Below are 93,953 nucleotides of genomic sequence, written 5' to 3'. Positions count from 1 at the left end.
GTGACCGCGAGCGGGCCGCCGACCGCAGCCACCGTAACGCGGGGTCTCCGGGGGCTCGGCCCCCGGAGCAGACAAACCGAAACGGCCCCCGGTTCGCGCTTTCCGCGAACAGGGGGCCGTCATGCCGTGGAGGTGCCGGGAATCGAACCCGGGTCCTTCGTTGCTTTGTCAGGGCTTCTCCGAGCGCAGCTCACTATGCCTCTACTCGGCCCTCCGACTCACGTGAGCAAGTTCGGATGACGGGCCCAGTCACTGATTGATCTCGCCGCAAGGTCCCCGTGACCGGGACCCATTGGCCAGCCTCCTAGCTGATGCCGGCAGCTGGGACGGAGGCGCTCCCAGACCGACAGACCACGCTACTTGCCTCAGGCGGCGAGAGCGTACTGGTCAGCGTCAAACTTATCGTTGGCGCTTATAAGTTTCCGACGACCGATTCTCGAGACGACGTCGGCTTCCTCGGCTCGCTTCCCCTGTCTCCACGTACGAAGTCGAAACCAGTCACCCCCATGTCTGTTTCACAGCGTCGCAATCTTAGCTCATCCGGCAGGCTCCGCCACCAAGGGCGCAGGAGATCGGCTTCACCAGGCCGTCGGTGTCCTTGGCGGCCTGGAAGCCGGCGGTGACCGATGCTCCGGCGGCGAGCGACTTACCGCGCAGGGTGACGGTGTCGCCGCTGCGGCTGACCGCGGCGTTCCAGGTGCCGCGCACGTCGATGTCGGCGCTCCCCGGGTAGGTCACGGTGACCGTCCAATCCCGGGCGGACGTGCCGTTGTTGACGACCCTGACCGCGGCGATGAAGCCGTCCCGCCAGGAGGCGCTCGTCGAGTAGGTCACGGCCAGGGGCTCCGCGACCGGCGACGGGCTGGTGCGCGACGGCGACGACGACACGCTGAGGCTGGGCTTGCCGGTGCTCTGCGACGGCGTGGGCGACGACTTCGAGGGCGACGGTGAGGGCGACGACTTCGACGGCGACGGGGTCGGCGACGACGAGGCGGACGGCGTGACCCGGAACGACTCGACGGGCGGCGCGGCGACGGCGGGCAGGACGCCCTCGGCCGCCTGGAGGGTGGTGGTCGGCTGGACCAGCAACGGCTGGCCGCTGCCGTCCTCCGGCCCCCCGCCGGATCGGATCGCCACCCAGCCGACGAGACCGAGCAGAAGCGCGGCGGCCGAACCGAAGACGGTCCGGGCGATGATGAATTGACGTTCGGCATGCTTCGCCAACGGGTGGGCTCCCTAGTGGCAGCAGAGGATGGAGGGGTCCGGCGGGCGAGAATACCCGTCAGTCCATGCCTTTGGCACGCCGCCCCATGGCTCGGTTGATCTCTTTCTGGGCGTCCCGGCTCGCCATGTCCTGCCGCTTGTCGTAACTCTTCTTGCCCTTCGCGACGCCGATCTCGACCTTCGCGTACCCGTTGTGGAAGAAGACCGAGAGCGGCACCAGGGTGACGCCGTCGTCGCGCAGCTTGCCGAGCATCTTGTGGATCTCTTCGCGGTGCAGCAGCAGCTTGCGCACGCGGCGCGGCTCGTGGTTGGTCCAGGTGCCCTGCGTGTACTCCGGGATGTGCATCCCGTGCAGGTAGATCTCGCCGTCGTTCTCGTGGCCGAACGCGTCGACCAGCGACGAACGGCCGGCGCGCAGCGACTTCACCTCGGTGCCGGTGAGGACCATGCCGGCCTCGTAGGTGTCCAGGATGGTGTAGTCGTGGTACGCCTTGCGGTTGGAGGCGACGACCTTGCGGCCCTGTTCCCGTGGCATGAGCAAAAAGACTACCCGTGGTTCAGCAGAGGCAGCCGGGCAGGTAAACGAGGGGGTTTCGGGGTACGCCGCCGAAGCGCGTCTCGAAGTGCAGGTGTGCCCCGGTGGAGGCGCCGGTGCTGCCGACACGGCCGATCATCTCGCCGCGTCGGACGTACTGCCCCACCCGGACGTACATCCGGGACTGGTGGGCGTAGCAGGTGCTGAAGGTGCTCCCGGCCAGCCGTCCGTGCGAGATGCAGGTGTACCGGCCGTAACCGCCGTTCCAGCCGGCCTGGATCACCCGGCCGGAGGTGGCGGCCCGGATCGGGCTGCCGGAGGAGGCGGCGATGTCGGTGCCGGCGTGCAGCTGCCACACCCGGTAATAGGGGTCGTACCGATTGCCGAAGTCGCTGGACTTCCATCCGTTGACCGGCATCAGCAGCCGGCCCCCGGAGTAGGCGGCGCCGACGCCGGACCGGCTCTCCCAGCCGCGCATGGCCGTCCGCACCCGGCTCTCGGCCCGCAGGGCCGCCCGGTACTGCGCGAGGACGGTGGCGCGCTGCGACTCCGCGGCCCGCAGCGCGGTCTGCCGGGCCACCACGAGGTGGTCGAGGGCCTGCCGGGCCTGGATCGCGGCGGTCTGCGCCGCCTGCGCGGCACGGAGCTTGCCGGCGGCGGCGTGTTCGGCGGTCTCGGCGGCGTACTTGGCCGCGGCGGCCCGGTCCTGCTCGATGCGGGCGGCGCGCCGGGCTGCCACGAGGGCACGGACCTCGTCCTGCTCCCGATCCATCAGATGTTCCACGAAGCCGAGGCGGTCCATCATGTCCTGCGGCCCGGCCGCCCCCACGAGCATGTTGAGCCGGTTGAAGCTGTTGCCCATGTAACTGGAGGAGGCGATCTCGTCGACTCGTTTCCGGGCGGCCTCGACCTGCCCGGCCGCGACGGCGAAATCGGCGGCGACCCGTTCGTGCTCGAGCCGGGCGGCGTCGGCGGCCCGGCGGGCGGTGTTCGCCTCGACCTGGGTGGCGACGACGATGCCGCGGGTGGTGGCGACCCGGTTCTGGGCGGCCGGCAGGGCGGCGGTGGCCCGGGCCAGGTTGCTCGCGGCGGTCCGGGCGGTGACGCTCACGCTCTCCAGCAGGGCTTCGGCACGGCGCACGGCCTTGGCGGCGTCGTCTCCCGGGTCCGCGACGGCGGGCCGGGGCACGACCAGGACGAGTGCCGCGATACCGAGGAGACTGAGGCAGGCGGCGATCAGACGGCGATACCTCACGGAGATCACGCTACCGCGACTAATCGCCTGCAATGCCCCAAAACGCCCGATGGCCGCAACCAAGCGGTTGCGGCCATCGCGGAAGTCCGGCGCGTCAGACCTTCAGGTAGAAACGCAGCGTGACCCAGGCGGTGATCGCGCTGACCAGCGAACCGATGCCGGCAAGCAGTGGCAGCATGAGCCAGAGGTTGCCGGTCGGCACCGGGGTGATGATCGTGGTCAGGGCCTGGAGCTTGTTGTCCAGCAGGATGACCTTGCTGAGGAACAGCAGACCGAAGCCGAGCAGCGCGCCGACGATGCCGGCGACCATCGCCTCCAGGACGAACGGCGCCTGGATGAACCAGTTCGAGGCGCCGACCAGTTTCATGACCGCGACCTCACGCCGCTTGCTGTACGCCGCCACCTGGATGGTGTTACCCACCAGCAGCAGGGCCGCGAGCGCCATGAAGGAGGCCACGAACAGCGCGCCCACCTGGATCGCGTTGAAGATCTCGAAGACCTTCTCCAGGGTCTGGCGCTGGTCGATGATCTGCCGGATCCCGGGCAGGCCCTCGACCGTCTTGGCGAACTCCTCGTACTTCTCCGGGTCGTTGAGCTTCACCCGGTACGACTCCGGCAGGCTGTTCGCGTTGATCGCGTTCACGAAGTCCGGCGAGTCCGCCCAGAGCTTCTTGAACCGCTCGAGCGCCTGCTCCTTGGTCTCGTAGGTCTTCTCGGCGAGCAGCGGGCTGTTGTCGATCGCCGCCGCGATGGCCTGACGCTGACCGTCGTTGACGTCGTCGGCCAGGAAGATGGAGACCTGGATGTTGCCGTAGTAGTAGTCCTTCATCTGGTCGACCTGCATGTACATGAGCACACTGGCGCCCAGCATGAACAACGAGACCGACATGGTGATGATCATGGCGACCGTCATCGTGACGTTTCGCCACAGGCCCACCAGGACCTCGTTGAGTACGTACTTCACGCGCATCGGGGGGATCCTTCCGGGACTCCGCGTGTCGGTGCTGCAGCCTGCGTTACAAGGGCGGAGCCGGGCTTATCCGTAGACACCGCGCGCCTGGTCCCGGACGATTCGTCCGCTCTCGATCTCGATGACCCGGCGGCGCATCTGGTTGACGATGTTGGAGTCGTGCGTGACCATCACGACCGTCGTGCCGGTCCGGTTGATCCGGTCCAGCAGACGCATGATCTCGATCGAGGTGTCCGGGTCGAGGTTACCGGTGGGCTCGTCGGCCAGCAGGATCAGCGGCCGGTTCACGAAGGCCCGGGCCACCGCGACACGCTGCTGCTCACCACCGGAGAGCTCGTGCGGGTACCGGTGTTCCTTACCGCCCAGGCCGACCAGCTCGAGGACCTCGGGCACCACCCGGCGGGCGACGGCCTTGGTCTTGCCGATCACCTCGAGGGCGAAGGCGACGTTCTCGTACGCCGTGCGGTTGGGCAGCAGGCGGAAGTCCTGGAAGACACAGCCGATCGAGCGGCGGAAGTGCGGGACCTTCCAGGAGCGCAGGGAAGTGACGTCCTTGGCGTTCACCACCACCTTGCCGCGGGTCGCCTGCACCTCTCTGAGCAGCAGCTTGACGATCGTCGACTTACCGGAACCGGAGGGACCGATGAAGAAGACGAACTCACCCTTCTCGATCCCGACGCTGACATTGTCCAACGACGGCCGAGACGCCTTCGGATACGTCTTCGTCACGTTCTCGAGCTGAATCACGGGACTGGAGTCTACGCGGTGTAACGAAATCGCCAACCCCGCCGGGGTCGGGAATATTCACGAGCTGCGGTAACGGCGTATTCGCGCACAACCTCGCCTGACTTTCCGCTCAGGCGAGGTTGCGCTCGGTCACTGGCGCGTCAGCCGGCGAGCTGGTTCTGCTTCCGCCACTTGATGCCGGCCTCGATGAAGCCGTCCACATCGCCGTCGAAGACCGACGAAGGGTTGCCGACCTCGTACTCGGTGCGCAGATCCTTCACCATCTGGTAGGGGTGCAGGACGTACGAACGCATCTGGTCGCCCCACGATCCGGTGGTGTCCTGCTTCAGATCGGCCATCTTCGCCGCCTCCTCCTGGCGCTTGCGCTCCAGAAGGCGGGCCTGGAGCACCCGCAGGGCCGCCGCTTTGTTCTGCAGCTGCGACTTCTCGTTCTGACAGGAGGCGACGATGCCGGTCGGGATGTGGGTCAGCCGGACCGCCGAGTCGGTGGTGTTGACGCTCTGCCCACCGGGGCCGGAGGAGCGGTAGACGTCGGTGCGGATCTCGTTCTCCGGGATGTCGATCGAGTCCGTCTGCTCGACCACCGGCATCACCTCGACGCTGGCGAAGCTGGTCTGCCGACGGCCCTGGTTGTCGAACGGGCTGATCCGGACCAGGCGGTGGGTGCCGGACTCGACGCCGAGGGTGCCGTACGCGTACGGCACCTTGACCGTGAAGGTGACGGACTTGAGGCCCGCCTCCTCGGCATAGGAGGTGTCGTAGACCTCGGTCGGGTAGCCGTGCCGCTCGGCCCAGCGCAGGTACATCCGCATCAGCATCTCGGCGAAGTCGGCGGCGTCCACGCCACCGGCGCCGGCCCGGATCGCCACCAGGGCCTCACGGGAGTCGTACTCCCCGGAGAGGAGGGTGCGAACCTCCATCTCGTCGATCGCCTTGGTCAGCGTGACGAGTTCCTCGCCCACCTCGGCGACCGAGTCGGCGTCACCCTCGGCCTCGGCCATCTCCAAGAGGATGCCGGCGTCGTCGAGACGGGAGCGCAGGCGCTCCAGCTTGGAGATCTCACCGGAGATGTACGCCAGACGGCTGTTGACCTCCTGCGCACGGGCCTGGTCGTCCCAGAGGTCCGGCGCGGAGGCCTGCTCCTCGAGGTCCGCCTTGTCCCGGCGCAGCTTCTCGACGTCCAGGACGTTCTCGATGTTGCGCAGGGTCGCGTCGAGGGACTTCAGTTGCTCGGGAAAGTCGGCAGCGGTCACGACACTCAAGACTACGCCGCCCGGCCAGAAAGCTGGCCGGGGCGGTCGATGTTCAGCCCGTCGGTACGGCCTTGAGCCAGGTGAGAGCGGCCTTGTGATAGGCGACCGCGAACTCCAGCGCCGCGGCGCCGAACGGGTCCCCGTTCTTCTTGGCCTCCTTGGCCTGCTCCTTCGCCATCGCCATGGCCTCCGCGTGGTACTGGTTGGCGTGACTGTAGAGCTCCTGCAACTGGTCGCCGGAGTGTTGCGAGCCGAAGGCGACCCGGAGCGCGACCGGGTTGCGCAGCGCGTCCCGGCCGGGCGCCTCGGTGAGCCACCGGCTGAAGGCACGCTTGCCGGAGGCGGTGATGGCGTAGGGCTGACTGGATCGGGGGCCCGGCTTTCCGAGGCGGACGTACCCCATTTCGGCCAGTACGGGCAGTTCGCGGTAGACCTGGCTCCGCGTCATAGACCAGTAGGGCCCGAGGCGGCGTTCGGCAGCCGCCATCAGCTGACCACCGGTCATCGACCCCTCGTGGAGGAGGCCGAGGAGGGCAGCCGCCGTCGGATTGATCTGGAAGTCGGGCATGCCTTCTAAGCTGCCACTTTGTCGCGCCGCCGTCCAGGATTTAGCCCGATCCGTCCAGTTTGCGCCTCCACAAACGACTGTCCCGCACAGACAGTCCGACAACGAGCGTGCGGTTCTGGCGTTTCGGCGCCGAAACGGCCATTGACCAGGTAATATGGCGCAGGCAAACGGTCAGACGAACCGTTGCGGGCAGGATTCCGGCCAAAGCGGCGATTGCGACACGCGAAACCAGACATTCCACCCATGTGCAAATAGCGCCAAGTGACCGGCCGGTCGACGGTCTCCTTCAGAGCCCCAGTCCCCCGCGCCCCGCGCCCTCCCTCCATCAGGGGCGGCCCTTTCCACACCCCCGGCGACGAGACCACCGAGCGGGCCTGCGCAGGTTCGCCGGTTACCCTGACCCCCATGACAGACCGCCAGACCGCCCCGGAGACCGTCGAGGAGTCCCCGCTCACCGTGGCGCTGCTCGCGCTGGCCGCGCTCGGCTGGACCGGCGCGATGCTCTGGTCGGCGCGGGCCACCATCACCGGGCGGGACGACGCGGCGATGGAGGTGACCTCGACGGCGTACGCGTTGCCCGGCGCCGTCTCGGCCGACCTGGTGGCCGGCGCGGCCGTGGCCCTGCTGGCGCTCACCCTGCTCAGCGCCCGCCGGCCGCTCGGCGCCAGCGCCCGGTTCGCGGTCGCCACCGGGGCCGGGCTGCTCACCGGTCTGGTCAGCGCACTGCCGATCATCACGATCAACACCGCCGGGACGATGTACGCGATCGTCGGCGGCACCGTCGCCGCGGCTGCCACCATCGGCGGCGCGCTGGCCGGGCTCCGGATCCCACCGGTGATCGCCGCGGCCGCCGCCGGCGCCGTCGGTGTCTTCCTGGTCGGCTTCCTGCTCAACCTCTTCCAGGACCCGGTGCTCGAGGCCTACGGCGCGGGCGACACCGCGTCCTCGGCCGACGCGGCACAGTGGTTCTCCTACAGCCAGGCGGCACTCAGCGGCCTGGCGGCCGGGCTCATCCCGTTCGCGCTGCTGCGCCGGGCCCGCCGCCGCACCGGCGCCGACCTGCGCTGGCCGCTGTACGCGCTGGCCGGCGCCGGAGCCGGCCTGATCATCGTGATCGCGGAGCTGCTGGCCCGCACCGCCGGCGCCCAGGTGCTCGAACTGGCCGGCAAAGTCAGCGAACTGGAACTGGTGGTCCAGGAGATGCTCAGCTCAGCCCGCCTCAACAACGGGCTGATCGTGCTCTTCGTCGGCGCTTTCACCGCGCTCGTCGCGGTCGGCCGCACCATCTCCCCGGCGGACTCCGACCCCGCCTCCCCGGCGGCCCCCCGCTCCACCACTCCGGAGGACTCCGGCACCACCACTCCGGCGGACTCCGATTCCGCCTCCCCCGCCGACACCCGCTCCACCTCCCGGGCCGAACCCGGCGCCACCGCCCGGGCAGAACCCGGCGCCACCTCCCCGGCAGAACCCGGCGCCGCCACTCCGGCGGGCCCCGGCTCCACGGACGACTCAGCATCGCCCGACGGCTCCGGATCCCCGGCCCGGTCCGCCTCCCCCGACGACTCGGGCTCACCGGCCGCAGCCGGCTCCCACTCCTCCGCGCCGGCCTCGGCCGGCAGGAAAGAGGACTGAGAGCGGGACGCGCCGACGGTTCAGAGCAGTTCGTCGAGCTCGGACACCGCGTACCACTCGAGCTCGTGATCCTCGGCGCCGTCGACGGTGAACTGGGCGTCCGGGTCGCCGGCCAGAGCCTCCTCGACCACGTCGGCGGCCGCCGCGACCGCCTCCACCGCATCCGCGCCGTCGACGTGAATGCTGGCGAGCTCCTTGAGAGTCACCGGCTGCGGTAGCCGGACGGTGCTCGACCCGAGCTCGGTGTCCTCCCGGATCAGGCCGGCGGCCGGCACGTCAGCCGAGAGCACGACCCGGCGGCGCGGCGCGGACGGATCGTGCCGCAGCAGTTGCAGGGCACCCTGGGCAGCGCGGGTGAAGGCGACGTACTCCAGCTCCTCCTCGTCACCCTCCGCGTACCACTCCCGCAGCGCGGGCGTCACCGCGTGCGCGACCGTGGTCTGCTCGCCGAGCCGGCCGTCGGCCCGCAGGGCCGCCAACATCGGCAGAGTCGCCGGGACATAGACCCGGACCAGGTCGGTGATCGGCACGTGAATCCTCCTGCACTCGGCGCTCGGGCGAGCACAGTACACCGTCATCTCGGCCCGCGAACGCACCATTCCATCAGGAGTCTCCGGATCGTGGCAGCGCACCCCCGGCCCACCGAAGGGCCTGGCAGCACACCCGCCCGCACCGTGGGACCTAGACAGCCCACCACTCCCGGCCCGCCGTGGGACCTAGACAGCCCACCACTCCCGGGCCGCCGTGGGATCTGGCAGCACACCCGCTCCGCCGCCAGCGTTGGACCTGGCAGCTCCCGCCGGGTACTGCCCATGATCCCGACGCCGGGGCCGGCAGCGGCGGGGATCGGGACAGGGCCTGGTCCGGCGGACGCTGGTGAGGGCAAACGATGGCAAACTGAGGCTGTCGATAGGAGGGACCATGCCGGAGCCCCGCTTCCTGCTGCTGTCCGACGTGGCCGCCGAGCTGAACGTCTCGGACTCGCAGGTCTACCACATGGTGCGCAGCGGCGAGCTGCCCGCGATCAAGGTCGGCGGGCGCGGTCAGTGGCGCGTCGAGCGGGCCATGCTGGAGAGATATATCGAGGAGAAGTACGCCGAGACGGCCGCCTGGGTCCGTGACAACCCGCTGGCCGAACGCGAGGCGGATTGACCCTCTGGCGGCTTTTGCGCCTCTTCCCGAATCGATGACCCGCAGTTGCCGGGACGTAGCCGAACCGGCCAGAATCGAGGCTATCGAAAGCAAACGGAGGCAAACACAAGAATTGGCGGTGGCGATGCGATCGGCGATCGAGATTGCACCCACCGGGTCCCGGCCGGCGATCCGCCTGCGCCCGGTTCCCCGGTATGAACCCCCGTTCGACGACGAGTCCGCACCGCTGGAGTGGCCGGCCTCCCCACGATCAGCCCTGGAGTGGCCTCCGGCCGCGGGTCTGACAGGGGAATGGCGAGAAGCAGAAAGGGACCGGTCGCCAGCCTCGAGAGCAGGCGAGGACGCCCGAACGACCGGAGAGTGGCCGCCAGCCGCTGGAACGACCGGAGAGTGGCCGCCAACCACTGGGGCCGCCGGGGAGTGGCCGTCCACCACGCAAACAGCCGAGGAGTGGCCACCGGCCACGCAAACAGCCGGGGAGTGGCCGTCCACCACGCACACAGCTGGAGCGTGCCCGCCCACCAGCCAGACAGCGGGAGAGTGGCCGCCGAACACCCGGGCAGATGGCGAACGGCAGGGAAACACGCGGACGGCTGCGGAGTGGCCGCCGAAGACCCGAACAGCCGGGGAACGGCCGGCGGGGCCACGGTCAGCCGCGAGCCCCGGGCCGGGTGGACCACCGCCCTCCCTGCTGCCGCGGCCGGCGCTGCCGGTGGTCAGCGGTGTGTCCGGTGACGCGAGGCTCGCCGCCCGCCGATTCGTACGGCTCTGCCTCGAGGTGCTCAACGGGTTCCGCCCCGCCGCCCACCTGCGCCGGGTGTCGCTTCCCACCGAGGCGGCCCATGTGGTGGCGCAGGGCTTGGCCGGTGCCCGCCGGGTCGCCGAGCTGCGCAAGTCGAACCGGCCGGGGTCCCGGCCGCCGCAGCGCCCCGCCCCGGTCGCCGTGATCAAGGTGATGCTGTGCGAGCCACGGGCGGGCGCTGTCGAGGCCGCCGTCACGCTGGTGACCGGTGACCGCGCGTGGGCCATGGCCTTCCGCCTGGAGATGCACCGGCAGGCCTGGTCCGCCACCACCCTGCTGATCATCTGACCGCAGAACTCCCGGGGCGTCCGGCAGCACACACGGCGGCGGCCGTCCCGGGCCACCACGCCGGCCCGGCATGCGGACGGCCCGGCATGCGGACGGCCCGGCATACGAACGGCCCGGCATGCGAACGGCCCGGCATGCGAACGGCCCGGCATGCGGACGGCCCGGCATGCGGACGGCCCGCGGGGCCAGCGTGAGCCGGGCCACCGCGGGCCGTCAGTAGAGCTGGCGGGCGCTCAGAAGATCAGGCCGCGCCCGGGGCTCCGTGGCAACGCTTGTACTTCTTGCCCGAGCCGCAGTAGCAGGGCGCGTTGCGGGACGGCCCGTTCGACTCGGACTGGGAGGCGGCGTGCCGCCCGCTCCGGGTCCCGGCGCTGGTGTGCGCGGGGCTGGCCGGGACCGGCGAGCCGCCCGGGCCGATCACCGTGGGGTTGGGCTCGGCCTTCGGCGCCTGCTGGATGGACGGGCTGCCGGCGCCCGCTTCACCGTCGATGGTCGGCGCGGTGTACTGCAGGTTCTGCGGGCGGCCGGAACCGCCGAGACCCTTGGCGCGCACCTCGACGTGCTCGGGCTCCAGGTCGTCGTCGGGGACCTCCCCGCCGTCGACCTTGGGCAGCTCGAAGGCCTGGCTCGGGTCGAGCGTGACGGTGGGCGCCTCCTCGACCTGGACCTCCAGGTTGAAGACGAAGCCGACCGCCTCCTCCTTGATGCCCTCCATCATCTGGTTGAACATGTCGAAGCCCTCGCGCTGGTACTCGACCACCGGGTCGCGCTGCGCGTAGGCCCGCAGGCTGATGCCCTCCTGCAGGTAGTCCATCTCGTAGAGGTGCTCACGCCACTTCCGGTCGATGACCGCGAGGAGCACCTGACGCTCCAGCTCTCGGACCGCCTCCGAGCCGAGTTCCTCTTCACGGGCCTGGTACGCGGCCTGCGCGTCCTGCTTGAGCTGCTCGATCAGGAACTCCTGGTCGATGGTGTTCCGCTCGCCGCCGGACTCCTCGACGATGTCCTCGATGGTCAGGCTGACCGGGTAGAGCCGCTTGAGGTTGGTCCACAACTGGTCCAGGTCCCAGTCCTCGGCGAAGCCCTCGGAGGTGGCCGCCGTGACGACGTCGGTGATGACGTCGTCGATCATGTGGGTGACCTGCTCGTGCATGTCCTCGCCGTCGAGCACGCGCTTGCGCTCGGCGTAGACGACCTGCCGCTGCTTGTTCATCACCTCGTCGTACTTGAGGACGTTCTTGCGGATCTCCGCGTTCTGCGCCTCGATCTGCGTCTGCGCGCTGCGGATCTGCTTGCTCACCATCTTCGACTCGATGGGAACGTCCTCGGGGATGTTGAACCGCTCCATGACCGCCTCGACGGCGCCGGCCCGGAACCGCTTCATCAGGTCGTCCTGCAGCGACAGGTAGAACCGGGACTCGCCCGGGTCGCCCTGCCGGCCGGACCGGCCGCGGAGCTGGTTGTCGATGCGGCGGGAGTCGTGACGCTCGGTGCCGAGCACGTAGAGACCGCCGGCGGCCTGCACCTCGGCGGCTTCCCGCTCGGTGGCCTCCTTGACGATCGGGAGGATCTCCTCGAGGGCCTTCGCGTACTCCTCCGGGCTCTCCACCGGGTCGAGGCCGCGCTGGTGCAGCTCGGCCGCGGCGGTGAAGTCCGGGTTGCCGCCGAGCAGGATGTCGGTGCCACGACCGGCCATGTTGGTGGCCACGGTGACCGCGCCCTTCCGGCCGGCCTGGGCGATGATCGTCGCCTCCTGGGCGTGGAACTTCGCGTTCAGCACGCTGTGCGGGATGCCGCGGCGGCGCAACAACTGGGAGAGGATCTCCGAGTTCTCCACCGAGACCGTGCCGACCAGGACCGGCTGGCCGGTCGCGTGCCGTTCGGCGATGTCCTCGATGACGGCGTTGAACTTGGCCCGCTCGGTCTTGTAGATGACGTCCGGGTGGTCGACCCGGATCATCGGGCGGTGCGTCGGGATGCTCACGACCCCGACCTTGTAGACGCTGTTGAACTCGCCGGCCTCGGTCTGCGCGGTACCGGTCATGCCGCCGAGCTTGTCGTACAGGCGGAAGTAGTTCTGCAGGGTGACGGTCGCGAGGGTCTGGTTCTCCTGCTTGATCTCCACCCCCTCTTTCGCCTCGATGGCCTGGTGCATGCCCTCGTTGTAGCGGCGGCCGTGCAGGATGCGGCCGGTGAACTCGTCGACGATCAGGACCTCGCCCTCGGGGCTGACGATGTAGTCCTTGTCGCGCTTGTAGAGCTCCTTGGCCTTGATCGCGTTGTTCAGGTAACCGACGAGCGGGGTGTTGACCGACTCGTACAGGTTGTCGATGCCGATCCGGTCCTCGACCTTGGCGACGCCGCGCTCGGTGATCGCGATGGTCCGCTTGGCGACGTCGACCTCGTAGTCGCCCTCACCGTCCTTACCGGGCTGGAGCCGGGCGACGATCTGCGCGAACTCGCCGTACCACCGGGCGGAGTGCTCGGCCGGGCCGGAGATGATCAGCGGGGTCCGCGCCTCGTCGATGAGGATCGAGTCGACCTCGTCGACGATCGCGAAGTGGTGCCCCCGCTGCACGAGCTCGCTCTTCGACCACGCCATGTTGTCGCGCAGGTAGTCGAAGCCGAACTCGTTGTTGGTGCCGTACGTGATGTCGCACTCGTAGGCGGCACGGTGCTCGGCGGCCGGACGGTTCGGCAGGATGACGCCGACGGACAGGCCGAGGAACTGGTGCACCCGGCCCACCCACTCGGCGTCACGCTGAGCGAGGTAGTCGTTGACCGTGATGATGTGCACGCCCTTGCCGCTCAACGCGTTGAGGTAGGCCGGGAACACGCCGGTCAGGGTCTTGCCCTCACCGGTCTTCATCTCCGGGATGTTGCCGAAGTGCAGGGCGGCCCCACCCATCAGCTGGACGTCGTACGCCCGCTGGCCGAGAACGCGCTTGGCACCCTCGCGGGCCACCGCGAAGGCCTCCGGCAGCAGGTCGTCGAGCGACTCGCCGTCCTGATAGCGCTCCTTGAACTGCTGGGTGCACTCGCGCAGCTCGTCATCGGTCAGGTCGACGTAGTCGTCCTCGATCGAATTGACCGCGTCCGCGATCGCCTTGAGCCGTCGCACCATGCGGCCTTCGCCGGCGCGGAGGATCTTTTCCAATATCGACACGGGTCAACGCTCCCCTAGACAGTCTGCCGAACCATCGTAGGCACCTTCACCGAAGACCTGTGACCCTGGCCTCCGCTGAAAGATGCAAAGGGGGCGAAAGGCACCGTGAAGTTCGCTGACAGCGCAGCCTCCGACTCGTTCTGAACGTGTTTGGCGGCCGGGCGCGTCCCGGGAAGGATGGGCCATGTGGATCAGAACAGTGGGAAGCGGGTCGAGGACGCGGGTTCCGGCCGTGGAGTCCGGCTCCGGGAGGTCGCCCCCGGGTCGTGGGCGGTCGTCGACGAGGAGACCGGCACGGCCGTGGGCGGGCAGGCCGGCCGCCTGGAGCTGCTGACCCGCTGGGAGGACGTGGCGGCGCAGCGGGCCGCCATCGCCGCCGGTTACACCCGGGAGGGCGTCCGGCGTGGCGACCCGGAGCTGCTGGTCTGGTCGCGGCTGCCCGGCGACCCGGAGGGCCCGACTCCGCGCCTGCTCCCCGACCTGCCGGAGGGCGTGCTCACCGACGGCGTGGTCACCCTGCGGCCGCTCGGGGCGAGTGACATCGACTTCTACACCGAGTTGCACGGCATCCCGGACGTGGTGGCCACCAGCGTCCCGGCCGAGGTGAAATCGGCCGGGGAGATCCACCGGCGCTGCACCCGGTCGGCGGCGCACTGGCTGGCCGGGCAGCGGGCCGACATGGTGATCCTGGACGCGGCGACCGGCGAGCGGGCGGGCCAGATCGACCTGTACTACCAGGAGCCGCCGACCGGTCAGGCGATGATCGGGTACAGCATGCTCCCGTCGTACCGCAGAAGGGGTTTCACCAGCCGGGCAGCACAGCTGGTCGCGCTGTGGGCCTTCGCTGAGACGGGCATCGCGCGACTGATCGCCGGCACCCTGCCGACGAACGTCGGGTCGCAGCGGGTGCTGGAGAAGGCCGGTTTCACGCGGGAGGCGTACCTGCGCTCGCGGCTGCCGGGCCCGGGCGGGACCCGCACCGACGACCTGCAGTACGTGCTGCTCGCCGAAGACCTGCTCGCACAGGTCTCCGGCGAGAACGGAACGTCACATGCCTAGGCTGAGAATGCCGTAGTCGTAGCCACGGCGGCGGTAGACGACACTGGGCCGGCCGCTCTCCTTGTCATGGAACAGGTAGAAGTCGTGGCCGACGAGCTCCATCTGGAAGAGGGCGTCGTCGACGGTCATCGGCTCGGCCGGGTGCTCTTTCTCCCGCACGATGCGCCACGGCTGGTTCTCGTCGTGCTCGGTCGGCTCGGTGTCGAGCGCCGGCTCGGTCAGCGTGGCGGTCCGGCCGGTGGTCAGGTCGGTGGGGAGGTTCGCGGTGGCGGCGGCGACGGAGATCGGCGCGTGCCGCCCGCGGTGCACCCGGCGCCGGTCGGCGGAGCGTCGCAGCCGGGCGTCCAGTTTGTTGATGGCGCAGTCCAGAGCTGCGTAGAAATCCTGTGCCTGGGCCTCGGCGCGTACCACCGGTCCCTTGGTCATGACCGTGATCTCGACACGCTGGCAGATGTCGGCCTGTCGCGGGTTGCGTTCGTGGAACAACTCCACGTCCGCCCTCATCAGCTTCTGGTCGTAACGCTCGACCTTGCTCAGCTTGTCGGCGACATGCTCTCGATAGTGGTCGGGAACCTCTACGTTGCGGCCCTTGACGACAATGTCCACTCGTGACCTCCCCCAACGTTGTGCTTGCGGGCGCCGATTCACGGCGCAGCCGGCTACTGGGTGAAAACGCCGTGTCGGGATCGACCACCTGACACGGCCTATGAGAGTGAGACGACTCCTTTCCGGTGCGGCGGAAGCGCTCCCGGTGGCGGACGGGTATGTCACTCGTCCTCGTCACCTAGACGCTAACCTGCCTATGCCCGCCCGTCACCCCTCGTTCGGGATACCGGAAGGCTGACCTTCGCCTCTATCGGCACCCGAAGGTCAGGTCAGAGGCCAATGCCGGGACGGGTTCCGCGCAATTGCGTCGCTGCGAGCACTGCGGCACCTGTGACCTGCATGTCCGCCTCCTCAAGCCGGCGTGCCACCGCCGCCAGAGTGGCCCCGGTGGTGACGATGTCATCCGCCACCACAAGCGTGCCTCGGGATCTCCCGTCGCGCCGCAGAACGCTGATTCGGGGTGTCATTCGCAGGGAATTGACAGCTACGGTCGCCCGTTCGGATGCATCCAATGACGTTGAGTCAGGACGCGGCAGTGCACGCAGCGGCTGCACGACGTCGACCCGGTAACCGGCCGTCCGCAACCGGCGGGCCGCGTGGCCGGCGAGCCGGGCCATGTGGTCGCCGTACCGCTCCCGGCGCGCCGCCGACGTGGACGGCACCGGGATCAGGGTCACCGGCCGGTCCCGGGGCGCGAGCGCCGCGACGGCGCCGGCCAGCAGCGCGCCGAGCGGCCGGGCGAGCCGGTGCCGGCCCTTCTCCTTGTACGCCAGGAGCGCGCCCCGCAGCGCCCCGCCGTACGCCCCGACCGCCACGCAGGACGGAAACCCGGCCGGCGGTGGGGTCGGCACGGCAACCCGGGGCCGCAGCCTCTCCAGCTCCGCCACACAGCCCGCACAGGTCCCGTAGGTGAGCCGCACCCGCTCCGCCCCGCACCCCGCGCACACGCCGGGCAGCACCAGATCGGCCAGCTCCCCCAGAACCATGTCAGTTCAGGAACAGCGGCGCGCCGGGCACCACGCCGTCGCGTTTCTGCTCGGGCGGTCCGGCCAGGTGCTCGGCGGTGATCTGCAGGGAGGTGGTGAACGCCTCCCACGCGTCGCTGCCGGTCGAGTAGAGCACCGAAGTGCCGAACGCGCTGAGCGCCGGGTTCGCCGGGCAGGCCGTCAGGTAGGTCACCGAGACCTTGCCCATGTCCCGCACCACGTCCGACTGCAGCGCCCCGTCGATCGACACGTTCAGCATGGCGGTCCGGTCGCCGTTGCCCACGCCGCTCACGGTGAGCCAGGATTCGCCGCTGAAGTCCACCGCTGTCACGGTCCGCAACGGCGGTTCCAGCTCCTCCAGCCCGGACAGCGCCAGCGCCAGCCGGTCTCCACTGACGGTGAGGACCGCCCGGTAGAGCCGGCCGCCGGCGACGAGGGCCACCCGGTGCCCGTCCGGCGCGACGGTTATCGCGCTGATCGGCCCGTCCACGCCCTGCCACTGGACCAGTTGCGCCGGGCCGCCCTGCGCCTGGAAGCGCCAGAGCCTGCCGTCCGCTATCACCAGCCCGACCCCGCCCTCGGTCCCCGCGACCGGGGTGATCGCCCACACCGGGTAGCCGATACCGGGCGGCAGGCCGGAGACGTCCTTCAGCGCGGCCGTCGTGCCGAGCGGGGCGGTGCCCACCCGGAGCTGCTCGCCCTTGCCGGAGCCGGTCACCACGGCGGTGAAGATGTCCGTGCCGGAGGTGCTCAGGGCGGCGCGGGAGATGTCCTTGTTGGCTTCCGCGGCGATGCCCGGGACCGAGTCGGCGTTCGGCCGCTCGATGTCCTCCAGCCGCCGGATGGCGCGGTTGTAGACCACGTACCGCTCCGGGGAGACCGAGCCCGAGCGGTAGGCCAGGTTGCTGGTCAGGAAGTCGGTGCCGGAGTAGCTGCGGGTCTCCTGGTGGCCGACCCGCAGATCCAGGAACTCCGGGAGCAGCCGGCGCAGCGACCACTGCACCTGCCGGCGCAACCGGTCCAGCGCCTGCTCGGTGCCCTCGGTCGGCAGGGCCTGCGCGCTCAGCGTGATCACCAAGCGGTCCTGATCGATCTCGGGGACCTTGCCCTCCAGCTTGGTGCCGTCCGGCAGGACCTCGACCGCGTCCCGCAGCCACGGTGCCGGGCCGGCGATCAGCCAGTTCAGGATGACCGTCGGTTCCTGCTCGATCGGCACGTCGTTCAGCAGGTACCGCACGTCCGGAACCAGGCCGGTGCGCTCGGTGTTCCAGAAGTAGATCGTCCGCTCGTCGTAGAAGTCGGCCAGCGCGGTGTCACTGAGCAGCAGGAACGGCGGCGCGTTCGTGACGTAGAGGCCGTCGCCGGTGACCTCCTCCAAGCCGAACTCATATCGGCTGACCGTGTTGGAGCGCTCGGCGGCCGGCTCCAGCAGGCCGTTCTTGCCGAGCGTGCCGACCAGTTCGTAGTCGATGCTGACCCGCTCCTGTCCGGCGTCCAGCAGCGGTGAGCTGGTGAGCCGGATCACCCGCAGAGTGGCGGCCGGGCTGAATCTAGCCCGCGCGGCAGGCGACATGAACTGCTTGACCCGCTCCAGGGCGCCGTCGTAGTCGCCGGCGGCGGCCCGCAGATAGTTGTTGACGAACTGCACCCGGTCGCTCGTCGAATCCCGGGTGACCTGGTTGCGTGAACTCCCGTTGCCCGTCGAGGTGCCGCCGGACGGGCCGGGGCCGAGGTCCGTCACCCCGGACTCGTCGGCGATCCCGCAGCCGCCCAGCAACAGCACGACGACTGCCGCACCGGCGATCACACGGCGCACCATCAGCTCACCTCCGCGGTCCGGTCCCGGGGGATCAACGGCAACGGCGCGGCGACCAGCCGGTCACCGGCCCGCACCGGCAGGGTCAGACGGAACTGGGCGCCCTCGCCGGGCGCACCCCACGCCTCCAGCCACCCGCCGTGCAGCCGGGCGTCCTCGACGCTGATGGACAGGCCGAGTCCGGTGCCGCCGGTCTGCCGGGCCCGGGACGGATCGGCCCGCCAGAACCGGTTGAACACCAGGCGCTCCTCGCCGGGTTTCAAGCCGATGCCGTGGTCGCGGACGGTGATCGCCACCGCCGCGTCGTCGGTCGCCATGGTGATCTGCACCGGTTTCGCCTCGCCGTGCTCGATCGCGTTGCCCACCAGGTTGCGCAGCACCCGCTCGACCCGCCGGGGGTCGACCTCGGCGATCACCGGGGTGTCCGGCAGGCGCAGGTCCAGCTCGACACCGACCCGCTCGGCCAGGCCGGACAGCCGCTCGGCCACCCGCTCGGCGATCGGGACCAGGTCGGTGTGCTCGGCGTCCAGCGCGGCGAACCCGGCGTCGAACCGGCTGATCTCCAGCAGGTCGGTGAGCAGCTCCTCGAAGCGGTCCAGCTCGGCCTGCAGCAGCTCGGCGCTGCGCGCGACGGCCGGATCGAAATCCTCCCGCTCGGAGAAGATCAGATCGGCGGCCATCCGTACGGTCGTCAACGGCGTCCGCAGCTCGTGCGACACGTCCGAGGTGAACCGCCGCTGCAGCCGGGACATCTCCTCCAGCCGCACGATCTGCCGCTGCAGGTTGGCCGCCATCTGGTTGAACGCCGCCGCCAGCAGCGCCAGGTCGTCCTCGCCGTTGACCTTCATCCGCTGGTCGAGCAGGCCCGCGGAGAGCCGCTGGGCGGTCCGTGCGGCGACCCGGACCGGGGTCACCACCAGCCGGGTGACCAGGCCCGCCACCACACCCAGCAGGATCACCAGGGCCAGACCGGTGGCCAGCACCGTGGTGCGGATCAGGTTGGCGTCCTGGTCCTCGCTGGTCAGCGGGACCATGTAGTAGAGCTCGACATGGCCGAACTTGGTCGGCACGGGTGACCCGTACACCAGGTATTTGATCGTCTCGCCGTTGATCTCGGCGGTCCGGATCTGGCTCGCCTTGCGCCCCGAGCCGGACGACACCCTGCTGATCATCTCGGCGGTGAGCAGGGCCCGGGTATCCACGTCGCTGGGCACGGCGACGGCCTGGAGCTGGTCGGTGTGCCGCTCCGCCCGGATCGAGATGATCGTCTTGCCGCGGGCCGCCGGATCGCCGTCGGCCAGCTCGTTGACCAGGTCGTTGATCGCGCTGGGCAGCTCCGGGTCACGGGCCTGCGGGTAGAGGGTGAGCTGGCGGAACGCGTACTCCACCTTGCTGCTCATCACCGTGTCGGCCTCACGCTCGGCACGGCTCAGCAGGATCTCGGCGCTGCGATTGGCGATGTACGCCCCGAAGGTGCCGACCAGCAGGCTGGACGCGACCAGGGTGAGCGCCACCACTCGCAGCTGCAGCGAACGGCGCCAGGCCCGGCGGGCCGGCGCCGTGAAACGCTGCAGGTGGTGGGCGACCACGCGCCACCAGCGCCGCACCACTCGCAGGGCACGGCGCACGGGCATCGGGAGCCAGGTCGGAGCACGCATCTCGCGGCAAGGTTAGCCGCTGGAAGCGGTCACCCGGTGCCCGCCTTGTAGCCGACACCACGGACCGTCAGGATGATCTCCGGCCGCTCCGGATCCGGCTCTATCTTGGCGCGCAGCCGCTGGACGTGCACGTTGACCAGCCGGGTGTCGGCGGCATGCCGGTAACCCCAGACCTGCTCCAGCAGCACCTCGCGGGTGAAGACCTGGCGCGGCTTGCGGGCCAGCGCCACCAGCAGGTCGAACTCCAGCGGGGTGAGCTTCACCTCCTCGCCGTCGCGGGCCACGGTGTGCGCCGGGACGTCGATGGTGATCTGGTTGCCGGGCGGGCCGATGGTCAGCATCTCCGGCGCGGCGTCCTCACCGCGGCGCAGCCGGGCCCGCATCCGGGCGACCAGTTCCTTGGGCTTGAACGGCTTCACCACGTAGTCGTCGGCGCCGGACTCCAGGCCCAGCACCACGTCCACGGTGTCGCTCTTGGCGGTCAGCATCACGATCGGGACACCCGACTCGGCGCGGATCGCCCGTGCGACGTCGATGCCGCTCATGCCCGGCAGCATCAGGTCGAGCAGGACGATGTCCGGGCGGTTCTCCCGGAAGGCGGCCAGGGCACGCTCACCGTCCGCGACGAAGGAGGGAAGGAATCCCTCGCTGCGCAGGACGATGCCGAGCATCTCGGCCAACGCGGGATCGTCATCGACGACCAGTACCCGGGCTCTCATGCGGTCCAATATTGCACTGTCCTCCCGGTCCTCGCGCTACCTGGGGGGCGATCTTGCCCGGGAGCCTACTCGCAGACATAGAAAAACGGGCGGCCCCGGACCGGGACCGCCCGTGGCGCGCACCGGTCACACGCCGGGCCGGTCGAACTCCCCTGCACGAACTCCGGCGATGAAGCCGGTCCAGTCACCGGTGCCGAAGGAGAGCACCGGGCCGGTGACGTCCTTCGAGTCGCGAACCTTCACCGCGGCCGGGGCCTCGGCGACTTCGACGCAGTGTCCGGCAGCGCCACTGCGGCTGCTCTTGCGCCAGGTCAGCGTGGTGTCGTTCATGGTCATCTCCTTACCGTGGAATGCAACTCCATTGGACCCCACGGACGAAGATCACCGAGCCAATTGATCCCTCGTCTCAGCGATGGCCGTTCGGCTCTGTTCTGGCGACGAAGCGCGTTCGTGCAGGTCATCGAAGGCGTTCTGATAGACGTCGATCTCCTCGGGCTTCACCCTGAAGAGGCCGCCGGTCAGCCCTTCGATGTGCACCACCGGGTTACGGGTGCCAGGCGGAAACTCCATGATCATGAACGACTCGGTCAGCCCGGCGTGCGCCCCCGCCCCGAACGGCAGGATCAGCAACTCCACCCCCGGACTCCCACTGGCCTCATAAAGCCGGTCGAGCTGACGGCGCTGCACCTCCGGCCCGCCGATCTGCCGGTGCAGGACCGCCTCGTCCAGGACGATCCGCAGGTGCGGCGGCAACGGCCGGATCGGCGACTTCTGCCGGGCCATCCGCAACGCCAGCCGGCGCCGCAGAATCTCCGAGTCGTCGACGTCCGCGCCGGCCTCGATCACCGCACGCGCGTACTCGTCGGTCTGCAGCAGGCCCGGAACCACCTGCGCCTCCCACTCGGCGATCCGCATCGCCTCGCCCTCCAGGGCCAGGTACTCGTCGTAGGGATCGGGCACCGACGACCGGTACTCCGTCCACCACGCCCGCGTCCGGCCCCGACGAGCCAGGTCACGCAGCCGCCCACGGTCCTCGATCGCGACGCCGTACAACGTGAGCAGCCGGTCCAGGTCCGGCTCACTGATCCCGGTGTGCGCAGTCTCGATCCGGCTGAGTTTCGACTCCGACCATCCGAGCGCCGTAGCGACGTCGACCGCGCGGCGCTCACCGCGAAGCCGGCGCAGTTCACCGCCGAGCTCCCGGCGTGCTGTCGATGTCGGCCTCGCCACGCCGCCCACCATATCGACGCATCGGCCCCTCGGTGCAACTTGCACACACTCTTCGGTACCGGCGCCGCACCCGATCGACCGTCACGCAGCGACATGCGGCCTGCTCGCCGGGCCTCGGCCGAGGCGCGGGCCGCCCAGCACATACACCCCGACGGGGTACTCCGCGACGGCTCTCCGCGGGCCGATCAAACCCTTCCAACCCAGGTTGTACGACCTGAATCGCCCCGAAAACCTCAACCCGTCCCGTGCCGGTCCCCCGCGACGACCACGCGTCACTCACCCCGACTGCCGCGCCTCCGCTCACCCCCAGCCGCCACCTGGCCCCATCCCGACCGCCGCGCCTCCGGTCCCCCCGTCGCCACTTGACCTCACCCCGACTGCCGCACGCCCGCTCACCTCGAGCCGCTCGAACCCCATCCCGGCTGCCGGGTCTGCGTTCCTACAATCCGGACCCCCGGCTCATGATCCGAAGCTCATCCCCGGGCCGTCATCCGAGTCGGAAATAGCGAACGGGGCGACAGGCCTAAGCCCGCCGCCCCGTTCATCCCCCCGGTTTGGTACCGCGCGCGTCCGTGGGACCCCCCGATCACCAATGACGCTGCGTGCTCTTAGATTCACACTCCGCAACCGTCATGTCAAGTTATTTGCAGAAATTTCGGTCGTGGCTCGCTTACGGGGAGCCACCGCCCCAGTGCCTACCGACCCGGGACGACGAGGAGAGATCGGCGCTGGACCGTCCGTGCCGCGGCGGCTCTTGCCCGGCTGGCTCTCACTGCCGCCTCCCGCCGCTCGAGACAGCCCTGAGAGCCAGCCGACGTTCCCGGCTGGCCGCCACAGCTGACTCGAAATCGGGCATCACCGCAGCTCATGCCTTGATCGAAAGCGTTATGCCAACCGCCGGCCGGGACGATGGCGGCGCAGAGGCGGGCGGTCGGCCCGGGACGGCCGCAGCGAAAAGGGCGGCCGGCCCGGGACGGCGGCGGCGAGCTGGTGGGCGTCGGATGATGGGCAGGTGGGCGTCAGGTGGGGACGGCGGCGACGAAGAGACGGCCGGTTCCAGCGACCTTGATGGCGCCGGCGGCGGCGGGGATGTAGGCGGCGGTTCCGGCGGTGAGTTCGACCGGGGTGCCGTCCTCGCTCTGGCCGGTGAAGACGGTTCCTTCGACGCACAGGACGATGCGGGGGCCGTGGGCCGGGACCTCGATGGGCGGGCGGGTGCCGTTCAGGTCGATCCGGTAGAGGACGAAGTCGGGCACCGGGACGGTCCAGGTGTCGACGCCGGGCTCGATCGGGGTGGCGGGCAGCAGCGGGTCATCGAGGACCTCGAAGCGCAGCACCCGCATCAGCTCGTCCACGTCGACGCGTTTCGGGGTGAGGCCGCCGCGCAGCACGTTGTCGCTGGCCGCCATCAGTTCGACGCCGAGGCCGCTGAGGTAGGCGTGCAGGTTGCCGGCCGGCATCCAGATCGCCTCGCCGGGGGCCAGGCGCACTCGGTTGAGCAGCAGCGCGACGAGCACCCCCGGATCGCCCGGGTAGTGGCGGGCCAGGTCGAGGACCAGCGTGGCCGAGTCGGCATGCTCGTGGTCGCCGGGCACGGCGCGGGCCGCGGCCACCACCTCGTCGATCAGCGGGCCCCGGTCGCCGGCCGGCCAGGTGAGCAGCAGCCGGACCGCTTCGGCGAGGTCACCGCCGGTCAGGGCGGTCACCACCGGCTCCAGCCGGGGCACCTGGAACCCGGCGATGGCCGCGGCGGCGATCGCCGGGTTGCGGAAGCCGCACAGCGCCTCGAACGGCGTGAGCGCCACCAGCATCTCGGGCTTGTGGTTGGCGTCGGTGTAGTTCTTCGGGGCGGCCGGATCGGCCTCCTGCCGGGCGTACGCGGCTTTCGCGTACGCCGCGTCCGGATGGGCCTGCAACGACAGCGGGGCGGCGGCCGCCAGGACCTTCATCAGGTACGGCAGGCGCGCGCCGAACGTCGCCACGACGTCGTCGCCGAGTTGCCCGGCCGGGTCGCCGCCGATCAATGCGATCAGGTCGACCGGCCCGTCCGTGCCCGGAACGGTGGAGGGATCGCCGGGATGCGCGCCGAGCCACAGCTCCGCCTCGGGGTCCTCGGTGGGGGCGGGACGGCCCTGCAGCTCGGCGATCGCGGTCCGGGATCCCCAGGCATACGGCCGGATGGCTCCGGTCAACGGATACACGGTCATACCCGGCAAATTAGCAGTCTGCCGCACACTTTTGCGGGTCACGGCGGTTAACGCTCCGCGGCGTGACCTGCACTTACCGCTTTCCGCCGAGGTCCGAAGGGCAGGCCGCCGACCAACGGGATGGACAGCCCTTCGGACCCGGACGGCGAGCACTCACCGCAGGCCGCCACCTAACCGGTTGGACAGCCCTTCAGACCCGGACGGCGAGCACTCACCGCAGGTCGTCGGCGATCGGGTTGGACAGTTCCTTCATCTCGCTGATGGCGGGCACCGCCATCGGGTCGAGGCCGTGGGCCAGCGCCAGGTACAGCGAGGCGTAGTCGGGCACCGCGACCAGGGAGGCGAGCCGTTCCAGCGTGGAGCCGCCCTCGGCGGTGAGCACGTCGCAGCGGACACCGCGGCGGTCGGCGATGGTCTGGATGGCGTCGGCGCGCCGCTCCTCGACGGCGACCGGCTCGTCGGCGTCGTCCTCCGGGTTCAGGCCGCCGTCGCGGAAGACCACCAGGCGCAGCCGGGTCACGCTCTCGTCGGTGTCCTCGTCCGGGTCGGCGAAGATGTCCCGGGACCCCTCGGCCAGGCCGCCGAAGACGCCGTCGAGCAGGCCCACCCGGCCCCGGCCGGCCTCGCCGAGCGCACCGGCCATCACCGGGTAACGGGCGTTGGCGGCCAGGGTGTCGGCGAACCGCCGGGCCGCGACCGTGGCCAGCGGCGAGGAACCCCAGACGATCGGCACCGAGCCGGCCAGTCCGAGAGCGAGCTCCTTGGCCGGGTTGACGAACGAGTCGGCGCCGGGACGGCAGCGCTCGGCGTCGGCGTCCAGCCGGGTCGCGGTCTCGGCGATGTCCGCCTCGGCCAGCTTGGCGATGCCCAGCGCACGGCCGGCGAACAGCACCGGGATGGTCAGGCCCCACAGGGTGGCGCGGGCCGGGGCCCGGCGCGGCACGCCGATGAACGGGGCGCGGGCCCGTTCGGCGAGGGCCTCCAGGTCGGAGCCGGGATTGCCGATGGCGACCAGGCGGGCGCCGCGGCGGGCGGCGGCCTCGGCGGCGGCCAGCGCCTCGGGGCTGCGGCCGGAGGCGGAGACCGCGATCACCACGTCGGCCGCGCCGACCCAGCCGGGCACGCCGGCGCTGCGGTGGCCGATGATCGGCACCGGGCAGCGCGGGCCGGCGACGGTGGCCAGGATGCTGCCGGTGAGACCGGCCGTGCCGATGCCGGCGACCACGACGGCGCGCGGGCGGCCCTCGTCGGCGAGCATGCTCAGGTCGACCTCGGAGGCCAGGGCCGCGGCCTCGCGCACCTGCGCACCGGCCGAGGCGGTGGCGCGCAGCATGCCGCCGGGGTCGTTGCCGAGCATCGACTTCTCGTCGTTGAGCAGCGACTCGTCGGCGACGCGATGACCGTTGACCCCGGAGGATCCGCTCAGTGGGCTGACCATCAGTTCTTCCCCTCCTCAGCGGCGTCGTCATCCCCGGCGCCGGAGGCGGCGGCGGGAACCGCGGCAGGCGCTTCCCCCGCACCGGAAGCAGCGGCAGCGGCAGCGGCCGGAACCGTGGCAGCAGCATCCCCGGCACCGGAAGCAGCGGCAGCGGCGGGAACCGTGGCGGGAGCGTCCCCGGCGCCGGAAGCGGCAGGAGCAGAAGCACCCGCGGTGCCGGAAGCGGCGGTGGAAGCAGCACCGGAAGCAGCGGTGGAAGCGGCTTCACCCGGCGCCGCGGACGAGGCGCCGGGTGAGCGGGCCTCGTCCAGCAGCAGGATCGGGATGTCGTCCCGGATCTCGAAGATCCGGCCGCACTCGGTGCACGTCAGCGTCTGAGCGCCGGCATCGTGCTCGAGGGGCGCGTGATGGGTGTCCGGGCAGGCCAGAATCTCCAGCAACTGCTGATCGAGCGCCACCGAGTTACTCCTCATCGCCACGTGAAACTCCGGTCGTGGCGATCCTATCCACGAACGATGGCGAGGACCTCGTCACGTAGCTTTGCCATCCGATCCGCGTCGGGCGCTTCCACGTTGAGACGCAGGAGCGGCTCCGTGTTGGACGCCCGCAGGTTGAACCAGGAACCGTCTCCGACCTGCACGGTCATACCGTCCAGCTGGTCCACGGCGGCGTCCGGGAAGGCCGCCCGCACCTCGGCGATCTTGGCGGCGGAGTCGGCCACCGTGGAGTTGATCTCACCGGAGGCGGCGTACCGCTCGTATTCGGCGGCGTACTCCGACAGCGGCTGCGGCTGGCCGCCGAGCGCGGCGAGCACGTGCATGGCCGCGAGCATGCCGGTGTCGGCGAACCAGAAGTCGCGGAAGTAGTAGTGCGCCGAGTGCTCGCCGCCGAAGACCGCGTTGGTCGCCGCCATCTCCGCCTTGATGAAGGAGTGGCCGACCCGGCTGCGCACCGGCTTCCCACCGTTCTCCGCGATGATCTCGGGGACCGCGGCCGAGGTGATCAGGTTGTGGATGATCGTGCTGCCCGGGAACTTGGCCAGCTCACGGGCGGCGACCAGCGCGGTGATCGCGGACGGCGAGACGGGGTCGCCGTTCTCGTCGATGACGAAGCAGCGGTCGGCGTCGCCGTCGAAGGCGAGGCCGATGTCGGCGCCCTGCTCGCGGACCGCCTTCTGCAGGTCGACGAGGTTGCGCGGGTCCAGCGGGTTGGCCTCGTGGTTGGGGAACGAGCCGTCCAGTTCGAAGAAGAGCGGCACGATGGACAGCGGCAGGGCCGGGAGCACCTGGTCGCCGAGGACCGCGGGGACGGTGTAACCGCCCATGCCGTTGCCGGCGTCGACGATGACCTTGAGCGGCCGGATGCCGGAGAGGTCGACGAGCGAGCGCAGGTGGGCGGCGTAATCGGCGAGCAGGTCCCGCTGCTCCACCCGGGACACGCCGTCGGCCTCCGCGTTCAGGTCGGCGAGCAGCTGCTGGGCGCGCTGGCGGACGATGACGAGGCCGCTGTCCTGACCGACCGGGCGGGCGCCGGCCCGGCACAGTTTGATCCCGTTGTACTCCGCGGGGTTGTGGCTGGCGGTGAACATCGCGCCGGGCAGGCTGAGCGCGCCGGAGGCGTAGTAGAGCTGGTCGGTCGAGGCCAGCCCGATGTTGATCACGGCGGCGCCGGCCGCGTTGACGCCGCGGGCGAAGGCGGCGGCCAGACCGGGACCGGACTCGCGCATGTCGTGCCCGATCACGATCTGATCCGGCTCGTCACCGGACTCGCGCAACATCTCGACGAACGCCGTGCCGATCGCCCGGGCCACGGTCTCGTTGAACTGGTCCGGGACGATCCCCCGCACGTCGTACGCCTTGATGATCTGCGACAGATCAGACACTGCTCACCCCTTGCGCAAAAGTCCCCTTTGAGCCTGAGGGTATCGGAGCGTCCTGTCTCCCCAGGTTTCAACCGCGCGGCCGGAGGGTCAACTCAGAAGATCCCTGCAGGCACGGTCAGCGGCCCTCGTGGTCTCCGGCAGGCGATATCGCGGGGTCAGGTCCAATGTCAGCGCACAGGCCCGGTCCAGGCTGATCCGGTGTCCGACGGAGACGAAGACCGGTTTCACCCCGGTCCGGGTCCGCAGCACGGCGCCGACCGTCTCGCCCGCGTCGACCAGCGGCGACCGGGCGCCCCGCGGCTCGCCCACCGGCTCCCAGTCTCCCACCAGGCGGGTCTTCCCGACGCCGAACGCCGGAAGGCCGGTGAGCACGCCCAGGTGCGCGGCGAGACCGAACCGGCGCGGGTGGGCCAGCCCGTGCCCGTCGCAGATCAGCACGTCCGGCCGCACGCTCAGGCTGCCGAGCGCCTCCATCAGGGCGGGGATCTCACGGAAGGCGAAGAGCCCGGGGACGTACGGGAAGGCCGGGCGGCCTCGTACCACCGCGGTGTCCACGACCGAGAGGTCCGCGGTCCGCAGCACCACGACCGCGGCGGCGAGCCGCTGATCATCGAGGGAGTAGGCGACGTCGAGTCCGGCCACCGTCTCCGGAGCCGCCGGGGAATCGTCGTCGAGGACCAGGCGGGCACGCAGGGTGTCCTGCACGGCGAGGGCTTCTTCTTCGGTACGGGGCCAGGGCTGCACGGCCCGCAGCCTAGTTACTGTTGTCTCTTGACGTGACGGCGGTCACGATGGGGCAGGAGGTGCCGCCCGTGAACCCGTGGCTTGCCCTGACCCCCGGAGACGATCCCGCTGAGCGGATCCGCCAGATCGGCCGCGCCCATGAACGGTTCCTGGCCGGTGACCGGCAGCGAGGCCGGATGCGTGCCGTGGTCGCCGACTCCTGGGCGCGGTCGGCGGCGTTCGTGCGGGCCGACAGCACCGCCCCGATCGACCTGGCCGACGACGACCTGGAGGCGTACCGGTCGGCGCACCCGCTGGCCCGGGTCATGCCGATCCTCCGGGACCTGCTCGGCGGCCTGGCCGAGGACGGCGAGCACATCCTGGCCGTCTGCGACGCGCACGGCCGCCTGCTGTGGGTGGAGGGCCATCCGGCCACCCTGCGCGGCGCCGCGTCGATGAATTTCGTGCCGGGCGCCCGCTGGGACGAGGCTCACGCCGGAACGAACGCGCCCGGCACCGCCCTGGCCGTCGATCACGCGTTGCAGATCTTCGCGACCGAGCATTTCAGCCATCCGGTGCAGCGGTGGACGTGCGCGGCGGCGCCGGTGCACGATCCGGGCACCGGCCGGCTGCTGGGGGCGATCGACGTGACCGGTGGGGACCATCTGGCCAATCCGCACAGTCTGGCCCTGGTCCGGGCCACGGCGCTGGCCGCTGAGGCGTACCTCCGCGGAAGTGAGCCGGTGCGGCAGCAACCGCGAGTCGCGGCACTCGGCCGGGACGAGGCGGTGCTGGCGCTGGGAAGCCGGCGGATCCGCGTCAAACGGCGGCATTCCGAGCTGCTGGTGCTGCTCACCGTGCATCCGGAGGGCCGGACCGGGGATCAGCTCGGCATCGATCTGTACGGCGACGACATCAACCCGGTCACGATCCGGGCCGAGCTGTCCCGCCTGCGGCGCATCCTCGGCGCGGAGCTGCTCGACTCGCGGCCCTACCGGCTGCGCGCCGGCGTCGAGACCGACTTCGGCGCGGTGACCCGGCTGCTGGAGGCGGGCCGGACCGCCGACGCGCTGGCCGCCTATCCCGGGCCGCTGCTGCCCGCCTCGGACGCGCCGGGCATCGTCCGGCTGCGGCGGCTGCTGGACGACCGGCTGCGGGCGGCGCTGCTGGAGAGCGGCGACCGGCGGCTGCTGCGGACCTGGCTGAACAGCTCGTGGGGAAGCGACGATCTGGACCTCTGGGAGGCGTACGCCGCCCTGACGCCCGCCGATCCGCTGGCCGCCCGCCGGGTCGCCGCGCTGACCCGGGAATACGCGTGCAACGTCCGTGCAACGTGGCCGTGACTAGGGTCCGCCCCGAATGAGGAGGCGAGACCGTGACCGTCTATTCCCCGCCCGGTTCCGATGGCTCCATCGTCAGCTACCAGTCCCGCTACGACCACTACATCGGCGGTGAGTACGTCCCGCCGGCCAAGGGTCGGTATTTCGAGAACCCCTCCCCCGTGACGGGCCAGGTCTTCACCGAGGTCGCCCGCGGCACCGCCGACGACGTGGAACGGGCGCTGGACGCCGCGCACGCCGCCGCGCCCGCCTGGGGCCGCACCTCGCCCACCGAGCGCGCGAACGTCCTCAACCGGATCGCCGACCGGATGGAGCAGAACCTGGAGAAGCTGGCCGTCGCCGAGGCCTGGGAGAACGGCAAGCCGGTTCGGGAGACGCTGGCCGCCGACCTGCCGCTGGCGATCGACCACTTCCGTTACTTCGCCGGGGCGATCCGCGCTCAGGAGGGCACCGCGGGCGAGCTCGACGAGGACACCGTCGCCTACCACTTCCACGAGCCGCTCGGTGTGGTCGCCCAGATCATCCCGTGGAACTTCCCGATCCTGATGGCGGTCTGGAAGCTGGCCCCGGCCCTGGCCGCCGGCAACGCGGTGGTGCTGAAGCCGGCCGAGCAGACCCCGGCCTCGATCCACTACCTGTTCTCGCTGATCGGCGACCTGATCCCGGCCGGCGTGGTGAACATCGTCAACGGCTTCGGCGTCGAGGTGGGCAAGCCCCTGGCCAGTTCGAGCCGGGTGGCCAAGGTGGCGTTCACCGGCGAGACCACCACCGGCCGCCTGATCATGCAGTACGCCTCGGAGAACCTGATCCCGGTCACCCTGGAGCTGGGCGGCAAGAGCCCGAACATCTTCTTCGACGACGTCAGCCGGGCCGACGACGAGTTCTACGACAAGGCCCTGGAAGGCTTCGCGATGTTCGCCCTCAACCAGGGCGAGGTGTGCACCTGCCCGTCCCGGGCGCTGATCCAGCAGAGCCACTACTCCGACTTCCTGGCGGCCGGGGTGAAGCGGGTGGAGAACCTCAAGCAGGGCAATCCCCTCGACACCGACACGCAGGTCGGCGCGCAGGCGTCCAACGACCAGCTGGAGAAGATCCTGTCGTACCTCGACATCGGCCGGCAGGAGGGCGCCCGCGCCCTGGTCGGCGGCGCGAAGGCGGAGATGCCCGGCGACCTGGCCGGCGGGTACTACATCCAGCCGACGATCTTCGAGGGCCGCAACACCATGCGGATCTTCCAGGAGGAGATCTTCGGGCCGGTGGTGTCGGTCACGCCGTTCAGCGACTTCGACGACGCCATCAGGATCGCCAACGACACGCTGTACGGCCTCGGCGCCGGCGTGTGGACGCGGGACGGCAACCAGGCGTACCGGGCCGGGCGGGCGATCAAGGCGGGCCGGGTGTGGACCAACTGCTACCACCTGTACCCGGCGCACGCGGCGTTCGGCGGTTACAAGCAGTCCGGCATCGGCCGGGAGAACCACCGGATGATGCTCGACCACTACCAGCAGACGAAGAACCTGCTGGTCAGTTACTCCCCCAAAGCCCTCGGCTTCTTCTAGAGATGGCCACTGTGCCGACCTTCGCCATGTCCTCCCGGCCCTTGCTTCGCTGCGGTGCAGTCGGCCATGGCTAGCCGCGTAGACGTGACTCCCGCGGCCGCCGATCTGATGCGGCGGCTGCGGGAGGCGCACGGCCCGCTGATGTTCCACCAGTCCGGCGGCTGCTGCGACGGCAGCGCGCCGATGTGCTACCTGGAAGGCGAGTTCCGTACCGGCGGATCCGACGTCCTGCTGGAGTCTCTGGCGATCGAGGGGGTGCCGGAGCCGATCAGGTTCTGGATGTCGGCCGCGCAGTTCGCACTCTGGAAGCACACGCACCTGACGGTGGACGTGGTCCCCGGCCGCGGTTCCGGTTTCTCGCTGGAAGCGCCGGAGGGCGTACGTTTTCTGATCCGCTCCCGTCTGCTGACCGAGCGGGAGCTGGCTGAGCTGGGATGACCCGGCATCGATCAGGGGGCGGGGCCGCGTCGGTCCGCCCCCTGCCCGGTTAGACCTTTCGGACATTTAACATCTTGACCGCACCCCATCGGTGACTCGCGATCCGGCTTCGACGAAACTTGAGAGAGTTACCGGATTCGCGCCAAACGAAACATGCGGGCTGGCGGCCGGCGCGATCGCGAGGCATCGTCGGCAGTCTCGCGAACCGACCTGGGGAGGTCTCTTGATACGGCTGTCGCACACCCGGAAGGCTCTGGCGATCAGCGTCGCGCTGATCCTGACGGGCCTGGTCGGTCAAGCGACCGCGGCGACCACCACCGCCGCGCGGGACAGCGCGGCGCCCGTCACCTCGGCGAGCCCCGGGCCCAGCACTCCGGCGCCGGGGAGACCCGTCGCCACGAAGCCCGCGCCGAAGCCGACCAAGACCAAGCCGCGCACCGAGAGCGCCCCGATCAGCGCGGTCACGATCACCAAGCCCAAGGGCAAGGGCAAGACCGGGCCGGCCGGGAGCCTGCTGGTCACCGGCACCAAGGGGGTCGCGCTGACCTTCGACGACGGACCCGACCCGCAGTACACACCCGCTCTCCTCAAGTTACTCGCCAAGGAGAAGGTGAAGGCCACTTTCTGCCTGGTCGGCACGCAGGCCCGGCGGCATCCGGATCTGGTCAAGGCGATCGCCGCGGGCGGGCACAGCTTCTGCAACCACTCCTGGAACCACGACCTCAAGCTGGGCAAGCGCCAGCCGAAGGCGATCCGCGCCGACTTCGAGCGCGCCAACGCCGCGATCCGCGCCGCCGTCCCGAACGCGAAGATCCGCTACATGCGGGCGCCCGGCGGCAACTTCACCCCGCCGATGGTCAAGGTCGCCGCCGAGATGGGCATGCACTCGATCTACTGGAAGGTCGACCCCCGGGACTGGGAGCACCTGCCCGGCCAGTCCGGCGCCCAGCACCGCAACAAGATCATTCGCATCGTCAAGGGCCAGACCCGGCCCGGCGCGATCGTGCTCGCCCACGACTACGCGCAGCCGGAGACCATCGCCGCCTTCCGCACCCTGCTGCCGTACCTGCGCAAGCGCTTCCAGCTCGTCGCTCTCACCTGAGCCCACGCGACGTCCACGCCGGGTCACGACGCGGCGTGGGCGTCCTCCACGCCGTCAGTGCGACGGTGGGATGACGCGCAGATGCCCGCGGCGGCCGGTCTGGTGACCCGGAGTGTGGTCGGAGTCGTCGGGACGCGGCGGGACGGGACGGGCGGCTTCGCGGACGGCCTCGGCCAGGGCGACCAGGTCGTCGGTGGTGGGGGGTGGGGGCGCGAAGTCGCCGTCGTGGCGGACCAGCTCCCAGCCTCGCGGGGCGGTGAGGCTGCGGGCGTGCGTCTCGCACAGGTCATACGTATGGGGTTCGGCGAAGGCCGCGAGGGGGCCCACGACGGCCGTCGAGTCGCCGTAGACGTAGGTCAGGGTGGCGACCGCCTGTCGGGGACAGCCGTTCCGGGAGCAGCGCCGTGGTGACCTCACGGCGGCAACTTATCTCCCCGTTCGCGATTCTGGGTCGTGTTGCCCCGCGACACGCCGGACGGAGCGCATCACGAATTCGGCGACGGTCGTTAGACACGCCGCCCCGTGCGGGCGAATCAACGGCGCGGACACACGGGGACAACGGGCTGACCACGTACATCGGCCGGGTGGGGATACGCTGGCCGCGTGACCACCAGCCCCGAACGCCGCCGGACGGACGGTAAGACGACGCGTAAGCCCGGACCGGGCCATCCCGCACGACGGGATCGGCACGGGCGTGGCCTGCGCGGCCGCCTGGTGCCCGCGACCGTGCCGCTGGCGCGTACCAAAGCGGAGATCTTCGACGACCTGGTGCTGGACACCGTCGAGAGCCTGGAGCGGCGCTATGCCAAAGAGTTGGCCGGCGTGGAGTTCGCGGTCGAGGACGTGCCACCGGAGCTGAACGTCTACGACTCCGACGTGCTCGAGGACGGCGAGGTGCCCCTGGCCCGGCTGCTGCCGGGTCGTCCGGGGCGGCATGAGCTGCCACCGCGGATCGTGTTGTACCGGCGCCCGCTGGAGTTCCGGGCGATGGATCGGGAGGACCTCGCCGACCTCGTCCACGACGTGATCATCGAGCAGGTTGCCAACCTGCTCGGGGTGGATCCCGACGAGCTGGCCTAGGGTTTGCTCAGGCCACTCGCCGCTTCAGCTTGCGACGTTCACGTTCGGACAGTCCACCCCAGATCCCGAAACGTTCGTCGTGGCCGAGTGCGTACTCCAGACACTCGGTCTTCACATCACAGCGGCCGCAGATGCGCTTCGCCTCGCGCGTCGAGCCGCCCTTCTCAGGGAAGAAAGCCTCGGGATCGGTCTGTGAACACAGTGCCCGTTCCTGCCACTCGGGCGCGTCCCCGAGCAGGTCTACCCCTTCAACCTGCGCTTCCATCGGCGTGCCTCCAAATTTCCGCGCCAGCATGAAGCCGGCGCTGACCCCCCACGCACGCAGCGTGTTTATGCGGGTTCGACGCCTTTATGCCGCATCGTCCCCGCAACCCCACCAAAATTACACGCGTGTAAGACGTGCGCCGTCAACCCGAACCTGGTAATTGAGCCCGCTTCACCGACGCTTGCGGACGGATCGCGGACCCGTTGTTGCCATATCTGTCCAGGCCGCCGGAAGGTAACGCGAATCAGAACCTACGCGTCCAATTTAACCCGTTTTGTGACCTAGGGGCAGGGGGTCCCCCAACCCGGGTCAACCGAATGGATCATGCGAACCCCCGTGCCGACCTCGGGCAGGCATGACACCCGAACCCCGCACACCGCACCGCGACCAGCCCAGTGTGTCGAATGCGGGCGTCGAGGACGGCCGAATTCCACACACGGGACTGCGAGCGGTGCGGCGTGCGAGGTTCGGGCACGCGTCACGGCCGAACTCCACACACTGGATCTTGCCCAGTCAGCGGCGTCCGTACACCGTGGTGCGTTCCACAGCGGGACGGCCCGCCGAAGCGGCCAGTTCCTTCAACTCCGCGACGGTCCGTGCGGATCCGTGCTCGGAGCCGGCCATCCGGGAGATCGTCTCCTCCATCAGGGTTCCGCCGAGGTCGTTGCATCCACTGTTGAGCATCACCCGGGTGCCCTCGTCGCCGAGTTTCACCCACGAGCACTGGATGTTGTCGATCCGGCCGTGCAGCAGGACGCGGGCCATCGCGTGCACGGCGCGGTTCTCCCGCCAGGTGGGGCCGGGGCGGGCGATGCCGGCCAGATAGATCGGGGCGTTGGTGTGGATGAACGGCAGCGCCACGAACTCGGTGAAGCCGCCCGTCACGTCCTGGATGCCGGCCAGCACCCGGAAGTGGCCGAGCCACTGCCGGGGGTGGTCGACGTGGCCGTACATCATCGTCGAGCTGGACCGGATGCCCACCTGATGGGCGGTGGTGACCACCTCGATCCAGGTGGAGGCGGGCAGCTTGCCCTTGGTCAGCACCCAGCGCACGTCGTCGTCGAGGATCTCGGCGGCGGTGCCGGGGATGGTGCCGAGACCGGCCTCCTTCAGCTCGGTCAGCCACTCCCGCAGCGAGACGCCCGCCTTCGCGGCGGCGGTGACGATCTCCATCGGGGAGTACGCGTGGACATGCATCCCGGGCACCCGCTGCTTCACGGCACGGACCAGGTCGGCGTACGCCGTGACGGGCATCTTGGGGTCGATGCCGCCCTGCATGCACACCTCGGACGCGCCGTCCCGCCACGCCTCCTCCGCCCGGTCGGCGACCTGCTCGACCGACAGCCGGTACGCGTCGGCGTCCTTCTCCCGCTGGGCGAACGCGCAGAACCGGCAGCCGACGTAACAGACGTTCGAGAAGTTGATGTTGCGGTTCACCACGTACGTGATGTCGTCGCCGTTGACCTCGCGCCGCAGCCCGTCGGCGATCCGGGCGAGCTCGTCCAGAGCCGCTCCGTCGGCGTTGAACAACGCCATCGCCTTGTCCTCGTTCTTCTCCAGGAGGAGGGCGCCCGGGTCGTCAGAAGCCAGCTTGAGCGCGGCCAGCACGTCGGTCGGCATCCGCTCGGGAGCACTCTTGACGTGCGCGGCCACCTCGTCCCAGTCGCCGTAGACGGCGTCGAAGTCGGAACGCCGGTCGCCGGTCCGGCCGTCGGTGTCGATGCTCTGGAAGAGGTCGGTGCGACCGCTGCCGAACGACTCGTCGGGCTCCTGCCACGGGAGGCCCGCCGGTTTCACGTCGGCGCCCAGGCCGTCCGCGGTGGCCAGCGCGGCGACGTGGGCTTTCAGCCGCGGGTCCAGCCAGCCCTCGTCGCCCCGGCGCACGTACTCCGGGTAGATCGTGAGCCGCTCCTTCAAGGTGAATCCGGACTTCTCGGACATTTCGGCGAGAATGTCGATCTGCGGCCAGGGGCGCTCCGGGTTCACGTGGTCCGGAGTCACCGGCGACACGCCACCCCAGTCGTCGATCCCGGCGCGCAGCAGCAGCGAGAACTCGTCGTCGATCAGGTTCGGCGGGGCCTGGATCCGGGCCCGCGGACCCATGATGATCCGCGCCACGGCCACCGTCGCCGCCAGCTCCCGCAGCTCCGCGTCCGGCATCCCACGCATCGCGGTGTCCGGCTTGGCCCGGAAGTTCTGAACGATGACCTCTTGGATGTGCCCGTACTCCCGGGCGGCGCGGCGGATCGCGAACAGCGAGTCGACCCGCTCGGCGACCGTCTCACCGATGCCGATCAGGATGCCGGTGGTGAACGGCACACCGACCCGGCCGGCGTCGTCGAGCACCCGCAGCCGGACCGCCGGCTCCTTGTCGGGGGAGCCGAAGTGCGGCCCGCCCTTCTCCGACCAGAGCCGGGTGGCGGTGGTCTCCAGCATCATGCCCATGCTCGGCGCCACCGGCTTGAGCCGCTGCAACTCGGCCCAGCTCATCACGCCCGGGTTGAGGTGCGGCAGCAGGCCGGTCTCCTCGAGCACGGCGATCGCGCAGGCCCGCACGTAGTCGAGCGTCGAGTCGTAACCGCGCTCGTCGAGCCACTGCCGGGCGGCCGGCCAGCGCTCCTCCGGCCGGTCGCCGAGGGTGAACAGCGCCTCCTTGCAGCCCTGCGCCGCGCCCTGCCGGGCGATCTCCAGGACCTCGTCGCGCTCCAGGAACGGCGCGGGCAGCTTGTGCGGCACGGTGGCGAACGTGCAGTAGTGACACCGGTCCCGGCAGAGCCGGGTCAGCGGGATGAAGACCTTGCGCGAGTACGTCACGACGCCTGGCCGCCCCGCCTCACGCAGGCCCGCGTCCCGGATGCCACCGGCGATGGCCAGGAGTTCGTCGAATCTGTCTCCGGTGGCCGCGAGCAGCGCGGTCGCCTCGTCGGCGTCGATCGCTTTACCGTCGGCGGCGCGGCGCAGTGCGCGACGGATGCTCGCCTCGGTCGGTACGGTTTCCACGTTGACCTCTACCACACCAGGCAGCCTAGGCCGGATTCGTTTCGCCTGTCGCCCGTGGTCACCGGCCCCGGGCCGTGTCCTGAAACACCCTCGGACCCGGAACAAAAGCCGAGCGCGCGGTTTCCCGCGCGCTCGGCGTCACCTGTCACTGCCGGGGCGGATCCTGATCGGCGGGTCCGAAGCCGGGCCGATCCTGCGGCAGAACCTCGGTTCGATCCGTCGGAGGCGTCCCCGCGGGCTGCGCCGGCGGAGCGGAGGCCGGCGGCGCCGAGGCCGGCAGAACGGAAGCGGGCGGCGCGGAGGCCGGCGGCGCGGAGGTCGACGGCGTGTAGGCCGGCGGCGCGGAGGTCGACGGCGTGTAGGCCGGCGGCGCGGAGACGGACGGCGCGGAGAACGGCGGGGCGGACGTGGGCGGCACCGCCTGGGTCGGCTCCGCGAACGGCGCACCCGGGACCCCCGGAGCGCCGGACACCGGCGGCTGCCCCCAGCCGGGCGGCGGAGGCGCCGGCACGGCCGGGTACTGCCCGTAGGGCGAGGCCTGCGGGTTGAACGGCTGGGTCGCCACCGGCTGCCCGTAGGTCTGCGCGGCGGGCGGCGGAACGGCCCCCGGCTGGTACGGCGCGGCGGGCGGCGGGGTCTGGCCGTACTGCGGGGCGCCGTACTGCGGCTGACCGAACGGCGGCTGGCCGTAGGGCTGCCCGTAGACACCGGGGGCCGGCTTCGGCTTCGGCACGTTGAACAGACCGAGCCAGATCTGGACCACCGCGTACGCCGGGACGGCCAGCAGCGCCAGCCAGGCGGCCCGGGCCAGCAGGGCGGTGAACGCCACCCCCGCGTCCATCGCGGCGATCTTGCTCACCCCGAAGAAGACGTCGAAGATCACTCCGAAGAGGGCGGCGACCCCGTACTCGACGAGCGCGATCAGGGTGATCAGCTTGGCCTTCGAGTGGACCGGCTGGACGCCGAGCGCGAGCAGCACGGCCGCGATCGGGAAGAGGATCGTCTCCAGGCCGACGATGCCGCCGGAACTCCACGGCAGCCCGCCGATGAAGTCGCTGCGGAACCCGTTGATGATGTCCACCAGTAGGAAGACGGCCACAGCGCCGACGAGGGCGTAGGTGGCCAGGTCGCGCAGAGGGCGCAGGAACTGCCCGACAGGCTTCTCGGCGGCCGGATCCGGCTGCGGTGGTGTGGTCACGTCTACTCCCGGTGCGGTGATCGAGGTCGGCCCAGAGTAAACCGAGACCCGGCAACCCGTGGGACGACGCCGGTGCGCGAGGATGAGGGAATGCGGATCGTGGTCCTGACCGGGGGCATCGGCGGTGCCCGTTTCCTCCTCGGTGTGCGCGCACATGCCCGTGACATCGGCGCCGATGTCACGGCGATCGTCAATGTCGGAGACGACGTGCGGATGCACGGCCTCCAGATCTGTCCCGACCTGGACAGCGTCATGTACACACTGGGCGGCGCCGCCGACCCGGAACGTGGCTGGGGCCGGGTCGGGGAGAGCTGGGTGGTCAAGGAGGAGCTGGCGAAGTACGGCGTGGAACCGTCCTGGTTCGGCCTGGGCGACAAGGACACCGCCACCCATCTGGTACGCACCACGATGCTGAACGCCGGCTACCCGCTCTCCGCGGTCACCGCGGCCCTCTGCGAGCGCTGGCAGCCCGGCATCGAGATGATCCCGGCCTCCGACGACCGCCTGGAGACGCACGTCGTCGTGGACGTCGACGGCGAGCGCAAGGCGATCCACTTCCAGGAGTGGTGGGTGCGTCACCGCGGCGAGGTACCCACGCACCGTTTCGTCTTCCGCGGCGCCGAGTCGGCGAAACCGGCCGCCGGGGTCCTGGAGGCGATCGCCGGCGCCGACGTCGTCCTGGTCGCCCCGAGCAACCCGGTGGTCAGCATCGCGCCGATCCTGGCCGTGCCCGCCCTGAAGGACGCCGTGTCGAACGGCCCGGCCCCGGTCGTCGGCATCTCCCCGATCATCGGCGGCGCCCCGGTCCGCGGCATGGCCGACAAGTGCCTGGCCACTCTCGACGTCGAGGTGAGCGCGGCCGGCGTCGGCCGGATGTACGGCCCCCGCGCCGAGGGCGGTCTGCTCGACGGCTGGCTCGTCGACACCTCCGACGCGGCGGCCCAGGTCCCCGGCGTGCGGACCCGCGCCGTCCCGCTGTGGATGAAGGACGAGACGCTCACCGCCCGGATGGTCGCCGACGCCCTGGAGCTGGCCCGATGACCGACCGGCTGGAGGTCCTCCCGATCCACGGGATCGGCGAGGTCACGGCCGGCGACGATCTGGCCGAGATGATCACATCGGCCGCGCCCTGGCTCGCCGACGGCGACATCCTCGTGGTGACCAGCAAGATCGTGTCGAAGGCGGAGGGCCGCCTGGTCGAGGTGCCGGCCGACGGCCCGGAACGCGAGGAGGCCCGGCAGCACGCGCTGGCCGGCGAGACCGCCCGGGTGGTGGCCCGCCGCGGCCCCACCACGATCGTGCAGACCCACCACGGTTTCGTGATGGCCGCCGCCGGCATCGACGCCTCCAACGTCGACAAGACTCACCTGGTCCTGCTGCCCGAGGACCCCGACGCCTCGGCCCGCGAGCTGCGCGCCGGTCTGCGCGACCGCGGCCTGGACGTCGCGGTGATCATCTCCGACACGATGGGCCGGGCCTGGCGCAACGGCCTGACCGACGTGGCCCTCGGCGCCGCCGGCATCGAAGCCCTGCTCGACCACCGCGGCAAGCTGGACCCGTACGGCAACGAGCTGAGCCTGACGCAGATGGCCGTGGTCGACGAGCTGGCCGCCGCCGCCGAACTGGTCAAGGGCAAGACCGGCCGGGTCCCGGTCGCGGTGGTCCGCGGCTATCCCGCCCTGATCACCGGCGACGGCCCCGGCGTGTCGGTCCTGATCCGCGACGCCGCCAGCGACATGTTCGGCCTGGGCACGGCCGAGGCCCGCGCCGAGGGCCTGCGTGCCGCCGCCACTCTCCCCGAACCTCCCCACACCGGCGGCCGCTCCCGGGGGGAGACGCCCCTGGACGGCGCTCCGCCTGCCGGTCCCCTCGCGGTCGATCCGGCCGCTGCGGCTCGCGCGCTCCGCACGCTCGGCGATCTGCTCACGTCGAGCGTCCTCCTGGCCGACGGGATCCGTCTGACTCCCACCGGTGACGGCCCCGCCGCCCTGATCCGCACCGGCGCCGAAGCCCACCGGCTGCGCGCCGCCCTCGCCGCCGAGGGTGTCCGCACCGAAGCCGTGATCGACGACGAGGGCGTCACCCTGATCTACATCGATGGAGCCCCGGAATGACCGCCCTCTACGAGAACACCGTCGACGTCCTCTCCACCTGGACCGCCACGTCCGACGACGCCGAACTCGCCCGCAAACGCACCCTGGACCTGCTCGCCGACGGCCCCGCCGCGATGACGCGCGCCCACCGTATCGGCCACGTCACCGCCAGCGCCCTGATCGTCGACGACACCGAGCGGATCCTGCTCTGCCTGCACGGCCGCCTCAACCTGTGGATGCAGCTCGGCGGCCACTGCGAGCCCGGCGACGAGACCCTGGCCGCCGCCGCCCTCCGCGAGGCCACCGAGGAGTCCGGCATCCCGGGCCTGATCCTCGACCCCACCCCGATCGACATCGACATCCACGACGTCCGGTGCGGCGCACACGACGGCGCGCCCGCCGAACCCTCGACCCACTACGACGTCCGTTTCATGCTGCGCGCGCCGAAGGGCAGCGTCGAGCAGATCAGCGACGAGTCCTCCGCCCTGGCCTGGTTCCACCCCGGCGATCTGCCGACGCCGCTGGCCTCCGGCACCGTCCAGCAGATCGCACCGGCCCTGTCCCGCCTGCCGTAACCCGCCCCACGAACCGCGACCGGGCCCTCGCGGAGGACCCCGGCCAGGTGTGTGGTTCGGCCGCCATGTGCAGCCGGACCACACACGCGGCCGGGAAACGCCTAGATGTAGCCGTGCTGCCCGAGCTCCTTGAGATGGTCGACGAGCTGCTTGACCTCCTGCGCCCGCTCCCGGGGGCAGACGAGCACGGCGTCCGGCGTGTCGACGATGACCAGGTCCCGGACCCCCATCGCGGCCACCAGACGCCCGGACGAGGGCACCACGACCAGCGACTCCGTGTCCCGCAGCAGAACGGTGTGCTTCTCCGACGACCCCTGGTGCCCGACCACCACGTTCCCCGCCTGGTCGGCGGTGAGAACCTCACCGAGCGTGTGGAAGTCACCGACGTCGTTCCAGCCGAAGTCGCCGGGAACCGTCCCGACCCGGCCGACCGCCGCCGCCCCCTCCATGACCGCGTAGTCCACCGAGATCTTCGGCAGCGTCGGCCACACGTCGCCCATGACCTCTTCCTGCTCGGCGGTGCCCCAGACCGCCGCGATCCGGCTGATCCCCGCCGCCAGCTGCGGCTGCTGCCGGTGCAGCTCGGCCAGGAAGGCGTCGACCCGCCAGACGAACATGCCCGCGTTCCACAGGTAGCCACCGGACTTCACGTAGCCCTCGGCCACCTCGTACGTCGGCTTCTCCTTGAACTCCTCGACGGTCAGCTGCGGCCCGTCCCCGATCGCGCCACCGCACTGCAGGTAGCCGTACCCCGTCTCGGGCCTGGTCGGGGTGATGCCGAGAGTCATCAGCAGACCCTGCCGCGCGCCCTCCATCGCCTGGCGGATGACGCCGGTGAACGCCTCCTTGTCGGCGATCAGGTGATCGGAGGCGAACGAGCCCATGATCGCCTCCGGGTCGCGGCGGGCGATGACGGCGGCCGCCAGGGCGATGGCCGCGCACGAGTCCCGCGGCGACGGCTCGACCAGAACGTTCTCGTCGGGCACTGCGGAGAGTTGCCGCGAGACGGCCGCGGCGTGCGCCACTCCGGTCACCACGAACACCCGGTCGGGTGACGTCAGAGTGTCCAACCGGTCGACCGTGGCCTGCAACAGCGACGCCTCGGTACCGGTCAGAGGGTGCAGGAACTTGGGATGACCGGCGCGTGACAGGGGCCAGAGACGGGTTCCGGTGCCGCCGGCCAGAACCACTCCGTACAACACAGCCTGTTCGTCGCTCATGCGCGGAGAGTTTAGTTGATGATCAAGCAGCAACCCGATTCCACGTGGTTACATGTACCTCCGCACTGGACTCCCAGGTGAACTCTTTCGCCCGGTCGAAGCCCGCCTTGGCGAGGGTCCGGCGGCGGTCCTCGGCGTGCAGCAGGTCGGCGAGATCGACGGCGATCCGGTCCGGCGCCTCGGTCGTGTAGGCGACCGCGTCCCCGCCGACCTCGGGCAGCGACAGCCGGGGCGTGGTGAGCACCGGCGTGCCGCAGGCCATCGCCTCCAGGATCGGCAGGCCGAAACCCTCGCCGAACGACGGGTAGCAGGCGACCAGGGCGCCGCCGAGGAAGCCGGGGAGATCCGCGTACCGCAGATAGCCGGGGCGCAGCAGCCGCAGGTGGGCCGGGACCTCGGCCACCGCACGGTCGATGTCGTCGTCGTGCCCCTGACCACCGGCGATCACCAGAGCCGGCGGGTGCGGCCAGTCGGCCACCGCGCGGGCCCAGCCGCGGATCAGGTTCGGCACGTTCTTACGGGGCTCCTTGGCGCCGAGGAACGCGACGTAGCCGGAGTCGCCCAGACCGAGCCGGGCCCGGACCCGGGCCTTCTCCTCCTCGGTGGGCGCGTGGAACGCCACCTGGTCGACACCGTGGTAGGCCACGTCGATCCGGGTCGGATCGGCGTCCAGCAGGCGGATCAACTCGTCCCGGGTGGCCTTGCTGGGCACGATCACCCGGGCGGCGCGCCGCAGCGACGTCTTGATCGCGCTGCGGAAGAAGGTGCGCTTGGTGTTCTCGTAATGCTCCGGCTCGGTGAAGAAGGTGGCATCGTGCACCGTGACGGTGACCGAACAGCCGGCCCGCAACGGGCATGTGTAGAACGGCGAGTGCAGCACGTCCGCGCCGACCTGCTGGGCGAGCAGCGGCAGGCCGGTCTGCTCCCAGGCGAGGCGGGCCGGCCGGTGCACGATCGCCGCCGGGCCGGGGATCACCTCGGCGCTGGGCAGGATGCGGCGGTAACGCTCCGCATCCGCGCGCTGGGACACGACAGCGAGATCGACACGCTCGGGGCTCATTTGCCCCAGCGCGCCGAGAAGCCCGTCGACATATCTGCCGACCCCGCCACGGTCGGCGGGGACACTGGTTGCGTCGACGAGCACTCGCGGGGGGCGACCGGGGGTCACGAGGCATCTCCTTGGCGTCTCTGACGTACCGATGCGGCAATGGGACTACCGACGATTCGAGGGTACGCCCGGAAGGCTTCAGACAGGTGTCCACGACACTGCCGATCGTCGCGGCCCTTACGCGCCAACTACTGTGCGTGATGCGCCTACGCTGGGGAGCGATGAAGACGACGATTCCCCAGGTTTTCGCCGAGGCGGTCCGCCGCGACCCGGCCGCACCCCTGTTGACCTGGTATGACGACGCCACCGGCGACCGCACCGAGCTGTCCGGGATCACCCTGGACAACTGGGTGTCGAAGACCGCGAACCTGCTTGTCGACGGCGTCGGCCTGGGCCACGGCGACACGGTTGCGCTGCTGCTGCCGCCGCACTGGCAGACCGCTGCGCTGCTGCTCGGCGTGTCGGCCGCCGGCCTGGCCGCCGACCTGGGCGGTGACCCGCAGCCGGTGGAGGCGCTCTTCACCAGCCTGGACCGGCTCACGTCCGCGGCCGGCTGGTCCACCCTCGACCGGTACGCGACCGGCCTGCTCCCGCTGGCCATGCCGCTGCGCACCCCGCCGGAGGGCTACATCGACTATGTCCTCGAGGTCCGCAACCACGGCGACCACTTCCGGGGCGCGCCGGTCGACCCGGCCGACCGCGCCCTGGCCGGCCCGATCGAGCTGAGCCACCAGGACGCCGTCGCCGAGGCCGCCGACCGTGCCGCTCAGCTGGGCATCACCGCCGGCGCCCGGGTGCTGATCGACACCGCCGGTTACCCGGACGCCACCGACTGGCTGCTGGCGCCGCTCGTCGCCGGGGCCAGCATCGTCCTCTGCGCCAACCTGGACCCGTCGAAGACCGAGGCCCGCGCCGCCACCGAGAAGGTCACGCTGACGCTGGTCTGACCCGCTGCTGCCGGAGCTCGGCGAAGGCGGTCAGGGATTCGGGGTTGGCGAGGGCTCCCTCGGCGGCGGCCGACTCGACCGGGGTGCCGGTGAGGATACGTTTCACGGGCACCTCCAGTTTCTTGCCGGAGAGGGTGCGCGGGATGGCCCGTACCTGATGGGCGGCATCGGGCACGTGCCGGGGCGAGAGGGAGGCGCGCAACTCCCGGGCGAGGCGGGCGCGGAGCGCGTCGTCGAGTTCCACCCCGTCGGCCAGGACGAGGAAGAGCAGCAGCTCGCCGTTCGGGTCGCCGGGGGTGTCCAGGTGCACGACCAGGGAGTCGGCGACCTCGGGCAGGCTCTCGACCACCGAGTAGAACTCGGCGGTGCCGAGCCGGACGCCGCCCCGGTTGAGGGTGGCGTCCGAGCGGCCGGTGATGACGCAGCCGCCGTCCGGCTCGATGGTGATCCAGTCGCCGTGCCGCCAGACGCCCGGGAAGACGTCGAAGTACGCCTCCCGGAACCGGCTGCCGTCGGGGTCGTTCCAGAACCCGACCGGCATGCTCGGCATCGGGGCGGTGATGACCAGCTCGCCGAGTTCCCCGGTGACCGGTTTGCCGGCGCCGTCGTACGCCTCGACCCGCGCGCCGAGGATCCGGCTGGTGATGATCCCGGCCCGGACCGGCAACAGCGGCACACCGCCGACGAAACCGGTGCAGACGTCGGTGCCGCCGGACAGCGACACCAGCCGGACATCGGCGCCGACCGCCTGATAGACCCAGGCCCAGCCCTCCGGCGGCAGTGGCGCGCCGGTCGAGCCGACGCCCTTCAGTCCCGCGCACCGGGAGAGCGGGGTCAGCCCGGCTTTGCGGCAGGCCAGCAGGAACGGCGCGGACGTGCCGAAATAGGTGATCCCGGCGGTGTCGACCAGGTCCCACAGCGCGTCCAGCGACGGCCAGCCGGGATTGCCGTCGAAGAGCACGATCGCCGCGCCGACGGCCGGCCCGCTGGCCAGGTAGTTCCACATCATCCAGCCGGTGGTGGTGAACCAGAGGAACCGGTCGCCGGTACCGAGATCGTGGTGCAGCGCCAGGATCTTGAGGTGTTCCAGCAGGATGCCGCCGTGCCCGTGAACGATCGGCTTGGGCAGGCCGGTGGTGCCGGAGCTGTAGAGGACGTAGAGCGGATGGTCGAACGGCACCGCCGCGAACTCCATCGGCTCGTCCGAGGAGCCGGCGAGGGTGTCCCAGTCACCACCGCCGTGCAGGTAACCGATGGTGATCACGTGCTCGATCGACGGGATGGCCGCCCGAATCGCGGCGATCTCGGCACGCCTGTCGACGTCCTTGTCGCCGTACCGGTAACCGTCGGTGGCGACCAGCACCTTCGGCTCGATCTGGCTCCAGCGGTCGATGACGCTGCGGGCGCCGAACTCCGGCGCACACGACGAGAAGACCGCGCCGAGGCTGGCGGTGGCCAACATCAGCACGTAGGTCTCCGGGATGTTCGGCGCGTAGGCGGCCACCCGGTCACCGGCGGTCACCCCGCGGGCTTTCAGCCCGGCACGGACCCGGCGGACGTCGTCACGCAGCTGACGGGCGGTCAGGGTGACAGGCTCACGCGTCTGCGAGTACGCCAGAACGACCGGATCCTCGTCGGCGAAGCCGGGCAGGCGCAGCACGTTCTCGGCGTAGTTGAGCGTGGCTCCGGGGAACCAGCGCGCCCCCGGCATCTCGGCGCCGTCCAGCACGGCGGTGGCCGGCTCGTGCCCGATCACCTGGAAGTAGTCCCAGATCGACTGCCAGAAGGCGGACAGGTCGGTGACGGACCACTCCCACAGCGACGCGTAGTCGGCGAACGGGAGCCCGCGCTCGGACTCCAGCCACGCCAGATAGTGCCCGATCCGGGAGGTGTCCCGGATGTCCACCGGCGGCTCCCACAGCACTGTGCCGGCCGTCACCACTCCTGTCGTCATCCCCACACCTTAACGCTCGATCAGCCGACTGATCGGTGCTCCGCGCGGGCCTTCTGGATGGCCGCGCGACGGGCCAGGCGGTGGTCCCGGCGGATCATCGCCTCGGTGAAACGGCGCTTGTCCTCGTCGTTCTCGGGCAGCACCGGCGGCACCCGCCGCGGGTTGCCGGCCACGTCCACCGCCACGAACACCAGATAGGCGGTGGCCACCGGGGTCGGCGCCGGCCCGACCGTGTCCCAGCGCTCGGCGGCCAGCCGCACCCCGATCTCCATCGAGCTGGCGCCGGTCCAGTTGACCTGCGCGTACGCGTGCACGAGGTCGCCCACCCGGACCGGTTCGAGGAAGACGATCTCGTCGATCGCCGCGGTCACGGCGGTACCGCCGCTGTGCCGGGCCGCGGCCGCGCCGGCCACGTCATCGACGAACTTCATCAGTACGCCGCCGTGCACGGTCCCGTACAGGTTCACGTCGACCGCCGTCATGATGCGGCTCAAGGTGACCCGGGACAGCGCGGTCGGCCGGCCGGGGTGCTGTTCTTCCATGCCCGGTACGGTAGTTCTTGCTCGTGGCCGGTACCGTGCCGGATCATGCGCCACCTCAGGTCGATCTTCTACGCACTTGTGCTCGGCCCCTCCATCTGGGTGCTCGCCGGGGTCGGTTTCACCAACGACCTGAGCAGCCGTGGCCGGGAGTTCTTCTCCGCCGAGTCGATCAGCGGACTGCTGCTCCTGATCTTCGCGGGCATCCTCTACGCGATCCTCACCTTCGCCCCGGTCTCACCGGCCGGCCCGGTCCTGACCGGCGCCGCGTTCCTCGGCGTGACGATCTGGGCCTTCAACTCCCCGGAGGCGTACGCGTCGCTGTGGGCGCCGGAGGTCGCCAAGGACGGCTTCGACCTGAGCCGCCCCGGGTACGGTCTGGCCGGTCTGCTGGCGATCCCGCTGCTCGGCACGGCGCTGAGCGCCCGCCGCTGGGCCCGCTACGAGCCGCCGGTGCTGCCGATCATCGGTGAGATCGGCCGGTTCCGCGGCGCGGCGAAGGTGGCCGGCACCCCGGTCGCCGCCGAGCAGACCACGGTGATCCGCCCGGCGACCACACCCCCGGCCGTCGTCCCGCCGTCCGCCGATCCCACCGTCGCCCTGCCGAGCATCAACCGCCCGGCCACGGTGACCCCGCCGCCCGCGAAACCCGCGACCGCTCCCCCGGCCCAGCCGACCGCGCCCGCCCCGGCGGAACCCACGGTCGCGCTCGACATGGGCGCTGCGAAACCGCCCTCTGACGAGCCCGTCACGAGGCCGGTGGAGCAGGTGGAACGGGACGCGGAGACCGTTCAGCTGGATCGGCCGACGGACGACCGTACCCCGGCGAGGGCGCCCGACCCCGACGCGACCGCTCTGATCCCGGCCCAGCGCCAGCCACCGGCCATCGAATCCTGAGAACGACGGAAGACCGGGCGGCCGCCCGGTCTTCCGTCGGTGAAGTGCCCACTCAGACCGCTTCCGCCCGGCGGGCGACGAGGGCGGCCAGCGCCGCGCCGGCGCACAGCACGCCGCACATCAGCCAGACCGCGACGTACGCGCCCTCGGTCGGGGTGTCCCCGCCGGCCTGCACCAGCGCCGCGAGGATCGCCGCGACCACCGCTCCGGCGACCGCGCCGCCGAGCGTCTTGACGTTGTTGTAGAGCGCGGTGGTGATGCCGGTCCGGGACGGTTCGGCGGTCTCCGCGATCACCGTCGGCATGGCGCCGAGCGCGACACCGGCGGCCAGCCCGACCGGCACCTTGAACAGCAGCAGCTGCCACAGCTGGTCGTGGAACAGCGCCATCGCCACGAACGTCACGCCGATCACCGCGAACGCCGTGACCAGGGTCGGCCGGTACCCGAACCGACTCGCGATCACCGCGGTCAGGCTCGACCCGATCACCGCCCCGACCGCCGCCGGGAGGGCGACCAGGGAAATCTGCAGGGCGGTGAAGCCGAAGCCGTACCCGGTGGCGGCACGGTCGGCGGCCAGGAACGTCGAGTCCGGCGCCTGGCTGCCGAAGTAGACGATGCCGAAGACGAACGAGCAGAAGAAGAACGGCGCGACCTCACGGCCGGTCAGCGCCCGCAGGTCGACGAGCGGCTCGGCGGTGCGCAGTTCCAGCAGCACCCACCCGGCCAGCCCGAGGGCGCCGGCGGCGAGCAGCCCGGCACCGAGCGCCGTCGACGTGCTGATCAGCGAGATCCCGGCGAGCAGGGCGACCATCGATACGCTGAGCACCAGGACGCCTGGCACGTCCAGCTTTCCGGTGGCGAGGTTCTCGCTCTCGGGTACGGCCACGAACGACACCGGCACGCAGAGCACCGCGAGCACCGCCGGGATCAGCAGGGTGAGCCGGGCGTCGCCGATCATCGAGTGCAGGCCCGCCGTGATCACCGCGCCGAGCAGGGTGCCGAGGGCGAGCGCGCCGACCAGCCGGGCGATCGCGCGCCGGGCCAGTTCGGCCGGGAGCCGGTCCCGGACCAGGGCGATCTCCAGCGGCAGCAGCGCGGCGAGCGGGCCGAGCAGGGCCCGGCCGAGCAGCAGCACCATCAGGTTCGGCGCGAGCGCCACGAGCAGGCCGCCGATCGCGACGCAGATCAGGGCGACCCGCAGCATCCGGCGGTGCCCGTAGAGATCGCCGAGCCGGCCGAACGCGGGCACGGACACCGCGGCGGCGAGCAACTGCACCGAGATGACCCAGTTCAGGTCGGCGTCCGAGATGTTCATCTCGGCGCCCAGGTCGGGCAGCAGCGGAGCCACCCCGCCCTGGATGAACCCGCTGGTGACCTCGAAGAGCACGAGCAGGCCGACGACCGCCGACACCCTGCTCCGGTCCAGGACGGCGGTCATGCGCCGGCCTCCTTCTTCAGGCGGTTCGCGGCCAGCTCCAGACGGTTCGCGGCCAGCGACGCGAGAAGGACGGCCGCCTCGGGGACGGCCCGGTCGTCGAAGACAGCCTGCGGCGCGTGGTTCATCGGGGCGGTCGACGGGTCGGTGCCGGGCGGCACGGCGCCGAGCATCAGGTACGCGCCGGGCACCTCGTCGAGCACGAAGGAGAAGTCCTCCGAACCGGCCATCGGGCGCGGCGCGACGAACACCCGCTGCTCGCCGAACGACTCCCGCGCGGTCCGCAACGCGAAGTCGGCCTCGGTCGCGTCGTTCGTGGTGACCGGATAGTTCTCCTGGTAGTCGATCTCGACCCGGACCCCGTGCGCGTCCGCGATCCCGCGCAGCGCCCGCTCGATGCCGCCCCGGATCGCCCGGTGCGTCGCGGCCGAGAAGCTGCGGACGGTGATCTGCAGGGTGCCGCTCTCCGGGATGACGTTCGCGGCGGACCCGGCGTGGATCGAGCCGACCGTGACGACGGCCGGGTCGAAGGCGTCGATGGTGCGGGTGACCACGCTCTGCAACGCGGTGACCATCTCGCAGAGCGCCGGAACCGGGTCGACGGCCAGGTGCGGCGAGGAGCCGTGACCGCCGTGGCCGGTGACGGTCACGGTGACCGTGTCGGAGGCGGCGAGCACGGTGCCGGCCCTGGTGGCGGTCAGGCCGAGCGGCAGGGTGGTGGCGGCGACGTGGACGGCGTACGCGGCGACCACCCGGGGCCCGGCCGCGTCCAGCACGCCCTCGTCGATCATCAGCTTGGCGCCGCCCTGGCCCTCCTCACCGGGCTGGAACATGAACACCACATCCCCGGCCAGCTCCTCGCGCCGACCGGCCAGCAGGTGCGCCGCGCCGACCAGGCCGGCCGTGTGGATGTCGTGGCCGCAGGCGTGCATCCGGCCGGGCAGCTCGGAGGCGTACGGAATCCCGCTCTCCTCCTGCACCGGCAGCGCGTCCATGTCCCCGCGCAGCAACACCGCCGGGCCGGGCCGCCCACCCCGCAGAACCGCGGTCACCGAGGTCAGCGCCGTGCCCGTGGTGATCTCCAGCGGCAGCCCGGCGAGCGCGGCGAGGACCTTGGCCTGGGTGTTCGGCAGGTCCAGGCCGAGCTCGGGTGCGCGGTGCAGCGCGTGGCGCAGGCTGATCAGTCGGTCCGCCAGGGGAAGGGCGTCAAGCGAGGAGAACATGGCGGTATGGTCGGCAGAATGATCGCTGTCGGCGCTGGATTGCAGAGATCCGCCGATGACGGCCGCTGACACGCCGGAAACGCTCACCCTGGATGAGCTCGACTATCAGTTGATCACCGCGCTTCAGCTGGCGCCGCGCGCCGACTGGCAGCGGATCGGAGCGGCCCTCGGAGTGGACGGGTCGACAGCCGCCCGCCGATGGAACCGGCTCTACCGGTCCGGGCACGCCTGGATCAGCTGCCTGCCCGCCCAGATGGCGATCGCCACGGTGGTCTTCGCGATCATCGAGGTGGACTGTGTCGCCGGGCGGCTGCCCGAGGTCGCCGCCACCCTCGCCGACGATGTGCACGTGGTGACCCTGGAACACGTCACCGGCGCCCGTGATCTGCTGGTCCAGGCCGCCTTCGCCGACCACGTGCAGCTCGGCCGTTACCTCAGTCTGCGGCTCGGCATGCTGCCGGGCGTCGCCGCGTCGCGCACCCAGATCGCGGTCACCGTGCACACCGAGGGCAGCCGGTGGCGGCTGGACCGGCTCAGCGAACCGGCCCGGCGGCTGCTCGCCGGGCGGCCGCAGCAGCCGTGGTCCGGCCGCGCGTTCACCGCCGAGGACCTGGCGCTCTATCAGGCGCTCAGTCCCGACCCCCGGCAGAGCGCCGTCCGGATCGGGCAGCGGACCGGGCTCAGCCCGACGACGGTCCGGCGGCGGCTGGACCGAATGGACGCGGAACGGTCGATCGTCTACCGCTGCGAGGTGGCGCGGTACGTCTCCGGCTATCCGATCTCGGTGTCACTGTGGTGCACACTGCCGCCCGCGGAGACCGGGCGGACGGTCAGCAAGCTGAACGGGATGCGCGAGACCCGGTTCTGCGCCACCCTGTCCGGCACGGCGAACCTGCTGGTCATCGTCTGGCTGCGGTCGGTGCACGAGCTCGCGGCGTTCGAGGCCCGGCTCGGCGTGCAGGCGCCGGAGCTGACCATCATCGACCGGGCGGTGGCGCTGTGGGTGCTGAAACTGGGCGGCCATCTGCTGGATCCGCTCGGGCGGAACCTGCGGGCCGTACCCCTGGGCTTCTGGTCCGACCCGGTGTCGGACGCCGCCGAGGGCGAACTGCTGGCCCGGCTCAGACGGGCTGAGTGATCTGCTTCCGCTCGGTCCGCTCGCGGCGCCATCGCACCACCAGCCCGTAGAGGAACATCGCCGCGAGCACCCCGGGACCGCAGTGCACGGCCAGCACCCCGAGCAGGCTCGGACCGCCCCAGTCGCCCGCGTAGGTGGACGAATCGGTCACGTCGATGAGGAACGGCTCGGCGACCGCCCGCACGATGAAATACCCCGCGACGATCACGCTGAGGACTCTGAACAGCAGTTTCATACTTTCGACGGTAGGGAGGCCCGGCCGGAGTCGCATCGGGAGGAACCCCGAGACGGCCCCCGGCTTTAGGATCGCGGCATGTCGGTCAGCAATCCGCGATTTCGGCTGGCCATGGCCGGGGCCGGGCTGGGCTTCGTGGCCGTCGCCCTGGCGATCCGCGCGGTGGCCCCGATCGGCGGCCGGCTGGAGCAGTCCTCGGCGACCGCCCTCTACGCCTCGATGATCTGGGCGGGGGTTCTGGTCCTGTGGCCGCGGCTCTCCCCGGTCGCCGCCGGAGCGGCGGCTCTGGCCTGGTGCTGGGGCGCCGAACTGTTCCAGCTGACCGGCGTGCCGGCGGCGTTGTCCGAGCACAGCGCGCTGGTCCGGCTGGCGCTCGGCACGAGTTTCGACCCGGTCGATCTGCTCTGGTATCCGGCCGGTGTCGTCCCCCTGGTTGCCGTCCATCTACTGCTGCGGAAGCGGCTGGTTAAATCGAAGATCAGCTATTGACCTGATCAATCCGGCGGCGCGAGGCTGAGCGCGGTTGTCACCGCTAGGCAAGGAGCCCGCGCATGGCCCGCAGAACCCGCCGCACCGCCGTCGTCGCCGGAGCCGCCCTCGCCATGGTCGTCGCCGCCGCGACCCCGGCACTGGCCGCACCACCCACCGAACTACCCGGCAACGCCGAGGCGATCGAGACGAAATGGCAGCCGGCGTACGACTACGACACCGACGGCTGCTATCCCACCCCGGCCATCGGGCCGACCGGCGTCGTCAACGGCGGCCTCAACCCGACCGGAGCACTCAACGGCAACTGCCGCGACAACTCCGATCTGGACAACACCAACGGGTACGCCCGGTACAAGTGCAACAACGGGTGGTGCGCCATCGCGTACGGCCTCTACTTCGAGAAGGACCAGGCACTCCCCGGCACCCCCATCGGCGGCCACCGCCACGACTGGGAACACGTCGTCGTCTGGGTGCAGAACGACGTCGCCAAGTACGTCGCCACCTCGGCGCACGGCGACTTCGACATCCACCCCGCGAGCAGCGTCCGGTGGACCGGCACCCACCCGAAGATCGTCTACCACAAGGACGGCGCCGGCACCCACGCGTTCCGGCTCGCCGGCACCGGGGACGAGCCGCCGGAGAACGGGCACGGCACCTGGCAGTACCCGTCCCTGGTCGGCTGGAACGGCTTCCCGTCCACCGCCATCCGCAACACGCTGAGCGGCTACAACTTCGGCAGCGCGAACTTCGGCCTGAAGGACGGGAGCTTCACCGGCCTGCTCACCGAGGCGAAACCGGCCGGCATCACCTTCACCCCCTGACGACCCTTCCCGGGTGGGGACTCCGGCCGCGTACGGCGCCCGGGGTCCCCGCACTCGAATGACGGATGCGGGCCGCCGACGGCCATCGGGGCAGAAAGGGTGCCCGGACGGGCCGGAAGGGCGCGGACGGCGGCACGACGGCGACCGAACCGGTTAGCGTCGGACCGACTGACGACGCCGCGTGAGGAAGAGGCGCAGATGGGCAGCCAGCGGTCGGCCGACAGGTCCGCGGAGACCGGGCGGACGGTTACACCCGCCGCGCCGGCACCGCGGACGGCTTCGGGCGGACGCGGCCTCCCGGCGCTGCAGCGACTGGCCGGCAACCGGGCCGTCGGCGAAATGCTCGCGGCCCGCAGCCACGACACCGGATGCGGCGACGGCTGCGGGCACGGCGGTGCTACGGAGAACGCGACGAACCTGGTGGACACGGCGCTGCGGGGTACCGGACGGCCGCTGGACACGCCGTTCCAGCGGGAGATGGAGTCGGCGTTCCAGTCCGATCTGTCCGGTGTCCGGGAGTTCCGCGGGGCAGCCGCCGAGCGGGCCGCCGCGGCGGTCGACGCCAAGGCCTTCACCATCGGCGACTCCATCGTGTACGGAGCCGGCGGGCAGAGCCGGGAGACACGGATCCACGAGCTCACCCACGTGGTGAAGCCGATCACCACGGTGGGTTCGGCGATCGGCGGGGTGGACGTGACCGATCCGGACGGCAGCGGCGAGCGGGAAGCCGAGGCGAACGCCCGGCGCATCGCCGCGGGCGGGTCCAGCATGGTCACCGGCGGCGAGAAATAGGATCTGCGCCACAACGCGACGCTGTGAACTAGGCGACAATGGGACCGCTCCCAAAGCCCCTGTGGATCACCCGGACGATCATCCATCGGCCCTGCTGAGGGCCCGGAAAGACCAGATCCGGGCGACTTTCCCAAGATCATGCGTAATAGAAAGTTTCCCATACGAGATCTCCCGTTCTCGCCCGGTAGTCGTTGATACTCGTCCGGGTCGGCCACGATGACCGTCCACGAAGGCCCCCACTCCTTGCCCGGACGGCCGACCACGACCCGATGCCCACGGGAGAGATCATGACGCTGCACTGGTACTGCTTCGGCGGTTTCCGGATCGAGGAGGACGACGGACGGGGCCGGGATCTCGGCGCCATCCGCCCACGCAGCCGCACCCTCCTGCGTTACCTGGCCGCCGCCGCGGGTCGCCCGGTGCACCGCGAACAGATCATCGACGCGCTCTGGCCGGAGATGACCGGCCCCGCGGCGCTCAACAACTTCCAGGTGGCGGTCTCCACCCTGCGCACCTTCCTGGAGCCCGGCGTGGCCCGCGGGGCGTCCCGGCACATCGTCCGGGACGGGGCGACCTACCGGCTGGAGACCGAGACGGCCGACCTGGACGTGGCGGCGTTCGCCGCGGCGTACCGGGCCGGCCGGCAGGCCGCCACGACCGACCCGGCCGAAGCGATCCGGCAGTTCCGGGCCGCGCTGCAACTGCACGCCGACGACCTGCTCCCCGAGGACGGGCCCGCCGACTGGGCCGTCGCCGCCCGCGAACGGTACCGGGCACAGGCCGCCGAAGCCGCCGGCATGCTCGCCGACCTCGAACTCGGCGCCGGCCGGCCGGTCGCCGCGGCCCGGGCGGCCCGGCGCGCCCTCGACCTCGACCAGCACCACGACGCCGGCTGGCGACTGCTCATCGCGGCCCAGGTGCGGGCCGGCGACCAGGCCGCGGCAGCCCGGACCCGCCGCCAGTACGAGAGTGTCCTGCACACCCTCGGCGTCTCACCGGACGGCGCGCTCAGGGTCGCCTGAACACCTCGATCTCACCGATCGCCGGAACCCTGCCGCCGCCCAGGCCGTAACCCGACTCGATCGTCAGGCGCATCCTCGCCACGTCACCGACCGCCGTCTCGAAAGTCTGCGGGCCGGCCCGGTCGACCAGGTGAAACCGCTGATCGGTACGCGAACCGTCCCGTGACCACAGCGACAACAGCACATCAGCCGGCCGGCCGTCAGCGGCGTACTTCTGCTGCTGCGGCGACACACCACCGTGGACGATCACGCTGAGCACCCGGATCGGCTTGTCGAAGGCCAGTTCCACCCAGGCGCCGCCGCCCTTCCCGGCCGCCGGCGCCCAGTACCGGTTGCTCAGCCCGTCGCTGACCAGTTGGGCGTCGTGCCCGCGGGCGGCGCTGGAGGCGGTCACCGCCGAGGGGGTGATCAGCTTGGGGGTGGCCGTCCGGTCCCGGATGGTTTCGAGCAGGCCCGGGCCGTACCGCAGACCCGCCCAGGCCAGCAATGCCACCAGGACCAGCACCAGCAGGATCGCCAGCAGGCGGCGCAGCCGACCACGGCCCTTGGGCCAGCGCAGACGGAACCGGCGGCGGGCACGGGTGGCCGGCGGAGCGGCCCGCAGCGACTGACCGCAGCGGCGGCAGAAGGACCGGTCGGCGGGATTGGGGGCCGCACAGTTCGGGCAGGTCACCTCGCCGGAAGTGTCCGGGACGTCGGTGAACTCGCGCAGAACCGGGCGCGGGGCGACCGGACGGCCCGGCTGGACCGCGCCGGGCTGCTCGCCGGAACTCTCCTTCGGCACGACGATGGGTTCAGCGATCGGCCGGAGGGTGGCCTCGGCGACCGGGATGACGAGAGCGGCGGCCCGGCTACGAGCGGACGGCGGCGCCTCCGCAGCCTTCCCGGCCTCTTTCACCGTCTCCGCCACCGCCTCCTTCAGAACCTCCCGCACCGCGTCCTTCGCGACCTCCCGCACCGCATCCTTGGCGGCCGCTTCCCTGACGGTCTCCGCCACCGCCTCCTTCGCAGCTTCCCTCGCCGCACCCTTCGCAGCCGCCTTCACCGCCGCTTCGGTGGCCGCCTCCTTCACGGCCTCCCTCGCCGCCGCTTCGGTGGCCACGTCTTTCACGGCTGCCTTCGCTGCTTCCCTCACCGCCTTCTTGTCGACCGAGATACCCCTTTCGTCCTTCATTGCCGACGCCGCAGCTGGAACCGAAGGAGTGGGAGCGGGCAAGGGTTTGGGAGCAGGCGCAGATGCGGAAGCGGGCGCGGGTGTGGGAGCAGACCCGGGTGCGGGTGCGGGCGTGGACGCCGACGTGGAGGTAGGGGCGGAAGAGGGCGCGGAGGTACGGGCAGGAACTGAGCCGCCGGGCGCAGGCGCAGAAAGCGGAGGCGCGGATGCGGGGGCGGAACCCGAGGGCTCGCGCGCCGAGACCGGAGGCGCGGGCTCGGGGGCGGAAGGTGGAGACGCGGGCGCCGAAGGCGCGGATGTGCGAGCACGAATCGAGGACGCGGGCTCCGGGGCAGGGACCGGAGGTGCGGAGGCGGGGGCTGAAACCGGGGGCGCCGGCGGTGCGGGGGCAGGGGCGGCGACCGGGGGCGGGGGTGCCGGAGTGGGGTCCGGCCAGTCCAGGAAGGCGCCACAGACGCCGCAGAAGGCGTCGCCCCGGGTGACCGGGGATCCACAGTTGTCGCACAGGGTCATGCCGGCACCACCTCGACCCGGCACGGCACGTGGGCCGGCCGGTTTGCCTCGACGAATTCACGGAGTCGTTCGGTGAACGCGGTGGACGGGCCGGTGGCCCGTACCCGTACCAGAAGATCGGGTCGGGGGCTTCCCGGCAGCCGCGAACCCGGTGTCGCGGACCAGGCCGTGCCACCGCTCTCGATGATCTCCGCCTCGACCCCGAACACATCCCGGATCTCCGCCGCCAGACCGGCCGCGGTGCCGCGGACCCGATGGGTGGCGACCGCCGTGCGGACCGCGTTCCGGCGCTGCGCGGCGGGCCGGTCCGGCCCGGCCGTGGCGCCGACCCATCCGCCCAGCCAGTCGACGAAGTCCTCGGGTGCGAGATCCGGTGACAGGTACGCCCACAGACTGTCCAGAGTGGCCTGGACCGGCGCGATCACCTGGTCGAACCCGTCGGTCATCCGTTGCGCCAGATCGTCGGCCGCGTACACCGCGGGCAGTCGCCGCCCCAGCGGATCCGGCGACCGCAGCTCCGGCACCGCGGCTCGCTCGCTCATCGTTCCTCCACCCGGACCTGGTGCTGGTGTGAGAAGACCAGCGCGTGCCGGTCCAGTTCGAGGCGGGTGACCTCGTCGCCGCGCCGGCCGGTGAGCGGGTCGGCCGGGAACATCCGGACCTCCTCCACGACCTCGACGCCGGGCAGCCGTTGCAGCACCCCGAACACCTCGCCGGAGTGCACCGGCCGCCCGAACGGCCAGCCGTGGCCGTCCGGCCCGCCCTGGAGCGGGTCGAGATACCGGTACAGCGCGCCCTCCGCCTGGACCCGCAGCCGTACCGCGGAGACGTCGGGGCGGGGCCGCAACCGGGCGACCACGGTGACGCCCTGGTAGTAGGGCGGTTCGACGACGAGGCGGGCGCCGATCGGGCGGCGGCGGTCGAGGTCGGCGGCGATGGCGGCGAGCATGTCGTCGCCGGGCACCAAATCCTCGAACGGCAGCCGCCCGGCCTCGTCCGGCACGGCGGCCGGGACGACGAGCAGCCGTACCCCGCCGGCGTCGCTGCCGTCCCCGGCGGGCAGGCACCGGACCCGGGCCGCGGCCGGCGCGGCCTGCCGGGCGAGCAGTTCGTAGTCGGCGGCGGTGACCGCCCGGTCCTGGGCCCGCAGTTGCAGCGGGCCGCGGGTGCGGGCCTCGGTCACCGTCTCGCCGTCGACGCCGCCGAGGGCGGGGCCGCGGTTCTCCACCACGCTGATGTACGGGATGGTGCTGCGCAGCACCGACAGCGCCCGCCGGGCCACGTTCCCGTGCCGCCCGCCGCCGGTCCGGTATCGCTGGATGCGTACCCGGGCGCCGACCGTCGGCACCGCCCCGTACTGCCGCAGGGTGCCGTCGGCCTGCCGCACCGCCGGCCCGAAGCCGACCTCGCCGGTGGTCCGGTTCACGGTGACGTGCCTGTCGAACGGCCCGGAGGCGGCGAAGTCGTCCACCTCGGTCCACCGGGTCCAGGTCTCCCCGTCGGAGGTCTCGACCACCAGTGGCTCCCCGTCGGCGACGATCGGCGGGCGGGAAACCACGAAATTCTGTCCCGGTACGCCTTCGGCGTCGCCGAGCGTCTCCTCGGTGACCGTCTCGGCGTGCATGGCCGGCGCCGTCCCGCCGATGGTGGCCGCGACGACCGCCCGCACGGTCGGCGACTGGGTGTAGAACGGCTGTCCCGGCCCGGGTTCGACGAGCCGGCAGCGCAGCCATCCGGCCGCCTGCCCGCCCTGCGCCGAGGTGACGTGCCCGGCCGGCACGTGCAGGATCACGTCGCCGGGCCGGTTGAGGCCGCCGGTGTCGTCGCGGTCGATGTCGCAGGCGGTCCAGCCCTCGCCGGTCCACGCCTCCCAGACCAGCGGCGGCTGCCGCGGGTCGACGCCGACGCCTTCGACCCGGCTGTCGAGTTCGAGCAGCACCGCGCAGGACGGCACCGGCGCGGACAATCCGATCAGCAGGCTGTCGCCGGCCGTCGGCGTCTCCTGGAAGACCGGCACGTCCCGGCCGTCGGTGACCGCGTCGAGCAGGTCGGCGGGCGGGCCGGCGGCGGGGTGGCGGCGGAGCCGGGTGAGCCGGCACGGCACGATCGCCAGGTCGGCCGAGGTGGTGAAGACGACGGCGTCCTCGGTGGCGGTGCGTTCGGTGGCGACCTCGGCACCGGCCGGCACCAGCACGGGCTGTTCCTGCGGGCCGGAGAGCCAGAACGTGACGCCGCCCCGGGCCGCGGCCGGCGGGAAGAGCCGGATCCCGATCAGGTCGAGGAAGGACAGGTAGTTCTTCTCGGGCACCCGGTTCAGCCGGTAGATCAGCTGGTCGACCATGTGCGCGAACGCCTCGATCAGCGTCACGCCGGGGTCGGAGACGTTGTGGTCGCTCCATTCCGGGGCGCGCTGCTGGACGAATCGCTTGGCCTCGTCGACGAGTTGCTGGAAACGGCGGTCGTCGAGGTTCGGGGTGGGCAACGGCATCAGGCGGCGCTCTCTGCGGGGCCGTCGTCGTGCGACGGGATGACGTAGAACGGGAAGACCAGGTTGCGCGGATCGTTGGTGCCGCGGATGGCGTACCGCACATCGATGTAGAGGACTCCGGCGTCCTCGTCGTCGAAACCGACCACGACGTCGGTGACGTCGATCCGCGGTTCCCAGCGGTCCAGCGCCCGGCGCACCTCGAAGGCGATCCGCCCGGCGGTGTTCTCGTCGGCGGGCGCGAAGACGTACTCGTGCACGCCGCAGCCGAACTCCGGGCGCATCGGCCGTTCGCCTGGCGCGGTCGCCAGGATCAGCCGGATCGCCTCGGCGATCTCCCGTTCCCGGCTGACCAGCGCGATACCGCCTGTGGCGTCGACCCGCAGCGGGAACGCCCAGCCGTTGCCGATGAACTGTTCGGCCACCTCAGCCTCCGATCAGGACGGTCGGCGCGCCGGCGACGATCCGGGCGTTGCACACCACCTGGTCGAACTGGCGGGCCGCGGGGAATCCGCCGATCATCACCTGCCCGCCGATCCGGGGCGGCGTGGGCGGCCGGACCACGTTGGTGGCCAGGAGCGCGTGGTGCGGCGTGCAGACGGCGGCGGTGCCGACCACCGCGGCCGGCTTGCCGGCGATGAGCACGGACGCCACGCCCATCACCGGGGGCAGGCCGGCTCCCGGCATGCCGAGCACGCCGGTGGGCGGCCCGGGCACCATCGGGGCGGCCAGGTCGCTGATCGGATCGCCGATGCGGGCGGCGGGCAGGTGCGGCATGGGAGTCCCCCGTCAGTTCAGCTTCACGATGGGCGCGTGGATGTTCGCCTCGAGCGCGCCGGCGACCTCGACCCGCCGGCCCTTGAGAGTCAGGTCACCGCGCCCGGCGTCCAGGGTGATGCCGGTGCCACGGACCTCGATCGAGCCGGTCGCGTCGATCTCGATCTTGCCGTCGGCGTGCACCACGATCTTCTTGTTGCCGCGGTCCAGGAAGACGACGAGCTTGTCCTTGGCGGTGGCCAGCCGGATGCCCTTCGGGTTGAGCCGGGCGTCGAGCAGCTCGACCCGGTCGCCGGCGCGGGAGGCGAACGAGCGCCGGTTCACCTTGCCGGTGGTCCGGTCGATCAGGTCGGGCTGGTGCGGCGACGGGTCGTCCTTGCCGTTGTAGAGGCCGCCGATGACGTACGGCCGGTCCAGCAGACCCTGCTCGAAGCCGACCAGCACCTCGTCGTTGATCTCCGGGCAGAAGACGCCGCCTCCGCCGACACCGCCCAGCTGGACGGTCCGTACCCAATCGGTCTGGTATTCGGCGTCGTCGGTCAGCCACGGGAACCGTAGCCGTACCCAGCCCTGGTTCTTCCGCCTGGACGCCCGCCCGGCCTGCCGCGGATCGGCGTCCACCTTGGTGTCGGTGACGATGCCGATCGCCATGCCGGGCACCCGGACCGGCCTGGCCGGCGCCGCCGAACCACCGGCCAGGCCGTAGACCGACCGGTCCTGGCGGCCGCTGACCGTCACCCAGGTCTCGTAGACCGCGCCCGGCGCGAAGACGTGCCGGCTCGACGTGATCGTGTATCTGCCGTCGAACTCCGGGCCGACCTTCTGCAACGACATCGGCACCCCGGCCCGCAGCTCGGGACGGCCGCGCACGCCGACCTCCAGCTCGGCCAGCGCCGCCGTCACGTCGGCCGCGACGGCCTGCGCCACCACCCGGGTCTCGGCCTCGGTCTCGTACGGCACATCGGAGACGTTCAGGCCCGCCCCGCCCTTGGCGAACGCCTGGATCGCCTTCTGCGGCGTGGTCCTGATGTCCAGTTCGGTGCTGCCGGTGACCGGCAGCCGTGTCTTGATCGATTTCTTCCGGACCGGGTCCCATCCCCGTACGGTCACCGCCGGCACCTGCCCGACCGAGGTCACCGTGGAGCGGACCGACAGCACGTTGTTGCCCGCCTCGACCACTTTCGGGCTCTGCTCGGCGGTCAGCCCGGCGCCCGGCGCGGTGGCGGCCCGTTCACTGGCCCGGAAACAGAACTTCCCGTCGACCATCAGCACTTCGGCCTCGTTGTCGACGGCGAGCATCTTGAGGAAGTCCCAGTCGCTGACGTTCGGCTGGGTGACCATGTCGTACGACCTGGTGAACGAGTCGATCCGCCCGATCGGCAGGCCCGCGGCGCCGGCCAGCTTCCGGGCGATCATCGTCGGCGTCTGCTTGACGAAGCCGCGGACCCGCTGCCCGCGCATCAGCCGGTGGGACAGGTCGAGCGCGCGGACCACCGAGAACGTGCCGTGCCCGTCGTGCTGCGACTCCAGGGTGACGATCTCGCCCTGGAAGAGCAGGATCGGGGCGGTACGCCCACGGCGTACGCGGATCGTCACCTTCGTCCCGATCTTCACGGTGTTCTCGCCGTAGAAGACCCCGTGCTCGTCCCGGAACCGCAGCTCAGCCACCGCCGCCAGGTTGCTGCTGTCCTCCACGGTGGCCGAGACCAGCCGCCGCTCCCACTTCCTCGGCAACTGCCCCGGCAGACCGACCTGCAGGTTGTTGACGTGATCGGTGCCGGCTCCCGCCACGCCTCATCCCTCCACGGCGGGCAGCAGCAACTGCCGGCCGGGTCGCAGCCGCACGGGATCGTCGATGTCGTTGGCCTCCGCGATCACACGCCAGGCGGTCGGATCGCCGTACTCCCGGTACGCGAGCATCTCCAGGGTGTCGCCGGCGACCAGCCGGTGCACCCGCTGCGCGGTGAGCGCGCCGGAGGTCGGGTTCTGGCCCGGCGTCGACCCGCTGATCTCGGTGAGAGTCAGGGAGCAGGTCGCCCGCAGCGGCGTACCGTCCGGGTCGAACAGCTTGTACGTCGCGTCGATCTGACTGACGTACGAGTAGAAGGACACCGTCTGGAACTGCCCCCAGCTGAACTTCACCCACGGCGGCGACGGCGCCTTCGCCGCGATGCTGGCCTTCGTCGGCACACAGCAGGTCAGCAGCTTCTCCACCCGCTCCTGCACGGACCGGTCGTGGGTGTCGGTGGCGTCCAGGAAGACGGTGAGGCTCAGGGTGCGCGGCCCGGAACCGCTGAACTCGGCCACCCCGACGTCCTCCGCCGCCCGCACCACGTGCGGAATCCAGTTCGCCGACTTGCTGAGCGACAGCTCGTTGGGGTTGAACATGAACCGGATCGGCCCGCCGACCGGCCCACCCGGCTGATCCCCACCGGCCGGTGGCGGTTGATAGAGCTGCAGGCCCGCGGTCACCTTCCCGGTACGGGCCATCAGTCGCTCACCTCGGTGAACCCGTGATAGGCGAGCTCGATGCTCTCCGTGGCCACCTCGGACCGGCTCGGGTCGAAACTCGGCCCGGACCAGCGCACCAGCACGACATCGGCCAGCCCCCACTGCACCAGCAGCGACCGGTCCGGTTTGAGCGCGGCGATCTCGGCGGTGCCGCGGCGCACCCGCTGCGGCAGCTTCGACAGGTACTTGAACACCTTCGCCGTGTCGTCGGTCAACGGCCTGGTCAGGGTCACATTGGTGTAGATCAGGCGAGACGGCAGCTGCCAGACGAAGTCGTTGTTGCCGCCCTCCTGGTGCTCCTCCAGCTCCACCTGGATGCCCAGCCCCTCACAGGAGTTCCACTCGCCCAGATCGATGCTGTCGATCCGCAACCGGAAGTGGACGCTGGTCCCCGGATCACTCATTGCCACTCCTCCGAACCCTGCTGGTCGTCAGTGCTGTCTCCACGGGCGTGAGACAGCGCTGACGACCAGCCGGGGTCTTCCCGCCGGGACCTCTGACACATTCACGGCTACCGGTCATCGCCAGCCGTCCCGCAGCCGACCGGACCGTTCCCGGCTGGTGCGCATCTCGGCCCGCAGCAGACGCTGAACCGGATCGGTCAGCCGGTGCGCGAGCGCATCGAGATGCTCCCGCCGGAACAGCTTGATCAACTTGTGCAGCTGGCGGTCGTCGAGTCGCTTCAGCAGCGCGTCGACGTGCCGCGGCTCCAGCCGGTTGAACAGCGTGTCCAGATCCGGCGGCGCCGCAGCCGCCTCCCGGGCCGTGGACGGCGCCCCGGAACCGCGGGCCCCCGTCGACGACGCGCCACCACGGGCCGCGGGCCGTGACCCACCCGCCCGCTGCGCCGGCGCCGGGGAACCACTCCCCGCCGGCGGCTCCGGCGCACGCCGCACGACCGGCGGCTGCCCGGCGGCAGGTCGGTCCGGCTTCCGAAAACCCTGCTGTGGTACGGAATCCGCACGCCGGCCCGCACTCCCCGCACCGGCGGACGAGCCGTCGGCCGGAACAGCCCGCTGAATCAGGTCGGCACGCGGGCGCACCGGATCCGCGCCGCCCCCTGCCGGTCCGGCCGTACCGGAACGCGGCGGCGCCGGCCGTACCGGAGCCGGCCGCCGAGCAACCGCATCCCCGGTCCCTTCACCACCCGCCGCCCGCGGTCCCGCTCCGGTACGCGCCGGCACCGCCCGGACCACCGGCCGCGCCACCTCCGCGGCGCCCCGTCCCGAACCCGCCGTCACACCACCGCCCGCCGCGGCCGATCCATCACCGTGCCCCGAACCCGGCGCAGCACCACCGCCCACGGCCGGCCCATCGTCGTGCCGCGAACCCGGCGCAGTACCACCGGCCGCGGAAGCAGGCGTACCGCCCAGCGCCGGGCCACCGTCCGAACCACCGCGGCCCGCACCCGCCCTCGCAACGACCAGCCCACCTGTCCCCGCACCGGAACCACCGCCCCGGCCCGCACCCGTCAGCGCAGCACCGGAACCACCGCTCCTGCCGGCACCTGGCCGCGCAGCGCCGGAGCCACCGTCCCGGCCCTCGCCCATCAGCGCAGCACCGGAACCACCGCCCCGGTCCGCAGCACCACGCCCACCGCTCCGCACCGGAGCACCGGGGGATTCGCTCTGATCTGCATCGGTCACCGCCGAACCGGAGGAACTGCTCAGGCCCGGCCCGGTCACCAGGAGGCCAGATGCGGATATATCGCCTCGCCCGGCAGCACCGCGGCCCGTGCCGGACTCAGACGTGGCATGTGCCGGATCGGCCACGGACCGCTGTACCGGCGGCACCCCGCCGGATCCGGCCGAGCTCGGCAGACCCGCCCGCCGAACGAGCGGCACAGGCGTGACCACACGACGGGACTGCTCGCTCGGCGAGGCCGCATCACCCGCCGGCCGCATCCCCGGTTCGGGAGTCGCGGAGTCCCGCACGAACGGAGCCGAACGCGGCGTCACCACGCCCTGCGGCGAAGCCGCCTCGAGGGCCGGCGAGACAGACGCCGGGGCCTGCGCCGGCGCGGTGGCACGCTGGACAGATTCGCCGGCACGCTGCACCGGTGCGTTGGCACGCTGCACGGGCGTCGTGCCCGGTCGCACCCCTTCAGCGGCTCCGGCTGCCCGGCCTACCGGCGGCGAATCCGACATCGACGACGGCGTCCCGGCGAGCGGGGCCCCGAGCCCGGCACGGCGCGGCGTGCCGGCGTCCGGCGAGACCCGCGGGCGTACGCCAGGCATCCGCCCACCGTCACCCGGCTCCTGCCGGCCCGCGGACGCTCCCGGACCAACGGCACTGTCACCCCCGGACGCCCCGCCCGGCCCGGAGCCGGCAGTTCCGGCCACTGCGGACGGTGATTCCGCCGGGCCCGCCATCGGGCTGCGCTGAACCGGCCGCGCGGCGACCACCGGCGGAATGGGCAGCGACGCGCCTGGGTCCGTCGCCGACGGCGGTTCGATCTGCCCGGACGCCTCGGGTCCAACACGGCCGCCGGACGAGGACGAGCCCGCCCGGCCGCCCGCAAGCCCGGCCGCGCCCGAACTGGACGAGGACGACGGCGAAACGGGACCGGATCCGCCGGACCGGCTTCGCTCGGCCGATGAGGACCACGCGACAACCTGGCCAGGGCCGCCGGTCTCTCCCTGACCGGCAGGGGAAAGCGTTGGCATGACAGGGCCGGGCCCGCGCGCGTCATCCCGCCCGGCGGCGGAAGGCGGCACCGGATCCGACCCACGGCCGGCGCCCCGATCGGCGGACGACGGCTGCGGCACCGGGCCACGAGTTTCCTCCCCGCCGGCCGGGGCCTTGTCACCGGGAGTCGCCGGGGATCCGGGCGCGCCCGGCCGGGCGGTCCGCGCCGCGGGCGGCTTCGGGCCGCCGGTCGGGGGAGACGTCGGGTTCGGTGTTCCGGGCCGCACCGGTTCCCGCGATCCGGAACCCGTCGAGTTGGTGGGTGGTGAGCCGGCCCTCGAGGGAGGCCCGGCTGTCGCCCCGGGGACGGCACCCGGTGTGTTCCGGGCCGGCGGATTCACCGGTCCGCTGGATCGCCGCGTCTCCGGCCCGGCAGGACGGAACGTTCCACCGTCCGGTGCGGCCGAACCGAACCGCGCGGTCGGCGGCGCTCCCTCGAGCGGCTCGCCGAGGCCCACGGGACGTGCCCGCCGCGCCGGAGCCCTGCCGCTGTCCACAGACGACGGATCCACCGGCCGCGACATCGACATGTCGGCCGCCCGCTGCACGAGCGGTTCGACCCGACGTTGCGGCATGTCGACCGCGCTCTGCGCGAGCGGATGCGCCTGACGTTCCGGCGTGTCGACCGCACGCTGCACGAGCGGTTCGACCTGACGTTCCGGCATGTCGACCGCGCGCTGCACGACCGGTTCCGCCCGACGCTCAGGCCGTGCCGTGGTCGGCGACTCGGCCCCGGCCGGTTGCCCGGCGTTCTGGCGCTGTGCCGGACGGTTCAGCCGCGCGGCCTGCCGTCCCGTTTCTCCGGCGCCCGTAGCGGAGGCATGACCCGTACCGGAGGCCTGGCCCGTACCGGAGGCGAGGCCCGTACCGGAGGCCAGGCCCGCACCGGAAGCCGGGCCGCCTCGATCGGCCCCGCCGGATCCGCCGTCCTCGGAACCGGCAGCCCTCGCGACCGGCAGCCTCGGCACGGAAGGGCGGGGCGCCGCCGACCTGGGCCGCGCGGGCAGCCGCCGAACCGGTTCGGGCGGTCGCGCGGACACCAGCGACCGGTTCCGCGCCGTGGCCTGTACCGGCACGGCGGCCCGTGCGGAACGGGATCCTGCCACTGTCGCCGGATCCGGCGAGCCGGACCGGGACTCCCCCGGTTCCGCGCCGGCGGCGGCGTGCAGCCGGGCGCCCTCGGCCGGGGCACGCTGCACGAGCGAGGCGTCGGCCGGGGCTCGTCGCGGGGCCGGAGCATCCCCCGGGGCGCTCTGTGGATGCCGTGCGGCTGTCGAGGCCGGGGCGGGGGCGGCCGACGACGGCGGCCGGGTTGCGGGTGCGGGACGGAGCAGGTCGCCGATGACACCGGCCGGTGCCGCGGGGTCACGGCGCGGTTCGTACGGCGTACGGAAGGAAGGGTCTCGTCTTGTGCTGAGACCCGCGCTGAACCGGTCGCCGTCGCTGAGCAGGCCGACCTGCCGGGCCGCCAGGACGGGCCGGATCGGGGGCAGGGACGCCCAGCCGGGATCGCGGGCGGCGCGGGCTGACCGTCCGGGATCGGCGTCCGCCGGACCGGTGGCCGCGGGTGCCGGCCCGGGTTCGGCGGGCTCGGTCCGCGGCCCGCGGCGCCGCAGCCTGTCCCATACCGCCATGGTGCTATCGAACCTCGTTCATCCTGGTGTTGATCCGTGCGATCTCGTCGACCCAGCGGACCCGTTCGGCGTGCGGGAGGTCGAGGATCTCGGGGCGGGGCCAGTGGAAGTGGTAGGCGACGTACGCGACCTCCTCGTGGAGCCGGTCGGCCCCGTACGTCACGATTCCCCCAGGCGGCTGCCGGCCAGGTCGACGTCGAAGGAGTTGTCGCAGTGCGGGCAGGTCACCTCGGCGAGGGTGTGCCCCTCCGCGTTGATCCGCCGGTACAGGTCCTGCAGGAAGGCCAGGTCGGAGGCGAACAGCCGCTCGATCGTCTCGGCCCGGATCGTGGTGATCGTGCCGATCCGGGTGACGACCAGGCTGAGCAGGACCACCGACAGGTACGCGGGGTTCTGTTTGACCCGCAAGTCGATCAGCGGCGCGAGCTCGTCGCGAGCGGTGGCCAGCCGCATGGTGCCGTCCCGGTGCACGCCGCCGTCCTCGTCGACGTACCCGCGCGGGAGCTGGAAGGTGAACTCGGTCTGCAGCCGCGGCGGCGCCGGAACGTCCGGCGCCACCGCGTGCTCCGCCGTGAGCGTGTCGAGATCTCCGCCGGAGACACTGCGCCGTCTCATGACGTGCTGATGTCCTCGTAGACCACGGTGACCTTCTCGGTGGCGGCGGTGGCGTCGCCGGCCTTGAGGCTCGGGCCCTCCCACTTGTTGACCCAGGCGTTGGTCAGCTCGAAGCGCCGACCCTCCTGGCGCTGCGAGTCGTTGATGATGATGCTGATGTGCCGCCGGGCGTCGTCGACGGCGCCGTCCAGGAACGTCTTCTTGATCCAGTCGGTGAAGGCGCTGCTCTTGTCGAGGCCGCGGGTGATGGTGCACTCGCCGCCCTTGCGGGCGCCCGGGATCTTGCGGATGACCAGCTCGCCGGTCGGGGTGACCTGCTGGACCTCGATGGCGTCGAGTTCGAAGGTCAGCCCGCTGACCTCCTGCACGTACTCGACCTGGATGCCACCCAGCTCGATGGAGAAACTGTGGACGATGAGGGTGTCGCCACCGGCCATGGTCGCCGCCTTTCCTGACTACTCGTACTACTCGTTGACGAGACTGGTGCTGTCGGAGAACTGCGAAAGCCGGAAGACCACGAACTCGGCCGGCTTGACCGGGCAGATGCCGATCTCGCACACGACCTGCCCGCGGTCGATGACCTCGGGCGGGTTCGTCTCGCTGTCGCACTTGACGTAGAAGGCGTCGGCGGCGGTGGCCCCGAACAGGGCGCCGCGACGCCACTCCTCGGTCAGGAACGCGCCGATGTTGCGCCGGATGGTGCCCCAGAGCCGCTGGTCGTTGGGCTCGAAGACGATCCACTGGGTGCCGAGGAGGATCGACTCCTCGATGTAGTTGAAGAGGCGGCGCACGTTGACGTACCGCCAGGCCGGGTCGGAGGAGAGGGTGCGCGCGCCCCACACCCGGACGCCGCGGCCGGGGAACGCCCGGATGCAGTTGACCCCGATCGGGTTGAGCAGGTCCTGCTCGCCCTTGGTGACGTTGTTCTGCACCTCGACGACGCCGCGCAGCACCTCGTTGGCCGGGGCCTTGTGCACGCCGCGCTCGTTGTCGGAACGCGACCAGAGCCCGGCGACCAGTCCGCTCGGCGGGATGAGCGCGTTGCGGCCGCCGGCCGGGTCGAAGACCTTGACCCAGGGGTAGTAGAGGGCGGCGTACTTGGAGTCGTAACCGGCCGTCTCCTGCCGCCAGACGCGCACCTGCTGGGCGGTCAGGTCCGGCGGAGTGTCCAGGATGGCCAGCCGGTCGCCCATCTGCTCGCAGTGCGAGATGAGCGCGAGCTGCGCGGCCTTGACGTCCTCCAGGGCGAGCGCGCCCTGCTGGTACGCCGCCATCAGGTCGGGCGCCACCACCATGGTGATCTCGTCGATCGCTTCCAGGCCGCCGAGGCCGGAGCGGCTGTCGACGTCACCGGCGAACTCGTCGACGGAGAGGCCGGCCGGGACGACGTCGGTGCCGGGTGCGGGGGCGGGCAGGGTGATCGTCTGGTTGGCGGGCCGGGCCAGCGCGTTGGCGGCGGCGGCCTCCTCCAGCACGATCAGCTTGGAGTGCTCACGGACCTGGTTGACCACGTTGTTGTCGGAGCGGCGGCGGAACGAGCCCTGGAAGGTCTCGGCCTGCTGGCCGCCCTGGTGCACGATCAGCCGGAACTGGTCGTCGCCGGCGCCTTCGCCCTCCGGGTCGGCGATCTCGACGGTGACCTCGGCGCCGGAGCCGGGGAGGGCCGCGGCCCGGAACGTACCGATCTTGGCGGGTGTGCCGTTGGGCAGGCTCTTCTGACCGTTGCTGCTCGCGGCGCCGGCGGCCGGTGTGCCACCGACGCGGACGACGTACGCGACACCGCCGCCGTTGGCGAAGTAGCCGTAGACCGAGTTGGCCAGGTAGGTGCCCTCGACCATGCCACCGAACACCTGGACGTACTGGCTCCAGTTGGTGACCAGCGTCGGCGTGTGGAAGGGACCCTTCTCCGCGAACCCCACGAACGCCGCCACAGCGGTGCCGACGCCCTCGATGGGACGCGAACCGCTCGGCGCCTCCTCCACGTAGACGCCGGGAGACAGGTACGTCGGCATGCGGAACCCCTTCAGACCCGTAATGGTGGACGCTGCCAGCCTCGCCGGGACGGTCCTGCCCCGCCAAGGTCCGTCGGGGCGTCGGCGGGGGCAGAAACGTTGCCCGCACGGATGCCGGGCGCCGGGGCGTGCGGGGTGTTGACTGGCGGGATGTTCCACGGACGAGACGCCACCAGGCAGGAACCCCGGCAGAACACGGCGGCGGCGGTCCGCGCCGACCGGAGTCCCGATCGTTCCCCGGCCGTGGCCCGTTTGCACCTGCTGCAGCGCACCGCGGGCAACGCCGCGGTCGGGCAGGTGCTCCAGCGTGTCCCGCTCACCCCGCAGGAGGAGCAGCGCCGGGAAGGGCTGATGAGCCAGGTCATCAAGGTCACCCCGGCCGGTTACGCCGCGGCGCACGGCGTGGCGGACGTGACCGCCCTCAACCGGTCGCAGATGGCCGACTACCTCCAGGTGGCCGTCCACGACGATCTGGAGATGGCGCAAGGACTGGCCCCGGCGGAGCACGAGGCCCGGATGGCTCAGATCAAGAAGGACATCAAGAGCCTGAGGAGGGCTCTGGTCAGGCTGCCGGAGGGTGAGCAGATCGGGGAGCCGGCCCGGTTCCTCAACGAGGCGGTCCCGTTCCTCAACGAGATTCTGAGCAGCACGCGCAACCGGGACAACCGCTACAACGTCGCCCCGAAGGACGGGCACCAGCACAACACCCTCAATCCGGACGCCATGACGACGACCTGGGCGGACGATCGGGAGATGTGGGCCAAGACCGGGTCGGCACTGGGCAATCCGAAGTTCAAAGAGCGCAGCGTCCCCGCGCAGTCCTCCCGTCAGCTGGCGGTGCGGCAACTGCCGTGGGGGCAGGCCAGGAAGATGCTGCCCCGGCCGATGCTGAACCTGCTCTTCGACGTGCGGTACCAGCTCGAGAGCGGTGGTCTGGTGGACGAGCGCACCCCCGACGAACGGCAGCGGAGGGTGAAGAGCCCGACCGCACCGGGCACCCTGCGCAGCTGGCATCAGGACGACGCGGGGAAGCTGCCGGATCGCGCCGCGGACGTCCCGGCGGAGAGCGCGCTGTTGCACGACCACTACGACCGCAGCTCACAGAGTGGAGCCGGATCGTCGATCCAGACCGCCGCGCAGGGTCCTCGCGGCCTGGCCGAGTACACCGGGACCGGCTCGAACAGCGAACACAACACCAAGATCGTCCTCGACTACAAGAGCAAGAAGGTCTATCTGACCCTCACCCACTACCAGTTCTGGGCGCTGGCCCAGGTCAACGGGACGACCGAGTTCTGGCCGCTGGAGACCCAGGACATGGCGGACGCCGAGGGCCGGATGAACCGGACGGCCACGGAGAAGGGCGTCGCCCGCGACAGCGCCACGCTGATGAGCCCCTGGGTGGAGATCCAGATGCTCGACCTGGCGGCGTGGCCGGCCCGCTGACGGCGGTCAGCCGATCGGGAGCAGCCGGCCCAGCTTGCGGTACTCCCGCTCGGCGGCGGCGATCAGCTGCGCCATGGTGACCGGCCCACCGGCCGCCGCGGCCAGATAGCCGGCGCTCACCGCGCACGCCCGGATCGCCCCGCCCGACAGCTCGTAGACACGCGCGCAGCGATCCAGATCGACGTCGGCGGCCCGGGGCAGCTCCACGCCGAGGCAGTGGTCCCACAGGGCACGCCGCTGCGCCTGGTCGGGCACCGGGAAGTCGACGATGACGTCGAGCCGGCGGATGAACGCCTCGTCCAGGTTGGCCCGCAGGTTCGTGGTGAGGATGGCGACGCCGTCGAACGACTCCATGCGTTGCAGCAGGTAGGCGCTCTCCATGTTGGCGTACCTGTCGTGGGCGTCGCTGACCTCGGACCGTTTGCCGAAGATGGCGTCCGCCTCGTCGAAGAGCAGCACCCCGTTGACCCCGGCCGCCTCGGTGAAGATGCGTTCCAGGTTCTTCTCGGTCTGCCCGACGTACTTGTCGACGACGGTGGAGAGGTCGACCACGTACAGGTCGAGGCCCAGGTCCGCGGCGATCACCTCGGCGGACATGGTCTTGCCGGTGCCCGAGTCGCCGGCGAACAGCCCGGTCACGCCCCGCCCGCGGCCGCCGCCGGGCCGCAGCCGCCAGCCGCCCAGCACCTGTTCCCGGTGCCGGACCCGGCCGGCCAGGTCGTGCAGCTGCCGCCCGACGTCCTCCGGCACCACCAGGTCGTCCCAGGTGACGCCGGGCTCCACCCGGCGGGCGAGCTGTTCCAGGCCGGCGGCGTTCTGGCTGCGCACACCGGTGCGGATGTGCCCGGCCTCGATCCGGTCCACCCCGTCGAGCAGGGCCTGCTGTACGGCCACGGCAGCGGCCCGCCTCGCCTGCGGAGCGGTCAGGGTGTACGGCGACAGCTCCCGTGCCACGTCCACCCCGTCGGCGGCCCGCGCACCGGTCCGCGCCAGCGAACCCTGCCACAGCGCCACCCGCCGCGCCGTGCCGACCGGCGGCGCGGTCAGCAGCACCGGGGACTGTTCGGCCCAGAGCGGATCCCACCGGGACCGGCCGGTCAGCACCACCGGCGCCGCCGCGTCGAGCAGGCCGTCCAGGACGGTGAGGCGGGCCGGGTCGACCGGTCCGGCGATCAGTCCCGCTCCGGCCAGCCGGGCTTCGAGAACCGCCGCCGCCACCGTGTCGGCGGCCGCGGTGTCCAGGTCGAGGCGGAGCGCGAGGTGACCCGCGGTGGTCAGCGCGGCCGCCGCCAGATCCTCGGCCGCGCCGCCGGCCGGGTCGTGCACGTAGCTCAGCCGGTGCCCGGCCCGGATCGCGGCGGCCAGTCCGGCGGCACCGGCCGGTTCCCAGCCGGGGTCCGGTACCGGTCGCAGCGGGCGGGCCAGGCGCGGATCGGGCCGGTCGTCGCCGAGCAGGTGTGCCGCCACCCGGTCCGGAACCCGCAGGGTACGGGTGAGGAACGGCCGATCGGCGTCCTCGACCAGCAACAGGCCACCGTCGACGAGGGGGCATCCGGCGGTCAGCCGGGCCCGGGCCGCGCCGAGGTACGGCGGGACCCCGCACAGCTCGATGGCGAGTCCGGCGGTGGCCCGGGGCCGGGTGACGTCGTCGTTGAGGTAGCCGTACAGCTTCTCGTAGCGGCGGTCGAGGTCCGGCAGCAACGCGGTCAGCAGCAGCTCGACGTCCAGCACCAACAGGCCGAACTCGGCCGCGAGCCGGCGCAGCGGCACCGGCTCGCCGTCCTTCTCGGCCCGGTCGGCGACCTCTTCGGCGGCGTCCCGCGCCTCCCGGTCGACCAGGTCGGGCAGCGGGCCGGTGTCCGGGTCCTCGGCCAGCCGCCGGGCCGCGGCGTCGGAGATGTGCAGGCCGCGCAGCGGATCGCCGGGGTCCGGGTCGGTGCTCTGCCGTAGCGTCACCGCTTTCCGAACCCGGTGTTCCACGAGCGACAGCCGCAGACCGAAGTATTCGACGGCGGCGGTCACGGCCGGGAGCCGATCGGGCGGCTGCCGCCTCCCCGCCGGCGGCGTTCGGCCGGGAGCTCCCGTTCCCGGGGCACCCCGATCGCGGCCGCCGGATCCTCCGCCGGCACGTCCGGCAACCGCAGCCGCCGGGATTCGCCGCCGCCGGTGTGCGCGTCGGACGTGTGCAGCCGCAGCCCGTCGGTGACGGCCGCGGCGGCCCGCACCCGGCCGCTCGCCAGCGGGGCGACCACGACCAAGTCGAGCGACGGTTTGAGGTTGCCGCCGACGGCCGTCCAGATGTCCGCGAGGCCACGGTCACGGGCCGGTGGCACGGCGATCGACATGGCGACCGGCAGGCCGAGGCCGGCCAGGGTCCCGGTCAGCCGCGCGGGCGGCAGGACGTCGTGCCGGACCAGCCCGGCGAGCAGGACGGACAGGATCCGGTGCTCGTCCTGCGGCCGGTTGGTCCAGGCCGTGACCAGATAGGACAGCGAGAACCAGCGGGGTGCGGCGTGTTCGGCCACCACCGCGCCGTCGTCGTCGTACTCGGCCGCCGACCCCTCCTGCCGCAGCGACACGTCCTCCTGGATGTCGTAGAGGAACAGGTTCACCGTCGGGGCGGTACGCCGGGCCGTCCATTCCTTGGTCGGCGCGTCGAACGCCACCTGGACGTCGGTGCCCGGCAGGGTCTCCTCGCTCAGCAGCGCCATCAGCGCCGCGTCCACCTCGTCGATCATTTCCGCAGCACCAGGCCCGGTGGTTGCTGGGCCGGCGCGACGACCCGGAAGTCGGCGGTCACCGGGGTGAAGCCGCCGCCGGTCGCGACCGCCTTGCGCGGGCCGAGGGCGTCGCGCCAGAGCACCAGCAGTTGCGCGTCGAAGCCGCCCCGGGCGTCCGGGACCGCCGGATTCGCTGCCACGGTGACCCCGGTGTCCCAGGCGAGCCGGACCGGTTCGCCGGGCGGGAAGTCGAAACCGCGGATGATCGTGACGAAGCCGGGCGGGCCGATCTCCGGGGTGGCCTCGATCCGCGGCTGAAGGACCCGCAGCGGCGTGCTCACCTCCTGGACGACGAGCGTGTCCCCGGTGATCGTGCCGGTCACGGTGGTGGTGATCGCCCGCTGGGGAACCAGCACGAAGGTGAGCTCGGCGGCCGTGCCGGGCGTCAGGACGCCGATCCGGCAGAGGGCCGGGTCGCAGTTCACCGGGCGGGTGACGACCGGGATGCCGGCCGGCAGCCGGGGCTGGACGGTGACGCCGGTGGCGGTGCCGTTCCCGATGTTGCGGACGGTGTACCGCACCGTGGTCCGGTGGCCGACCCAGGTCGGCGTCGGCGTGATCACCACACTGACCTGCAGCAACGGTGCCGCGGGCGGGGCCGGGGGCGCGAACGGCGGGGTCGGCACGCTGGGTGACGGGGCGGGGAGCGCCTCGGCCTCCAGGTCGACCTCGGCGGTGTTGTCGAGCGGGGCGGCGTCGGCGAGCCAGCCGCCGGCCGTCCAGCGCAGGGCCCCGGTGGCCGCTGCCGGGGCGGTCACGGTGACCCGTACCGCGGTCGTGCCGCCGATGCCGGGCGACCCCAGGTCACAGGTGAGGGTGGGCAGGTCGCACGCGCCGGTGCCGGCCTCCAGCGCGGTGACCCGGAAACCCTCCGGAACGTCCAGGACGACGCGTACGCCGTGCGCCCGCACCGGCCCGTTGTCGGTGACGGACAGGGTCACGGTGGTGCTCTCCCCGGCCGTGAAGGTTTCCGGCTCCCCCACCACGGCGGTCGTCAGGTCGCTGGCGCGCTGCCAGTCCGGCCACCGGTGCCGGCCGGGGATCTCCCAGGTCAGGCCGTCGCGGACGCCGTCGGTCAGGTGGTACGTCTTGATGTAGTCGGGCTGGACGGCCGGGGCATAGCGCCGGGCGGCATGCGCCAGCTGGGTGCCGTCCGGTGACCAGTCGACGTCGCGCGGGTGGTGCGGCCCGGTCTCCGGCGCGGTCAGCGGGCCGCCGCAGCCGTTGCCCGCCGGGACCAGCACCCGGCAGGTGCCGCCGGACAGGTCGGTGGTGAGCAGGCCGTCCGGGGCCCGGCCGAAGGCGAGGCGGCTGCCGTCCGGGGAGAAGCCCACGCCGGAGTCGGCGCGCCCGGCGCCGGACGCGACAGCGGTGATGTCGCGCTGGGTGCCGGTGCCGTCGGCGGCGGCGAGCCAGATGTGGCTGTTCGCGGCCGCGCCGTCGGTGCGCCCGCGGGCGAACGCCAGCGTGCGGCTGTCCGGCGACCAGGCCGGCTGGGTGTCGCCGACCGGGTCGCCGTTGGTGGCGAGGGTGACCTCGAGCGCGCCGGTCGCCGCGTCCACGACCACGATGCGGGCGGGCGCCCCGGGGGTACGCAGCGCGTACGCGATCCGGGTGCCGTCCGGCGACCAGACCGCCTCGGTCTCCGAGCCGGTGGCGGTACGTCCCGGCAGTGGCAGGCGCCGCGCTCCGGCGCCGTCCGCCCCGACCGTCCAGAGCCGCGCGACCCGGTTGGCGCCCTCGGTCTCGAACCGGCTGACCAGGATGGTCCGCCCGTCCGGGGAGTAGGAGGGCCGGGAGGTCCACGGATCACCGTCGACGGGGTTCCACAGCCGGTCCGGGTCGGTGGCCGCGCCCGGATCCTCCCGGAGCACGGTCACCCCGAGGTCGCGCGGGTCGACGCCGTCCGGCCGCACGTCGGCGAGGTGGGCGGTGTACCGGTCGGCGGCCGTGGTCCGGGTGATCAGCAGCCGCTCGCCGGCCGAGTCGGGGTTGTACCAGCCGGGCGTGCCGATCGAGCGGTCGTCGTCGTACTGCAGCTGGGCGACGCAGGCGCACCCGTCGTCGCGGGGCTGGCCACTGTAGAGCAGGTCGACGGCGCCGAGCGTGCCGTTCGGCTGGGTGCTGCGGCTGACGAACGCGACCGTGACGCCGTCCGGGGACCACGCCGGCTGGTGACTCTCCCAGTCCGCGTCGAGCATCAGCCGGTCGTTGCTGCCGTCCCGGCTCGCGATGTGCACCTTGCGGTCGTTCGCGCTGCCCGGCGCGGCGGTGTAGGCGATCAGGTTGCGGCTCGCCACCGGGTTCCAGGACGGCTGGCCGGCGCCACCGGCGACATCGGTCATGTACCGGATCGGCCCGCCGGCAGACGGCACGCACCACACCTGTGGAACGGCCGAGCCGCGCTCGCCCTCGAAGGCGATCTCGGTACCGTCCGGTGACCAGGAGGGCCAGTGGTTGTCCCCGGTGCCGTCGGTGACCCGGCGGGATTCGCCGCCCGCGACCGGGACCACGTAGACGTCCCGGTCGCTGCCCGGGCCCTCGCGGGTCATCGCGTACGCGATCTCGTCGCCGTCCGGTGAGACCACCGGGTGGCTCGCCACCTGCCCGGCCTCCGCGGTCAGCTGGACCGGGTCGCGGTCGCCCACCCGCACCCACACCTGCGCCAGCCGGGAGGTGCGGCGGCTCACCCAGGTCACGGTGGCGCCGCGGGCCGAGGCCTCGTCGTCGAAGTGCTGCACGTCCGCGTCGAACAGCGGCTCCGCGACGGCGGTGGCGCCGCTGCCGGCGACCACCCCGATGGAGCGATGTGCGGTGCCCACATAGGCGACCCGGAGTTCGGCGGCGGTGAGCGGTGGATCGCCGGGGGCGGCGCCGGCCTCACCGGCGGCGATCGCCCACACGCCCGGCACCGCGACGAGCGCGGCCAGGGCGAGGGCCGTCAGGGCCCGAGACTTACGCACGTATGGTCCCTCAGGAAGACAGGCGGGAACTTCATCCTCGGTACGGCGTACCCGCGCCCACACCGGGCGCGAGGGCAGGACCGAGGGCAGGGCGGGTGCCCCTCAGATCAGGTCGTGGCGGAGCGCGTACGCCACCGCGTGCGCGCGATTGCGCAGCTGCAACCGGGTGGTCACCTCGTGCAGCACGTTCTTCACCGTGCGCTCCGAGTACGACAGCTTGGAGGCGATCTCCCGGGTCTCCAGGCCCTCCGCGACGAGGCGGAGCACGTCGACCTCGCGGGCGGTCAGGCCGCGCAGGGTCAGGCCGCGCGGGTGCAGCACCTCTCGCTGCAACCGGCCCATCTGCTCGAGCAGCCGGCCCAGCAGGTCGCCGGGCACGCTGCCTTCGCCACGGGCCGCGCCGAGCAGCACCTGCACGAGTTTCGTGCTGGACACCTCGGAGCGGCGGACCACGCCGACGACACCGCACTCGACCGCCCGGGTGAGCTGCGCGTCATCCAATGTGGACGGTACCAGCACGAGGCGGCTCGACCCGCGCCGCAGCTCACTCAACGTGACGAAAGTCTCCTCGGTCATCGCGTCCGGCACCACCACGGTGACCGCCGCCGCATGCCGCTCCTGCTCGGCCACGACGAGGATCTCCGGACGCCCGGCGAGATGGCTTTTCATGCCGAGCAACGTGATCGGGTCCGTGGCCTGGACATAGACCGGCAGCCGCTGCATGATCGATTCCCCCTTCACCGTGGTATCGACATAGTGGCCTGCTCCGCTTAGCAAGTACTTAACGGACAGTGAAGTCGGACCGGAGCCGACCGGACGGGCAGCGGCTCTGCCCGCGCCGGTTCCCGGACGGACCTACCACCCCACCGGCCGATCTTTACGCTCAGTCACATGCGTGCTTCGGCGAATCTGGGGAGTGACCACGTCACCGTGACCCCCGGTTCCACAGTGTCCGTTCCGGTGACCGTACGTAACTCGGGCGACACGGTGGAGGCGTACCGGATCGAGGTCCTCGGCGAGACCGCGGACTGGGCCCTCGTCGAGCCGGCGGAGATCAACCTCTACCCGGCCGGCAGCGAGACCGTGACCGTCACCTTCGCGCCACCACGCTCGCCCCGGATCGCCGCCGGCGAGCGGCCGTTCGGCGTACGGATCGTGCCGTCGGAGCATCCGGACGCCACGGTGGTCCAGGAGGGCGTGCTCGCCGTCGAGCCGTTCCAGGAGATCACCGCCCAGCTCCAGCCGCCGTCGCGGTCCGGCCTGCGACAGGGCCGGTTCCGCATCGACACCGACAACCACGGCAACGTCGCGGAGGACCTGACCTTCACCGCCGCCGACGGGACCGACCAGGTGACCTTCGCGCTCCAGCCGGCGACCCTCCGGGCCGGCAACGGCACGAGAGCGGAGACCCGCCTGACGGTACGGGCACGCACCTGGCTCTGGTGGGGCCCGCCGAGGGAGTTCCCGTTCACCGCGGAGGTACGCCCGGAGCACGGCCGGGTGGTGGCGATGGAGGGCTCCTTCGTCCAGAACCCGATCATCTCCCCCTGGCTGCTGAAACTGCTCGCCGCCCTGCTCGCGCTGCTGCTGGCGCTGCTCGCCCTCTGGTTCGGCCTGGTCCGGCCGGCGGTGCAGTCGGCGGCGAAGGAAGCCGTCGACCAGAGCACCGCGCAGAAGGCCGCCGAGGAGACCGAACTCGCCACCACCCCGCCCGATCCCACGCCGACCCCGGCCGCCACCCCGGCGGCTCCCGGAGCCGGGAACGGCGGTCAGCCGCCCGGTGGTGGTGGCGCGCCGGGCGGCGGCGGCAACGGCGCCGCGGGCGTTGGACAGGGCCAGCAGTTCTCCGCCGCGATCACGTTCCGGACGAACCGGGCCGGGTCCGCCGAACGCAGTTACACCGTGCCGGCCGGCAAGACGTTCCTGCTGACCGACTTCCTGGTGGACAACGTCCAGGGCGACGAGGGCACGCTGCGGGTGACCGCCAACGGCGTCCCCGTGGTGACGTACGCGCTGGAGAACTTCCGCAACCAGGACTACCACTCGGTCACCCCGATCCGGGTTCCGGCCGGGGCGAAGGTGACCATGCTGGTGGCCTGCCGGACGCCGGGCACTCCGGCCAACGCCAGGCCGGCCACCCAGTGCCGCGAGTCGCTGTACCTCAACGGCCTGATGACCACCAACCCGACCAGCGCGCCGGCCGGCTGAGACGGAACGCGGGCCTCAGACGGCGTGCTCGCCGGCGGGGGCCGGCTTCCGGCGCGACGGCCAGGCGTTGAGCGCGGTCTCCTCCATCTTGATCCCCTCACCGGCGCTCTTCGCCGCCAGACCGAAAGCCTGAAGATAGAGGCCGCCGGTACGGGCCCGCACGTTCTGCAGGACGGCGCCGTTCGCGAACGTGAACGCGCCGGACGCATGGAGCAGACCACCGATGGCCTTGCCCGGGTTGACCCTGCCCTCCTTGACGCCCTTGACGATCTCGCTGGCGAAGTCGCCCGCCCCACTGCCGACGGTGAAGTAGAGAGCCGCCTTCAGCAGGCTGGATCCGACCGTGCCCGCGGCGAGGGCATCCGAGGTCAGCATCGTGGCGAGCGCGGGCTCCTTGAAGTAGGCGGCGCTCTGCAGGATCGGCGCCACCGCCGCGACGAAGTTGCCGGCGGCCTTGGCGATGTCGCCGTCCGGCAGCGTGGAGAAGGCGGTCGAGCCCTTCTCCAGCCGGTAGCCCTCGCCGTAACTCTTGATCAGCAGGCCGGCGCCCTGCGCGGCCATGCCTGCCGCCCGGCCGCCCGGCACGTGCGCGGCGATGCTCGGCGCGGCGACGACCAGACCGCCGAAGGCGAGCACGCCGCCGACGAGCTTGCCCCAGTTCATCACCCGGTAGCCGTCGGGTGACCGCACCGCCTTGACCACCTCGCTCATGGCGTCGCCGAAAGCGGTGAGGCTGGCGCCGCCGGTCGCGCCCGCCATCAGGCCGAAGGAGGGATTGGCGTTGTTCGCCAGACCCGCGCCCGGCCCGGCGATCGCCGCCGCCGCGCCCGCCATCTTCGCCTTGTCCCCGTCGAAGACCTGCCGCAACCGTCCACGCCGTTCCGGCTCCGCGACAGTGGCCGGCTCCGGCGTGGTGGCCCGGGAGTCCGGCAGCGCAACGGTCGCCGGATCGACAGCCGTCTCGATCGATGCGGGCAGCACACCTACCGGCGATCCGGGCGGCGCAACCTCCTCCACCGGCGAACCGGGCGGGACCGCGGTCTCCTCGACGGGAGCCGGTGGCGAGGGCGCGACGGCGGGCTCCGGCGTGGCGGCCCGTGACGCGGGCAGCGCGATAGCGGCAGGATCGACGGTCACCTCGGACTCGGACTCCAGACGCGCCCGAATCGCCGCGGCGGCGTCCTCGTTCGTCATCACCGGAGACGGCACGGTCTGCTCCTGCTGAGCCGGGGCCACCTCGTCGAGCTCGATGTCGTCGTCGTTCCACGAGTCGTCCCAGCTGCCCGGCATCACCGGTGCGCGCTGTACGACCGGCTCCACCGACGCCCCGCCGATCATCCGGGACAGGCTCGCGTTCCCGACGGACCGTTGCAGGGCCAGCAGCGCCTCGGTGTCCGGCGAGTGCCGGCGAACGCCCGGCGCGACGGAACGCCCCGCCCCGGCACTGGTCGTCGGGTGGAAATGCGCCTGCCGGGTCACTCCGGGCTCCTCGCGTCGGCCTGTCCGTGCCGCGCCAGGTTAAGTCTCCTAGTTGGACACCAGATGAACGATGCGAAAGCCTCGAGAAATGCGCTCCGGCGCCATGATGCGATTCGCGTCCGACGATTTCCCGGACCGTCGGTGAGGGCAGGAATCCTGCCCTCATGGGCAGCCGCATCGGACAGGTGACCAGGCCCGGCCGACCGATGGCGAAGAAGAGCGGGCTCACCCGTACAACCCGGGAAACGGCGCAAGGAAAAGCGAACCGCGACCGGTGGGAGGGCAGCGGGGAATGCCCTGCAGGACCCCACATACATCAGCAACACCGAGACCGGCGCCGCGAAACTGTTTCGACAGCGACGACGGGCTCGGCCTGCTGTTCTGATGGAGGTCAGGCGTGGGTCGGGCCGTTCAGGGCCGCCGGGCGGCCGGACGCGAACCAGAGGATGATGCCGATCCCCGGCGCCAGAACGACCAGCCAGATCCAGTTCCGGCGGGAACGGCGGCTCAACGGCGCACGGGCGATGCTCACCAGGGTGCTGCCGAACAGGAAGACGGCGGCGGCCAGCAGAGTGGACCAGAAACCGATGCCGCCGAAGGTCGCGGCGAGGTCGGGGGCAGCGAAAGCGGTCATCATTCGTCCTTCGGGTCGTCGGGCGGCGCCTGTGTCGCGGCCGCCTCGTTGATGACTCCATCGTGCCGGTCGGGCCGGGTCCGGCGCGTCTGACCGAGGTCGGAATCCGGGGTCTGACCAGGGTCATACGGCATCGTGCGCGGCACTCTTCGGGCCGGGGCCGGTCAGCCGCGCAGGTACGTCAGGACGGCCAGGACCCGGCGGTGGGTGTCCTCCGCCTGCGGCAGCCCGAGCTTGTTCAGGATGTTCCGGGTGTGCTTGGCCACCGCGGCCTCGGTGACGGTCAGGGCCGTCGCGATGGCGAGGTTCGACCGGCCCTCGGCGACCAGCACCAGCGCCTCCCGTTCCCGCGCGGTCAGCGCGTCGAGCGGGTCCCGGCACCGACCCGGTGGCCGGCGAGGCCGCCGTGCGGGACTCCGTCGCACAGGTACGGACACGGGACGCCTGGCTGGCCGGAGCGACAGCCGTCAGACCCGCACCGGCTATCTGGTGGTACTGGGAATCGCGCTCACCTACATCTGTCTCTTACCTCTTGGGCTGCATGTTTCGTGTGAGTTCTGCTGCGGTGGCGTCGGCGAGTGCGGACCTCTCCAGGGAGAACGGACCCGAGGTGTTGGAGACCATCGACGGGCGCCGGAGGCTTTCGATGACCCGGGTGATGTCGCGTAGCGCGGTTGCCACTTGCTGCTCCTGTGAGTAGGTGTCCCGTTCGAGGGCGCTTATCGCGGTCATGATGTTCGCGGTCACGTCAGCGGTCGTTCGGCCCCCGATGTTGAACCGGGTTATCGCCTTCTTCTCCTCTTTGTCCGGGACGAGGCCCTGCGCGATGGTGCCGCCGGCGTCCAGCATCAGCGCCAGACCGATGCCCCAGCCGGCGACGAACGGGCCGAGTGTGGTGCCGACCGCCACGGCGGCGATGGTCGCCCATTTGGCTGCGTCCGCGTCGATCTCGTTGTCGAGGTTCTGGGTCGCGTAGATCGAGGCGTCGAGGAGGTCCATCGCTGACTGCCGTCGCTGGATGTAGATGACCTTGTTGCAGGTGAGCTGCTCCTGGACCAGCTGAGCCAGGTTCCGCTGGTTCGGGAGGACGGTGGCCAGTGGCGTCACGAAATGATCGATGAAGTTGTCGGTGAACGACCCTCTCCACCCGGCGATCATCTCGGCGCCGACGAGGTTCACCCGCTCGAGAGCGGGGTTGGCGCCGGTCCAGTTGTTCGTGGTGTCGACTTCGCCGTCGAACCAGCCCTGGATCGTCCCCAACATCTCGATCGCGGGGTCGATGTCGTCCGGGTCGGGTGTCCCGAAGGTCTCGAAGGCGGGGACGACCCAATCGAAGGCGTCACCGATCCGGCCCCGGAATGTCTCGACCTCCCGCATGTAGTCCTGGGTTCCGATCCGCAACTCGGGATGGCGTCTGATGACGTTCTCGTCGATGGATCGTTCCCAGGAGGCATAGTCCTTGAGCGTCTGCTGGATCAGCGCGTCACGGAGTTGCGCCGCTTTGCCGGTCAGGGCCGAGACGTAGGCGTTGCCGACAAGGTGAGCCGGCGTCCGGGCCAGGTTGCTCATGGCGCCTCACCTTGTTGGTCGGCGGGAGTGGAAGCCCAGGATCCGTACGGCATGCCGGGATAGTCGGTGGCCCAGCCAGCCGGCGGGTTGGCGAGCGGGTCGTCGGCGTTGTGCTTCGCGGGATCCCGGAGGTAGTCGTTGAGGAGGTCGGCGTTGGCCTGGTCGGCTTCCTCGAAGGCGTACGCGGCGTTCATCACTCCGCGGCCGGTGTCGAGGACGGTGGTGCCGAGTTGCTCCATCATCAGCTGCATCTCGACGCGCAGTTCTTCCCAGGCGGCGCCGACCGAACTCGTCAAGAACGACGATCCCGGATAGGCGGCCTCGTTGGGCCGGAAGGCCCGGCTGGTGCTCCCGGTGGCGTTACCGCCGAGCATGCGGTTGGCGTCGTAGAACACGTCAGCGATCCGCGGCAGGTGGACCTCGCCTAGGCGCCAGAGCACGTACAGGTCGCCGCCGGTCACATCGTCAGCCATGGCTCACTCCGTTCCTGATTCTCGACGCACCGGGGGCTGACGGCGGCGCATCCACCAGGCAGCAGTGACCGCTGCCAGGATCAGTACCACTACACCGCCGGCAAGGTAGGGCCATGTCCGATCGGCATCCGGCTCCGGTCCGGCGTCTGTGATCGGGGCAGCACGGGCGGCCAGGACCTGGTTGACGGCGTTGTCGACCACATAGATCGGGCCGTCCGGTGCGGAGGCGGCAGCGGCCCAGAGGATCGGCTGTTGTGCGTCGTCGAACGTCGTGACGACGGTGACCCGATGGCCAGGCGTCAGCCGGCGGATCACGCGCTTCGGTTGATCGACGATGTAGACGCCATCAGTGCCGGCCGAGACGGTGGTGGCGGTGCCGACATCCTCGGCGACGGGTGTCAGCGTGGTCCCACTGACCCGGAGCAGTTTCCCGGCGCTGCTGAGCCACAGGTCCCCGACCGCGTCGATGGTGATGCCGGTGACCGGGCCAACCGGTGTCTCCGTAGCCGGGCCTTGCGCCGTCGACACCGCGCCGCCCATGCCGCCGGCGACCAGCCGCACAGCCCCGTCCGGGGACAGCGCGATGACCTGGAAGTTCGTACGGTCGGCGATGTACAGGGTGTCGTCCGCGGCGACTGCCAGCCCGCTCGGGGCGCCCATCGGCGACGGCAGGATCCCGTTTCCCGTGCTCGCGTCGGCGCGTACCGAGATCGTGCCGTCGGGCTTGAGCGCATACACCCGGACCGTGCCGCCGTCGGCGATGAACACCGTCCCGTCCCGGCCGACCGCAAGATCGTTGGGGAAGGCGAGCGGCACCTCCGTCGCCCTCGTACCGCTCGTCGGCTCAGGTGCTCCCGCGCCGTCCCGCCCGGTCCCCGCGACCGTGCGGATGACGCCGTCGGTACCGACCGCTCGCACCAGGTGGTTGCCGCTGTCACTGACGTACACCGTGCCGTCCGGCCTGACCGCGACTCCGGTCGGGTTGTTCATCGGACTGCGCGGAGCCGGAACACCCTCCTGCGCGGCACCACGCTCGCCGCTCCCGGCAATCACCGTTACTCCGGCCTCGGATGAATCGGCGAATGACGGCGTGGCCACCGACGGCGACGCCAGGCTGGCGACGACCGCAGCGGCAGCAATCACCGTCGTCTCGAGCCGGGGCGTCACCGGTTGTCTGAACCTCATGCTTCATCGATACGCCAATGTTCGCCGGGCCGGTTCACGGCCCCGGTTCACGGCCCCGGTTCGTTGGCACAGAGAGTGAACAACCGAGCGAACTACGCCGATCACCCCTCGATACAGGTAGGTCTTTGATCTTCCCCGGGTTCCGTGGAGTCGGTTCGGTTGGATCTTCCACGCTCAGTTGCTCTTGAAGGAGACCTGTGCCGAGAAGCTATCCGCCTGAGTTCCGCCGCAAGCTCTTGACCTGCTCAAATCCTGCAGAACCGTGGCTCAGCTCGCGAACGATCTACAGATCAGCGACCAGACGATCTACGTCTGGCGCCGGCAGGTAGCCATCGACAGCGGCCTACTGCCGGGTGTGACGTCCACCGAGTCGGCTGAGTTGAGCCAGGCCCGCCGCCGCATCGCCGAACTCGAGGCCGAACTGGAGTTCCATCGCAAGGCCGCCGAACTGCTGAAGGAGGCGGTGCCCCCAAAAGACCGGTTCGCGGCCATCAAACCCTGGCCGCTGAAGGACTATCCGTCAGCCTGTGCTGCCGGGTACTGGACGTGTCGGAGTCCGGCTACTACGCCTGGCTCAACCGGCCCCCGTCAGCACGGTCGCTGCGCCACGCCTGGCTCACCGAAAGGATCCGCGCCGTTCACGAAGCCTCTCGCGGAACCTACGGCGCGCTGCGAGTCCACGCCGAGCTCCGGCTCGGCCGCCTGGCCGGCCGGCCGTGAGGATTCCCGGATCTTCGACTGGCGATACCACCTGGTCCGGTATCCCGACATGCGGAGCGGCACAACTGGTATCTACTTCGGCATCGACGGAGCCCTCGGCTACACGATGTGCATGCTGCGGACGAAACGGCTCAGCGGCTACTACCGCGACCCGGTGCTGCCGCAAGTCTGGGAGTCCAGCGGCACTGACGAACGGGTCGAGGACCCGTGGTTCTCCGGCTACGAGACGATCCCCGGTGGCTGCGGGCGGTCGGCAACGGTGTCGGCATGCGGGGCGTCGACGGCGGCTTCGCCCTCGACGTACCCGACGACGAGGTCCTCCGCGGCAAACTCACCGAGGTCTTCGAACGGCACGGGGTGGTGACGGGCACGGACGGCTTCCTGATGCTGCCGATCCCGCAGCACGTGGTTGCGGGCGTTCTCGTCGACGCGATCGACCGTGTCAACGTCGGGGCGGCTTTCCTGCGCGATCTGGTCAGGGTGGACGGCTGACAATGGGTGCCAGTGAAACCGGCCGCTCTGTCACATCAGCCGTCACACAGACCGTCACACAGGGCATGCCACGCCGTGCCGTCGGATGCCGGCGGACCAGCACCCGACGGACCGCGACAGCATCCGGAGCGGGGTCTATCATGACGCTGGCCTGCTAAAACGCAGGCCAGCGGCTTACTTGAGGAGCTGCCGTGCCATCACGATCCGCTGCACCTGGTTCGTACCCTCGTAGATCTGGGTGATCTTGGCGTCGCGCATCATCCGCTCGACCGGGTAGTCGCGGGTGTAGCCGTAGCCGCCGAGGATCTGGACCGCGTCGGTGGTGATCTCCATGGCGGCGTCGGAGGCGAAGCACTTCGCCGCCGCGCCGAAGTAGGTCAGGTCGGCGTCGCCGCGTTCGCTCTTGCCGGCGGCGGCGTAGGTGAGCTGGCGGGCCGCCTCGAGCTTCATGCCCATGTCGGCGAGCATGAACTGCAGGCCCTGGAAGTCGGCGATCGACTTGCCGAACTGCTTGCGCTCCTTGGCGTACGCCAGGGCGAAGTCGAGCGCGCCCTGCGCGATGCCGATGGCCTGCGCGGCGATGGTGACCCGGGTGTGGTCGAGGGTCTGCATGGCGGTGGCGAAGCCGGTGCCCTCGGCGCCGATGATCCGGTCGGCGGGGATGCGCACGTTGTCGAAGTAGACCTCGCGCGTCGGGGAGCCCTTGATGCCGAGTTTCTTCTCCGGCGCGCCGAAGCTGACGCCCTGGTCGGACTTCTCCACCACGAAGGCGGAGATGCCGCGGGAGCGGGCGGACGGGTCGGTGACCGCGAAGACGGTGTAGAACTCGGAGACGCCGGCGTTGGTGATCCAGCGCTTGACGCCGTTGAGCACCCAGTGGTCGCCGTCGCGGACGGCCTTGGTGGTCATCGACGCGGCGTCGGAACCGGCTTCGGGCTCGGACAGGCAGTAGGAGAACATCGCCTCGCCGGACGCGACCTTCGTCAGATACTTCTGCTTGAGCTCCTCGGACCCCGAGAGGATCAGCGGGAGGCTGCCGAGCTTGTTGACCGCGGGGATCAGCGAGGACGACGCGCAGGCGCGGGCCACCTCCTCGATCACGATCGCGGTGGCGAGCGCGTCCGCTCCGGCGCCGCCGTACTCCACCGGGATGTGCGGGGCGTGGAAGTCGGCGGAGCGGAGGGCGTCGTACGACGCCTTGGGGAACTCAGCGGTCTCGTCGGCCTCGGCGGCGTGCGGGGCGACCCGCGCGTCGCAGATCTCGCGCACGGCGGCGCGGATCGTCTCGTGGTCCTCCGGAAGACGGTAGACGTCGAAGTCAGCCATGCCCTTAACCTTCCCTAAGCCAGTCCGGGGCAATGTTACCGGCGCGTAGCGTGGCCCGGGCAACAGAGCCCCACTGTGCCGAATATCGCCGCCCGTTCGTGGGCATGCTGGAAAACTGCCGGGTTCGGGGTCGTTTCCACAGATCTCCCCCCGCTTGAGACTGTTCTAATGAGGTGTCGTAGCGGCATGCTCTAACTACAGAGAGCGGCTGGTCTAGGAGGTTCTGTGGCGCAGGCTGACGAGCCCGATCACCTTGAGGAACAACTGGCTCGCATCGACGCCTCCATAGCGGACCTGAAGATCAAGGACATGCAGGCCGCCACGGAGCGTACGCAGATCGCCAGCAAACTCCAGGCCGCGAAGTTCCAGCGGGACATCCTCGCCCACGCCCAGAAGCAGAAGGAGGCGAAGGGAACGAAGAGCCGGCGCACCGTACGACGTAAGCCACCGGCCGACTTCCCGCCTCCCCCGCCACCGGGCACGTCGCCCACCGCCTCGGAGGAGGAGCCGCCGCGCGCCCGCCGCCGGCCGCAGCCACCGCCGGACTGGGCCGAGCCCGGCACCGCCCACACCGGCCCGCCGACCACTCCCGGCGGCCCGCCCGGCGCCGCCACCGACGGCGTGACCGTGCTCGTCGACGACCCGCCGCCGACCGAGCGGGTGGTCCCGCCACCGTCGCGCCGGCCGCCGCTGGCGACCTTGGAGCACCCGCCCGAGGCATCCACCCAGTCGGTGCAGAACATCCTGCTCGCCCTGGGCGCCCTGCTGCTCGGGGTGGCCGCCGTGGTCTTCGCCGGGGTGGCGGTCTCCAACCCGTTCGCCCGTTCGATGATCCTGGCGCTGGCCACCGGCGTCGCCCTGTCGGCGGCACCCGGTGTGGCCAAGCGGGGCCTGACCTCGACCGGTGAGACGATCGCCGCGATCGGGCTGGCCCTGCTGCCGATGACGCTGTACGCGTTGCACGACACCCCGCTGACCGGCGGCGACGTGCCGACCGCGCTCTACCTGGGCGCCACCTTCGCGATCACCGCGGTGGCCGGGTTCCTCTACGCCGGGGTGACGCGACTGGCCGCACCGCGGTACGCGACGGTGATCGCGACGCAGCCGGTCGCGCCGCTCCTGGCGTACCCGATGATCGAGAGCCCGGCCGGCTGGGGCCTCGCGCTGACCGCCGTCGCCGTGCTGGACCTGCTGCTGCTGACCACGGTGATCCGCAGCGGGCGGCTGGTGCCGCGCTGGCCGCTGGGGCGGCCGGTGGCCGCCGACCGCGACTCGCTGGCGGAGGCGGACGCGGACGGCGAGCGGTTCGCGCGGCGCGCGGGCGCGCCCGACCCGGCGGACCCGGCGGCGTACGCGGCCGACGCCCCGCCCCGCCCGGAGTCCCGCCAGGAGGAACCGGACCTGATCATCCCGGGGCTGAACCGGCCCCGCCGCCGCTGGTCACCGACCCGCATCTTCCCGGGCCCGCGTCCGGAGGGCGCACCGCCGGCCGGTTCGATGTCGCTGGCCCCGCCGGCCACCCCGCCGTCCGCCGACTGGCTGCGGGAGCTGACGTTCGCGCTGCTCTGTTTCGCGTCCGCGGGCGCGCTGCTCTACTCCTCGGTGGCGCTGCTGCAGTCCGAGGTGGTGGCCGACGCGGTGCGGTCCGGCCTGATCCTGGTCGCCGCCGCGGTCACCGCGGTCGCCGCCGCCCGCCTGCTGCGCCAGCCGCTCGCCATGAACGTGGCCGGCGCCGTGCTCACCCTCGCGGTGATCGGCGCGATGGCCCGCATCGCCGGTGTCATGTCGCCGCACTGGGGTGTGGTGGTCGCCGCCGCGACCGTGGCGGTCACCGGCGCGGTGGTCGGCATGCTCGCCGAGCCGGTGCGCCGCGGCCCGCAGTACGCCTCGACCGCCGCGCTCGCCCTGATCGGCCTGGTCGTCGGGGTGGACGCGCTGCGTGCGGCGATCGCCCCGGTCGGCGCGGCCCGCCCGGTGTGGGACGCCGACACCGCGGCGTACGCACAGAAGCTCGCCGAGGCCGTCGGTCCCGCCGGTTGGCTGCTGGCGTTCAGCGCCCTGCTGATGACGATCGCCGCCGCTCTCGCGCTGCCCGCCGGCATCCGGCGGGAGGGCGCCGTGGTGGGAATCGCCCTGACCGCCCTGGCCGTGCCCGCCTCGCTGGGTCTGCCCTGGTCGGAGGCGCCGTGGCCGCTGGTGCTGGCGTCGATCGGGCTGGGCGCGGCGGGCCTGTGGGCGGACACCAGGCGGATCGCGCTCGCCCATGTGTCCGCGGCCGGGGTGGTCGGTCTGTTCGGCGCGTGCGCCGCGCTGAGCGCCTCCTGGCTGACCGCGGCGGTGCTGACGGCGCTGGCCGGCGCCGGGGTGATGGTGGCGATCGCGGCCCGGCAGATCCCGGTGCGGCTGTTCGCCTGGGTGGTCGGCGACTGGGCCTCCGGCGCCGCCGCCCTGGCCATTCCGGGTGCCGCCGTGACCGCGGCGCTTGCCGTCTCCGACCCGGGTGGCGGCCCGCCGCCGAACGCGGGTTCGACCGTTCCGGCGCTCGCGGCCGGGTTCCTCGCGGTGGCCGGCACGCTCAGCTATGCGGCCGTCTTCCAGGTGGCCCGCCGGGAGATCAGCCTGCCGATGACCATCGGGACCGGGCTGGGCGCGGTGGCGATGGCGCTGGCCGCGCTGTTCGCCCCGGGGGCCACGGCGCCGGACGTCTGGGTCGGCGCGCTGTTGCTCGGCGCGGCCGGGCTGCTGTTCTTCGCCAAGTCGATCGACAACCGGGGGCGTACCGACCGGGTGCTGGACGGCCCGGACATCGCCGCGGCGGCCGCGACCGTGGCGATCTGCGGCGCGCTCGCCCGGGTCGCCGCGCTCGCCTTCCCGTCCGCCCCGCTGGCCGTCGCCGGGGTGATGGTGCTGCTGGTCGGCATGGGCGTCACGATCCTGCCGGACGACTGGCGGCCCGGGCCGGCCCGTGGCCTGGCGGTGGCCGCCCTGGTGGTCGGCGCGATCGCCGGCTGGCAGGCGGTGGTCGACGGGCTGAAGGTGCTGGCACTGCCCGGCAAGCTGTGGGAGGCGCAGCTCAGCGCCTACCCCGCCGCCGCGCCGGAGGGCGCCTGGCAGGCCCCGTTCGCCCTGGTGATGGTCGCGATCACGGCCGCGATCGCGATGCCTCGCCCCTGGTCGCCCTACGCGTCCGGGATCGCGGCGGCCCTGGCCGCCATCGGTACCCCGTACGCCTTCGGGATGCCCTGGTGGTCCCCGCTGATCGTGGGCAGCGCGGTGGCCATCGCCTACGCCCTGTCCGCCGTCGCCGCGACCGAGCCGCACGCCGCCCGGGCCCGCGCCGGTGTCGCCGCGGTGGTGCTGCTGCACGCCACTTCGGCCGGCCTGGCCCGGCCCTGGTCGACCGCCCTGGCTCTGCTGGTGGTCGTCCTGCTCGGGGTGCTGGTCGCGGCCACCGCCCTGATCCCGGCGCGGGCTCCGGCCACGAGTTTCGACGACACCGCCGAGTTCGAGACGGAACGGATCCTGCCCGTCTACCGGGCCCAGATCGGCGGCGCGGCCACCGGCTCGGCGCTGCTCGCCCTCCCCGGTATGCTCGCCGCGCTCGCCGCCGGTCAGGGCCACGACGCCCAGGTCATCCTCACCGCCGCGCTGGCCGGTTCGACGCTGGGCCTGGCGATCCTGGCCGCCGTCGGCAGGTTCCTGCCGCAGTACCTGCCCTGGGCCACCATCGGTGTGGTCCTCGGCGCCTCGGTCACCGCTGTCGCGTGTGTGCCCACCGACTACCCCACGGCGCTGTACGCGGCCGCCGCGGCCCTGGTCGGGGTGCTGGCCGAGATGCTGCGCGGTTCGGTTCCGCCGCCGCCGTCGGTGCCGCGGGTGGCGCCGTTCGACGACGGCCCGCCGCAGAGCCGGTACGCCCGGATCCGCCGGACCGGCTGGGGTGAGCGCTGGCTCGCCGACCCAGCGACCGGTGCCGTGATGCTGGCCCTGCTGCCCACCGTGCTGGCGCTGTTCTCGCTGGCCCCGGCCTTGCGGGCGGCCCTGCTCGACCCGTTGCAGCAGCTCGACTCGGTTTGGAAGGGCCCGGTCGCGGCCCTCGCCGCCCCGGCCGCCGGCAACGTCGACGGCACCAGCGCTCTGGCCGCCGTCCTGCTCACCGGCGCCGCGGCGCTGGCCGCGATCGGTTTCGGCGGCAAGGCGTCCGAGGCGGTGCCGGTGATCCTGCCGGGTGTCGCGCTGACGCTGTTGATCACCCCGATCGCCATCCACGCCCCGTTCCCGGCGGCGACCGGCGCGGCGTTGATCGTCTTCACGATCTCGATGCTGGGGCTGGCGCTCACCCCTCCACCGATCGCGACCCGGGCGCCGCTGCTGCGCACCACCCGGACCGCCGTCTTCGTGATCGGCCTGCTCGCCGGTGGCGCCGGTCTGGCCGGGAGCCTGGCCGACAAGCGGATGACGCTGTTCACGCTGGGCTGTGCGGTCGGGGTCGGCCTGGTCGCGGCGCTCAACGGGCGTACCCAGATGGCCCGGCTGCTGGGCTGGCTGTTCGCGGCCCTGATGGGTCAGATGTTCGTGCTCGCGGTGTCGATCGCGGCCGGTCTGGAACGGCACTGGGCGGCGTTCGGGGTGCTGGCCGTCGGCGCGGTGCTGCTGTCGCTGGAGGCGGCGCTGCCGCGGCTCGGGCTGGCGCAGTACCGGCCCGAGGCGGTCGTCATGGAGTGGAGCGGTTACGCGTCGGCGGCGATCGCCGGGGTGCTGGCGTTCCAGTCGCCGGTGCACCTGGCGGCGCTGCTCGCGGCCTGGGGCGCGGTGCTGGGCCTGACCGCTTCCCGGCCGGACCGCACCCCGAGCCAGCGGCGGACGCTGTTCTGGGTGGCGGTCGGGTTCGAGATCGCCGGGTGGTGGCTGTTCATCTCGCTGAACGAGGTGGGGCTGCCGGAGGCGTACACCCTGCCGTTCGCCGCCCTGGCGCTCGCGGTCGGCGTCGTGGAGGCGCATCACCGGGCGGATCTGAGCAGCTGGGCGGCGTACGGTCCGGCGCTGCTGGCCGCGTTCGTGCCGACGATCGGAATCGTGCTGGCCGGCAACGGCGGCGACCTGCGGGCGGTGCTGCTGCTGCTCGGGGCGGTGCTCACGCTGATCATCGGGTCGCGGACCCGGCAGCAGGCGCCGGTGGTGGTCGGCACGGTGGCCACGGTGGTGGCGGCGCTGGCGTTCGCGTTCACCGTCGGCGGCCCGTGGCTGATGCTGGTCCCGGTCGGGGTGGTCCTGCTCTTCCTCGGCGCCTCCAGCGAGAACCGCCGCCGTACCCAGGAGTTCCTCGCCCGGATGCGGTGAACCCGGCGTGTGGGTTTCGGGCGGGATGCCCGGCCGAAACCCACACGCCCGAAAAGCTAGCCCATCAGTTTGTCGCGCAGCGCCGCGTCCTTCTCGGCGACCAGCTTCTCCAGATCCTTCTGGAAGTCCGCCATCCGCTGCCGCAGCGCCGGATCGGACGATCCGAGGATCCGAACCGCGAGCAGGCCGGCGTTGCGCGCCCCGCCGATCGACACGGTCGCCACCGGCACCCCGGCCGGCATCTGCACGATCGACAGCAGCGAGTCCATGCCGTCCAGATGCTTCAGCGGCACCGGAACGCCGATCACCGGCAGCGGGGTCAGCGCGGCGACCATGCCCGGCAGGTGCGCGGCGCCCCCGGCCCCGGCGATGATCGCCTTGATGCCGCGGTCGGCGGCCGACTCGGCGTAGTCGACCATCTTCCGCACGGTCCGGTGCGCGGAGACCACCCCGACCTCGAACCGCACGTCGAACTCGGCGAGGGCGACCGCGGCCGCCTCCATGGTGGGCCAGTCCGAGTCACTGCCCATGATGATGCCGACGGAGGGGCCCATCTACACGCCTTCCTGAAGCCACTTCGCGGCCCGCACGGCGCGCGCCCGAACATCCTGAAGATCATCGCCGAGCACGGTCACGTGCCCGATCTTGCGGCCCGGCCGGACCTGCTTGCCGTAGAGGTGCACCCGCGCGCCCGGATCCGCCGCGAACAGGTGGTGCAGCCGCTCGTCGATCGAGATCCCGCCCGGCTCGCCACCCAGCACGTTCGCCATCACGACGAACGGGGCGGTCAACGCGGTCGAGCCCATCGGATAGTCCAGGACCGCCCGCAGATGCTGCTCGAACTGCGAGGTCCGGGCGCCCTCGATGGTCCAGTGACCGGAGTTGTGCGGGCGCATGGCCAGCTCGTTCACCACGATGCCGGCCTCGGTCTCGAACAACTCGACAGCCAGCAGGCCCACCACGCCGAGCGCGTTGGCCAGGTCGATGGCGAGTTGCTGCGCCTCCAGGGCGCGCTCGTCGGACAGGTCCGGCGCGGGCGCGATCACCTCGACGCAGATCCCGTCCTTCTGCACGGTCTCCACCACCGGATAGGCCGCGACCTGCCCGAACGGCGACCGCGCCACGAGAGCCGCCAGCTCCCGCCGCAACGGCACCTTCTCCTCGGCGATCAGCGAGATGCCTGTCGACACGAGATCGTCGGCGGCCTCCCGGGAACCGACCATCCAGACGCCGCGGCCGTCGTACCCCCCGCGGGTGGCCTTGGCCACCACCGGCCAGGACCCCTGCGCGAACGCCTCGATCTCCGCGCCGCTGCTCACCCGCGCCCAGCGCGGAACCGGCGCTCCCAGCTCGGCGAGCCGCTCCCGCATCATGCCTTTGTCCTGGGCGAAGACCAGCGCCTTCGACCCGGGGAAGATCTTCACCCCCTCGGCCTCGAGCGCCTCGATGTGCTCGGTCGGCACATGCTCGTGGTCGAAGGTGACCGCATCGCACCCCTTGGCGAACTCGCGCAGCGCCGCGAGATCGGTGTGCGTGCCGATCGGCACGTCCGCCGCGACGAGCGCGGCACTGTCATCAGGCTTCTCACTGAGCACACGCAGTGACTGGCCGAGAGAAATGGCAGCCTGGTGGGTCATCCGGGCCAACTGCCCGCCCCCCACCATGCCGACTACAGGCAGACCGGTTCGGGTATCCATCGCCCGACCAGCCTAGCGACGCCCCAGCTCACACCAAAAATCAACCCCTTTGCGAGGTACGGGCCACACCTCCCACAACCGCACCCGCCCGCCCCCGGCCTCCGGCCGCTATCGCCCGCCCGGCCACCGCCCATCTCCAACCACCGGTCCCCTCTCCGGCCGCTCTCAGCCGGCTCCCCGGGCGGATCCGTCGTCGCGGATCCCCCCGTCGCGGGACGAATCCGCCGGTGTCCGTCACTACCCTGGGCGCATGAGCGCAGCCACCATCGGCAGGCACATGCCGGCCGACGTCACGCTCGACGATCTCACCGCCATGATCGCGGCGGACCGCCACGGACACCGCTACGAGACGAGCATGCACGGAGTTCTCACGGTCGTCCCCGCCCCTGACGACGGCCATGCCGATCTGGTCGCTCGCTTGACGTCCTGGTTCGACGGAAACGGCGGCACCGGCCGGCTCCGGCAGGCACCGGGTCTCCGCATCACCGGCCCGGCCGGTGATGCGGGCCGATTCCCCGACCTCGCCCTCTGGCACAGCGATCCGGGAAGGGCGACCTGGCACGCCGCGGACGGCATCCTCCTCGTCATCGAGGTCCTCTCACCGGCTTCGGAGGCGACGGATGAGGTCACGAAGGTCGAGGAGTACGCGCACGCCGGTATTCCGCGGTACTGGACCGTGGCCCGCGACGCGGCCGACACCACCACGATCCGCTGTCTCACCGCCGGCGGTGGTTACCGTGCGACCGCCATGATGCCCCTGTCCTGGCTTCTGGCACGCCCGATCACCGACCTCCTCCCCGCCGGGAACGGCCTTCCTCCCGCTGGAAACGACCCTCATCCCGTCGGGAA

The 93,953-nt window shown here is 71.5% G+C and carries 82 protein-coding genes, 1 other RNA gene and 2 pseudogenes; 25 read left to right on the top strand and 60 right to left on the bottom strand.

What is annotated here, in order from left to right; all coding sequences use genetic code 11:
* Nucleotides 1–124 precede the first annotated feature (124 nt).
* From ssrA to Aut01nite_RS05540, 8 genes are all read right to left on the bottom strand, one after another.
* Nucleotides 125–506: a transfer-messenger RNA gene (ssrA, locus tag Aut01nite_RS05575) on the bottom strand.
* Nucleotides 507–531: 25 nt separating this feature from the next.
* Nucleotides 532–1,224, bottom strand: a complete 693-nt coding sequence (locus Aut01nite_RS05570) for a cellulose binding domain-containing protein (protein ID WP_043522007.1) — start codon at nt 1,222–1,224, stop codon at nt 532–534.
* A 58-nt stretch (nt 1,225–1,282) separates the two neighbouring features.
* On the bottom strand, nt 1,283–1,759 hold the full coding sequence (gene smpB, locus Aut01nite_RS05565) for an SsrA-binding protein SmpB (RefSeq protein ID WP_043522008.1): 477 nt from the start codon (nt 1,757–1,759) through the stop codon (nt 1,283–1,285).
* 22 nt (nt 1,760–1,781) lie between these two features.
* Entirely contained in the window at nt 1,782–3,014 is a 1,233-nt protein-coding gene (locus Aut01nite_RS05560; protein WP_043522218.1) for a M23 family metallopeptidase, read from the bottom strand.
* A 94-nt stretch (nt 3,015–3,108) separates the two neighbouring features.
* Entirely contained in the window at nt 3,109–3,984 is an 876-nt protein-coding gene (gene ftsX / locus Aut01nite_RS05555) for a permease-like cell division protein FtsX (protein ID WP_043522009.1), read from the bottom strand.
* Between the two features lie 66 nt (nt 3,985–4,050).
* On the bottom strand, nt 4,051–4,731 hold the full coding sequence (ftsE, locus tag Aut01nite_RS05550) for a cell division ATP-binding protein FtsE (RefSeq protein ID WP_043522010.1): 681 nt from the start codon (nt 4,729–4,731) through the stop codon (nt 4,051–4,053).
* 140 nt (nt 4,732–4,871) lie between these two features.
* On the bottom strand, nt 4,872–5,984 hold the full coding sequence (gene prfB / locus Aut01nite_RS05545) for a peptide chain release factor 2 (protein ID WP_043522011.1): 1,113 nt from the start codon (nt 5,982–5,984) through the stop codon (nt 4,872–4,874).
* A 52-nt stretch (nt 5,985–6,036) separates the two neighbouring features.
* On the bottom strand, nt 6,037–6,552 hold the full coding sequence (locus tag Aut01nite_RS05540; protein WP_043522012.1) for a PadR family transcriptional regulator: 516 nt from the start codon (nt 6,550–6,552) through the stop codon (nt 6,037–6,039).
* 405 nt (nt 6,553–6,957) lie between these two features.
* On the opposite strand from Aut01nite_RS05540, the gene Aut01nite_RS05535 reads away from it, so the two are divergent.
* Entirely contained in the window at nt 6,958–8,184 is a 1,227-nt protein-coding gene (locus Aut01nite_RS05535; protein WP_083998464.1) for a hypothetical protein, read from the top strand.
* A gap of 20 nt (nt 8,185–8,204) precedes the next feature.
* On the opposite strand, the gene Aut01nite_RS05530 is transcribed toward Aut01nite_RS05535, so the two are convergent.
* Nucleotides 8,205–8,708, bottom strand: a complete 504-nt coding sequence (locus Aut01nite_RS05530; RefSeq protein WP_043522222.1) for a DUF6912 family protein — start codon at nt 8,706–8,708, stop codon at nt 8,205–8,207.
* Between the two features lie 397 nt (nt 8,709–9,105).
* Between Aut01nite_RS05530 and Aut01nite_RS05525 the strand changes: the two genes are divergently transcribed.
* Together Aut01nite_RS05525 and Aut01nite_RS44750 are read left to right on the top strand one after the other, a co-directional pair.
* Entirely contained in the window at nt 9,106–9,336 is a 231-nt protein-coding gene (locus Aut01nite_RS05525; protein ID WP_043522013.1) for a helix-turn-helix domain-containing protein, read from the top strand.
* A 724-nt stretch (nt 9,337–10,060) separates the two neighbouring features.
* Nucleotides 10,061–10,426: an Rv3235 family protein gene (locus Aut01nite_RS44750; RefSeq protein ID WP_052163131.1), complete on the top strand. Its 366-nt coding sequence runs from the start codon at nt 10,061–10,063 to the stop codon at nt 10,424–10,426.
* A 241-nt stretch (nt 10,427–10,667) separates the two neighbouring features.
* Here the strand turns inward: Aut01nite_RS44750 and secA are convergent, their stop codons facing one another.
* Nucleotides 10,668–13,592 (bottom strand): preprotein translocase subunit SecA, encoded by a 2,925-nt coding sequence (gene secA, locus Aut01nite_RS05515; RefSeq protein ID WP_043522014.1) that lies wholly within the window; start codon nt 13,590–13,592, stop codon nt 10,668–10,670.
* Between the two features lie 186 nt (nt 13,593–13,778).
* On the opposite strand from secA, the gene Aut01nite_RS05510 reads away from it, so the two are divergent.
* Nucleotides 13,779–14,651, top strand: coding sequence for a GNAT family N-acetyltransferase (locus tag Aut01nite_RS05510; RefSeq protein WP_239124593.1), 873 nt, complete (start codon nt 13,779–13,781; stop codon nt 14,649–14,651).
* On the opposite strand, the gene hpf is transcribed toward Aut01nite_RS05510, so the two are convergent.
* The 12 genes and pseudogenes from hpf to nfi all read right to left on the bottom strand — a co-directional run bounded on the left by hpf (nt 14,640) and on the right by nfi (nt 27,937).
* A complete protein-coding gene (gene hpf, locus Aut01nite_RS05505) occupies nt 14,640–15,257 on the bottom strand; it encodes a ribosome hibernation-promoting factor, HPF/YfiA family (RefSeq protein ID WP_043522015.1) in 618 nt (205 codons plus the stop codon). The two genes, Aut01nite_RS05510 and hpf, sit on opposite strands and share 12 nt — an antisense overlap.
* 269 nt (nt 15,258–15,526) lie before the next feature.
* Entirely contained in the window at nt 15,527–16,243 is a 717-nt protein-coding gene (locus Aut01nite_RS05500) for a ComF family protein (RefSeq protein WP_043522016.1), read from the bottom strand.
* Between the two features lies 1 nt (nt 16,244).
* A complete protein-coding gene (locus tag Aut01nite_RS05495) occupies nt 16,245–18,062 on the bottom strand; it encodes an LpqB family beta-propeller domain-containing protein (RefSeq protein ID WP_204037449.1) in 1,818 nt (605 codons plus the stop codon).
* On the bottom strand, nt 18,062–19,693 hold the full coding sequence (gene mtrB / locus Aut01nite_RS05490; RefSeq protein WP_083998465.1) for an MtrAB system histidine kinase MtrB: 1,632 nt from the start codon (nt 19,691–19,693) through the stop codon (nt 18,062–18,064). Before mtrB ends, Aut01nite_RS05495 begins: the two co-directional genes overlap by 1 nt.
* A 53-nt stretch (nt 19,694–19,746) precedes the next feature.
* Entirely contained in the window at nt 19,747–20,436 is a 690-nt protein-coding gene (mtrA, locus tag Aut01nite_RS05485; protein WP_043522017.1) for an MtrAB system response regulator MtrA, read from the bottom strand.
* A 126-nt stretch (nt 20,437–20,562) separates the two neighbouring features.
* Complete coding sequence (locus Aut01nite_RS05480) at nt 20,563–20,772, bottom strand: DUF397 domain-containing protein (RefSeq protein WP_043522018.1); 210 nt, start codon at nt 20,770–20,772, stop codon at nt 20,563–20,565.
* A 45-nt stretch (nt 20,773–20,817) separates the two neighbouring features.
* Nucleotides 20,818–21,666, bottom strand: a complete 849-nt coding sequence (locus Aut01nite_RS05475) for a helix-turn-helix domain-containing protein (protein WP_043522224.1) — start codon at nt 21,664–21,666, stop codon at nt 20,818–20,820.
* A 1,019-nt stretch (nt 21,667–22,685) separates the two neighbouring features.
* Entirely contained in the window at nt 22,686–23,873 is a 1,188-nt protein-coding gene (gene manA, locus Aut01nite_RS05470; protein ID WP_043522019.1) for a mannose-6-phosphate isomerase, class I, read from the bottom strand.
* A gap of 211 nt (nt 23,874–24,084) precedes the next feature.
* The gene (locus Aut01nite_RS05465) at nt 24,085–25,311 is read right to left on the bottom strand and encodes an SIS domain-containing protein (protein WP_043522020.1); all 1,227 of its coding nucleotides are present in this window, start codon (nt 25,309–25,311) and stop codon (nt 24,085–24,087) included.
* Between the two features lie 296 nt (nt 25,312–25,607).
* Nucleotides 25,608–25,769 (bottom strand): annotated as a pseudogene (locus Aut01nite_RS05460) (Trm112 family protein); the annotation flags it as partial.
* A 44-nt stretch (nt 25,770–25,813) separates the two neighbouring features.
* Nucleotides 25,814–27,193 carry a phosphomannomutase/phosphoglucomutase gene (locus Aut01nite_RS05455; RefSeq protein WP_043522022.1) on the bottom strand — a complete coding sequence of 460 codons (1,380 nt, stop codon included), beginning with the start codon at nt 27,191–27,193 and terminating at the stop codon, nt 25,814–25,816.
* 87 nt (nt 27,194–27,280) lie between these two features.
* Nucleotides 27,281–27,937 (bottom strand): deoxyribonuclease V, encoded by a 657-nt coding sequence (gene nfi / locus Aut01nite_RS05450; protein WP_043522024.1) that lies wholly within the window; start codon nt 27,935–27,937, stop codon nt 27,281–27,283.
* Between the two features lie 68 nt (nt 27,938–28,005).
* Here nfi and Aut01nite_RS05445 point away from each other — a divergent pair, with 68 nt between their 5' ends.
* The 4 genes from Aut01nite_RS05445 to Aut01nite_RS05430 all read left to right on the top strand — a co-directional run bounded on the left by Aut01nite_RS05445 (nt 28,006) and on the right by Aut01nite_RS05430 (nt 32,355).
* Entirely contained in the window at nt 28,006–29,259 is a 1,254-nt protein-coding gene (locus Aut01nite_RS05445; RefSeq protein ID WP_201775420.1) for a GAF domain-containing protein, read from the top strand.
* A gap of 32 nt (nt 29,260–29,291) precedes the next feature.
* Complete coding sequence (gene exaC / locus Aut01nite_RS05440) at nt 29,292–30,815, top strand: acetaldehyde dehydrogenase ExaC (protein WP_043522025.1); 1,524 nt, start codon at nt 29,292–29,294, stop codon at nt 30,813–30,815.
* 66 nt (nt 30,816–30,881) lie between these two features.
* A complete protein-coding gene (locus Aut01nite_RS05435) occupies nt 30,882–31,253 on the top strand; it encodes a DUF779 domain-containing protein (protein WP_043522228.1) in 372 nt (123 codons plus the stop codon).
* Nucleotides 31,254–31,476: 223 nt separating this feature from the next.
* Nucleotides 31,477–32,355 carry a polysaccharide deacetylase family protein gene (locus Aut01nite_RS05430; protein ID WP_236642487.1) on the top strand — a complete coding sequence of 293 codons (879 nt, stop codon included), beginning with the start codon at nt 31,477–31,479 and terminating at the stop codon, nt 32,353–32,355.
* 54 nt (nt 32,356–32,409) lie between these two features.
* Here the strand turns inward: Aut01nite_RS05430 and Aut01nite_RS05425 are convergent, their stop codons facing one another.
* On the bottom strand, nt 32,410–32,772 hold the full coding sequence (locus tag Aut01nite_RS05425) for a DUF3499 domain-containing protein (protein ID WP_043522026.1): 363 nt from the start codon (nt 32,770–32,772) through the stop codon (nt 32,410–32,412).
* Nucleotides 32,773–32,958: 186 nt separating this feature from the next.
* Between Aut01nite_RS05425 and Aut01nite_RS05420 the strand changes: the two genes are divergently transcribed.
* The gene (locus Aut01nite_RS05420; RefSeq protein WP_043522028.1) at nt 32,959–33,435 is read left to right on the top strand and encodes a metallopeptidase family protein; all 477 of its coding nucleotides are present in this window, start codon (nt 32,959–32,961) and stop codon (nt 33,433–33,435) included.
* A 7-nt stretch (nt 33,436–33,442) separates the two neighbouring features.
* On the opposite strand, the gene Aut01nite_RS05415 is transcribed toward Aut01nite_RS05420, so the two are convergent.
* The 3 genes from Aut01nite_RS05415 to Aut01nite_RS05405 all read right to left on the bottom strand — a co-directional run bounded on the left by Aut01nite_RS05415 (nt 33,443) and on the right by Aut01nite_RS05405 (nt 37,898).
* Complete coding sequence (locus tag Aut01nite_RS05415) at nt 33,443–33,700, bottom strand: WhiB family transcriptional regulator (protein ID WP_043522029.1); 258 nt, start codon at nt 33,698–33,700, stop codon at nt 33,443–33,445.
* 513 nt (nt 33,701–34,213) lie between these two features.
* The gene (locus tag Aut01nite_RS05410; RefSeq protein ID WP_043522230.1) at nt 34,214–36,700 is read right to left on the bottom strand and encodes a bifunctional FO biosynthesis protein CofGH; all 2,487 of its coding nucleotides are present in this window, start codon (nt 36,698–36,700) and stop codon (nt 34,214–34,216) included.
* Between the two features lie 145 nt (nt 36,701–36,845).
* Nucleotides 36,846–37,898: a hypothetical protein gene (locus Aut01nite_RS05405; protein ID WP_052163134.1), complete on the bottom strand. Its 1,053-nt coding sequence runs from the start codon at nt 37,896–37,898 to the stop codon at nt 36,846–36,848.
* A gap of 90 nt (nt 37,899–37,988) precedes the next feature.
* On the opposite strand from Aut01nite_RS05405, the gene cofD reads away from it, so the two are divergent.
* The 3 genes from cofD to Aut01nite_RS05390 are packed head-to-tail and all read left to right on the top strand — an operon-like array spanning nt 37,989 to nt 40,566.
* Complete coding sequence (cofD, locus tag Aut01nite_RS05400; protein ID WP_043522030.1) at nt 37,989–38,939, top strand: 2-phospho-L-lactate transferase; 951 nt, start codon at nt 37,989–37,991, stop codon at nt 38,937–38,939.
* Entirely contained in the window at nt 38,936–40,012 is a 1,077-nt protein-coding gene (locus Aut01nite_RS05395; RefSeq protein ID WP_043522032.1) for a coenzyme F420-0:L-glutamate ligase, read from the top strand. Before cofD ends, Aut01nite_RS05395 begins: the two co-directional genes overlap by 4 nt.
* On the top strand, nt 40,009–40,566 hold the full coding sequence (locus Aut01nite_RS05390; RefSeq protein ID WP_043522033.1) for an NUDIX hydrolase: 558 nt from the start codon (nt 40,009–40,011) through the stop codon (nt 40,564–40,566). Before Aut01nite_RS05395 ends, Aut01nite_RS05390 begins: the two co-directional genes overlap by 4 nt.
* Nucleotides 40,567–40,667: 101 nt before the next feature.
* Here Aut01nite_RS05390 and Aut01nite_RS05385 read toward each other — a convergent pair whose 3' ends face one another.
* Complete coding sequence (locus Aut01nite_RS05385; protein WP_373871445.1) at nt 40,668–41,786, bottom strand: mannose-1-phosphate guanylyltransferase; 1,119 nt, start codon at nt 41,784–41,786, stop codon at nt 40,668–40,670.
* 22 nt (nt 41,787–41,808) lie between these two features.
* On the bottom strand, nt 41,809–42,954 hold the full coding sequence (locus Aut01nite_RS05380) for a glycosyltransferase family 4 protein (RefSeq protein WP_043522034.1): 1,146 nt from the start codon (nt 42,952–42,954) through the stop codon (nt 41,809–41,811).
* Nucleotides 42,955–43,115: 161 nt separating this feature from the next.
* Here Aut01nite_RS05380 and Aut01nite_RS05375 point away from each other — a divergent pair, with 161 nt between their 5' ends.
* Complete coding sequence (locus Aut01nite_RS05375; protein WP_043522036.1) at nt 43,116–43,841, top strand: TIGR03089 family protein; 726 nt, start codon at nt 43,116–43,118, stop codon at nt 43,839–43,841.
* On the opposite strand, the gene Aut01nite_RS05370 is transcribed toward Aut01nite_RS05375, so the two are convergent.
* Together Aut01nite_RS05370 and Aut01nite_RS05365 are read right to left on the bottom strand one after the other, a co-directional pair.
* Nucleotides 43,822–45,795 (bottom strand): acetoacetate--CoA ligase, encoded by a 1,974-nt coding sequence (locus Aut01nite_RS05370; protein ID WP_043522038.1) that lies wholly within the window; start codon nt 45,793–45,795, stop codon nt 43,822–43,824. The two genes, Aut01nite_RS05375 and Aut01nite_RS05370, sit on opposite strands and share 20 nt — an antisense overlap.
* Nucleotides 45,796–45,815: 20 nt before the next feature.
* Nucleotides 45,816–46,337 carry an acyl-CoA thioesterase gene (locus Aut01nite_RS05365; protein WP_043522040.1) on the bottom strand — a complete coding sequence of 174 codons (522 nt, stop codon included), beginning with the start codon at nt 46,335–46,337 and terminating at the stop codon, nt 45,816–45,818.
* A 45-nt stretch (nt 46,338–46,382) separates the two neighbouring features.
* Here Aut01nite_RS05365 and Aut01nite_RS05360 point away from each other — a divergent pair, with 45 nt between their 5' ends.
* Nucleotides 46,383–47,231 carry a hypothetical protein gene (locus tag Aut01nite_RS05360; RefSeq protein WP_152628459.1) on the top strand — a complete coding sequence of 283 codons (849 nt, stop codon included), beginning with the start codon at nt 46,383–46,385 and terminating at the stop codon, nt 47,229–47,231.
* Nucleotides 47,232–47,283: 52 nt separating this feature from the next.
* Here Aut01nite_RS05360 and Aut01nite_RS05355 read toward each other — a convergent pair whose 3' ends face one another.
* Nucleotides 47,284–48,669: an MFS transporter gene (locus tag Aut01nite_RS05355; RefSeq protein WP_043522044.1), complete on the bottom strand. Its 1,386-nt coding sequence runs from the start codon at nt 48,667–48,669 to the stop codon at nt 47,284–47,286.
* A complete protein-coding gene (locus Aut01nite_RS05350; RefSeq protein ID WP_043522046.1) occupies nt 48,666–49,889 on the bottom strand; it encodes a M20 metallopeptidase family protein in 1,224 nt (407 codons plus the stop codon). Before Aut01nite_RS05350 ends, Aut01nite_RS05355 begins: the two co-directional genes overlap by 4 nt.
* A gap of 55 nt (nt 49,890–49,944) precedes the next feature.
* Here Aut01nite_RS05350 and Aut01nite_RS05345 point away from each other — a divergent pair, with 55 nt between their 5' ends.
* A complete protein-coding gene (locus Aut01nite_RS05345; protein ID WP_043522047.1) occupies nt 49,945–51,027 on the top strand; it encodes an Lrp/AsnC family transcriptional regulator in 1,083 nt (360 codons plus the stop codon).
* Here Aut01nite_RS05345 and Aut01nite_RS05340 read toward each other — a convergent pair.
* Nucleotides 51,011–51,262 (bottom strand): hypothetical protein, encoded by a 252-nt coding sequence (locus tag Aut01nite_RS05340; RefSeq protein ID WP_043522048.1) that lies wholly within the window; start codon nt 51,260–51,262, stop codon nt 51,011–51,013. The genes Aut01nite_RS05345 and Aut01nite_RS05340 overlap by 17 nt on opposite strands.
* A 78-nt stretch (nt 51,263–51,340) precedes the next feature.
* On the opposite strand from Aut01nite_RS05340, the gene Aut01nite_RS05335 reads away from it, so the two are divergent.
* The 4 genes from Aut01nite_RS05335 to Aut01nite_RS05320 all read left to right on the top strand — a co-directional run bounded on the left by Aut01nite_RS05335 (nt 51,341) and on the right by Aut01nite_RS05320 (nt 54,386).
* Complete coding sequence (locus Aut01nite_RS05335; protein WP_043522050.1) at nt 51,341–51,751, top strand: ribosomal maturation YjgA family protein; 411 nt, start codon at nt 51,341–51,343, stop codon at nt 51,749–51,751.
* Nucleotides 51,752–51,813: 62 nt separating this feature from the next.
* A complete protein-coding gene (locus Aut01nite_RS05330) occupies nt 51,814–52,572 on the top strand; it encodes an NPP1 family protein (RefSeq protein WP_043522051.1) in 759 nt (252 codons plus the stop codon).
* Nucleotides 52,573–52,770: 198 nt separating this feature from the next.
* Nucleotides 52,771–53,364 carry an eCIS core domain-containing protein gene (locus Aut01nite_RS05325; protein WP_052163135.1) on the top strand — a complete coding sequence of 198 codons (594 nt, stop codon included), beginning with the start codon at nt 52,771–52,773 and terminating at the stop codon, nt 53,362–53,364.
* A 287-nt stretch (nt 53,365–53,651) separates the two neighbouring features.
* A complete protein-coding gene (locus tag Aut01nite_RS05320; RefSeq protein WP_043522052.1) occupies nt 53,652–54,386 on the top strand; it encodes an AfsR/SARP family transcriptional regulator in 735 nt (244 codons plus the stop codon).
* On the opposite strand, the gene Aut01nite_RS05315 is transcribed toward Aut01nite_RS05320, so the two are convergent.
* From Aut01nite_RS05315 to Aut01nite_RS05250, 14 genes are all read right to left on the bottom strand, one after another.
* A complete protein-coding gene (locus Aut01nite_RS05315) occupies nt 54,373–55,497 on the bottom strand; it encodes a zinc ribbon domain-containing protein (protein ID WP_052163136.1) in 1,125 nt (374 codons plus the stop codon). The two genes, Aut01nite_RS05320 and Aut01nite_RS05315, sit on opposite strands and share 14 nt — an antisense overlap.
* A gap of 572 nt (nt 55,498–56,069) precedes the next feature.
* Nucleotides 56,070–56,615, bottom strand: a complete 546-nt coding sequence (locus Aut01nite_RS05310) for a phage tail protein (RefSeq protein ID WP_043522053.1) — start codon at nt 56,613–56,615, stop codon at nt 56,070–56,072.
* Nucleotides 56,612–58,561, bottom strand: a complete 1,950-nt coding sequence (locus Aut01nite_RS05305; RefSeq protein WP_043522054.1) for a putative baseplate assembly protein — start codon at nt 58,559–58,561, stop codon at nt 56,612–56,614. Before Aut01nite_RS05305 ends, Aut01nite_RS05310 begins: the two co-directional genes overlap by 4 nt.
* Entirely contained in the window at nt 58,561–58,983 is a 423-nt protein-coding gene (locus Aut01nite_RS05300) for a GPW/gp25 family protein (protein ID WP_043522056.1), read from the bottom strand. The genes Aut01nite_RS05305 and Aut01nite_RS05300 overlap by 1 nt, the downstream gene beginning before the upstream one ends.
* 1 nt (nt 58,984) lies before the next feature.
* Nucleotides 58,985–59,335 (bottom strand): PAAR domain-containing protein, encoded by a 351-nt coding sequence (locus tag Aut01nite_RS05295; RefSeq protein ID WP_043522057.1) that lies wholly within the window; start codon nt 59,333–59,335, stop codon nt 58,985–58,987.
* A gap of 12 nt (nt 59,336–59,347) precedes the next feature.
* The gene (locus Aut01nite_RS05290) at nt 59,348–61,126 is read right to left on the bottom strand and encodes a VgrG-related protein (protein ID WP_052163137.1); all 1,779 of its coding nucleotides are present in this window, start codon (nt 61,124–61,126) and stop codon (nt 59,348–59,350) included.
* Nucleotides 61,127–61,129: 3 nt separating this feature from the next.
* Nucleotides 61,130–61,825 carry a CIS tube protein gene (locus Aut01nite_RS05285; protein ID WP_043522059.1) on the bottom strand — a complete coding sequence of 232 codons (696 nt, stop codon included), beginning with the start codon at nt 61,823–61,825 and terminating at the stop codon, nt 61,130–61,132.
* Entirely contained in the window at nt 61,825–62,250 is a 426-nt protein-coding gene (locus tag Aut01nite_RS05280) for a phage tail protein (protein WP_043522060.1), read from the bottom strand. The genes Aut01nite_RS05285 and Aut01nite_RS05280 overlap by 1 nt, the downstream gene beginning before the upstream one ends.
* A 114-nt stretch (nt 62,251–62,364) precedes the next feature.
* Nucleotides 62,365–62,742, bottom strand: a complete 378-nt coding sequence (locus tag Aut01nite_RS05275) for a hypothetical protein (RefSeq protein ID WP_043522061.1) — start codon at nt 62,740–62,742, stop codon at nt 62,365–62,367.
* Nucleotides 62,743–63,083: 341 nt separating this feature from the next.
* Nucleotides 63,084–63,290 (bottom strand): hypothetical protein, encoded by a 207-nt coding sequence (locus Aut01nite_RS05270; RefSeq protein WP_152628460.1) that lies wholly within the window; start codon nt 63,288–63,290, stop codon nt 63,084–63,086.
* Between the two features lie 2,882 nt (nt 63,291–66,172).
* A complete protein-coding gene (locus Aut01nite_RS05265) occupies nt 66,173–66,331 on the bottom strand; it encodes a DUF6760 family protein (RefSeq protein WP_173476628.1) in 159 nt (52 codons plus the stop codon).
* Nucleotides 66,328–66,783 carry a hypothetical protein gene (locus Aut01nite_RS05260; protein ID WP_043522064.1) on the bottom strand — a complete coding sequence of 152 codons (456 nt, stop codon included), beginning with the start codon at nt 66,781–66,783 and terminating at the stop codon, nt 66,328–66,330. The genes Aut01nite_RS05265 and Aut01nite_RS05260 overlap by 4 nt, the downstream gene beginning before the upstream one ends.
* Nucleotides 66,780–67,220, bottom strand: a complete 441-nt coding sequence (locus Aut01nite_RS05255; RefSeq protein ID WP_043522065.1) for a phage tail protein — start codon at nt 67,218–67,220, stop codon at nt 66,780–66,782. Before Aut01nite_RS05255 ends, Aut01nite_RS05260 begins: the two co-directional genes overlap by 4 nt.
* A gap of 27 nt (nt 67,221–67,247) precedes the next feature.
* Nucleotides 67,248–68,795: a phage tail sheath family protein gene (locus Aut01nite_RS05250; RefSeq protein ID WP_043522067.1), complete on the bottom strand. Its 1,548-nt coding sequence runs from the start codon at nt 68,793–68,795 to the stop codon at nt 67,248–67,250.
* Nucleotides 68,796–68,945: 150 nt separating this feature from the next.
* Between Aut01nite_RS05250 and Aut01nite_RS05245 the strand changes: the two genes are divergently transcribed.
* Nucleotides 68,946–70,238 (top strand): hypothetical protein, encoded by a 1,293-nt coding sequence (locus Aut01nite_RS05245; protein WP_052163138.1) that lies wholly within the window; start codon nt 68,946–68,948, stop codon nt 70,236–70,238.
* Nucleotides 70,239–70,244: 6 nt separating this feature from the next.
* Here Aut01nite_RS05245 and Aut01nite_RS05240 read toward each other — a convergent pair whose 3' ends face one another.
* The 4 genes from Aut01nite_RS05240 to Aut01nite_RS05225 all read right to left on the bottom strand — a co-directional run bounded on the left by Aut01nite_RS05240 (nt 70,245) and on the right by Aut01nite_RS05225 (nt 76,704).
* Complete coding sequence (locus tag Aut01nite_RS05240; RefSeq protein ID WP_043522068.1) at nt 70,245–72,260, bottom strand: ATP-binding protein; 2,016 nt, start codon at nt 72,258–72,260, stop codon at nt 70,245–70,247.
* Entirely contained in the window at nt 72,257–72,976 is a 720-nt protein-coding gene (locus tag Aut01nite_RS05235) for a Pvc16 family protein (protein ID WP_043522069.1), read from the bottom strand. Before Aut01nite_RS05235 ends, Aut01nite_RS05240 begins: the two co-directional genes overlap by 4 nt.
* Nucleotides 72,973–75,981 (bottom strand): DUF11 domain-containing protein, encoded by a 3,009-nt coding sequence (locus tag Aut01nite_RS05230; protein ID WP_043522071.1) that lies wholly within the window; start codon nt 75,979–75,981, stop codon nt 72,973–72,975. Before Aut01nite_RS05230 ends, Aut01nite_RS05235 begins: the two co-directional genes overlap by 4 nt.
* Before the next feature lie 102 nt (nt 75,982–76,083).
* On the bottom strand, nt 76,084–76,704 hold the full coding sequence (locus tag Aut01nite_RS05225; RefSeq protein WP_043522238.1) for a helix-turn-helix transcriptional regulator: 621 nt from the start codon (nt 76,702–76,704) through the stop codon (nt 76,084–76,086).
* A 237-nt stretch (nt 76,705–76,941) separates the two neighbouring features.
* On the opposite strand from Aut01nite_RS05225, the gene Aut01nite_RS05220 reads away from it, so the two are divergent.
* Nucleotides 76,942–78,189 (top strand): COG1470 family protein, encoded by a 1,248-nt coding sequence (locus Aut01nite_RS05220; RefSeq protein WP_161790575.1) that lies wholly within the window; start codon nt 76,942–76,944, stop codon nt 78,187–78,189.
* A 15-nt stretch (nt 78,190–78,204) separates the two neighbouring features.
* Here Aut01nite_RS05220 and Aut01nite_RS05215 read toward each other — a convergent pair whose 3' ends face one another.
* From Aut01nite_RS05215 to Aut01nite_RS05190, 6 genes and pseudogenes are all read right to left on the bottom strand, one after another.
* Nucleotides 78,205–79,668 (bottom strand): hypothetical protein, encoded by a 1,464-nt coding sequence (locus tag Aut01nite_RS05215; protein ID WP_043522074.1) that lies wholly within the window; start codon nt 79,666–79,668, stop codon nt 78,205–78,207.
* Nucleotides 79,669–80,059: 391 nt separating this feature from the next.
* Nucleotides 80,060–80,302, bottom strand: a complete 243-nt coding sequence (locus Aut01nite_RS05210) for a hypothetical protein (RefSeq protein WP_043522075.1) — start codon at nt 80,300–80,302, stop codon at nt 80,060–80,062.
* 164 nt (nt 80,303–80,466) lie between these two features.
* Nucleotides 80,467–80,685: pseudogene (locus Aut01nite_RS05205) on the bottom strand (response regulator transcription factor); the annotation flags it as partial.
* Between the two features lie 142 nt (nt 80,686–80,827).
* Nucleotides 80,828–81,871 carry a hypothetical protein gene (locus Aut01nite_RS05200; protein WP_043522077.1) on the bottom strand — a complete coding sequence of 348 codons (1,044 nt, stop codon included), beginning with the start codon at nt 81,869–81,871 and terminating at the stop codon, nt 80,828–80,830.
* Nucleotides 81,868–82,344 (bottom strand): hypothetical protein, encoded by a 477-nt coding sequence (locus Aut01nite_RS05195; protein WP_043522079.1) that lies wholly within the window; start codon nt 82,342–82,344, stop codon nt 81,868–81,870. The genes Aut01nite_RS05200 and Aut01nite_RS05195 overlap by 4 nt, the downstream gene beginning before the upstream one ends.
* 3 nt (nt 82,345–82,347) lie before the next feature.
* Nucleotides 82,348–83,334: an NHL repeat-containing protein gene (locus Aut01nite_RS05190; protein WP_043522081.1), complete on the bottom strand. Its 987-nt coding sequence runs from the start codon at nt 83,332–83,334 to the stop codon at nt 82,348–82,350.
* 741 nt (nt 83,335–84,075) lie between these two features.
* Between Aut01nite_RS05190 and Aut01nite_RS44740 the strand changes: the two genes are divergently transcribed.
* Entirely contained in the window at nt 84,076–84,249 is a 174-nt protein-coding gene (locus tag Aut01nite_RS44740) for an IS3 family transposase (protein WP_161790576.1), read from the top strand.
* A gap of 267 nt (nt 84,250–84,516) precedes the next feature.
* Nucleotides 84,517–84,741: a hypothetical protein gene (locus Aut01nite_RS05175; RefSeq protein ID WP_152628461.1), complete on the top strand. Its 225-nt coding sequence runs from the start codon at nt 84,517–84,519 to the stop codon at nt 84,739–84,741.
* 174 nt (nt 84,742–84,915) lie between these two features.
* On the opposite strand, the gene Aut01nite_RS05170 is transcribed toward Aut01nite_RS05175, so the two are convergent.
* The gene (locus tag Aut01nite_RS05170) at nt 84,916–86,067 is read right to left on the bottom strand and encodes an acyl-CoA dehydrogenase family protein (RefSeq protein ID WP_043522083.1); all 1,152 of its coding nucleotides are present in this window, start codon (nt 86,065–86,067) and stop codon (nt 84,916–84,918) included.
* A 225-nt stretch (nt 86,068–86,292) separates the two neighbouring features.
* Between Aut01nite_RS05170 and Aut01nite_RS05165 the strand changes: the two genes are divergently transcribed.
* A complete protein-coding gene (locus Aut01nite_RS05165; protein WP_204037447.1) occupies nt 86,293–91,407 on the top strand; it encodes an SCO7613 C-terminal domain-containing membrane protein in 5,115 nt (1,704 codons plus the stop codon).
* Nucleotides 91,408–91,463: 56 nt separating this feature from the next.
* Here Aut01nite_RS05165 and purE read toward each other — a convergent pair whose 3' ends face one another.
* Together purE and Aut01nite_RS05155 are read right to left on the bottom strand one after the other, a co-directional pair.
* Nucleotides 91,464–91,961, bottom strand: coding sequence for a 5-(carboxyamino)imidazole ribonucleotide mutase (gene purE / locus Aut01nite_RS05160; RefSeq protein WP_043522084.1), 498 nt, complete (start codon nt 91,959–91,961; stop codon nt 91,464–91,466).
* Nucleotides 91,962–93,104 (bottom strand): 5-(carboxyamino)imidazole ribonucleotide synthase, encoded by a 1,143-nt coding sequence (locus Aut01nite_RS05155; RefSeq protein ID WP_043522085.1) that lies wholly within the window; start codon nt 93,102–93,104, stop codon nt 91,962–91,964.
* Between the two features lie 250 nt (nt 93,105–93,354).
* Between Aut01nite_RS05155 and Aut01nite_RS05150 the strand changes: the two genes are divergently transcribed.
* A partial coding sequence (locus Aut01nite_RS05150) for a Uma2 family endonuclease (RefSeq protein ID WP_204037445.1) occupies nt 93,355–93,953 on the top strand: 599 nt, incomplete at its 3' end.

It is taken from the genome of Actinoplanes utahensis, from assembly GCF_016862455.1.
In the GTDB taxonomy this organism is placed as follows: Bacteria; Actinomycetota; Actinomycetes; order Mycobacteriales; family Micromonosporaceae; genus Actinoplanes; species Actinoplanes utahensis.
This window is presented reverse-complemented; position numbering and strand designations above follow the sequence as displayed.

What these genes read in the sequence shown, in the direction of transcription:
- Aut01nite_RS05325 (WP_052163135.1), top strand. Translation starts at nt 52,771, where the DNA reads ATGGGCAGCCAGCGGTCGGCCGACAGGTCCGCGGAGACCGGGCGGACG.
- Aut01nite_RS05540 (WP_043522012.1), bottom strand. Translation starts at nt 6,552, where the DNA reads ATGCCCGACTTCCAGATCAATCCGACGGCGGCTGCCCTCCTCGGCCTC.
- Aut01nite_RS05200 (WP_043522077.1), bottom strand. Translation starts at nt 81,871, where the DNA reads ATGAGCAACCTGGCCCGGACGCCGGCTCACCTTGTCGGCAACGCCTAC.
- Aut01nite_RS05365 (WP_043522040.1), bottom strand. Translation starts at nt 46,337, where the DNA reads ATGGAAGAACAGCACCCCGGCCGGCCGACCGCGCTGTCCCGGGTCACC.
- Aut01nite_RS05375 (WP_043522036.1), top strand. Translation starts at nt 43,116, where the DNA reads ATGAAGACGACGATTCCCCAGGTTTTCGCCGAGGCGGTCCGCCGCGAC.
- Aut01nite_RS05495 (WP_204037449.1), bottom strand. Translation starts at nt 18,062, where the DNA reads ATGGTGCGCCGTGTGATCGCCGGTGCGGCAGTCGTCGTGCTGTTGCTG.
- Aut01nite_RS05370 (WP_043522038.1), bottom strand. Translation starts at nt 45,795, where the DNA reads ATGACGACAGGAGTGGTGACGGCCGGCACAGTGCTGTGGGAGCCGCCG.
- Aut01nite_RS05415 (WP_043522029.1), bottom strand. Translation starts at nt 33,700, where the DNA reads ATGGAAGCGCAGGTTGAAGGGGTAGACCTGCTCGGGGACGCGCCCGAG.
- Aut01nite_RS05295 (WP_043522057.1), bottom strand. Translation starts at nt 59,335, where the DNA reads ATGCCGCACCTGCCCGCCGCCCGCATCGGCGATCCGATCAGCGACCTG.
- Aut01nite_RS05525 (WP_043522013.1), top strand. Translation starts at nt 9,106, where the DNA reads ATGCCGGAGCCCCGCTTCCTGCTGCTGTCCGACGTGGCCGCCGAGCTG.
- Aut01nite_RS05190 (WP_043522081.1), bottom strand. Translation starts at nt 83,334, where the DNA reads ATGAACAACCCGACCGGAGTCGCGGTCAGGCCGGACGGCACGGTGTAC.
- Aut01nite_RS05210 (WP_043522075.1), bottom strand. Translation starts at nt 80,302, where the DNA reads ATGACCGCTTTCGCTGCCCCCGACCTCGCCGCGACCTTCGGCGGCATC.
- Aut01nite_RS05340 (WP_043522048.1), bottom strand. Translation starts at nt 51,262, where the DNA reads ATGAAACTGCTGTTCAGAGTCCTCAGCGTGATCGTCGCGGGGTATTTC.
- Aut01nite_RS05305 (WP_043522054.1), bottom strand. Translation starts at nt 58,561, where the DNA reads ATGCCGTTGCCCACCCCGAACCTCGACGACCGCCGTTTCCAGCAACTC.
- Aut01nite_RS05175 (WP_152628461.1), top strand. Translation starts at nt 84,517, where the DNA reads ATGCGGGGCGTCGACGGCGGCTTCGCCCTCGACGTACCCGACGACGAG.
- Aut01nite_RS05235 (WP_043522069.1), bottom strand. Translation starts at nt 72,976, where the DNA reads ATGATCGACGAGGTGGACGCGGCGCTGATGGCGCTGCTGAGCGAGGAG.
- Aut01nite_RS05360 (WP_152628459.1), top strand. Translation starts at nt 46,383, where the DNA reads ATGCGCCACCTCAGGTCGATCTTCTACGCACTTGTGCTCGGCCCCTCC.
- Aut01nite_RS05480 (WP_043522018.1), bottom strand. Translation starts at nt 20,772, where the DNA reads ATGACCATGAACGACACCACGCTGACCTGGCGCAAGAGCAGCCGCAGT.
- cofD (WP_043522030.1), top strand. Translation starts at nt 37,989, where the DNA reads ATGCGGATCGTGGTCCTGACCGGGGGCATCGGCGGTGCCCGTTTCCTC.
- Aut01nite_RS05350 (WP_043522046.1), bottom strand. Translation starts at nt 49,889, where the DNA reads ATGTTCTCCTCGCTTGACGCCCTTCCCCTGGCGGACCGACTGATCAGC.
- Aut01nite_RS05330 (WP_043522051.1), top strand. Translation starts at nt 51,814, where the DNA reads ATGGCCCGCAGAACCCGCCGCACCGCCGTCGTCGCCGGAGCCGCCCTC.
- Aut01nite_RS05225 (WP_043522238.1), bottom strand. Translation starts at nt 76,704, where the DNA reads ATGCAGCGGCTGCCGGTCTATGTCCAGGCCACGGACCCGATCACGTTG.
- Aut01nite_RS05390 (WP_043522033.1), top strand. Translation starts at nt 40,009, where the DNA reads ATGACCGCCCTCTACGAGAACACCGTCGACGTCCTCTCCACCTGGACC.
- Aut01nite_RS05255 (WP_043522065.1), bottom strand. Translation starts at nt 67,220, where the DNA reads ATGGCCGGTGGCGACACCCTCATCGTCCACAGTTTCTCCATCGAGCTG.
- Aut01nite_RS05535 (WP_083998464.1), top strand. Translation starts at nt 6,958, where the DNA reads ATGACAGACCGCCAGACCGCCCCGGAGACCGTCGAGGAGTCCCCGCTC.
- mtrB (WP_083998465.1), bottom strand. Translation starts at nt 19,693, where the DNA reads ATGCCCGTGCGCCGTGCCCTGCGAGTGGTGCGGCGCTGGTGGCGCGTG.
- Aut01nite_RS05245 (WP_052163138.1), top strand. Translation starts at nt 68,946, where the DNA reads ATGTTCCACGGACGAGACGCCACCAGGCAGGAACCCCGGCAGAACACG.
- manA (WP_043522019.1), bottom strand. Translation starts at nt 23,873, where the DNA reads ATGACCGTGTATCCGTTGACCGGAGCCATCCGGCCGTATGCCTGGGGA.
- smpB (WP_043522008.1), bottom strand. Translation starts at nt 1,759, where the DNA reads ATGCCACGGGAACAGGGCCGCAAGGTCGTCGCCTCCAACCGCAAGGCG.
- ftsX (WP_043522009.1), bottom strand. Translation starts at nt 3,984, where the DNA reads ATGCGCGTGAAGTACGTACTCAACGAGGTCCTGGTGGGCCTGTGGCGA.
- purE (WP_043522084.1), bottom strand. Translation starts at nt 91,961, where the DNA reads ATGGGCCCCTCCGTCGGCATCATCATGGGCAGTGACTCGGACTGGCCC.
- Aut01nite_RS05465 (WP_043522020.1), bottom strand. Translation starts at nt 25,311, where the DNA reads ATGGTCAGCCCACTGAGCGGATCCTCCGGGGTCAACGGTCATCGCGTC.
- mtrA (WP_043522017.1), bottom strand. Translation starts at nt 20,436, where the DNA reads ATGAGAGCCCGGGTACTGGTCGTCGATGACGATCCCGCGTTGGCCGAG.
- Aut01nite_RS05170 (WP_043522083.1), bottom strand. Translation starts at nt 86,067, where the DNA reads ATGGCTGACTTCGACGTCTACCGTCTTCCGGAGGACCACGAGACGATC.
- Aut01nite_RS05280 (WP_043522060.1), bottom strand. Translation starts at nt 62,250, where the DNA reads ATGAGTGATCCGGGGACCAGCGTCCACTTCCGGTTGCGGATCGACAGC.
- Aut01nite_RS05435 (WP_043522228.1), top strand. Translation starts at nt 30,882, where the DNA reads ATGGCTAGCCGCGTAGACGTGACTCCCGCGGCCGCCGATCTGATGCGG.
- Aut01nite_RS05310 (WP_043522053.1), bottom strand. Translation starts at nt 56,615, where the DNA reads ATGAGCGAGCGAGCCGCGGTGCCGGAGCTGCGGTCGCCGGATCCGCTG.
- Aut01nite_RS05250 (WP_043522067.1), bottom strand. Translation starts at nt 68,795, where the DNA reads ATGCCGACGTACCTGTCTCCCGGCGTCTACGTGGAGGAGGCGCCGAGC.
- Aut01nite_RS05500 (WP_043522016.1), bottom strand. Translation starts at nt 16,243, where the DNA reads ATGGTTCTGGGGGAGCTGGCCGATCTGGTGCTGCCCGGCGTGTGCGCG.
- Aut01nite_RS05155 (WP_043522085.1), bottom strand. Translation starts at nt 93,104, where the DNA reads ATGGATACCCGAACCGGTCTGCCTGTAGTCGGCATGGTGGGGGGCGGG.
- Aut01nite_RS05385 (WP_373871445.1), bottom strand. Translation starts at nt 41,786, where the DNA reads ATGAGCGACGAACAGGCTGTGTTGTACGGAGTGGTTCTGGCCGGCGGC.
- Aut01nite_RS05260 (WP_043522064.1), bottom strand. Translation starts at nt 66,783, where the DNA reads ATGAGACGGCGCAGTGTCTCCGGCGGAGATCTCGACACGCTCACGGCG.
- Aut01nite_RS05395 (WP_043522032.1), top strand. Translation starts at nt 38,936, where the DNA reads ATGACCGACCGGCTGGAGGTCCTCCCGATCCACGGGATCGGCGAGGTC.
- Aut01nite_RS05195 (WP_043522079.1), bottom strand. Translation starts at nt 82,344, where the DNA reads ATGGCTGACGATGTGACCGGCGGCGACCTGTACGTGCTCTGGCGCCTA.
- Aut01nite_RS05355 (WP_043522044.1), bottom strand. Translation starts at nt 48,669, where the DNA reads ATGACCGCCGTCCTGGACCGGAGCAGGGTGTCGGCGGTCGTCGGCCTG.
- Aut01nite_RS05320 (WP_043522052.1), top strand. Translation starts at nt 53,652, where the DNA reads ATGACGCTGCACTGGTACTGCTTCGGCGGTTTCCGGATCGAGGAGGAC.
- Aut01nite_RS05335 (WP_043522050.1), top strand. Translation starts at nt 51,341, where the DNA reads ATGTCGGTCAGCAATCCGCGATTTCGGCTGGCCATGGCCGGGGCCGGG.
- Aut01nite_RS05285 (WP_043522059.1), bottom strand. Translation starts at nt 61,825, where the DNA reads ATGGCCCGTACCGGGAAGGTGACCGCGGGCCTGCAGCTCTATCAACCG.
- Aut01nite_RS05345 (WP_043522047.1), top strand. Translation starts at nt 49,945, where the DNA reads ATGACGGCCGCTGACACGCCGGAAACGCTCACCCTGGATGAGCTCGAC.